We start from the raw sequence: 115,343 nt of genomic DNA, 5'->3' as shown, positions 1-115,343 counted from the left end.
AGAACATAAACAGGTTTTTGAAAAGGATATGCTTTTTGCTACACTTGAAACTTCAGTGCGTCAAATTGAACTACCCGATAAAAAGACATTTTTACTGACAGATACAGTTGGTTTTGTTAGTAAATTACCCCACCATTTAGTAAAAGCGTTCCGATCCACATTAGAAGAAGCGCGAGATGCTGATCTTTTACTCCATGTTGTTGATGTTTCAAATGCAGAGCATGGATTTATGACGGATGTGACAAATGAAACGCTGAAGGCGGTTGGAGTAGAAGACATTCCAACAATCTATGTTTACAATAAGGCTGATATAGCAGATGTTCCTTACCCTGTAGTCAGCGGTGATAATATGTGGATTTCAGCAAAACAAGGGATCGGTTTAGAGGAATTAATACAATTGATTCGTCAACATATCTTTTCTCATTATGTGACGTGTGACATGTTAATTCCTTATGACCAGGGCAATGTTGTTTCTTATTTAAATGAATATGCCTCTGTTTTTAATACAGCCTATGAAGAGGGCGGTACATTATTGTCGCTTGAAGTAAAAGCAGCAGATTATGCCAAGTACCAACAATATGTTGTTAATTAAAAAAATGTAGATTACCCAAAGCATGCCAAAGGATTTTTGGCATGCTTTTTGTGATTAGTGGGAATAGTAGAATCTAGAACTACATGACAGGGCTTCGTAAATTTTATAGACACAATAGTGTGAATTTGTATAATAAGTAAAAAATCTGAATTTTAAATATGTTAGAATAATTTAAAGCTTTTCTGTCAGTTTTCTGAAAACAAAGAATGAGAAAACTTAGATATATCAAAGGATTTATTTTTTTATGCTATAATCAATCAGAATTTATAGAAAAATGACAAATTTTCAACATTTTTTAAAACTCTTGCTAAAGATAATAAAACGCTTTAGTATGATGAAACAAAGTTTTTTTATCCTTAAATTAGGGTAGTAATGTTTTTGGAGAATAATTTTTATTTGGGAGAGGGTATTGTATGTCTAGTAAAGATGAAGTTGTAAAATCTGTCCCTCAAAATGGCTTTGTTGGACACCCTAAAGGGCTCTTTACTTTGTTTTTCACGGAATTTTGGGAACGTTTCTCGTATTATGGAATGCGAGCAATTCTCATCTTCTTTATGTATTATGAATTGAATGAGGGTGGCTTAGGTCTAGACCGCGGAACAGCGAACTCTATTATGGCCATCTATGGCTCACTTGTTTATATGTCTGGTATTATAGGTGGCTGGATTGCCGACCGAGTTTTAGGAACACGTAGAACCATTTTTTATGGTGGAGTGTTCATTATGATCGGTCACTTACTGCTAGCATTGCCTGGCGGAGTGACTATGTTATTTGCTTCAATGGCATTTATCGTCATGGGTACAGGTTTATTAAAGCCAAACGTTTCAAGTATTGTTGGGGACATTTATGCTGAAACAGATAGCCGCCGTGATGCAGGTTTTTCTATTTTCTATATGGGTATTAATATGGGGGCATTCATTGCACCATTTATTGTCGGAACAATTGGACAAAAGTATAGCTTCCATCTTGGCTTTGGTTTAGCTGGTCTTGGAATGTTTGTTGGTTTAATTGTCTACAAATTAACAGAGAAAAAGTATTTAGGCTTAGCAGGATTACAAGTTAATAATCCATTAAAGCCTGAAGAACGTAAAAAAGTCTTTACACAATTCGGAATTGTAGCCTTACTTATAATCATTTTAGGTGCTATTGGTATTAAAACGGGTACATTAACAATGAATGTATTCAGTTTTATTATTACGGCTCTAGGTGTATTAATTCCAACTGTGTTCTTCATTTATATGTATCGCAGTGAAAAAACAACGAAAGATGAGAAGTCTCGCCTACTTGCGTATATTCCATTATTTTTATCAGCGGTGATGTTCTGGGCTATTCAAGAACAAGGGGCAACAATTTTAGCTACGTATGCAGATGAGCGTACTCAGTTAAGTATTGGAGGCATTCAGCTTCAATCTTCATGGTTCCAGTCGTTGAATCCTTTATTTGTCATAACATTGGCACCATTATTTGCGATGCTATGGCTTAAATGGGGGGACAAGCAACCAACTACACCACGTAAGTTTTCATATGCATTGTTTTTTGCAGGTCTATCATTCTTAGTAATGATGATTCCAGCACACTTATCTGGTGGAGAAACGTTAGTAAGTCCTTTATGGCTAGTCCTGTCATTCTTCCTAGTAGTGGTTGGTGAGTTATTATTATCACCAGTTGGTCTATCTGCTACAACAAAATTGGCACCGCAAGCCTTTGCAGCACAAACTATGTCATTATGGTTTTTAACAAGTGCCGCAGCACAAGCAATTAATGCGCAATTAGTAAAGGTTTATGAAGTTGTAAGCGAATTCACATACTTCGGCTTCTTAGGTTCATTATCTATTGTGGTAGGAATTATCATATTAGTACTTTCACCGATTATTTCAAAAGCGATGAAGGGTATTAATTAAAAGAAAGATGCAAGTACAGTTTGATTAGTAACTGTACTTGCATCTTTTTTTGCTATCTAAATAAAAGTCTATCTAAGAAATTTAGAGTGAAATATATTATCGTAAGTAGTTAATTTATTGAATGTGGGTATAAGTTTCTATGTAGATAATAATCATTTTCGTTATAATAGTCTTAATAATATGAAAATTTAAGGGGTTGGAAGCCATGAAAGAAGAGTTAGATTATTTGAGGCCAAGGTTAATGGAGATTTTTACGTATTTACATGCAAATCCTGAAATTAGCTGGCATGAAGTAGAAACCACCAATTATATAGTTGAGCTATTAACACAGGAAGGATTCTCTCCTATACGGTTTAAAAATTCCACAGGTCTATACGTCGATGTTGGCCATGGATATCCAAAAGTGGGATTAAGAACAGATATAGATGCCTTATGGCAGGAGGTCGATGGGCATTTCCGTGCAAATCATTCCTGCGGTCATGACGGACATATGACGATGGCCATTGGTACGCTATTACTTTTAAAAGATTTACAGCAATCATTTAATGGTACAATTCGTGTTATTTTCCAACCGGCAGAAGAAAAGGGAACTGGAGCGTTATCTGTTTTAGAGGAAGGCGTTATAGATGACTTAGATTATTTATTTGGTGTTCATGTACGACCTGTCCATGAGCTAGAGGATGGTACGTATTGTGCTGCGCTTTATCACGGTGCCTCTCGCTTGCTTGAGGGAGAGATTATAGGGGAGGATGCCCATGCTGCAAGGCCTCACCTAGGCATTAATGCTATTGAAGTAGGGGCAACAATCATTGAAGATTTAAGAACTATTCATACTGATCCTATGGTGCCAGTGTCTGTTAAGATGACGAAATTTCATGCTGGTGGAGATTCGGGCAATATTATTCCTGGTAATGCATCGTTTACGATTGATATTCGTGCCCAGCAAAATAATGTAATGGATGATTTAGCGCAAGGGGTAAAGCGTGTTATAGATTCTTCTAAAATCTTGCATAAGGTGCAGATTGAATTACGCACTGTTGCGAATATTGTAGCCGCTGAAGTCGACACAAGTGCACAATACATGATGGAGCAGGCCATTATACAGGCTGTGGGATTATCGAATTTAAGAAAGCCAGTTCATACACCTGGTGGAGAAGATTTTCATCACTATGCTGTGCAACGACCACATTTAAAAACAACGATGCTTGGCTTGGGCTGTGGTCTTACACCGGGATTGCATCATCCAAAAATGAAATTTAAACAAGCAAGACTTGTCACGGGAGTTGAAATTCTAACGAGGGCAGTACTGCTAGCATTGGATTCAGGGCAGACAAAGGAGGCGTCAGCATAATGTTAGAGCAAGTGCGTATTCAGAAAGTAATGACACCGGTAGAAATTGCAGAGGTCCAAAAATTGAATGTAGAAATATGGGGTAGCCAAGCAATTCCCTCCCATCAATTACTAGCAGCTGTACAAAATGGTGGGTTAATAGTAGGGGCATATTTAGGAGAAAAGCTAATTGGCTTTAACTATTGCTTCGTGGGTTATCAAGGTGGCGAAATGTACTTACATTCGCACATGATTGGTGTAGAAAATGCATATCGTGAACAAGGTGTAGCTGAATTATTGAAGCACGCGCAACAAGAATATGCAAAAGAACATGGTTTTCAGCTTGTCCGTTGGTTAATTGAACCGTTAGAAGTACGTTTAGCTAATCTAGCGTTTCTAAAACTAAATGCCACTAGCTATCAATATGAAAATGATTACTATGGCCCGCTCCATGATGATTTTAATGAAGGACTACCTTCAGATAGGTTAGTCGTTGAATGGTGGATCGAGCGTGACCAAATGACAGATAGCCTTGATGAATTAGAAGAAATGGCGGAGGAGATTGTACCGTGGACATTAACCGTCGATGGCTTACCTGCGCTTGATGTGGAAAATACATTTCAGATGGAGCAGTCCTTTTACAAGGATGCCTATCTCTTACCGATCCCACAATCTTTACAGAAAATGAAAGTAGAGAGTCCAAAACTTGCAGAGGATTGGCGTTATAAAATACGCACAATCTTAACTACATTATTTAATCAAGATTATGCCATTGTACGTATCAAGAAGCACCCAGAATATGTTCATAGCTATCTGTTAGTCAGACGCTCCTTATTAGCCTTATAATAAGGATAAGGAGTGAATATCGTGAGATTAGAAAAGATAACGTTAAGGCACTTAAAAATGCCCATGAAAGCACCATTTACAACGAGCTTTGGCACAGTCGATGAAAAAGAGCTGTTATTAGTAGAAGCAAGAGATGAATCAGGAATTACAGGATGGGGAGAAACCGTTGCTTTTGTAGCACCTTGGTATACAGAAGAGACATTAAAGACCACATGGCATATGCTACAGGATTTTTTGATACCCATCTTGTTACATAAAGAGATCGGGCATCCAGATGAGGTCAATTCGTTATTTGCCCCTATTCGTCGAAATTGTATGGCGAAGGCTTCGATAGAGGGTGCTGTATGGGACATCTATGCTCAACTAACGAAGCAATCACTTGCACAGGCATTAGGTGGCCAAAAGCAGCGTATTGAAGTCGGAGTCAGTGTAGGTATCCAGCCTTCCACTGCGCAATTAATAGAGGTAATAAAAAGTCGTATTGAAAAGGGTTACAAAAGGGTGAAAATAAAAATAAAGCCTGGCTATGATGTTGAGGTAGTACGAGCAATCCGTGCGGAACTACCAGACTTACCTTTGATGGTGGATGCAAACTCTGCTTATACATTAGAGGATATAAATATACTTCAGCAGCTGGATGACTTTCGTTTATTAATGATTGAACAACCATTAGCTACGGATGATATTGTCGATCATGCAACATTACAGAAAAAGTTAAAAACGCCAATTTGTTTAGATGAAAGTATCACATCTTTTGAGGATGCCAGACGAGCGATTGAGCTTGGGAGCTGTGGTGTCATTAACATCAAGATTGGACGAGTAGGTGGTTTAACAGAAGCGAAACGAATTCATGATTTATGTAAAGCGAAACGAATTCCAGTTTGGTGTGGTGGTATGTTAGAAGCAGGGATCGGACGAGCACATAATATTGCCTTAACATCGCTTAGTCATTTTATTTTACCTGGTGATACTGCAGGTTCTAGTCATTATTGGTATGAAGATATAATTGATCCTGAAGTAGTAGTGAAAGATGGTTATATTGAGGTGTCGCAGTCAGTTGGTATTGGGTATTCGCCTAATATGACTATTATTGATAAGTTAACGATTAGTACAGAGGTCTATCAATAAAGCATTAGTAAGTCAATAAAGGAAAAACGAGGAGAGAACTGATTGAAAAAAAGCTTGCAAGTAGGTGGGGCCTATGTAGGAATCATCGTTGGAGCTGGATTTGCATCAGGACAGGAAATTGTCCTCTATTTTACAAGCTATGGCTTTCAAGGCGTATATGGTGCGCTGTTAGCCATGGTTGGCTTCTCTATTGTTGGCATGTGTATTGCTCAAGTGAGCTCAAGACTCCGCACAGCCTCACATAAGGATTTGATTTATCAAATTTCAGGGAATACGATTGGCTTTGTGTTGGATTTTGTATTATCTCTCTTTTTATTTGGTGTAGCCGTGATTATGTTTGCTGGTGCGGGTGCAACATTTCAGCAAATGTTTGGACTACCTATTTGGCTAGGGAGTATTTGTATGATTTTACTTACAGTAGCTACGGTCATGATGGATGTCAAAAGCATTATTAATATCATTGCCCTTGCCACACCCTATCTACTAACAATTGTCTCTATTATCGCAATCTATGCTATAGCAACGATGGACCTTACCTTTGTAGAGCAGGCAGTTATTGCCCAACAGGTTCAAGTAAGTGCAAACAGTTGGTGGGTGACGGCCTTACTGTATATGTCATTCAATGTAGGGGTTAGCTTTTCTTTACTAACGGTTATGTGTGGTTCTATAAGAAATGCCAAAGTTGCTGGCATGGGTGGCATAATTGGTGGCATTTTGTTAGGCGCTTTAATTTTACTTGTTAATTTTTCCCTTCTAGCAAAAATGAATATCATTGTTGGATTAGATATTCCAATGCTAGCCTTAGCAAATGAAATTCATCCTATAGTGGGCCTTTTAATGGCAATTTCCCTTTTGGGGATGATTTATAATACGGCCGTAGGAATGCTCTATTCTTTCATGGTAAGGTTTTTCGAGCCTAGTAAAGCTAGCTTTAGAGTAGCAGTTATTTTTATAGGTGGTCTCGGATTTCTAGCGAGTCTTGTAGGATTCACGACACTAGTCGCAAAGCTGTATGCAGTCATGGGCTATGTAGGTTTGGTGTTAATTATATTTATTGTTTCTGCGTGGTTAAGAGGTACGAGGAAGATTATTTAATAAAAAAAGGTAATTGAGAGCTAGCTTTTGTTCTCAATTACCTTTTTGTTTGGATAAAAAATTTGTAGAAATAGTGAATTATTTCAGTTGTAAAGTTTAGCGAACTTACTGATATTTTGTTTATCAGACACGTTTTTTAGTTAATACTCAATAAAACGAGAATAATTCTCAATTGTTGGTTGACTGAGAATAAAATCATGCTTATAATGGGAAACGTGAGTAATGATAATCATTTTCACTAGAAAGTGAATTACACACAAAAATGAAATCTACCGGGGATTACTATGAAAATAAGATATCTTTTAACAGCAACGATTGTGCTGTCTATTGTGTCGCTATTTATCGGAGTAATAGATATTAAGCCTAGCGACCTATTAGACTTTCAATCAGAAGAAGCTAGACTATTTTTAATTAGTCGTGTACCTAGACTTGTTGCTATTTTGCTAGCAGGTGCAGGTATGAGTATTGCTGGTTTAATTATGCAAAGCTTAAGTAGGAATAAGTTCGTATCGCCAACAACAGCGGGTACATTAGATGCCACGCGGTTGGGTGTATTGATTTCCATGATGTTCTTTACGAATGTCACGTATTTCCAAAAAATTTCCTTCGCTTTCATATTTGCTTTAGCCGGCACATTACTATTTATGCAAATATTAAACCGAATTAAGTTTAAAGATGCGATTTTTATACCGCTTATTGGCTTAATGTATGGAAATATTTTGTCCTCCGTTACAACATTCTTTGCGTACAAGGCGAATATTATCCAGAACATTTCTGCATGGTTACAAGGAGATTTCTCATTAATCATGAAAGGCCGTTATGAACTGTTATACATAAGTGTGCCAGTACTTATTTTAGCTTACATTTACGCAAATCGTTTTACTGTAGCTGGGATGGGAGAGGATTTTGCAAAAAACCTTGGTCTATCCTATAAATTTGTGGTGAATTTAGGCTTAGTGTTGGTAGCCCTTATCTCCACAACAGTGGTGTTAACAGTCGGTGTCATTCCTTTCCTTGGTTTGATCATTCCAAACATAATTTCACTGTTTAAAGGTGATAATTTGGCAAAAACCTTGCCACATACAGCATTACTTGGTATGTCATTTTTATTATTCTGCGATATTTTGGGACGTGTACTGATTTTCCCTTATGAAATACCAATTAGTATGACTGTTGGTGTAATTGGAAGTGCCATCTTCCTATTCATGTTGTTTAGGGGGAGAGCATATGCGTAATCGTACAAAAATGTTCATTTTACTAGGTCTTGCCGTAATAGCCATTTTATTGTATTTATTTTGGGCATTAAATGGTAACTATCATTATGCTTTTCCACGTCGTGTCATAAAGGTAGTAGCGATGTCGTTAACAGGTATAGCTATTGCCTATTCAACAGTAGTTTTCCAGACAATTACCCATAATCGTATTTTAACGCCAAGTGTCATGGGATTAGATGCTTTATATATGTTGATTCAAACATTCATCTACTTTTTCTTTGGCTCTACATCCATATTAGTCATTAATATTTACTATAATTTCACGCTTGCTATTGTAGTGATGATTATATTCGCTTTAATTTTTTACCGAGTATTATTTAAAGAAGGAAAGCGACCGATTTATTTTTTACTGCTTGTCGGAATGATTGTTGGTACGTTTTTAGGAAGTATTACGACGTTCTTCCAAGTATTAATCGATCCTAATGAGTTTTTAGGTTTACAAAGTAAAATGTTTGCAAGCTTTAATAATGTCAATTCAGATCTAGTTTGGCTAGCAGGTGTTATCATTTTAATAACGTTTGCATATGGTGCTCGCCACATGAATCAATTAGACGTGATGTCCTTGGGACGAGATACAGCGATTAATTTAGGTGTACCTTACGATAAGTTGGTACAACGTATGTTGATTTTAGCTTCGATCTTGATTGCCGTTTCGACGGCGCTCGTTGGGCCGATCACATTCTTTGGTTTAATTGTTGCAAATTTATCGTATCAGTATTTCAAAACATACAAGCATTCTATTTTGATTACTGGCTCCTGTGTCATGAGTATTATTGCTTTAATCGGTGGACAGTGGATGGTTGAACGTGTATTTGGTTTCAGTACTACACTTAGTGTCATTATTAATTTTGTGGGTGGGGTTTACTTCATCTACTTATTATTAAGAGAAAGTAGGTCAGCAGGATGATTCAAGTCAAAGAAATTACGAAGTTTTTTGGGAAAAAGCCTGTCGTTCAAGATGTAAGTGTTGACATTGTTTCAGGAAAAATCACATCTTTTATTGGACCGAATGGTGCAGGAAAGTCCACGCTACTTTCAATGGTAAGCCGTTTACTGAATGCAGATACTGGCGAAGTACTACTCGATAAAGCAGATGTACGTCGTTGGAAATCAGATGATTTTGCCAAGCGTGTCTCGATATTAAAGCAATCAAACTTTATGAATGTCCGTCTAACCATTCGTGAGCTTGTATCCTTTGGTCGTTTCCCTTATTCAAAAGGAAACCTAAAGCCTGAAGATGAAGAAAAAGTGGACGAAGCTATTCGCTACATGAATTTAGAAGATATGCAACAAAGTTATTTAGATGAACTATCAGGCGGTCAACGTCAGCGTGCTTTTATTGCAATGGTTATTGCGCAGGATACAGAGTATATCTTACTGGACGAGCCATTGAATAATTTAGATATGAAGCATTCTGTCCAGATTATGAAGATTTTACGTAAACTTGTTGATGAGTTAGGGAAAACAGTGGTCATCGTATTACATGATATTAATTTTGCCTCTGTTTATTCTGATAATATCGTGGCATTGAAAGATGGCCGTGTAGTTAAAAACGGTCCTACAAATGACATTATTAACTCAGATGCATTGAAGGAAATCTATGATATGGATATCCCTGTTCAAGAACAGGATGGCTGTCGAATTTGTGTTTATTTTAATTCGTAAAAATAGTTATCGATGGATCAACCATCAATTGACTATCAAATAAATTATTTAAAGGAGAATTTTACAATGAAAAAATGGAAATTACTTACGGTATTAATGGCAATGATGCTATTAGTATTAGCTGCTTGCGGTTCAAAAGACGAAGCAAAAGAAGAAGATAAAGGGACTTCAACTGACAAACCGGCTGAAGAACAAAATGAAGAATCATCAGTATACCCACTAACAATTCCTGGAAGCACAGTTGAAGGTCGTGATAGCACTACTACATTTGAAGAAGTAAAACTTGATAAAATGCCAGAAAAAGTTGTCGTTTTTGATAATGGTTTCCTAGATACATTAGATGCTTTAGGTGTTAATCCTACTGCTGTAGTACAAGATTCATTACCAGCTTACTTAAGCAAATATAAAGATAGCACTTATGTAAATGCAGGTACATTATTCGAACCTGATTATGAAAAACTATCTGAAATCAACCCTGATATTATTTTCATCTCTGGTCGTGCATCAGCAGCTTATGCTGAATTATCTAAAATTGCACCTACTGTATACGTTGGTGTAGATAACAATAACTTCTTAGAGTCATTCAAAGCTAATACAGAATTAGCAGGTAAAATCTTTGGTAAAGAAAAAGAAGCAGCAGATGCAATTGCTGCCTATGAAGCAAAAGTAGAAGAAGTAAAAGCAAAAGCAACTGCAACAGAAGAAAAAGCATTAATCGTTTTAGGTAGTGAAGGTTCATTATCTGTATTTGGTCCTGGTTCACGTTTCGGTGTGATTCATGATGTATATGGTGTAAAAGCTGTAGCTGAAGCTGGCGGATTTAAAATTGAGTCTCATGGTGATAATGCAAGCTTTGAGTTCGTACGTGAGAAAAACCCAGATATTTTATTCGTTATTGACCGTGACGCTGTTGTAAATGAAAACGGTGAGTCAGGTACAAAAGCAGCAATTGAAAACGAAATCGTAAGTGCTACAAATGCTGTGAAAAACAGTAAAGTATTCTACTTGGATCCGGAAGTTTGGTACCTTTCAGGTGGCGGTTTACAATCAGAAACACAAAAAGCTGAAGATGTGTTAAAGGCGTTTAACTAATATGTTTGTACAAATTAAACGTATCGTTGTGACGGAAGGTAATTCGGATAAGGTTGTGGAACGCTTTGGTGCTAAGCCAAACAGTCCATCATTACTTGAACAACAACCTGGTTATATTGATAAACAGGTTCTTGTAAAAAAAGTTCGCCGCGGTGATGAGGAAGTGCTAGTGATGGTTCGTTGGGAATCAGAAGAAGCATGGAAAAATTGGGAGAAGAGCCCTGAGCATATTGCTGGTCACAAGGCAAGCGCAGGAAAGCCAAAGCCTGATCATATCATTGAAAGCGGACAAGAAGTTTATTATGTAAAAGGTTAATAGCCTTAAGGTGTCTCAAGAGATTGAGGCACCTTTTTTAATACATATAAAAGCAGGTCACGTTGATGATGGTGACCTGCTTAACTATATTTTAATGTTTAATTGATGTTTTTCGCCACCCACTAAATGTTGAATCCATATTAAAGGATATCGTGCTCTCATTGATGGACAATCCTGAAATGCTTGTATTTCCTTGCTCATCAAAATGATCTTGAGTCGTCGTCTCCATTTCTAGCCCTCTAGCATTGATGATGGTGTATTTTGGTGTCATATAGACAGAAGGTGAATCTAGGTTTAATCCAAAGGTAAAAGGATTGACAGATGCCAGACTGGATAAATTTTCGGTCGAAACTCTTATAATGCCATGCTGCTCCATATAAAGATCCCTTTTTTGTTGGAATGTATCCTCAAATCCAGGAATATCACTAATAAGATTTGATAAGGTTGAAATACCTTGATATGCAGCTAAAGTTTCTTGATAAGCTTTTAACTCGGATTGAATAATGATTTGCTCCATTCGATGTTGATCAATTGTAGGCTGTTTAATTGTAATTTCTTCAGCTGAGACAGAGATATTACATGAAAAAGTAGCCGTAAGTATGAAAATAGTTTCATTTAATGCATTTTTCAATATTAAATCACTCCCAGTACAAAAGAATTTATTGTTCACTAATGTTTAATTTATTGCTATAAAATCTTTTGTTCTAATAATACAGATATTGTAGTAATATTAAGTTCCATTAATTGGTATATTAGGTAATTAGGACAGAAACAAACATACAGAAAATAATATTTATTTCAAACCGTAAGTCCTGATCTCCTTATTTGTAAATTAAATATGTATAAGACAGTACAGATAGTCATTTACTAGTACTTTCATTTATTTTACATAGCAGTAGTATATTGAGCAGGATAAAAATCTTGCTATAGTTAAAATTACTAATCCTCGAGTTACTATAAGCGTAACATCTGTTAGAACGCCATTTCAAGGGTAAGTTTACGCCACTTTAGTGGCGGTGCTTAGTTCTCTACCGCCATTTTTTTAGTAATTATTAGCAAAAATCTGGCGTGATTTGCATGAATAACGCCATTTTTTGGCGGTCTCTATCTCTAAAAAGGAATTAATGCTTTTATATGGCTTACCTAATTATGTTACTAGTATTAATTCCCACTAATCTATATAATATCTAGTAATATGCTAGAGAGGAGAGAGGACTATTGAACGGTTTAGATGAACGTATTAATGAATCATTAGACATTCTTATAGAAAATGAGACATTACTGGGACATGAGCTACAATTACTGTTAAAAAGCTTTAAAGAAGAAAAAACAGCCAGAGGTTTTTCCTTTGGTAAGTTATGTTTTTGGCATTATGAAGCATTTTCTGACGGAGTAAATGAAGAAATCTATAAAGTAGCTGCAGCAATTGAACTTTTAATACTTTCCTTTGATATTATTGATGATATACAGGATAAGGATTCAGATTATATTTGGAGTAAAACACCTGAGTTATCATTAAACGTTGCCTTAGCAATGCTGATCATGGCATCTAAAGCAATCGATGACACTTCCTTTGAGCATAAACAAGTTGCTATAAGGCTACTTGAGAAATACGCGTTACAAAGTATAAATGGTCAACAACTAGATTTACTAAATAATTGCCGCGATGAAGAATCCTATGTACAAATGATAACTCAGAAATCTGGCTCTTTAACAGCAATGGGTTGTTTGATCGGCGAAGTACTTGCAAAAGGGGAAGTTTCTAAAGAAGTAGAGGAGTATGGGAAATACATAGGTATTATCCAGCAAATTAAAAATGATATACAAGGCTTGAAAGTGTGGGGCCCTAAAAATGACCTGCTAAACAAGAAATATTCTTTGCCTATTATCTACCTTTTAACCAAGAAAAATGATATTTCAAATTCTGTTGCCAGCTATTATAATGATGATATAGTTACAGTTTTAGATAAAAATGCAACAGAAAATGAGTTGACAAATAGTGGGGCAATACGCTATGCCATCACAATAAAAAATGTTTACAAGTTTAAAGCCTTGAATTACCTTGAAAATGTAGAGATAAACGAATTAGGTAAAATATATCTGCAAGAATTAATGAAATGAGGAGAGATTAGTATGATTAATGTAATCCAGTATTTAGAACAAAATCCTAGCCTAGTTGGACTATTAAAAGAACAAAAAGCCTCATTAATTGGGATTTCACCTGTTGAACAAAAAGCAATTCTAGAAGCATTTAGCGGAGAGATGATTGCAGAAAGTGATGTTTGGAACTAAAAACATTGCGTAGTAAATTATTTTGGCCAGCTATAATTCTCTATTTAATTATCGGCTTTTATTTAAATTATGTGAATTATAGCGCGCCATATATTGATATTGAGGTAGAAAAAGAAAATGGTCAGTGGGTAGTAACTCAACTTGATTATAAAGACTGGGCGGACAGTCAAAATATAGCCATTGGTGATGTTATTTTAAAGGTAGATGAACGTCCAATTGACCATTTAAATCAGCTGAAGTATAAATCCAAAATATTATCAGCTAATGATTTAACAGTCATGAAGCCAAGTGGAAGTTTAATAAACATACATATTAGACACTTAGATATTCCTCAGCAATTTTTATATATATTTTTTGTTCCGGCGTGTTATTATTTTTTGACGTTATTCATTGCGTTTTATTTACATTTCAAGCAAAGGAATTCAAAGTTAGCAGACTTACTTATTCTTTTTATGTTAAATGTTTCATTAGCTTACGTTAGCAGTGGTGTCTCTGGTAGGTTAGATGCGATCGGTATTATCGTCAATCGTAGTAGTATGGTGTTATGTTTAGTCCTATTATTACATTTTTTAAGAAATTACTTTTTATTTGTGAAAACGAATTGGGTATTTATGGATAATATCAAACTCTTTTATGTTTTCCCCATAATCGCTTTTATACTAGGTTTTACGGGCACTATTTATCCTGCTGCTAACGATATTCTTTCCAATATTGTATTAGCCATGTTTCTTCTTCTACTTGTGATTATCCTTAGTATTTTACTAATAAGCTATTTCAAATACAGCTCACCACAGTTGAAAATTTTATTGAATAGTATATTAATACCGTTTCTACCATTTCTTTTTTTATATGCACTCCCACAAATTCTTTTTCATACGTACATTCTTTCAGCTGAAATTTGCTCATTATTTTTATTGCTTATACCTTTTAGCTTTATCTTTACACAACTAACGGAAAGGTTATTTGATATTGAGTATCATATTACAAGATTACGCTATTATGTCATATTCTCTTTAAGCTTTACGTTATGGATTACTATGGGACTGTATTTTATTGCAGGACAGTATTTAACTATGACTGTCATGTCAGGAGTAGCACTTTTTACATTTTCATCATTAGTAATTCTCTTTTACGTAAAAGAAAAGGTTGATTATCGAAAACGGAAAATACTATTTTCTACAAAAGGTGACTATATTCATCAACTATATACTGCTGTAGATAAAATTGGTAAAACCATTAAAATCGACGAGCTTTTAGAGAAATTTGCTTATGAAGTTTCTATGCATCTTGAGTTAGAGGATGTTTTTGTCATAACATATAACTATGTTACGAATGAATTCTTAACGATGGCTGGAGAAAGTTTTACGATTCATCCTGATACGATGGAAGAGTTGAGATTAGGAGAAATAAGAAAGATAGACAGAGTTTATGTAGCCTTTCTCCATCAAGACGCACATTATAAAAGAGCATTAGTGCTTGGGCATAACAATACGATTCATTTAAAAGATGAGGAGCTTTTATGGCTTGAATTGCTCCTATTGTATGTAAATAATTTTATTGAAAATACAAAGATGGTGGAAGAACTGATAGAGGAACTAAAGCATATGAAACAGGCTGACGATGGTCAGTTACCATGGCTAAATAAGCTATTATGGTTAAGGTTTGAAGAAGAAAAATACCAGTTAGCTCAAGAGTTACATGACACCAATTTACAAGAGCAACTCCATATTGCACGAGAAGTGGATGTCCTTGTCAATGCAAAGAATACATCGGATATTCAAGAGCAACTTGCTAAAATTCATAAACAAATGCTTGTCTCTTTATATGAATTGCGGAGCTATTGTGAAAATCTAAAGCCTCCTCTATTGGACACTTTAGGTTTAAATGCTGCATTAGAAAAGTTAATTCGAAAAGTTCAAGAAAGAGCTAACTTTGTGCTCATTTATACAATTGATCGTCTTTATTTAGAGGATGAGCGCATGAATTTAATGATTTATCGATTGTTTCAAGAACTACTGAATAATGCTTTAAAGCATTCCTATGCCGCATCCGTTGAAATCCATTTAAAAGAGATGAATGATGGCTTTGAAATTATTTATAATGATGATGGAGTAGGCTGTAACGTAGAGGATATTATTGTAGCGGAGTCTATGGGTATTCGAGGTATGCAGGAGCGTGTAAAAGCATTTAATGGGCAATTTTATATTGACGCTCACATAAACAAAGGAATGTCTATTAGAATAATAGTGAAAGAAGGGAGTGAAACACTTGATTACAATGCTCATAGTGGATGATCACCCAATAGTATTAGAGGGAACTAAAAACTTATTTCAAGAGAATGATGATATTATCATTGATACGGAAAGCGATGCTACTTGTGTTATTCAAAGAATAAAAAATAAGCCATATGATATCTATTTGATTGATATCAATATGCCACTCGAAAATGGCATTAACTTAGCCCGTAATATTAAAGCTTTTCAGTCAAACGCTGCAGTTATCCTCTATACAGGTGATGATATCACGGATTATTACCCGCTTATTTTGGAAAGGAAAATAGAAGGCATTTTAGCTAAAACGGCCTCTAAAGAGCAGATTTTACGAACAGTAAGAGCCATTGCAAATGGAGAAATAGTTTTACCTAAAAATTTCTTGGATTTTTTGGATGATAAATTTAAACTGCAAAATGCAAAAGATATTCATTTAAATGAAAAGGAAAAGAAAATTTTAAGACTGATCGCAGAGGGCCATACAAATAAAGCCATCGCGATTGAATTGAACATTCCTCAGCGAACAACTGAGAGATATTTGACACAACTCTTTTCTCTGCTCAATGTAGATTCACGAACAGAGGCTGTAAATCTAGCTGAAAGAATGAATTTACTCTGAACTATTTCTATGCTATACTCTTGGTATATTTTTCAATAAAAAGGGAGCTTTCTGGGAGTTTACTATCCTAAATATTACCTTAGTAAAATAAAACCATATTTATATGAGAAATAACCTATAAAATACTAGGGACACCGCCAAAAAAGTGGCGGTGTTTTTTTGTGACCGCCAAATCACGCCAGATTTTCACTTAAACCACGCCAAAAAATTGGCGTAAACCCGAAGTTGAAAAGACGGTGTAAGTACTGGTACGCTTAAATTAACGGTGGTTAAGTAGATTTGCTTTAGTGAGTAATAGACAATTGATTTAATTAGAATAAGCAGCCTGACTATCTATGAATAAAGTAGCGTTAGTAGATTGTAGAATGTTACTAGCTAGTCAATATACTTCACCATAAAACTTTATAAAGGTAGGCGTGTATTGTGAAAGTAGAACTTGAAAATTTGTTTTCCGTAGATGAAACTAGTCAAGATCAAGTTATTAACGTTTATAATCGTCATGGTATTGCGATTGGTGCGCCTGAAATTAGAAAAAGAAATTTAAAAACAAAGTTTAATCCTATTTTTACATTAAATGAAGATGTAACATACGAACAGGTAACAGCTTTATATAAATCATTAGAACGCGAATTTGGTATTGTTTCAATAGGAGAACGTTTTTACTTTGAATTTTCAGATATGGAATATGAACGGGCACCATTATTTACTTTAAATTCAACAGGTAATTCACCAGAAATGTTCTTAGAGGACAAAGGGACATTATTTTCTTTAAGCACACACTGTAAATACTGTGGTCTAATGGATAAAGAGCAGTTATCACCTATAGTCATTGATACTACACAAATGAAGGATCGCCATTTAGTCCATGTAAATGGTTATTGGGTTGCTTCTGAGGCACTAGCATCACTCATGAAAAAGGAAGATTTAGAAGGCTTTGAACTTTTAGAGGTTATCCATCAAGGACCTGAAGAAGGGAAGCAACTAGCTTATCAAATTATTCCTGTGCAAGTGCTGCCTGAATGTAGCAAGGATAGAGTAAAATTATATTTTGCAACGGAACAACCTCCATGTAGCTGCGGCTTAAATGGCGTGATTAATGGTCCTGATACCTATGAGCATGAAGATTTAAAGCACTTAAAAGGCGATGTATTTTACTCAGCTGAATGTAGTCATGATGGAAGATATCTTTATAGAAAGACTTTGTTCAGTAAAAGATTTAGAGAAACGATTATAAAAAATGGTATTTCTCGTGAAGTTAGAGGAGAAAAGGATTCAAACTTTGGCCCAAAAGATTGGCTATTTGATCCTGTGTTAATCAAGTAAACGAAGTGGAACAAAAAAGGAAAAGGGAGTGTTTAGGATGTTTAGAAAAATACTACCTATAGTAGCCATTTTGTTTATTATTGCATTGGCTATTTCCGATTATTTTAACAAACCTGAAGAAGAATCCATCCATGTTTATCAAGAATACGAAGGTGCTAACCTTTCTTAAAACGAGAGTCTATATTTCGCTCAAAATAGACTTATTTATGCTATGATGTGAAGATCATAGCATGAATGTTTTTGAGGTGAAGGAATGAAAAAATGGGCATATCCATTAGCGATTTTAACGCTAATTGTATTTTTCGTATTAAGAGCTACTTATCAAAGCGAGTTCATGAATACACTTGACGCAAAGATGGCGGAGATCTTTTTTGGTAATCGATTTATAGAGATCTTTCATTATATAGGAGAGCCTAAATTTGTTGTCGCTGTCGCAGTAGTCTTAATGGTGTATTTAGCTTGGAAGGCAAAAAATTATCGAGCCATGCTATTTGTTGTGTTAACTTTTGCAGCGGGCAATGTTTTGAATCAATTACTAAAAAAATGGATCCAACGACCACGTCCTGAAGTGGAGAACCAACTGACATCCTTTAGCTTTCCATCTGGACATGCTATGACGGGTATTCTGTACTTATTCACAATCGCCTATATTTTCGCCGAGAATAATAGTAAAGGTCGAAAAATTGTGCTGTGGCTAGGTGCAACAATTCTAATGGTACTCATTGGATTATCACGTATTGCAGGAGCTCGACACTTTGCTACGGATGTGCTTGCAGGTTGGAGTATGGGATATACTTGGTTTATCATCTGTGTCATCTGGTATGAACGTCGTAAAAAATCATTTCAATCAAACCATAAATAAAAAAGTATAAGTAGTATCAGAATGAACTGATACTGTCTACAAAAGGAATCGAGAAATTTAATCTCGATTCCTTTTTACATGTTTCGGTCCTTTTTATAAGCATTTCTTTAAATTTCTTACAACATCTAAGTAACGAGTTTCTTCACAGTCATGACAGCAAGATAAGCAAAATGTCTCTGTCTTTGCTATTTTTGATTATCTTCTATGTAGAAGTAGATTGAAGTAGAGGCAGTGACTCTCTCAGAAAGAATGTGCTCACGGTTTTTATATACTAATGAATGAGCATGATTTTCCTATTGTAAAGAATGATATTTACCTTATAAAAAAGAATTGCGTATAGGAAACTTCTAAGTTAAGATGAGTACAATAATAAAAAGAGAAAAGGAAGAAGGGAATGGACGGAAATGTTTTACTGGCACTAGGGTTGACTCTTTTTGCCGGACTTGCAACGGGTGTAGGTAGTTTAATCGCCTTTTTTACATCAAGAACAAATACAAAATTTTTATCATTTGCATTGGGCTTTTCAGCAGGGGTCATGATATATGTATCCCTTGTAGAAATTTTTGTTAAAGCGAAAGATGCTTTAACCGACGCATTAGGCACAACAAATGGCTATTGGATGACAATCCTCGGATTTTTTGGCGGGATGTTATTTATTGCTTTAATAGATAAATTTATTCCTAAGGCTACTAATCCTCACGAAGTAAAGCTAGTTGAAGATGTGAATGCAGTGAAGCCTCAGGTCAATGAAGAGCATTTGATGAAGATGGGTATTTTTACAGCTCTCGCTATTGGCATTCATAATTTTCCTGAGGGCATTGCTACATTTATGTCAGCTATTAATGACCCAAATGTGGGGATTGCTATTGCTATTGCAGTAGCCATTCATAATATTCCTGAAGGCATTGCTGTATCAGTCCCTATTTACTTTGCAACGGGCAATCGTCGAAAAGCTTTTAAGTTATCTTTTTTATCAGGATTAGCAGAGCCTGTCGGTGCACTAGTAGCATTTTTGCTCCTTATGCCCTTTTTAACAGATGTAATGTTTGGCATTGTGTTTGCTGGTGTTGCAGGCATTATGGTTTTTATTTCATTAGATGAATTATTACCTGCAGCGCAAAGATACGATGAAACACATTTATCCATGTATGGTCTAGTAGGAGGAATGGCTGTCATGGCCATTAGTTTAGTATTATTAGCATAATTAAAATAGGAAAAGGGAGTCATCTAAAGTGGCTCCCTTGTTATTTTTCTATATTGTAGGAACAGCCTTTTTTGATCCCACAAGCTCTTGTACACTATTAAGACAATCTTGAAATGTAGTAAAAGGTTTATATGGAATATGAAGCTCCTCGCAGCGCTGAACGAGATGATCTCTAGCAAGAACAATATCTGCTAGTTTAGCTGCCTCAAAATCAGAAAGAGAGTCACCAATCACAATTTTAAAATGATCCTCCTCCGCAACCTTCCGCATCACGCTAGGTTTACAGCAGCCACAGCCTTGTGTGCTATATTTAGCACATTCCTCGTCACAGCTATTTGGATAGATTAGTTCTATTTGTTCACCCGAAAAATCGGCTTTATTACAGTAGATGCCCGAAAAAGGACCATATTTTTCAACTAGAGGCTCAATGAAAAAATCAACACCACCACTTACAATATAAAATGGTATGTTGTGGTCTTGAGCATAGCGAACAAAATCCCCAAAGCCCTCACGAATTACTGCTGAATCCATAAGATATTGAATTACTTCATCTTTTTGTTGAGTAGAGAGTAGATGAAACATAGCGGAAAGCCCATCTTTAAATGAAATGGTTTGTTCCATCATGGCTTTGGCAATTTTTTCAGATTCCTCTCGTACAAATTCAGTCATCAATGAAAAGATATTATCAGTTTCTGTTATCGTGCCATCGAAATCACAGAATATAATTGGTTTCAAGATAGTTCCTCCTTAGAAAAGCACTTATAAAGTATCTTTTTCTATACTTCTATCATATTAGTTTTATAAGTACTTGCTTTCAAGAAAAAACGCCTACTAGGATAGTAGACGTTTCAAACATTTATTGCTTATTGACTTGCACACCATGTTCATCCGCTTTTGTTAAAATTACTTGATGCTCTGGGAATTGCTTTGTCATTAACTGAACAAAGTCAGAAGCATTAGCAGAAGGAATAATGGAAATCAACGTTGGCCCAGCGCCACTTAAAGCGGTACCGTATGCACCGTTAGCTTTTGCAGCAGTACGAATTTCTGCATAGGCAGGAATTAGCTTTGCACGAAACGGTTCATGGAATAAATCAGCCTCCATATAATGACCAGCACGCTCGAAATCACGTGCCATTAAGGAAGCTGCTAACATATTCGCATTTGCAGAAGCACAAACAGCATAGGCGCGATTTAATTGTTCTGGTAAAACAGAACGAGATTCGCTCGTTTTGAGCTCAACATCTGGTACGTATACCACAAATGATGCCTCAATATCATTGATATGAAATGTATCGACAATTCCGTTGTCATCCATTGAGGAAATGGTTAATCCCCCTAAGACAGAAGCGGTTGCGTTGTCTGGATGTCCTTCAATCTGTGAGGAGAGATTGAGCTTATCTTGAACAGTTAAACCAAGTTCACATACTTGATTAGCAAGCTCAATACCTGCCACAATCACAGCTGCACTACTTCCAAGGCCACGTGCTAATGGAAGTTCACTAGCCATCTCGACACGGCAAGCAGGTAGTTGCTGATTATATTGATCTGCAATTTTTTTAGCAATGACGTATAGTAAGTGTTCTTCAAGCTCAAACTCTTTAGGACCATTATCATCGAGATGGATAATATTCCATTGATCTTGTAAAGTAACGGTAAGCTTTAAGTAAAGAGACAAGCCGAGTCCTATCGAATCAAAGCCTGGCCCTAAGTTGGCTGTGCTTCCAGGAACTGAGATTTGCCATACTTTACTCATAGTACACCCTCGATATATGCACGAATTTCTTCTTCATCATTTTTAAGGGACACTACTTCTACAGTAGAAACGTTCATAGCTGTATCAGGATCTTTTAGTCCGTTCCCAGTGAAGATTGTGACAACTTTTGCACCCTGTGGTATTTTTCCGTTTTCAACTGACTTAATAACACCTGCTAAAGAAGCAGCTGAGCCAGGCTCAACGAAAATACCTTCTGTACTTGCGATTAATTTATAGGCAGTTACAATTTCTTCATCTGTAACAGAATCGATGATACCACCAGATTCATCACGAGCTGCTTCTGCCAATTTCCAACTAGCAGGGTTACCAATTCGGATGGCTGTTGCCACTGTCTCAGGATTAGCAATAGGTTCTCCTTTGACGATAGCTGCGGCACCTTCAGCCTCAAAGCCATACATTTTTGGTAGACCGCAATTTTTCGCTGCATGGTATTCTTTAAAGCCTTTCCAGTATGCAGTAATATTCCCTGCGTTACCTACTGGAATACACAAATAATCAGGTGCTGTACCTAAGCCATCTACAATTTCAAAAGATGCCGTTTTTTGACCTTCAATACGATATGGATTGACAGAGTTTACAAGTGCGACAGGAGTCGTTTCACTTACTTGGCGAACAATATTAAGGGCATCATCAAAGTTGCCGTCAATTTCGATGATTTTTGCACCATACATGGTAGCTTGAGCAAGTTTACCAAGAGCGACTTTTCCTTTAGGGATAACAACGATGGATTGAATACCAGCGCGTGTTGCATAAGCTGCCGCAGCTGCAGAAGTATTTCCTGTAGAGGCACAAATAACGCACTGACTCCCATCTTCAATAGCCTTTGCAACGGCAAATACCATCCCTCGGTCTTTAAATGAGCCTGTCGGGTTTGCACCTTCAATTTTTCCGTAAAGCTCAATGCCTAGTTTCTTAGATAAATTCACTAAATGTATAAGAGGCGTATTGCCTTCGTTTAAAGTTAAAGCAGGTGTGTTTTCAGTTACGGGTAAAAATTGTTTATATTCTTCAATAAGGCCTTTCCACATAACGATACGATCTCCTTTTGTTCTTATAGGAAGAACAGTTGTTTTTGTATAAAAGACATTTTAACGCAAATCGTACTATTATTTCAATAGCATTTCATTAATTGTCGAAACAATTCGGTAATTTGAATTTTACTTGTCACTTTCTTGAAACAACTGTATAGTAATCTTGTAATGTAAAGTCAAGTGTAAAGACAGGTGGTTGAGATGACAACAAATACAGTAGTAACAAATAAACCTCAGCAATCCATTTCTAGAAATAAACTTTTAGGTGTAGCGGGGGTAGGTTGGCTTTTCGATGCCATGGATGTTGGTATATTATCCTTCGTCATTGCGGCATTGGCAGCTGAATGGGGACTATCACCAAGTCAATCTGGCTGGATAGGTAGTGTTAATTCAATCGGGATGGCTGTAGGAGCACTTTTCTTTGGTGTTTTTGCAGATAAAGTAGGGCGAAAGCAAATTTTTATGTGGACTCTGGTCCTATTTTCTATTGCAAGTGGACTATCCGCTTTTACAACTACACTAACGGCATTTTTAATTTTACGCTTTTTAGTAGGTATGGGGCTAGGGGGAGAATTACCTGTAGCTTCAACATTAGTATCTGAAAGTGTAGCAGCCAAGGAAAGAGGGCGTGTAGTTGTCCTATTAGAAAGCTTTTGGGCAGCAGGATGGTTAATTGCTGCACTTATTTCATATTTCGTTATTCCTACTTGGGGATGGAGAGTGGCTCTTATATTAACAGCACTTCCAGCCTTTTACGCTATTTATCTTCGTTGGCATTTGCCAGACTCACCACAATTTACAGTGAAGGAAGAATCCAAAAAGCGAAGTATTGGCCAAAATATGAAAGAGGTTTGGTCGAAGAAGTACGCACGTTCTACGTTTATGCTGTGGCTATTATGGTTTACAGTTGTATTCTCTTATTATGGCATGTTTCTATGGCTGCCAAGTGTAATGGTTGGAAAGGGCTTTGACATGATTACAAGCTTTAAATATGTTCTAATCATGACATTAGCTCAATTGCCAGGTTATTTTACAGCAGCTTGGTTTATAGAAAAGTTCGGCCGTAAATTTGTCCTTGTTTCCTATCTAATTGGTACTGCAGGGAGTGCTTTCATTTTTGGGAATGCAGATACACTGGCCATATTGTTAATTTCAGGAATGTTTTTATCCTTCTTTAACTTAGGGGCATGGGGGGCATTATATGCCTATACACCTGAGCAATATCCGGCTATTATTCGCGGAACAGGTGCTGGCATGGCGGCTGCTGTTGGGCGAATCGGAGGTATTTTTGGTCCATTGCTCGTTGGTTTTTTATTAACGGCAGGCTATGATATAGGCTTTATCTTTGCCATTTTCTGTGGAGCTATCATTATAGGCGTGGTAGGTGTCATCTTCCTTGGAAGGGAAACAAAGCAGCTTGAATTAGAATAAAAATAAAAAGTTCTGGATCAGAGTAATGAATCCAGGACTTTTTTGTTTATATTCGCTAGTGAAATACATAAAAATAAGTATTTATTAATTTTTATTCAATTTTACGAATTTATTTGTTAAAATGACAAATCAATATAAAAAGGTAAATCAAATTGTTCTATTAGCAGGTTAATGTGATAAAGATTTTTCAGAAAAGTCATTGTATTCAAATTGTAATCGTGATACTGTATTTTTAATCGAATTTTGAGTCAGTAGGAAACAATCTCCCGTTCGTGATAAGGTCATTGAAAGAAAGGTTGTTAGGAATGAGTATTCATGAGGATATAAAGAAAAGGTTTGTAAGGCTGTCAAAGGGGCAGCGTAAAGTAGCACAATTTGTGATGGATAATCCCACTACAGTTATTGCTAATGGAGCAGCAGAGGTTGGCAGGCTGGCGAATGTAAGTGAATCTACAGTAATTCGTTTTTGTTATGCCATGGATTTATCAGGATATGTAGAATTGCAAGAGGAAATGAGAGAATATATGATGTCTCAAAATGAAGGGGTAAATCTACAACCTACATATACTGTAAAAAAGTTAACTAATTCTAGCTTTGGTAGGATCATGCAACAGGATAGCCAAAATATTCAAGAAACTATTCAATTGATTAACGATCAGCAAATTCAAAAAAGTTCGAAATGGATGCATGAGGCAGATCATATCTATATTCTTGGTACTCGTCACAATGCGTATGTCGCCAATTGGCTAGCCAACACATTAAAAACATTACGTTCTAATATTAAGCAGCTTCGCTTAGACTCGGATGATCTCGTTAATCAAATGAATAGTATGGGTGAACATACGACGTTAATTGTGCTATCCTTTGATAAACAGATGAAGGATATGAAGATGATTGTTGAAATTGCCAAGATGAAGAAAGTAAAGATTATTGCGATTACAGGGTCTGCATTTTCCCCTATCCGAGAATATGCCAGTGCATTATTTGCTCTTGGCACAAAAAAGCATTCTTCACTAAACATTGCACCAGTTTTATTTTCCTTTTTGCATGCCTTGCTAGAGGAAATGATAAGTCTGGATAAGGGGCAATATGAAAAATATCAGCAATCCTATGAGCAAGTTGAAAGTAATGTGTTATTCTTAGATGCTGCTAGAGAGAAGCAGGTTTTTTAATGTAGGCAACGCATAGATGGTGTGTACTCACACACAGGTCTATGCGTATTTTTATGAAATTCACTATAAAAAAAGATGTCCAAATATGATTTAGACATCTAGGAAAAATGAATTATAGAATTTTACTTAAGCTATATTCATTCACATACGTATCATTTAATTTAATGGCATTTTGTCGGATGCCTTCTTGTTGAAACCCTAGTTTTGTAAAAAGGTGTAAAGCTACATTATTATGTTCCATCACCGTTAACTCTAGACGAGAAATGTCTCGCTGTTTAGACCAATTTTCAACAGCGTTCATCAGTGCAGAGCCAATACCCCTTTGTTGATGTTCTTCCTTTACTGCTAAGCGAACAGAAGCAACATGTCTAGCTTTCGATTGTTTATACCCATGAATGACTGCATAGCCTGCAAAAATGCCATTTAATACACAGAGTAGTATTGTCCGGTTTTTTAGCTGTTTCCAATAGGTTAAATTTTTACGAAGTTGTTGGACAGTTAGATCTACTTCATTTTGAACATTATACATAAAGTCAGTTTGCTGAAAGATTTCCTCTTGTAAATGAATGAATGATCTAGCATCGGATGCTTCAATTCCTCGAATTATGTATGCAGATGGGCTTTCCTCATTGTTAGAAATACTGCTTTCGGTTGGCTTCATTTGCGAACGTGAGAAAGTTACGCTTGTCCCTAATTTAACATCAATAACATAATAACCTGCATTGGTCCAAGATAAATAGTGTGAGAGAGGGGGTTTAGTTTTTTTCCACCAGCTCTTATTTAAGTAGGCGGCGTTTGGTAATACTTGTCCCATAATGTTTTCTAATTCACTAAAGGATAAAGTGATCTCTTGTTGTAAAGCTACTTCAAAATAGTTTGCTAAAGGAATGTACTTTTTTTCCATCTTCTTTGTCATCGTAATCCCCATTTCCTGAATATCCAAAAATATAGACTATCTGATGATAGCATAAAATTATGATGACTTAAATATGAAAACCCAACTAAATATCTATATAAACTAATTATTTTTTTTAAAAGATGCATTTTTACTATTAAATGTTAAAAATAGGTTGGTAAAAATAGAGAGTACTATAGGAGTGTGTAAACCCAATAAAAGTTAAATAGCAACATAAGGTAGTTATAATATATATCTTATTTGCAAAGTATGTATTTAAAGATTAATTATTCTTTTATATAATAAATTATAGGCAGAAAGATTTTATCTGGATTCAGCAAATGCTTTTAGGAGTAAATTTTCGAGTGAGTTTGAAACAATCTGGATGAGGCTTCGTTGATTCAAAGTTACACTTTATCACTTATTAGGCTATAAGATATGATAAAATAAAATACAAATGTAAGTGCTATTTTAGGAGGAATTGATTGAATGAGTAAAGTATTAGTTTTTGGACATAAAAACCCAGACACAGACACAATCACGTCTGCTATTGTATATGCCTATTTAAAACAGCAAATTGGTGAAGAAGCTGAGGCAGTACGCCTTGGAGATATTAATAATGAAACTCAGTTTGCATTAGATAAATTTGGTTTTGAAGCACCTCGTTTAATTTCTTCTGTAGTAGGGGAAGCGGACAAGGTAATTCTTGTTGACCACAATGAATTCCAACAATCAGCGGATGGTATTGAGGAAGTACAAATTACAGAGGTAATCGACCATCACCGTATTGCAAACTTCCAAACAGCAGATCCACTATACTATCGTGCTGAGCCAGTAGGTTGTACAGCAACAATTCTAAACAAAATCTTCAAGGAAAATGGTGTAGCAATACCAGCTAATATTGCTGGCTTAATGTTATCAGCAATTGTTTCTGATACACTACTTTTTAAATCACCAACTTGTACAGAGCAAGACGTAAAAGCTGGTGAAGAGCTAGCAAAAATTGCAGGTGTGGACGTTGCAGACTATGGATTATCCATGCTAAAAGCAGGGGCTGACCTATCTGATAAATCACTAGAAGACCTTTTATCATTAGATGCGAAAGAATTCCAATTTGGTGAGTACAAATCAGTTGTAGCTCAAGTTAATGCAGTTGATATTAATGATGTACTTAATCGTCAAGAAGAACTAGAAATCCTATTAAATAAAAACGTTGCAGAAAACGGCTTAGATTTATTCCTCTTCGTTGTGACAGACATTTTAAATAATGATTCAACTGCTGTTGCAATTGGACAAGTAGCAGAAGCGGCAGCAAAAGGATTTGGTGCGGAACTCATTAACAACCGTGTTGTATTACCAGGCGTTGTTTCTCGTAAAAAACAAATTGTACCAGTATTAACGGAAGCACTAAAATAATAGGCTGAGGCTGGGACAAAAGAATTTTAGCCAAAGAAAACCCCGAACTACGAAATGTTCATTAATGTTTCGTAATAGTTCGGGGTTTCTGATTAAATTGCTTAGTTCATTCGAAAAATATCCAGCTTTCATATTAATCGAGTTTTAATGGTTGTACTGCTGGGCCTTCAAGTACCTCACCCTTAGCGTTAAAGCGCGAACCGTGGCAAGGACAATCCCATGTCTCATCTGCTTCATTCCATTTCGTTTTACAGCCTAAATGGGTGCAGGTCGGTGCCTTAGCGTTCTTCATATAACCAGCTATATACTCCTTTGCAACAAAGCCCCCTACTTTGAGCATCTGCATGAATTGCGCACCGAATTTTGTACGTGACGGTGAATAAAGGGCAATGGCACCATCCTCACTCTGTGCGCCTGTAATTAGGGTGGACAAGATATCACCAGCGACAAAGGAATTGGAAATTCCCCATTTACGGTAGCCAGTAGCAATCAGTACGTTAGGTAAGGAGTTTGTAATTCTTCCAACGTAAGGAACAATGTCAGGTGTTTCAATATCTTGAGCTGACCATCGATAAAGTGGCTGTTGTTCAAAGTGTTCCTTCATTTCATTGGAAATCGCTTCATAATACGGCTCCGTATGAACGGTTTCGCCAGCTATATGATTCGCTCCACCCATTACTAAATAATGTTCCTTGTCTATCGTGGCAGTCCGAATCGAACGGGAAGGGAAATCAACGGATAGATATTGCCCCTGCATCGTTTCGGAAATCTTACTAGCAATCATATAAGAGCGACTATTGGACAGTTTAAAAAGTTTGAGTCCTTTAAACGCCTCAATGGGATAATGCGAACACAAAATAAGCTTATTGTATTGAACCGACATATTTTTTTCGGTATGTAAGTTATTTTGTGATATGTTTAATCGCTGAACACGAGTATTGCTGTAAAGTCTTGCCCCCATTGCCTGTGCCTCTTTGACAAGGAAATTACTCACCTCTAAAGGATTTATTTGAGCTTGCTGTGACATACATAATGCTTTTGTGATAGGGAACGGTAGCTCTGTCTCAGAGGTAATTTTAGATTTAATATTTAAAACCTTATAGGCATTCCATTCTTTTAATAATTGTGCATAGCCTTCTTTTGTTTGACAGTATAACAGTGAGTCCACTGATCGAACACTGTGTGTCGGAAGTAATTGCCTAGCTTTCTCGATGGCTTGTTGATTGAGCTGATAATAAAGCTGTGCCTCTTCTATGGATAGTTTTTCTAACAGATTCGCATAGACAATACTATGCTGTGCTGTTAATTTTCCTGTGGAATGCCCTGTCGTTCCGTGACTAAAATGGGTATTCGCCTCAAGTAGAACTACATCCACACCTGCTTTTGCTAAAGTATAGGCTGTATACAAACCTGTTAAGCCCCCACCGATAATACATACATCACAAGTTGTTGAGGAAGTAAGAGAAGCTAGCGAGACTGACTCGGTTGTTGCGAGCCACAGAGATTGTGTCATATTGAAACCTCACATTGTTTTTATGTTCAGTATGTAGAAGGGCTTGAAAATTTATGCAGTGAAGCATAAATATTGCCTTGTGATTTGTTCTATCGCTACAATGTAGCAAAAGGAGTGAGTGTAATGAAAATTGAAATTTGGTCTGACTATGTATGTCCATTTTGTTATATTGGTAAAAAGCAATTAGAGAAAGCGATTGAAGATACTGGCTTTGGAGGGCAAGTGGAGTTTGTTTATAAAAGCTATCAATTAGATCCAACTACACCAGTAGAATCGACTAGTACTGTATATGAATCATTAGCCAAGAAATATGGAATGTCTTTAGAAAAGGCTAAGGAAATGACATTGGGCGTAACAGCACGTGCAAAAGAAGTGGGCTTAAACTACGACTTTAGCAATTTGATGGAAGAAAATACGCTAAAAGCACATCGACTTGTGAAATGGGCTGAACAACAGGGAGATGTTACAGCACTTGTGGAATTACTTTTACACAGTCATTTTATTGAAGGAAAGCGTATTGGCCAAGAAGACATTTTATTAGAGATAGCTGAGCAAGTAGGGCTACAGCGTGAAGCGGTTGCAAAGGTTCTTGCAAGTGATGATTATAAAAACGAAGTAGAAGTAGATATTCAAGAAGGTCTACAACTTGGTGTTCGTGGGGTACCATTTTTTGTCTTAAATCGTAAATATGGTATTTCAGGTGCTCAGCCACAGGAGGTATTTGAAGATACACTACGTAAAGTTGCTGAGGAAGAGGGTTTGCAACCAAAGCTAAAGATGGCTGGCTCTGATGATGAGGGTGTATGTACAGATGATAACTGTAAATTGTAGTTTACACAGAGGGGAGTAAAGCTTTAAACCCCCCTCTTGTTAGATGAATGAAAGAATCTTAACATAATATTTCAGTCAAAAGTCTGAGGAAAGTAACGTTGACATTTTAGGTGAAATTTTTTAAGATTAATATATATCTTGAATTCGAGATATTAGATTATGATGTTTAAGGGAGAATTTATATAATGAACGTTTTAGTAGTAAAAGCTAACAACCGTCCAGATGGTATTTCAACAAAAATGTATGATACATTCATGGAAAATGTACAAGGTCTCAACGTTACAACTTTTGACGTATTTGCTGAAGATATGCCTTATTTTGGACAAGACCTTTTCAATGCATTTGGTAAAGTACAAAATGGCGGTGAGCTAACAGACATCGAATCACGTCTTTTAGCTGCAAAACAAAAAGCAATGGACGCATTAACTGCAGCTGATATCGTTGTATTTGCATTCCCACTTTGGAACTTAACAATTCCAGCACCTTTACAAACATTTATCGACTATGTATACCAAGCTGGATTTACATTCAAATATGGTGAAAATGGTCAATTAATTAGCTTAATGACTGACAAAAAAGCAATCATTTTAAATGCTCGTGGTGGCTACTACTCATCACCAGAAGCACAACCAATGGAAATGTCAGTGAATTACATTAAAAATGTAGCAGGTGGCGTATTCGGTATGGAAATTATCGAAGAAGTTATTATTGAAGGTCACAATGCTGCACCTGATAAAGCACAAGAAATTATTGCAAATGGCCTAGAAGAAGTGAAAAAAGTAGCTCAATCACTTCAAACTGTGAATGCATAAAAAATATTTTTTAATAAAAGTCCTCTCAAATTAGGGAGGATTTTTTTTATTTTGTGAACAGATGTATGGTGTGGTATGGAGGTCGGACATATTGATATTAATTAATTATTTAGAATTTACATTTACTAACATCCTGTTTGCGGTGCAAGAATTAAAATGGTAGTAATCTATGATTTTGGAGAAAAGTAATTACCCATTCTTTTAAAAATACATATAATCAGGACTATTTATTCAGTAAAAAATAGAATTAGTTTAATATAATAGGATTTGTAGGAAAATACTAGATTATTAAGGAGGTTGTTGTATGAATAAGAAATTAATAACTAATTTCTTGGCAATGTTACTCGTTCTATTCGCGTTTATACCATTTGGATTTTCTGCAGATGCTGCTTCCAATGATGTAACACGTGCAGATTATGTAAAAGAACTAGTAAAGAGCTTAGATGTAGAGATAGGTGATGGTTCTTCTCTTGCCTTTACCGATGTCTCTAAGGATTTAGCACCTTATGTAGAAAAGGCTGTGGAATTAAAACTTATTAAAGGTAAAACAGCAACTACATTTGGACCAAACGATAAATTAACACGTCAACAAGCATTTGTTATATCTGCTCGTGGACTAGTTAGTGAAAACGCTTCCCTTTCTATTTTAGAGCAATTTAAGGATGCAGACCAAATTGCAGAGGCATATAAACAAGATTTAGCTAACGCAGTTGCTGCAAACATTTTGCAAGCATTTGAGGATAATACTATTCGCCCTCGTGATTATGTGACGAAGGAGCAAATGGAAAGTATTGTGGAGCGCTTTGTAGCAGAATATAAAGCACCTTCAGCTGGAGTATCAGTAGACCTTCAGATTTTAGGGACAACAGATATCCATACAAATTTAGCTAATTATAATTACTATTTAGATGCCCCCTCAACGGAGGTTGGTTTAGCTAATACGGCTACATTAATTGAACAAGCGCGCGCTAAAAATCCAAATACATTATTATTCGATAATGGGGATTTAATTCAAGGTACGCCACTTGGCTCTTATAAAGCGTTAGAAAGTGTATTAAAGCCAGGGGAAGTGCATCCAGCTATCGCAGCACTTAACGCATTAAAATATGATGGTGGAACTTTAGGAAACCATGAATTCAACTATGGCCTAGACTTTTTAGATGAAGTATTAAACGATGCTAAATATCCAGTCGTAAATGCTAATACTTACGATGCAAAAACGAAAAAGCGTATGTATACACCGTATGTCATTCTTGATAAAGAAGTGGTCGATAGCTCAGGTAAAAAGCATACACTAAAAGTTGGTGTAACGGGAATCGTTCCAACAAAGATTGTTGAATGGGATGCCATTCATTTAGCAGGTAAAGTGGAAATGCAGGAGCCTGTTGAAGCAGTAAAAGAGGTAGTACCAGACATGCAGAAAGCTGGTGCAGATGTAATTGTCGTTCTTTCGCATTCAGGTATTGGTGAGGACACTTATGTGAAGGGTGCTGAAAATGTTGGTTACCAACTAGCAGAAATTGAAGGCATCGATGCTTTAATTACAGGGCATTCTCATTTAACATTCCCTGGTGACTATAAGGACTTGAAAGATGTAGATCAAGAAAAGGGTACGATTCACGGTGTGCCGACTGTTATGGCGGGTAGCTATGGTAGTCACCTTGGTGTCATTGATTTAAAATTGGAACAACAAGGATCAGAGTGGGTAGTGGTAGACGGTAAAGGTTCATTGCAATCAATTAAGCAAGAAGGCTTAAAACCATCTGCAACAGTGCTAAAGGCTATTAAAGATGCACATGAAGGTACATTAACATATATCCGTCAGCCTGTTGGAGAAACAACTGCACCAATCCATAGCTATTTCTCAATGGTACAAGATGATCCTTCTATTCAAATCGTAACACAAGCACAAAAATGGTTTATTGAACAGGAGTTAAAAGGTACTGCTGATGAAAAGACACCTCTTCTTTCTGCTGGGGCACCTTTCAAAGCAGGCTCTCGAAATAACCCACTAGATTACACAAACATTCCTGTGGGACCACTTGCCATTAAAAATATGGCGGACATCTATCATTATGATAATACTGTTGCTACTATTAAAGTGACAGGTGCTCAAGCAATTGAATGGTTAGAAATGGCTGCGGGTATTTTTGCAACAATTGATTCGAATAAAACAGAAGAGCAAAATATTATCGATTCAGAAGCACGTTCTTATAATTTTGACGTGTTGGATGGCTTAACATATCAAATTGATGTATCATCACCAGCAAAATATGATCGCCGTGGTATCCTTGTTGATGAGAAGGCAAACCGTATTAAAAATGTACAATATAATGGTAAGCCAATCGATCTAAAACAAGAATTCATCATTATTACAAACAATTATCGTGTTGGTGGATCATATGGGGCAACATTTAAAAATGCTGATGGCTCTAATATTACTAACTATGCGTATGAAAATCGCCAAGCTGTAGTTGATTATATTATGGCGAATAAAACAATTAACCCTGCTGCGGATAATAACTGGTCATTTGTGCCGTTCCCAGCTAATACAAAGGTTATTTACCTATCTGCAAAAGATGCACAAAAGTTCATTCCTGCAGGTAGTAGCATCGAATATTTAGAAGAAACAGAAGCTGGATTCGCTAAATATTTAATTAAATAACGGTTTATGAAAAGGAGAGTACGATTTAATCGCTACTCTCCTTTTTATGTCTGTTAAATGAATGGTACCGTGTGCCTTGATAAGTTAAAATGCCGAAATCCCCGTCTACTAGCAGTCCATAGTCGTGCCCATTCATTTTAAGTTCATGACGCTCGCCGCTTAGTTCTTCAAACGTTACATAATAGGACGTAGATGCTCCAGTATTATTAGAGCCTCCACGTATATTTGTACGTTTTGTCACAACTTTAGCGGGTACCGTTAAAATGGGAGAACTGTTGTTTTTAGACCAGCTGATAATGCCTTTCACAACTATGAAGGCAATACTGCCAAAAACAATGAAAAAGATAATCGTTATAAAAACGGAACCAAATAAAAATTGCTCGTCAAACCGAAGCATCTAAATTCCTCCTTTCCTTTGGTGTTGAGGTGATTCTTACAGAAGATTTAACTCTAGATCAACAACAATATCTATTTCATCACTGATTAAAACGCCGCCTGTTTCTAGAAACGTATTATAGACTAGATTAAAATCGCGACGATCAATTTGTGTCTTTGCTTGAAAGCCAAATACTTCTTGTGCCCATGGATTGACACCTTTTCCTGTATATACTGTTGTAAATACGATGGGCCTTGTTATGTTTTTGATAGTTAAATCCCCATGAATGGCAAATTTTTTTTCATGAAGTTGATCAATATATGTAGAGGTAAATATGATTTTTGGATAGACGTCTGCATCAAAAAAATCGGGAGAAACGAGATGGACATCGCGATCATGATTTTTGGTAGAGACACTAGCCACGGCAATAGTAAATGAAATGTTTGCCTTCTGCATTTGTTCAATATCTGCTGCAACTATCTCAGCATTGTACGCTTCGAATGTTCCGTGAATACGGGAAATCATCATATGTCGCACAGAAAAGCCAATTGTTGAATGACTGAAATCAATAGTGTATTTTTTCATTTGAAAACCCCCTAAAACAGCATTCTACAACGAATGATAAAGTAAATAATTTGCTTATTCAATGAGTTTTTCATAAATGTGGAAATGTAGACACTTTTATAAAATTGTCATCTGTGAACATCGTAGTCATATTCATATAAAGATGAGCATTTTATTGTTAGCAGGTGATCTAAAAAATTCCCTCTATAATTGAAAAAAATGAGATTAAAGTTACTTTTAGTAATTTAATATAAAAAAGTTAATTAATTATTTTATGTAAATAAGTTACTTCAAATTTACATTTACTACATTAATCGTTACAATAGTTACATAGAGGTGAAAAATTATGAATGAGACAACTTTATGTCCTCGTTTAGCAAAAGCAATGGATTTAATCGGAAAACGATGGACGGGGTTAATATTATATCAATTATTAGATGGACCACAGCGTTTTAATGAAATCGAGTCTGCCTTACCTGTCAGTGGGCGCTTATTATCAGAACGCTTAAAGGAACTTGAGAAAGAAGGGCTTGTTGAACGCAAAGTATATTCCGAAGTTCCTGTACGCGTAGAGTATTCTTTAACAGATAAAGGTCGAGCATTAGAAGGCGCTATCCGCAATATAGAAACATGGGCAAGTAGTTGGCTCTAACATGAATAGATTGTTCTACTAGTAAATAAACTGGTTTTAATATTGTGCCAAAAACGACACTTGGAATGACTGTCAATTTTCTTTATAATATTCATCATCTCTGCACAGGTCTTACCTGTCATATAATATGAGATAAAAATACCCTTCATTTTACTTGTCAAATTGGGGTTCTAAATCCATACTGGTGTAGAGTAAGAAGGACGTTAGAAAGGAATTAGCTCTCATGACAAAAGAACAATGGGCGAAGGATTTAGCAAAAAATATTAATCCTGCCAATATTAAGTTAGATGAATCTTTACAGCAGTATACAATGACAAAATTAGGTGGCAAAGCAGATGTTTTTGTTCTTCCTGAAACAGAAGAAGAGGCAGCATCAGTTATTCGCTATGCATATATAAATAATATTCCTTTATTAATGTTAGGCAACGGCTCAAATATGGTTGTTCGTGATGGCGGTCATAGAGGAATCGTTGTAACATTCTCAAGTCTGGATGAGATTCGTATTAATGGTGAGCATGTTTACGCACAAAGTGGTGCACTAATCAAAGATGTATCGAAGCTATCAGCGCAAGCCTCTTTAACTGGTTTCGAATTTGCTTGTGGTATTCCTGGATCAATTGGCGGAGCAATGGCTATGAATGCAGGTGCTTATGGCGGTGAGATTAAGGATATTATTGTTTCATCTAAGGTGTTAACGAGAGAAGGAAACATTTTAATATTATCTAAAGAAAAGCTTGAGCTCGGCTATCGACAAAGCATAATTGCCAAAAAAGGCTATTATGTGTTATCCTCTGAATTTCAATTGGCGGTAGGGGTGCAAGAAGAAATTGATGCGAAGATTGCTGATTTAACGTTCCAACGTGAATCAAAGCAGCCTTTAGAATACCCATCTGCTGGAAGTGTCTTCAAACGCCCACCAGGTCATTTTGCAGGTAAACTTATTCAAGATAGTGGCTTGCAAGGTCAAGGTGTAGGTGATGCAGAAGTCTCTACCAAGCATGCAGGCTTTATTGTCAATAAAGGTAATGCCACTGCTACTGACTATATTGAAACAATCCGAATGGTCCAACGCATCGTGAAGGAAAAATTTGGTGTTGAATTAGAGACAGAAGTTAAAATTGTTGGTGACGATCTATAATATCACGCCCTTCGTTTAAGTCGAAGGGCGTTTTTTTAGGAGTGAGGATGAAATGAAATTTATATCATGGAATGTTAATGGAATACGAGCATGCTTAGGTAAAGGCTTTTTAGAATTCTTTCATCAAATGGAAGCAGATTTCTTTTGTATCCAAGAAACAAAATGTCAGGCTGGACAAGTAGAGCTTGCTCTTGAAGGATATGAGCAGTATTGGAATTATGCACAGAAGAAAGGGTATTCAGGAACCGCTATATTCACTAAGCATACCCCGTTGTCTGTTAAGTATGGAGTGGGGGAGGAAGACACTCAGGATGAAGGTAGAATTATTACATTAGAATATGAAAACTTCTATTTAGTGAATGTCTATACTCCGAATGCACAGCGCGATTTAGCCAGATTACCTCTCCGCTTAGATTGGGAGGACTGTTTAGCAAGCTATCTACAAAAACTGAATAGTAAGAAGCCCGTAGTCTATTGTGGTGACCTAAATGTTGCGCACACTGAAATTGATTTGAAAAATGCAAAGTCTAATATAGGAAATTCAGGATTTACATATGAAGAGCGAGCGAAATTCTCAGAGTTATTAGCAAGTGGTTTTGTAGATTCTTTTCGCTATAAGCATCCTGATGAAACTGACCATTACACATGGTGGTCCTATATGAATAAAGTACGTGAACGCAATATTGGTTGGCGTATTGATTACTTTGTTGTTTCTGATCTATTAAAGAATCAAATTGATATTGCAACAATCCACCCACACATTATGGGCAGCGATCACTGCCCAATTGAATTACAATTACATGTCTAGTGCTAAAAAATCGTATTTTCTCCATGAAAATACGATTTTTTTATGGTTGTTCTAGAAAATTAATAGGGTTGCTTCGCTCAAAAGTGAAAGCAAAGCGTTGAGGGAACCACTAAAGGGTAGCATCGAAGCACTCATAAAATAGGAGACCGTAAGCCAAAATCTATGAAACCAACACAAGATAACCTTCTCACATAAAGTCATATCTTCCTCTATAGAAAAATATGATTTTTCAAAACGGTTCAGTAGCCTTCAAAATTCTTATTGTTTATACTATTTTAATAGCGAATTGATATAAAATTTTGTATTTAAAGAAGATTTTTTATACATAACATACGGAAATTCGCTAAAAAATTTGCTCGTTAAAACGGGTTTGGGAAGGTAAAACGTGAATATAGTGCAAAGAGGGGGTTATGCAGTGGGAAAGAGAAAGTTTAGGTGGAAAAAGTGGCTCATTGTTTTTGCTGGGGTATTAGCTGCTTTGGCTGTTGTGACTTTTATTGGGTTTACATGGTTTATGAATAAATCCAAGCCAGTAATTGATGGTGAGTTAGTTGTTACTATTCTGGATCAGGATGTGACGGTCACAAGGGATGATAAAGGGGTTCCGCATATTTTGGCTGAAACAGATGCCGATCTGTATCGTGCACAAGGTTATGTCCAAGCGCAAGATCGACTGTTTCAAATGGATTTAGCACGAAGACAGGCAAGTGGTCGATTATCTGAAATCATTGGGGAAGCAACCGTTAATACGGACAAGCACTTCCGTACGTTCAGTTTACGTGATGCGGCGGAGAAATCATTAGCAGCTTATGATGAAGAAAGTAAGCAAGTACTAGAATGGTATGCTGAAGGGGTAAATGCTTTTATTGCACAGGCGAAGGAAAACAATACCTTAAGCTATGAATTTGCTTTGTTAGGCTATGAACCTGAGGAATGGACGGTTGTTGATTCCTTAACGATAGGTAAATATATGGCTTACGATTTGGGAGGGAATTGGAATACATTAGCCTTCCGTCACTGGGCATTACAAAACTTTGATGAAGCAAAGGCGAAGGAATTATTTATTAAATATCCTGAAAATGCTTCGTCGATTATCGAGGCCAATATCCAAACTCCTGTAGCAGTGGCAGGGCAGTTTAGTGCAGATTTATTACCAAATGAATTTAATGGTAGTAATAACTGGGTTGTTTCTGGGGATAAAACGAAATCTGGAAAACCGATTTTAGCAGATGACCCACATTTAGGGTTAAGTACACCTTCTATTTGGTATCAAATGCACCTACAATCCCCACAACAAAATGTCAGTGGTGTTATTTTTGCAGGGATTCCAGGTATTATTTTAGGTCATAATGATGAAATTGCCTGGGGTGTTACGAATGTGGGGCCAGATGTACAGGATCTATATATTGAAATACCAAATCCGGATGACCCAACACAATTCCGCTATGATGGCCAGTGGGAGCAAGCGGAGGTACGTGATGAGCCAATCAAGGTGAAGGATGGTGAAACGGTAGATTTTGACGTCGTTGTCACGCGTCACGGCCCTATTATGACAGATTTAGCCTTCAAGGATACTGAGCCCACAGCACAATTTTCGATGCAATGGACAGCGCTTCAACCTACAGCGGAATTGAGAGCGGTGCTTGGGTTTAATAAGGCAAAATCTTGGGAGGACTTTGAAAAAGCATTAGAAGATTTTAAGGCACCAGCTCAAAACTTTGTTTTTGCCTCAAAGGATGGCACAATTGCCTATAAAGCTAATGGTCAAATACCTATTCGTAAGCAAGGTGATGGACAATTACCAGTGCCAGGTGATTCTAGTGACTACGGCTGGGAAGATTTTATTCCTTGGGATAAACTACCGACTGTAGTGAATCCAAAGGAAGGCTTTATTGCAACGGCAAATAACCAAGTCATTGGAGAGGACTATCCTTATCACATCACGGATTTCTGGGCGCAGCCTTATCGTTTCGAGAGAATTAAAGAAGTGCTAGAGGCAAATGATGAAATTACAATAGAAGACATGATGGATTTGCAAATGGATCAGCATAATCTTTATGCAAGAGAGTTTCTACCCGATTTATTAACATCTATAAAAGCGAAAGAGCAGGATGGTCAGTATGCAGAGATTATTGCATTGTTAGAGGATTGGGATATGGTAGATGCAAAGGAATCAGGTGCCCCCCTTGTCTTCCATACACTTATGATTAAGTTACAGGAAGTGTTGTTTAAGGATCCAATGCCTGAAGATATGTATGACATCATGTATGGGAAGTTTAATATTACAGACCAACTCTTACGTACAGCATATGCAGGAGAGAAAAGCATTTGGATTGAGGAGCAGGGTGGTGTGGATGAGACAGTTTATAAGGCATTCGAGCTGACAATTGCACAATTACAAGAGCAATTCGGCAAAAATGCAGCGAAGTGGCAATGGGGTGATTACCATCAGCTTACGTTTGATCATACATTGGGTAGTGCTTCACCAATTCTTGCCGCTTACTTTAATGCTGAAAAGGTTCCGATCGGGGGATCGAAGGTTACTGTACAAGCAGCAGATAATGATTTAGCGGGTAATGTCAATCATGGTGCATCTTGGCGTTTTGTGGTAGATGTAGGGGATTTAAGCTCAGCCTATCATATTGTTGGTCCTGGTCAGAGCGGGCACGTAAAGTCTGATTGGTACCAGGATCAAGTGCTTGATTGGGCGAATGGTGATTATCATCAAACGTTTGTGAAACAAGAATATATAAAAGGAAAAACATTACAATTAAAGACACAATAATAAAAAGGTTAGCGTACATAATAAGTGCGCTAACTTTTTTTATTAAAAATTACAATGATATAGATCATTAACATTCAAATATTCGTTTGAATATGATGGAATAATATGTTATATTGATTACAATCAAACGAATATTTGAATGAGGTGAGAAAATGCCAAAAGAAATATGTGAGGTGACGCATGTACATGAAGAAGCGGTCACGAAGGTACAGCAACAAATGCCTGATTTGTCAGGTGTAGCAAAATTTTTAAAAGCATTATCTGATGAAACAAGACTTAAAATTGCCTATGCCTTAACGGTAGAAGATGAATTATGTGTTTGTGATGTTGCAACTATTATTGGGTCATCAGTAGCGACAGCATCCCATCATTTACGATATTTAAAAGAAAATAATTTAGCCAGATCACACCGTATAGGAAAGCAAATGTATTATTCTTTAGCAGATGAGCATATATACCAAATTGTAACAATTGCCTATGAACATGCGAAAGAGGGGATTGCCAATGGCAGCGACACCAACTAAACAAGAATACAGGCTACAAAATCTATCCTGCGCCAGCTGTGCGGCGAAATTTGAGAAGAATGTAAAGGCTATACCTGCTGTACAGGATGCACAAGTTAATTTTGGCGCTTCTAAAATTACTGTAATCGGCCCTATTAGTGTCGATCAAATTGAAGAAGCAGGTGCCTTTGACGGCATTAAGGTTACCCAATCAGCAGCAAGAACACTTGAAAATGCTACCCCTTTTTACCGTAAAAAAGAGAATGTTCTAGCTGGTATATCTTTGCTTTTTGTTATTTTAGGCTATCTATTTGTTAGTATGCTAGAGGAATCACATCCGCTACCGATAGCGATGTTCATATTAGCGATACTTGTGGGTGGAGTTGGCATTTTTAAAATAGGATTCCGAAATTTAGCGCGCTTTGAATTTGATATGAAAACGCTTATGACGATTGCTATTATTGGCGCTGCTATTATTGGCGAATGGGAAGAAGCGGCTGTTGTCGTCTTTTTATTCGCTGTGAGTGAGGCGCTTGAAGCGTATTCAATGGATAAAGCTCGTCAGTCCATCCGTCAGTTAATGGATATAGCTCCACCAACAGCTATTATTAAAAGAGCTCACGGAGAACACTTCCATGAGATGGAACTACCAACAGAAGACATTGAGATAGGTGATATTTTAATTGTCAAGCCAGGGCAAAAGATTGCAATGGATGGGATTGTTATTAGCGGGTTGTCTGCAGTCAACCAAGCAGCCATTACAGGTGAATCGATTCCCGTTAATAAAACAGTAAATGATGAAGTATTTGCTGGGACGCTTAATGAAGAGGGTGCGCTCGAAGTACGTGTGACAAAGCGTGTGGAAGACACAACCATTGCCAAAATTATTCATCTGGTAGAAGAAGCACAGGCAGAAAAAGCACCTTCTCAGCAATTTGTTGATCGCTTTGCAAAATATTACACACCAGCCATCATGATTATTGCTTTTCTAGTAGCTGTTATTCCACCATTATTAGTAGGTGACTGGCAGCACTGGATTTACCAAGGTTTAGCTGTTTTAGTTGTAGGATGTCCTTGTGCACTTGTTGTCTCTACACCAGTTGCCATTGTAACTGCAATTGGGAATGCTGCAAGGCAAGGTGTACTTATTAAAGGCGGTGTTCACTTAGAACAATTAGGACATATTGAAGCTGTAGCTTTTGATAAAACAGGTACATTAACTGAGGGACAACCAGCAGTAACGGATATTGTGACAACAGATAATTGGTCAGAGGACTATGTATTACAGCTAGTGGCAGCAGTAGAAAAGCAGTCTCAGCATCCTTTGGCTAAAGCTATTTTAAAAAAATCGCATGATAAAAATTTACTAGAGCTAGTACCAACAGATTTCCAATCAGTAACAGGCAAGGGTGCGTATGCTACAGTAGACAATCAGATTATTTATGTAGGCAGTATGAAATGGATAGTGACATTAACTACTGTAGATAAAAAAGTTGAAAATCAAGTTAAAAAATTGCAAGAACAGGGTAAAACAGTAGTAGCAGCTGTTTCGAATAGCCAATTTATTGGGCTTATTGGAATTGCTGATCAATTGCGCCATGAAAGTAAGGACGTATTACAAAAATTAAATGCCTTGAAGGTAAAGCATATGGTGATGTTAACAGGTGATGCAGAACCCACAGCACAAGCTATTGCTACTTCATTAAAGATGACAGATGTGCGCGCTGGTTTATTACCAGAGGAAAAATTAATGGCGATTAAGGATTTACGTGCACAGTTTGGTGCTGTAGCAATGGTTGGGGACGGGGTAAACGATGCACCAGCATTAGCAACTGCAAATGTAGGAATTGCCATGGGTGGAGCAGGAACAGATGCAGCTCTTGAGACGGCGGATATTGCCTTAATGGGTGACGATCTAACTAAACTTCCGTATACCATTGGCTTGAGCAGAAAAACATTACGCATCATTAAAGAGAATATTATATTTGCCCTAGTTTTAAAATTAATTGCGTTGTTGCTTGTCATTCCAGGATGGCTGACTTTATGGATAGCAATTTTTGCAGATATGGGTGCTACGCTATTAGTTGTATTTAATTCTTTAAGACTAATTAGAGCAAAAAAGTAGTATGTAAGGTGTAGTTATGTAAAATAAGGTAGGAAATTAATCTCACTCTAACGCTATGAATTTTATGCGAATAGATGCTACTAGGGATTCTTGAAAAAGCATTTTTAAAAGGCTATTATAGTTTCAGGAGTAATGTAACAATTAAATATAAATGAGGCGAAAGTTTGAATATGTCAGATCCTATTTTAGTAAATGTTACAGAAGAGATTGTGCGTGGTTTAGTAAGCTTTTTACTACGAGGACCAGAATATCAAACATTTTGTAAATGCGAAATCTGTGAATTCGACACGGTGGCACTTACACTAAATGCATTGCCAAGTAAGTATGTTACATCTATGGAAGCCAGAGATGAGGCATTTAAAGAAATGAATACTCCTGAAAGTATTGAGCGCATCAACAAAGAGATTATTCATGCGTTACATGTGGTAAATAAGTATCCTCGACACAAAGTAGAGCCTACTTCTTAATAGAAGGGGCTCTTTTTAAGTTGGAGAGGAAGTGTTTTTCTGACATATGTATTTTCAGTTAACTTTTAAGCCAAGCTTGTAGTAAACTAGAGAGTAAGAAAAGGAAAGAGAGGGAAAAGGATATGCCAACACCTAGTATGGAAGACCATATCGAACAAATATATTTATTAATCGCCAACAAAGGATATGCGCGTGTGTCTGACATTGCTGAAGCATTATCTGTACTTCCTTCTTCTGTTACAAAAATGGTTCAAAAATTAGATAAAGATGGTTATTTAGTTTATGAAAAGTACCGTGGACTGACATTGACGCCTAAAGGAGAAAAGCTTGGCAAGCGTCTTGTGCAGCGCCATGAATTGCTCGAGCAGTTTTTACGAATGATTGGTGTGGATGAAGAGCGTATTTATGATGATGTTGAGGGAATTGAACATCATTTAAGTTGGAATTCAATCGATCGTATTGCAGATCTTGTGCAAGTAATGGAAGAGAATCCAGACATCGTGAAAAAATTAGAGGCATCTAAGACACAGCATAATCTTTAAAATGATGGTGTGAAGGAAAGGAAGACAATATGAACGCATTACAATCAGGTGAAGTTGTTACATTAACGGTATTAGAGCAACAAGCATCGAAATGGATTTTAACAAATGGAGTGGAAGAACTCCCTTTAAATGCTTCAGAGGTAACAGAGCCACTAGCAGTAGGTGATCGCCTTGAAGTATTTTTATTTGTAGATCGTCGTGGTGATTTGGCTGCTACAACGGCTATTCCAGCTTTTACTCAAGGAGAATATGGCTGGGCTCGTGTCTTGAAAGTGGTTGAACGTGAAGGTGCTTTTGTAGATATTGGTACATCTCGTGAGGTTTTAGTAAGAGCAGAGGATTTACCAGCAGTAAAAGAGTTGTGGCCAGAACCAGGTGACCATGTATTTATGACATTGCGCACGGATCGAAATGGTGATTTATTTGGACGTTTGGCAACGGAAGAAAAAGTGACAGAGCTATATGAAGGTGCACTAGAAGATATGCACAATAAAAACATTCAGGCACGTCCATATCGTTTGTTACCAGTTGGCACATTTTTACTAGGGGTAGAAGCTCCTTACCGTATTTTTGTTCATGAATCAGAGCGCAATGCAGAGCCGCGATTAGGGCAAGATGTAGTTGTACGGATTATCGACGTAAAAGAGGATGGTTCGATGAACGGCTCTCTTTTACCAAGAAAGCATGAACGACTTTCAAATGATGCACAGCAAATATTGACTTATCTACAAGATGTGGGCGGCAAAATGCCATTTGGTGATAAATCATCCCCAGAAGAGGTTCAAGAAATGTTCAATATGAGTAAAGGGGCATTTAAACGTGCACTAGGAACACTCATGAAGGCTGGTAAAATCAAGCAACAGGACGGTTGGACTGAAGAAGTTTAGTGGAGAATTCACTTGCTAGAATTGCATTTCCACAGAAAAAGTGACGAGAGACATCTTTGAAACCTTCTCGTCTTTTTTTCGTACTAATAATTGTATAGTGGCATACATTATACAGGCTAATAGATGTTTTAGCGAAAGGGGTCACACGATTTGAAAAAAACATGGATTAAAATACTAACAGCTACAATGTTGGTATTTGGAGTGATGGCACCAGCAACAGGGTTTGCATCTGACAATACGCCTCCAAAAGCAATTGATGAAAAATTGGGTGTACCTATCGTCGTATATGGAGCAAATTTATCTGAGGCTGAAAAAGAATCTGTCAAAAAATCATTAAAAGTAAGTGAAGAACCTGAAATCGAAGAAATTACTGTGTCTGGTGAGGATCTAGTAAAATACATTAAAGATAGTAATTCAAGCTCTCGTATGTATTCTTCTGCGAAAATTACTCGTAGAGATACGGGAAAAGGTTTAGTTATAGAGATTGTAACGCCATCTAATATTACGCAGGTAACTTCTGAAATGTACGCGAATGCGATGCTTACGGCAGGAATTCAAGATGCAACGGTACAAGTAGCTGCGCCAAAAGCTGTTACGGGACATTCGGCGTTAGTAGGTATTTACAAGGCATATGAGGTTACAACAGGCGAAACGCTTGATATTGAGCGTACCGATGTTGCCAACGAAGAATTATCAGTGGCTACATCTATTGCAGAATCTGCAGGGGTAGATGATGCTAAGGTTGCAGAATTACTGACAGAAATTAAAAAGCAAATTGCGGAATTGAAGCCAGCAACACGTGAAGAAGTAGAAAAAATCGTACAAGAGCAATTAAACAAACTTGAAATTAATTTAAGTGAAAAGGACCGTCAATTGCTAGTAGATTTAATGAATAAAATCAGTAAGCTAGACATTGATTTTAGTAAATGGTCTGAACAGTTAAATGATATTAGTAACACAATCCAAGAAAAATTCGGCTCACTAATGGAAGATAAAGGTTTCTGGGAAAGTGTGAAAAGTTTCTTTGCAAATCTAAAAGATACCATTTCTTCATGGTTTAACTAAAGTTTTATAGTCGTTAAAAAAATCTGTAATACCTACTCAGTATGCTAGAGTGGGTGTTCAGATTTTTTTTGCATAACACAAAGAGTACACAAATTTTGTGAAAATATAAAAAGCTATGGTACTATGAAAAAAAGGAGTGGTGAGAAATGGAATTCCAATTACAGCATCTAGCGGAAAATCAATATGCATTTTTGAATGAGCAAGAAGGGGAAAAACTCGCAGAAATTACTTGGCAGCAAAATGGCTCAGTGATGGTAATGGATCACACATATGTATCAGATAAGCTCCGTGGTCAAGGTGTGGCCAAACAATTACTCGATCAAGCAGCATCGTATGCACGTGAAAAGGGTTATAAAATGGAGGCCGTTTGTTCCTATGTTGTAGCCGCATTTGAAAAATCAGATGCATATAATGACGTGAAACAATAAAAAATAAGGCAATCTGCTTTTGATTAAGCGGATTGCCTTTTAATTGCTAGAGCAAATCATGTAAGCAGCTCCTTACAGTAGAGTGACACTATAAATTAATACCGTTAAGAAGCTAGCTCCACCTAGTAATGCAGCCATATCTATCCAATCATAAGCTAAATCGAATTCTTTCATCCTAACCACTCTCCTATTTTTAGTATTAATTCATTAATTCCCTTTACTTGCCTTTTATAATCATAAATAGTTACAAAATTATGTTGAATGAAAAAATAGAAGGTTTTCAAATTGAGTTTTGGTAGGAGATGGAGTGTGATTGTCCGCAATAAAAACGAGACGAAATATATTGAATAGCAGTATCATTACTAGATAAAAAAGCAAGTATAAGTCTTACATTTATATATATGCTAGAAGTTATAAAAAAATAATGTTTATTCTTCTAAGAATAGGGAAAAACTATATTACAGAGCTAGTTTTTATATTTTTAGGAGGTCATAGATCATGGCAAAACGAAAAGGAACAGGTGTTGTCCTTGCAGGTTTAGCGGGATTAGCAGCATCTTACTTAAGTAAAAAAGAGAATCGTGATAAAGCACTAACGATGTTTAATAGTATGAAAGCTAAATTCGAATCGTATCTCACATCTGGACCTAATATGGATGACAGAATTACAGAACGAGTTTCAACAGAGGTAGCAACAGAGGCGGGTACATCTCCAACTAAAATTGCTTCGAATGAAATGGTAGCAGAGGGTGGAGGACATACAGGTGTCCATTTCTATAACGAAGAAATTCAAGAAAAAGAAAAATAAAAACAAAACCTTCTCATTTAAGCATGAGAAGGTCTTTTGTGTGAAATAAGGATTGCTCCTGCAAAGAGCAATAGGACGATTCCAGTAAATATAAAGCCGCTAATTGTACCAAGTGACAGCCAGCCTAATAAAGAAGAGCCTAAAACGACGCCAAGAGAGAAAAATGCATAGAAATAACCATACGCTTTTCCTCGTACTTCAGCAGTTGTAGAGTCAATTAGTAAGGAATTGACTGAAGGGAATAGAAAACCGAAACCGACACCATAACAAGCCATCGCTATATAAAGTAAAGTGTTAGAATCAGCTTGACTAATTAATAATTGACTTATGCCCATTAACCCTATACCAAAAGACAATGTTTTCAGAGGATCAACCTTATCAAAAATGCGGTTCGTTGGTAAAAGAAAAACAAGAACAGCAATTATACCAAATGTGCTCATTAAAGTTCCGCTTAAACGAGAGTCATAGCCTAAAGATTGGACTTTGAGCGGAAGTAGATAAGCAATGACACCTTGAGAAAACATTAAGAAGAAGGCTCCTAAAAAAGCTTTTAATGTTCCCGTGTTCTTAAAAAAGACCCTTATCGGAATATATGTATTCGGTTCTGCTTTCTCTTTTTTTACTTGGTTTGCTTTCAGTAGAAAGAACGCAAGAATGCCTAATAGCAGCATAAAGCTTGCCGTGATATTGAAAACAAATGGGACACTTGTTCGACTTGCTAAAATACCACTAAAAGCAGGACCTATAATGGCAGCAATACCAACAAATGCACCAGAAATAGCACTGCCCTTACCTCTTTTTTCTTGCTCAGTAGCATTTGCTAAAAATGTGAAGGCAGCAGGAACAATGAAGCCTGCAACAAGCCCATGGATAAAACGTACAATTAATAGTGCGATTGGTTCCTCTATTAAATTATATAGTGTTAACGATAAACCTGTTGTGAAAAGACCTACAATTAGTATGATAAAAGGTCCTTTACGATCTGTTAAAAAGCCTGAAATGATATTACCAAATGTATTGGAAAGTGAATACATACCCACTGCTAGACCAGTTAGAAATGCTGATGCTCCTAAAGATTCAGCATATGTACTCATAACAGGAAGCTGGGTAAAAAGGTCGAAAAACGAAAAGAAAATAATTACATAGATAAATTTCTTCATAGCTCCTCCGATGAAATAGAACATTATAGTAAGTTAGATTCGTAGTTCTATTATAACATTTCCAATACAAAAGGACGCCCAATAAGTTTTGACTTATTAGACGTCCGAAAATTAAGAAATTAAGCTTTTACAACTTCTTTTTTCATTGTTTTGTTTTTAGCAAGATTTACATGCCAAGAAAGTGCTTCCTCTAAAAGATGAGGCGTTTGGTGGTTACCTGTTGCTTCAACTGCACGGTTGTAGTAATCCCATAATTGTTCTTTGTAATCTGGGTGTGCACAGTTTTCAATAATTAAAGGTACACGCTCTTTTGGTGCAAGACCACGTAAGTCAGCAATACCTTGCTCTGTTACAATTACATCCACATCATGCTCAGTGTGGTCAACATGAGAAACCATTGGCACAATCGATGAAATAGCTCCACCTTTTGCATATGATTTTGTAACAAAAATACCAAGACGTGCGTTACGTGCAAAGTCTCCTGAACCACCGATACCGTTCATCATACGTGTTCCAGATACATGTGTAGAGTTAACGTTACCATAGATATCTAACTCTAAAGCCGTATTAATTGAGATTAATCCCAAACGACGTATAAGTTCTGGGTGGTTAGAAATTTCTTGTGAACGTAAGCAAATTTTATCGGCATATTTTTCTAAATTGCCGTATACTTTTTTCTGTAATTCCTCAGTCAGTGTAATGGAAGTAGCAGCAGCAAATTTAACTTTGCCTGCATCAATCAGGTTAAATACTGCATCTTGCAGTACTTCTGATGCCACAATGAGATCTTCGAATTCAGAATCTGCGAAACCATCTAGTACAGCGTTTGCTACAGAACCTACACCAGATTGTAAAGGCATTAATTGTTTTGTTAGACGACCTGCTTTAATTTCATCACTGAAGAAGTTTAATAAAATGTTAGCCATTGTTTGTGTTTCTTCATCTGGTGGAACGATTAATGAAGGGGCATCTGGCTCTTCAGAAATTACAATTGCTTTAATTTTAGCTGGATCAACTTTGATACCGATTTCACCAATGCGTTGCATAGCATTGGTCATTGGAATTGCTTCACGATTACCTTGTTCACCTGGTACATAAATATCGTGGATACCGATTAAAGCTTCTGGGTGAGAAATGTTTAACTCGATAATAATATTTTCTGCATATTCTGCAAAGATTGGTGAGTTACCTACAGAGTTTGTTGGAATGATTAATCCATCTTCAGTAATTGCAACAGCTTCAAGAATTAGATATTTAATTGGCCCGATAATTCCTTGACGTACTAGCTCAGCGTTATGAGAAAGATGAGCATCTACATATAAGACATCTCCAGAATTAATTAAATTACGGATACCTGCGTCCCCTTGGAATGGTCCACGTTTACGAATTGCACCAGCTTCTGCTAAATACTTATCTACTTCTGGTCCTAATGATGCACCTGTATATACATCAATCTTGAATTCTTCATTTTTCGCGCGCTCAACTAATGCCATTGGCACAACTTTTGCGTCCCCAGCACGAGTAAAACCGCTCATCCCAACTACATCACCGTTAGAAATAAGTGCTGCTGCTTCTTCAGCAGTAACAATTTTACTCTCAAGCTCTTTTAAACCTAGGCGTTTTTGAACATTTGCATCCATAAAAAAATCCTCCCCTAAATAATTTTGATGGAAACCGATTACAAAACTAGAAAAAACATTTGAGAATTTTCTGTTTATTCAGTTGTAGTATGACTCCAACCATTTGAATAATACTATCACCAAATTGTCACAAAAACTTTAGAATTAGCATTAAATTGAGTAAAAAAAGGAAAATCGAGCATTAAGATGATTTTTCGACAGAGAAAACGTTTTATTGTAGAGTTGTATAAAATTAGAAAATTTCTACATTAAAAACTGTGTCAAAATTGTTAATGGAGGGGAGAGAAGTGGTCTCTTTTAACGCAAAAAAGAACAGCGAACAATTCATAAAATTGCTCGCTGTCTGTCCATATTAAAAACCTAGAGAACGACGGAAGTAGCTTGCATAGCGTTGGCTAACAGGAATGCGCGTACCATCTTTCATAATTAATAAAAACGTTGAGTGTGAATCCGGTTGAATTTCATCGATGAAGTCAATGTTAACGATATAAGAGCGGTGACAACGAATAAATGAGTCAGGTGCTAAAAATAGCTCTAGATCACTTAGGTTCAAACGGTGATAACCTTCACGAGTCATTGTTTTAACAAATGTTTTACGGAGTTGAGTTTCTAAATAAATCACTTGATCATGTTTGATTGGGTACCAGCAATCATCAATTTTGATGGTAATATAATTTGTTAAGAATGCTGATGGTTTTTGCGGGAAGATAGCAGTAATAGCTCCTTTAGTTTCGCCTTCCTCCATTAAAGGAATACTCATTCCATAGTAAGCGACACCAAAAACATCAGGTTCGATGTAAGAGCTGATTTTTTGACCATAGCTAAGTGCTTTGTGTGCGGCTGAACCTTCTTTAATCGGATCACCGGGCTTAATTTTTAAATCAACTTTTTTGCTTGGCTGGTAATACAAATATTCATTTGTATCAGAGATAGCAATGGATGTATTCTCAGGGAAGAACTCCTTAATTATCTCCATTATTTCTTCTATTTGTTTTGGATCCACTTTAAACACCTCGTCTAAACTTTTAAAAATAGTATTATCATCTATTTTACTACATATCCATATAAATTATATAGAGAAGATTTAGGAATAAAATAGAAAAATGTCGATTGACTCATTAAAATGGTGTAAGATGTCTTGTATAATTTGTAAATAAATTTATATAATGACTAATTTTTTTTAATAGGTATATGGTAAAATCTAATTGTTAGGAATAAGTTTACGAGGTTTCTACTATGCGTATGTGATAAATTAGAACTAGAGTGGCAAGTAAAATGTGGTTGAAAGGAAATCGCAGAATATGGTAAAATCCACTGTATAGTCTATTTTTTTTAGATTTGGTGTTTTAGTTGGGTTATTTTTGAGTTATTTTTAATAAAAAATTGTGAAATAGGACTCAGTTCTTATATTGAATAAGCAAATACTATTTTCTTATTTTTAATTCGTTGGGATTGGTGTCAGATTTTGTCATGCAATTCGTGCACTCTGAGGAAAGATGGGGAAGATTATGCAACTACATCAACATTCTATGTCAGAAACGATATCCAAAAGATACTTCCAAGAAATCGATAATATTAATCAATATATCGGTGTCGAAGAATTTTTTAATATTGAGTCGAAATTAATATTTGAAATTTACCATTTAGAATCTGCCAAAGCCAAAAAGTCTTTGCATGAGTTAATTGATATTCTTTCAATCCGTTTTGGTAAGCAAGTCATTAAAATTGTTCGAAGTTATTTTTCCGTTTTATCATCAATTGTTGCCCGTAAACTGCTGGACAATCAAGTACCTTCGAAAAAAGCCTTTGCTTTTAATATTGCTTGTAACGATATGATAGAAAATCAGATGAAAGACGCAGAGTTTTTACAATTTGCAGATGATTTAATTGATTTCTTTGTTTACTTTATTGCAGATCGCAAACAACCGACTTTCCGACATCAGACGGTCAACAAAGTAATTATGTATATAAATGATGAACTTGAGAATGATTTAACTGTAGAAAGTATCGCTAATAACTTTCATATCAGTACTAGTCACTTATCACGTATTTTCAGAGAACATGTAGGTATTACATTAGTTGAGTATTTAAATGTTCGACGTGTAGAAGAATCACAATACTACTTGCGACATACAAATAAAAGTATTACATCTATCTCAGATCAGTTCCATTTCTGTAACCAAAGTTATTTCACTCGTATTTTTAAAAAATATACTGGTGTTACACCAAAGCATTTCAGAGATGAACTTCATCATGAATTTTATCGTTTTGAAATGGCAGAGACTGAATTACAGAATGTTTAAATTTTGAGCATAAGATGTGAAAAGGTGCGAACGTTTAGCATGGCTAAAGCTCGCACCTTTTTTACGAACAACTGCGGTCTAAATTAGTAGCACTTGCTATTTGATAAAGGTAGAGCCTATAAGGTATACTTCACAGTAGTTGATAAATTATAGTAGGTGGAAAAATGAAAAATTTGAAACTCTTTTCAATGCTTGGTCTAGCTGTTTTTGTGCTTAGTGGCTGTCAAGCAGTGCAAAACAAAGAAGGTTTTTTCTATAGTATCTTTGTAAAACCTATGGAATTTTTACTGGAGTTTTTCGGGAATGATATCTTTTCAGGAAGCTATGGTTTAGCAATCATTGCGATCACGGTTCTAATTCGTTTAGTTTTAATGCCGATTATGTTAAAAAACTATCGTCAGCAGCAATTGATGAAAACGAAAATGGATGCGTTCAAGCCTGAAATGGAAGCCGTTCAGAAAAAAATGAAGGAAGCTAAGACAAAAGAAGAGCAAACACAATATCAACAAGAAATGATGGCTCTCTATCAAAAGCATGGCATTAATCCACTTAACATGGGTTGCTTACCGATGTTAATTCAAATGCCAATTATTATGGGACTTTATTTCTCGATTTTGTATTCTGCGGATGTAAAATCACATGAGTTTTTATGGTTTAGTTTAGGGTCACCTGATATCGTTATGACTATTATTGCAGGGATTGTTTACTTAGTCCAAGCGCGTGTATCATTATGGACTGTACCTGAGCAACAAAAGGCTCAAATGAAAATGTTTATTTATATTTCACCAATTATGATTGTCTTTATCTCAATGTCTTCTATGGCAGCTCTACCTCTGTATTGGTCTGTCAGTGGTGCATTATTGATTATTCAAACATATATTGGGCGTAAATATTATTCGGAGCATCCCGAAAAAGCAAAAAAATAAATTAAACAATGTCGAGGCGCCTCTGTTGCCTCGACTTTTTTAGGAGGTCAGCAAGATGAACAGAAAGTGGCTATCATCTATTCTTGTTGCAATTTTTAGTATTGCGGCACTCGTATTTATAATTATAGGGAAATTTAATTTTGCTGTACTTGCGATGACGATTATGTTCGCTTTATCAAATGGATTTAGAGCTAAAAGTTTTGCAGAGCAGGGCTATGTAAAAGAAGCGAAGTGGATGAAGTATATGGCAATCTTTTTTGCTATTGCTTCAATAGCAGTATTTGTCATTGTTCTTACAGACTAAGGGAATATTTACATGGGAAATTCACACCTGAAAATGTGAACAGTGCTAAAATAAGATTATAACGAGTAAAAAAAAATGGGTATTTTGAGGATGGCATGTTTTCAGAGCAATATCCTTGTTGTACCTGATATTTTAAAAGGGGCATAAATAGTGAAAAACAATCGTCTTCCGCTCATCATAGGTGCTTTGATTTCTATCGCGTTAATCGTAGCTATTTTTGTAGTCTATAACTATAAAAATGATCAAGTAAATAGTGCGACTGATGAGCAACCAAAAACAACAGAAACAAACAACTCTACAGAGAAAGACTCTTCTACAACAGAGAAGCCAGAAAATACACCTGAAACACCTGCAGAATCAGAGCAGCAACCTGACGAAAACGGTTATCTACCAAATCAAACATTACCTACTGAACCAACCTATATAAATGGTATTTTGCTAGCAAATAAAATATATCCACTTCCTTCTACCTTTGCACCTGAAGAAAATCCAGAGGCACGACAAGCTCTAAATCAGATGTTAGCTGCCGCCAAGCAACAAGGATTTGATTTAGTTGCATTTAGTGGGTATCGTTCTTTTGAATATCAAACAACACTTTATGATAACTATGTAAAACGTGATGGACAAGCAGCAGCAGATCGATACAGTGCTCGACCAGGCTATTCCGAACACCAAACAGGCTTAGCGTTTGATATAGGAGAGCGTGGAAAAGAGGATGTATGGCTGACAGCAGAATTTGGAGAAACGCCAGCAGGACAATGGCTATTTGCGCATGCTCAAGAGTATGGTTTTATTTTACGTTTCCCACAAAATAAAGAAGATATTACAGGTTATATGTATGAATCTTGGCATTATCGTTATGTAGGCAAAGATATTGCAAAAGAGATTACAAAGCAAAATATTACGTTGGAAGAATATTTAGGAGTGAAATAAAAAGGGAAGAGATGCGGTTCATTATGAACAGGCTCTCTTCCTTTTTATTTTTATAAAATAGGCGTTAATAAACGTGAAATGGATTCTTTAAATTTAATAAGTGCTGAGCGGTTTTTATACATTTCCCATGTTAATTCCGTACAATCAAAAATATCCTTTTCAAATAGCTCTGCAAGTTGGTGCGATATGTTTGCATCATAGATGAAGGCATTGACTTCAAAATTCAGACTGAAACTTCGGACATCGATATTAGCTGTTCCGACAGTCGATGCCTCGTCATCAATAATAATGGTTTTGGCATGTATAAAGCCTTTTTCATAAATGTAGACTTTCGCTCCTGCACGTAATAACTGACCGGCATAGGAATAAGTAGCCCAATAAACGAACATATGGTCAGGTTTATTAGGAATCATAATACGCACATCAATGCCCGACAATGTTGCGATTTTAATGGCGTCTAAGAAGCTTACATCTGGGATAAAATAAGGTGTTTGAATATAAATATATTTTTTCGCCATATTAATAAGTTTTAAATAACCAATCTTAATTTGTTCCCAGTCTGAGTCTGGTCCACTTGAAACAATCTGTAAGCCAACATCACCCTTTTGCGGGATAGCAGGGAAGTAACGATCAGAGTAGCCCATTTTCTGCTGTGCACTTGCTTGATTCCAATCGAGTAAAAAGCGAGTTTGCAGTGGATGCACCGCACTTCCTTCAATTCGCAAGTGAGTGTCTCTCCAATAACCGAATTTTTTTTGTAGCCCAAGATATTCATCACCGACATTAAAGCCACCAATATAGCCAATTCGACCATCAATGACAACAATTTTTCGGTGATTCCTAAAATTTAGACGGGGATTGAGAAGTGGCAAAATGGATGGGAAGAAAACTTCTACTTCACCTCCAGCATTCAGCAATTCTTTAAAATGGCGCTTTTTTACATTACGTGAGCCCATTTCATCATAGAGTAGACGTACCTTGACACCTTGTTTTGCTTTTTTTATCAGTGCATTCACGATACGTGTACCTAAGTCATCTAGACGGAAAATATAATACTGAATGTGGATATGATCTTTAGCTGCTTCAATATCTTTTAGGAGTTGTTCAAATTTATTGGCACCATCATCGAAAATATCTAAATGGTTGTCTTGTGTTAATACCGCATTATTTGTTCTAAGGTGCATATAAATCATTTCTTGATAATTTTCTGCGTTTGCAATGCGAAACTCAAATGTTTCACTGCGAATGGCTTCCATTTGATAGCTAATGAGGTTATCTATCCCGATATCCTTACGCCCTTCCCAACGAAATAAATGCTTTCTTCGTAACTGCCTTCCAAGTAATAAGTACAAAATAAATCCAACTAATGGCAAGAAAAATAATACAAGAATCCATGCCCATGTAGAGGTAGCATCTTTACGTTCTAAAAAAATGATGGTCAAGGCTAATAAAATATTAAAAAACAAGGTTAAAGGGACTAAATATTCTATGTCTGTAAAAATGCTCATTCCTACACCTGCCTTTACTATTGTTAACAACATACATAAGTATAGCCTACTTCAAAAGAAGAAAGAAGATATGAAATCTAGCTAGGTAGGAAAAGGATTATCTCTTCGATTCGTAAGGGATAATCCGCATGTTTTCGTTAGTAATTTTCCCATTGAAATAAAATATCGGAAAAATCCTTTTGAAGAAGCTTTTCTCGGTTAATAAAAAACTTGCCAACACCGCAATTTGCCCACATAATTCCTAATTCATCATGAGAGTCAATTTGTAATAATAAGACATTATAGCGCTGAAGTAGCAAGGACTCTTGATGAATATCCTCATTTAAATAATAAGCATAGCCACCAATTTTAGCTCCCGCTCCTAGGAAGTGTTGCAAATAAATCTCTTGCACATCATCCATCTGGGAGGATAGGAGGAAGGGGAGGTGACGTTGTGCTCGATAATCTAGTGCAGAAATGGGTTCCTGTGTTAGCTGAAATTGTAAAGCTAATTCCTGACGAATAGGGAAGCCATCTAATGTAGTCGGTATAGTAAAGTGTGCCTGTTGAGAGTGGGCTGCACTGTCATTAACAGTTGGATAAAATCTTACTTTATAAAATTGCTGAAAAATGTCTTCGTAATAATTGACAGTAGTAGTTTTAAAAGTATTGGCTGAAATAAAAAACTGCAGTAATCCCCTTGAAGGAAAACCTAGTAGTGGTGGGATTTCGGCAAAATTAATTTGAGCTAATAATCTCATTGGCTCCCCTGTTAAATCTTTTGGATAGGTTTGAAAAGAGGGGAGATAGGGTTCGCCAGCAAATTTACTTTCAGTTAACGTAGTTGAACGTTGGTATGGCTGAATAATGATTGTTGAAAGTAGCGTGTCTTCGATTTCTGAGCGAAAAGCTTCTAGCTCTTTAGGAAGTAAAAAATTTGTTGGTTTGTTCATGCAAACCCTCCGAATTTCTCTCTAGCTCTTTGAAAGCAATAAAGTATAACAAGTTACGGTATAGTGAGAATCTATTCAAAACGCAATGATTTACTGGAAGCCTTATAGATAAAAATCAAACTTATCGAAAGAATGGCTATTGCTGCCGATATATAGTACCCGAGACTTGCTTGCATCGTAAATAACCAAGTGAAAAATAGTGGACCAAGAATACGTCCTAAGTTATCCATTGAATAGGAAAGACCTGCGGCAGTTCCATATTGTCCTCCAGATTCTTTCGAGGAGAGCGATACCACACACGTTCTAGCAAGTGCATTACCAGCTGTAAAGACACATAGGGCTAGACCAGCGATAAAAAGATTAGCTGTGAGTGTGAATAATAGCATACCGATTGCTGTTACAATTTGAGCACCGATTAACCATGTTGTTTCGCTGCCATTTTTTATACGTCGAACAACGCCACCTTGAATGGCTGCATCAACGAAACCACTAAACATAAATAAATATCCAATTTGTAATGGTGTAATATGAATTTTTTCGATTTGGAATAGTTGGAAAGTAGCCTCAACACCCGCTAGCATAAAGGTTACTAAAAATGAAAACATAAATAAGTAACGCACACGGTACTGTAGCATCTTGCTAGCGCCTTTTGGTACAATAGCACGTTTATTTGAATCTTTCCGTTTTTCAGGTTCTTTTAAGACGAAACTTGCATAAATAAATAATAGTGCAATTAATGATGCGGATGCGATAAATGGTAATTGCAAACTATAATGGCCTAGCACCCCACCGATTGCTGGACCAAAAATAAAACCAAGACCAATGGACATGCCCATAAAGCCCATATATTTATTACGATCCTCTTCACTGGACATATCTGCGATAAATCCTGTTACTGCAGTATACAATGCTCCTGAGAATAAACCACCTACAATGCGTGAGACATACAAAATAGCTAGGTTATCTATAAATAATGAAAAAATAACAAAACTAAGGCTAAAACCAACCAGACCTGTTAAGATTAGTTGTTTACGTCCTATCTTATCTGATAGCATGCCCCAAAATGGTGCTGTAAAGAAACTTGCAAGTGAATATACGGTTAGTAAACCACCGACGTGGAGATCATTCCAATTTTGCTGCACAATCACCTCAGGTAAGACAGGAATAATAATGCCAAATCCTAAGTAAACGAGAAATTGAACAGACATCAATAATAAAATTGCCTTTTTCATACAGTTCCCTGCTTTCATACAATATTTCACTATGTACATTCTACCCTTCTTGCTCTTACGATGACAAGAATACGGATGGAGAAACATGGTGGAGATAGTTATTAATTGAAGATGAATAAAATATAGTGATTGTGGTTATTTTATAAGTGTTTGGTGGTATAAATAATTTACAATGTAACAAAAATGAAAAATTTTATATGTAAGTTAAATGGTATGATAAATTTGTCAGACATCTTACTCGTAGAAAAATGAAACTTTTTTGTTCCCTAAAACGTTATATAAAATCGAGGAAAGATTGAGGTGGAATGTATGAGGAAAGAAGTAGATTTGAAAAAGATTGTTTCGAATTTATCTAAGTTGGGTGTAACAGCCACTGTAACAAAGTCTCGACTAGAACTTTTAAAAGTGCTAACACCACCAACGCAGACTCCGCAAGTTCAAGCTTAACTCGTTTACAATAGAAAAAGGGAAGTCTCAATGCGCGAGACTTCCCTTTTTCTATATTTATTCATCTTCATCATGTGTCGTAAACATGTACGTTCGATAATGGAACCGCATACTAAAGACTAGCCCAATGGCTAAAGCATTGCCCATTAAAGAACTTCCTCCGTAACTAATGAACGGAAGCGGAATACCTGTAATTGGTAATAACTGAATAGTCATGCCTATATTTTCGAAGACGTGGAAAGTAATCATGGCAATAATACCTGCACAAACATATGTTGAGAATGGATCTTTCAATAAGAGCGTTGTCTTTGTTAAGTGATAAATTAATAAGAAGAAAACACAAATAACAATACTAGCGCCAATAAATCCCCATTCTTCACCGATAACTGTAAAAATGAAATCGGTATGGTTTTCTGCTACATATACCTCTCGATTTCGGAACCCCTTACCAAAGATCTCTCCTGACCCAATAGCATTTAACGATGTTATTAAATGATAGCCTTCGCTAGATGAATAGGAATAGGGGTCTAGCCAAGAATAAATTCGAGCAAATTGATAAGCCTTTAAGCCGAACGTTTTTTCTAGGAAATCCTGCATATAAAGTGCCATCCACAGTAGGGTGCCACCTGCTACCACTCCACCTAAAAAGGTCGGTAGAATGATTTTCCAAGAAATTCCAGCTACAATGATAAGAGCAGCAGTAATCGCAAAGAATACAAGAGCAGAACCAAGGTCAGGCTGCTTCATAATGATAGCCAATGGTATGATGAGTGTGATACCAATTTTCCCTAGTAGTAGGAAGTCCGTTTTTACTGATTTTAACGAATAAACTTCATGATGCTTACTGATTAGTCGTGCTAGTGCTAAAATGTAAAAAGTTTTCATAAACTCAGAAGGCTGAATATTTCCAATCGGCGTATGATACCAGCTTTTAGCACCATTAACGGGTGCACCGATTTGACCTTCTCCTTCAGGCATAAAAATAAGCAGTACTAATAAGGCAATCCCTGCTCCATACATATACCATGACATTTTTTTATATTGATCTGGCTCAAAAAACATGACGATGCCAATAATTACTGCACCAATAACATACCATTGCATTTGTTTAGGTACGTAGTTAATGCCATATTGACCCGATGTCTGGGCAGATGCAATAGCTAACAAACTGATGACTAGAAAAGTGAAAAGAATAAAAGCGAGGGTCCAGTCAAAACGGTTTGCGAAATTTCGTTTATTTTCCATAAAAGCCACCTAAATTAAAATAGTATCTCAATATGAGTAAATATGATGCGAATCTTCCATTTTCGTTTATAATTGTTCAAAGAAGAGAGCTATTGACCAGTAGAGTATATGAGATAGCTCATATCTATTGATAAGCTTGCAACTTGCTTTGAACATTGTCAATGGAATTTTCAGCAAGACTTGTACTCATTGAGTAATCTTAAATTAATATGCAAATGCATGTTTAACATTCCTATTATAACGCAAAAAATACTTTTATGCCTGTGCATATAGTTGGGACGACAATTAACATAAAATGTTTCAAAAAAATCATGTTTAGACTTATAATGTAGTGAAGAATGGGGTGATGGTTGTGGCTAAAAAATTAAAGTCAGCTGATGATTTTATGTATCATATTTATGTTCATATGAATGATGTAGATAAATTTGTCATTTTTAGCGGGTTAAAATTCCCGCAATTTGTGGCTGCACTTGAACCACTGCATCACTTACTGTTATTAAAACATTCCTATGAAGACGGTTCTTTTAATATGCATACACAATTTGAATATGTCTTGGAAGATGAAGTTCCTCGTTTTGTGAAAAAATCAGCAGAGTCAAAGGAATTGTGTTGGGTTGATTTTATGGACGAAAAGAGGCTAGATCATTTGACACCAATGGAACAAGGAGAATTGCTTTACATAAGTCATAAAAAAGAACCGATTACGTCTGCATTTTTTAACAAATTACAAAATAGATTTGTCTATTATTCTTCAGATCAAGAGAAGATGACAAAAATTTATTTTCGTCATTTAAGTGATTCGGATTTATTGGTTGCCAATGTATTTAATAGCCTAATTCGTGAAAAGGAACGGAGTACTGGTTTTTGGCGTCGAAAAGTAAAGGCGAGTATTCCATCTATATCGCCCGATTTTTTACGATCTTACCGATCCTTTGCTAAGGATGGTGCGTTACTATCTTTGTACAGAATTGAAAAGCCAAAGGTAGCCTATGGCATAGAAGTTCGCAACCTATCAGAGTATTCATTTCCTGATGAAGTTTGGGATGACTTAAATACGATCCTGAAAACGGAACATGATGAATTAATTTATATTATTTAATCTTCATATCAGTAACGATTTTTGCGATTAAGCGACTATCAAATGAAGATCAGTTGTTGGCAGATGTGCTGAATTTTGAATTGAGCCTAGACAATTTAAAAATTAGATGCAACTAAGGCATAATCGATGAAATGTAAAAATCTCACCGTCAAAAATTACGGTGAGATTTTTATGTCATTTGTCAAGACGTTTCATGATAAACTAATAGTACTCAAGAAGTATGTGGAGGGCACAAAAAATGAAAAAAAGAATCGGTTTATTATACGGCGGAAAGTCAGCGGAGCATGAGGTGTCATTATCGACAGCTCGTGCAGTTACTGGAGCTTTGAATTTCGAGGAGTATGAAGTATATCCGATTTTCATTACATCTGACGGGGAATGGCGACGTGGAGATCGTTTGGAAAAACCTGTAAGTGAAATAGAAGAATTACAATTTGGTGATAATGCCACAATTTTAGAAAATAATATTACTGATTTTTTAATTGATGAAAAAGGCAATGCAGTGCAGTTCGATGTTATTTTCCCATTGTTACATGGAACAAATGGTGAGGATGGAACTGTTCAAGGATTACTGGAAGTACTGAATTTACCGTATGTAGGAAATGGTGTATTAGCATCTTCAGCTGGTATGGATAAAGTGGTGATGAAGCAATTATTTGAAATTGCAGGCTTACCACAAGTGCCCTATACGTACTTTATTCGTAGTGAGTGGAAAAACGAGCAACAGACCATCATTGAACGATGTGAACAGGGCTTGAGTTGGCCGATGTTTGTGAAGCCTGCAAACTTAGGTTCAAGCGTTGGGATTAGCAAAGCAACTAATCGTGAGGAATTAATAAAAGCAATTGAGATTGCTCTGCAATATGATCGTAAAATTGTTGTAGAACAAGGTATTATTGCTCGCGAAGTTGAACTAGCCGTGTTAGGTAATGATTATCCTGAAGTTTCGGTGCCAGGCGAAATTAAACCAGTCACTGAATTTTATGATTATGACTCGAAGTATAAGGACGGTTCTACAGCCCTTATTATTCCAGCGGAGCTGCCAGTGGAAACTGTGACAAGCTTAAAGGAATTAGCAAAACGTGCATTTAAAGCAATAGATGGTAGCGGTTTAGTTCGTGCCGACTTTTTTGTAACGGCTGAAAATAGCGTTTACATCAATGAAGTGAACACAATGCCTGGTTTCACGCCTGTAAGTATGTACCCATTATTATGGCAGCATACAAATGTGAGCTATCCAGAGCTGATTGACCGTCTCATTAAGCTAGCAATCGAACGTTACGAAGAAAAACAACAGCTTCACTATAAAAAAGACTGAGTGGGATTATTGTGAAAAAAACATTAAAACAATTAGCTGCATGGTTAAATGAGGATATGACGGCTTTTGGTGATACCGTTGTATCAGGAATTTCTATCGATACAAGAACAATTCAACAGGGAGATTTATTTGTGCCATTTCGTGGCGAGCAAACAAATGGGCATCAGTTTGTTGTTCAAGCATTTGAGAAAGGCGCAGGAGCTTCTCTCTGGCAAAAAGATGAACCAAATCCTCCAGAAGGTTATCCTTTACTATTTGTGGATGATCCTGAAGTAGCTTTGCAGGAAATGGCAAGAGCCTATCGCAATGAACATAAGGCGAAATTTATCGGCATTACAGGTTCAAATGGTAAGACATCCACAAAGGATATTTTAGCGGGGGCACTTGCGCCATTTTTTAAAGTACAAAAGACTATTGGGAACTTTAATAATCAATTAGGGTTGCCTATTACAGTTTTACAGCTTGATGAAGATACAGATGTTGCTGTTCTTGAAATGGGTATGAGTGGTTTTGGTGAAATTGAATTTTTAACGAAGCTTGCTCGTCCACACATGACGGTTATTACAAATATCGGTGAGGCCCATATGCAGGATTTAGGGTCACGAGCAGGTATAGCAAAAGCAAAATTTGAAATTATTCAAGGGATGCAGCCTGATGGTCTATTATTCTATGATGGTGATGAACCGCTGCTCCAAGAATTGGTAGCCAAGGAACAGCACTTACAAGCAGTGCCGTTCGGATTAGAGCCAGGTAATCTTTTATACGCCGAAAATATTCATGCTAATGCGGATGGCAGTCACTTTACTACGCACGGAATCATTGAAGGCGACTTCTTTATTTCAGTTCTTGGTAAGCATCAAGTAAAAAATACATTAGTGGCGATGTTAATTTCTCATAAGCTAGGTTTAAACAATGAACAAATTCGTACATCCTTAGAGCATGTAGTCTTAACAGATATGAGGATGCAACAAGTACAAGGAACAAATGGAGCATTGTTTATCAACGATGCCTATAATGCAGCACCAACCTCGGTGAAGGCTGCTATTCAATTTATGGCTTCCTCTACAATTCGACCTGAAAAATGGCTTGTGTTAGGAGATATGCTGGAGCTTGGACCGAATGAGCAAAGTTTTCACGAAGGGCTAGCAGCATATATAAATGAGCATGAAATTGATTATCTCTGCTTATTTGGCCCTCGGATGGCATATCTTTATCAAGTATTAAAAGAGCGCTTTGAGAAAGAACGTTTACTGTATGTAGCAGATGATTATACGGCTATTATTGAAAAGCTAAAACTAGCGAATGAATCATCTATTGTTTTACTTAAAGGCTCGCGTGGTATGAAATTAGAGACGATCTTAAATGCATTTACGTCACAGTAACCAATGAATCGGTGGGATTAAACTCACCGATTTATTCATTGTTAAACGAGGTGAGGACGTTGTCAGTAGGTGTACTATGTATTCATGGATTTTCAGGTGGACCTTATGAAGTGGAGCCATTCACAACATACTTACGGGCACAGACAAATTGGCTAATTGTAGAGCCGACGTTGTCAGGGCATGGAGAAGAATTACAAATGAGTGGTTTTACAGCGAAGCATTGGTTAATGGATGCCGAGCTTGCCTTTCGATCATTAGCTAAAAAAGTGGATGAGGTAATCGTCGTTGGTTTTTCAATGGGAGGAATCATAGCATTATATTTAGCTAAACGTTATAAAGTAAAAAAACTTGTATTATTAAGTGCTGCTGCAAAGTATGTCAGCCCTAAACAGTTAGTCAATGATTTTAAAGTGCTTGCTACAGAGGCTTACCACCGTAATTTGACTAATAACGAACTTTTTTTACGATACCATCATAAGTTTAACAATGTGCCTTTAGCGTCCACAATAGAATTTATGAAGCTGGTTAGAATGGTGGAACCTTATTATCAACATATCCAAATTCCTGTTTATATCGTGCAAGGGAAATTGGACGGAATAGTGCCCTATCATACGGCACAATTCCTTTTTGACAAATTAGCCTCAAAAGATAAAATTTTGTATTTTTCTGATAATGGCAAGCATCATATATGTTTTGAGGAAGATTGTTCTGAATGGTTTCCAAGGGTTTTAACGTTTTTAAGGGATAAATAAAGTAGTCAGATTATTACGACTCATGCGTTATCGTTGCATAGGATTTAAAGCCATGTTAGACTAGTGTAAGCAATGGATACATTTTGTGCGAAGACTCTTCATATTTGGTTGAAGGGTACTTTTTTTTGAACACAACGGTTTTATTCTAAAGTGAATAATTACGACAGAATCGAACCGCTCGGTAAAGACCGGGCTTTCCTTTTCATATAAGAGAGCTCTATATGGACTATCATGTAGAGAAAATTTTTAAGTAACGGAAACGTTCCACTACACAGGCTCGAATTTGCCGACAACTTCATCTGAAAATGTAACCATTTGTCAACTTAAAAGGAAAAAAAGGAGATTGAGAAGTTTGACAAATTTTTCAGAATTAAATATTAGCGAATCTACATTACGCTCAGTAAAGCGTATGGGATTTGAAGAAGCAACACCAATCCAAGAAGGTACTATTCGTTTTGCGATTGAAGGCCGTGATGTATTAGGTCAAGCACAAACAGGTACTGGTAAAACTGCCGCTTTCGGGATTCCACTAATTGAGAAAATTGATCCAAAAAACCCTAATATTCAGGCGTTAGTTATTGCTCCAACTCGTGAGTTAGCGATTCAAGTTTCAGAAGAGCTATATAAAATTGGCTATGACAAGCGCGTAAAATTATTATCAGTATACGGAGGTCAAGAAATTGGCCGTCAAATTCGTGCACTGAAAAATAGACCTCAAATTATTGTTGGTACACCAGGACGTATTATTGATCATATTAATCGTCGTACGTTAAAATTAGAAGATGTTCAAACATTAGTATTGGATGAAGCAGATGAAATGTTAAACATGGGCTTTATCGATGATATTAATTCTATCTTAGAAAACGTGCCTTCTGAACGTCAAACATTACTGTTCTCAGCAACAATGCCACCAGCAATCCGTAAAATTGCAGAAACATTTATGCGTGATCCAGAAATTGTGAAAATTAAAGCAAAAGAATTAACAGTTGATAATATTGATCAATATTTTGTTAAGTCTGCTGAACGTGAAAAATTTGATGTTTTATCTCGTTTATTAAACGTTCACCAACCAGAGCTTGCTATTATTTTTGGTCGTACAAAACGTCGTGTAGATGAGCTTGCACAGGCCCTATCTATTCGTGGCTATTTAGCTGAAGGTATTCATGGTGATTTAAGCCAAGCGAAGCGTATCTCAGTATTACGTCAGTTTAAAGAAAATAAAATCGATATCCTTGTTGCGACGGACGTTGCCGCTCGTGGACTTGATATTTCGGGTGTAACACACGTCTATAACTTTGATATTCCTCAAGATCCTGAATCTTATGTTCACCGTATTGGACGTACAGGTCGTGCGGGTAAATCAGGTCTTGCCATAACATTTGTAACACCTCGTGAAATGGGTTACTTACGTATTGTGGAAGAAACAACGAAAAAACGTATGACACCTCTTCGCCCACCAACAACTGATGAAGCATTAGAGGGTCAACAACGTTTAGCTGTGGAAACACTGGAAAATCTTATTGCTAATAACAATTTAGGTGATTACCGCACACTTGCAGCGGAAGTACTAGATAATCATGAAGCAATTGACGTTGTTGCAGCTGCTCTACGTTCATTAACGAGAGAGCCAGACGATACACCAGTAACAATCACAGAAGAGCGTCCATTACCAATGCGTCGTGAGCGTTCTAGCAGTAACCGTAGTGGCGGTGATCGTGGCCGAGGTAACCGTAGCTTTGGTGGCGGACGTCGTGACGGCGCTCGCAGTGGAGAACGTCGCAATAGCAGTAGTAGCAGTAGCCGTCGAGAAGGCGGACGCCGTGAGGGAGGTCGTAGAGAAGCTGGACAAGGTCGTTCTCGCTCTCCACGACGTCACGAAGGTTAATTTTAACCGAATATACTAATTCTTTATGATAAACCTTACAGTCATAGTGGCTGTAAGGTTTTTTTTCGGCTATAGTTGAAACAAAAAGGTGAGTAAATCCGTATACACCTAATGAAGAAAGAGGGGGGAACGATATTGAGAGCACAGCCGATTCATCAAATATCCCGAAAAGGGTTAACTGTGTGGCGTTTATATGGTGTCATACAAACATTGGTGTTATTCATTGTAGCGGGGCTAGTAAGCTACGGTACATATTATTTTGAATGGCCGTCATTTATTTACTTCATAGCTGGGGCAATTGTAGTTCTAAGTGCAATACTATCCATTTTTGTATTCCCGAAAATAAGATGGGAACGATGGCGTTATGAGGTTCGTGAGCATGAAATCGAAGTACAACATGGTTTATTTGTTGTGAAACGTACATTGATACCGATGGTACGTGTTCAACATGTTGATACAACACAAGGACCGATTTTGAAAAAATACGACTTAGGTAATATTTCAATTTCAACAGCAGCAACTGTACATACGATTCCTGCGCTTGTTATGGACGAAGCAGATATACTTCGTGCTCGCATCTCGGATTTAGCAAGGGTGGCGGAAGATGATGTCTAAAGAAATTAATCGTTTACATCCAGTATCTGCAGTTATTACGAGCGTTAAGGCATTAAAAAGTATGATATTACCAATTGCCATTATTATCATAGGAAACGGCTTTAATTTTTCTTTGAATTTTCATAGTGATCATTTTTTTGATACCATTTTACTTTTTGGTGTATGGGGAGGTGCGGCACTTCTTGCACTTATTGGGGGTATCATAAAATGGCGGACATTTGTTTATTGGTTTGAAGACGGGGAGTTACGCATAAAGTATGGATTGTTTGTTAAAAAGAAGCGTTATATTCCTTTTGAACGTATACAAAGCTTAAATTATAACGAGGGTATTTTTCATCGTATTTTTGGTTTAGTGAAAGTTCAGGTTGAAACAGCAGGTAGTAAGGGAGGTAAACCTGAGGTCGAACTGACAGCAATCCGTAAAGCGGCAGCAGATGTTATTGAATTAGAAATGCGTCGGGCTAAAAATGGGGTAGATCAACAACAAGATCAGGAAGAAATCCAAGTGATAGAGGAAGCTGTCTCCATTCCAACGATTTACCATATGTCCATACGTGATTTACTCGTTTTAGCAACAACATCTGGTGGGATCGGTGTCGTACTATCAGGTCTTGCAGCAATTGCTTCACAGTTTTCCGATATTATTCCTTATGAAACAGTATTTCATGAACTAGCTGATTTTGTGAAAGTCGGTGCATTTTTAGTCGCTTTAACAGCGATGTTAGTTTTAATTGTAGCTTGGGTTGTATCAGTGGTCATCACACTGATTAATTACTATGATTATACAGTCCGAATTGAAGAAGAAAAATTGATTATCACCAAGGGACTTTTAGAGAAAAAGCGTATTACTTTACCGCTGAATCGAATTCAAGCCATTCGTATTGTTGAAAACCCTTTGCGTCAATTAACAGGCTTTGCAACGGTGGTCGTTGAAAGCGCTGGTGGTAACGGTGAAGATGGGAATGATAAAAAGATTACTTTGTTTCCACTCATTAAGAAGCAGGATTGTTTGCACACATTAGAGCAGCTTTTCCCAGATATGAATTGGCATCCTTCGTTTATTCGATCACCAAAAAGAGCAAGGCCATTCTTCTATCGAATTGATTTTATTTGGCTAGTTCCAATTATGGGGGCATGTAGTTATTACTTTTATCCGTATGGACTGTTGTCATTACTGTTAATTCCGTTAACAATCTTAATCGGAATATGGCAGCATAAAACAGCAGGCTATCAAATTGATGGAAAGCAACTGGCTATGCAGTATCGAGTATTTAGTCGTATTACATTGATTGTGGAGAAAAAGCGAATTCAATCTATTCAAAGTACACAATCTTACTTTCAAAAAAGGAAAAATGTTATGTCTATAAAAGCAACAGTCATGTCTGGAGCAACTGGTACAACGGGAAGTGTATCAAGCTTAGAGCAACAGGATGCAGAAACAATCTTAACTTGGTATGAACATTAATGAACTAAAAAGCTAATCTTTTCAATTTTATGGAAGGATTAGCTTCAGAGTGTTGAAAAACAAAAACATCTATAGAATTTTTGCGAAAGGCGAAAATGGATTTCCGTTGCAGGCTACTTGCTTTCCTGTGGGCGAACGCCGAGCCGCTTCGTGCAGGGGCTCGCCTGTCTCGCTATCCCACGGGAGTCAAGTAGCCTTCCACTCCAATCCATAAAAATGGTACCTTTTTAGAAAGGTTTTCTAATAAAGTGAAGTATTCACTACTCTTTATGGAGGGGTGTTGCCACTCATCAATTCTCCACATTGAAAATAAGAGGCTATCCTTTCTCCAATCATACAATTTACTACGGCTCATCGGACGCTCTCTGGAAAGAACGCTAACGAAAGGAAAATTAACCCCTAGCCTTTCAAAATGGCTGTTTCTGCCATTGACATCACTTTTTTTCAACAACATGAAGCTAATCCTTTCAATTTTATGGAAGTATTAGCTTTTTTAACTATAAATATATGTGAATGCTGTTTATAATAAAATAAATAGAACAAAAGGGGTGGGGGACTTTGTTTAAATATGATATTAATGAAAGCGCTTATTTAAAGCTATTAGACTTGAGTGATGTAGATGAATTATTTGCTTTAACTGACCGTTCAAGGGATACATTACGTGAATGGCTGCCATTTGTAGATAGTGTTAAAACTGTAGAAGATACAGAGCAATTCGTCAAAAAGGCTATGCAACAATATGCTGATCATAATGGTATACAAGCAGGGATTTACTATGATGGAGAGCTTGCAGGCGTAATTGGCTATCATCAAATCAACTGGCAGCATAAATGGACAAGCATTGGCTACTGGCTAGGAAATGAGTTTGTGGGGAAGGGGCTCGTAACAAATTCAATGAAAGCATTGATTGATTATGCTTTTAATTATTTAATGTTAAATCGTATTGAAGTACGTGTAGCGGTAGGGAATATTCGCAGTCGTACAATTCCCAAAGTATTGGGCTTCCATGAAGAAGGGCGTTTAAGGGATGCAGAGTGGCTTTATGATCATCATGTTGATCAAGTTGTTTATGGCTTAACCGCCGCTGAATGGAAAAAAGTTAAGTTGGCAAATGAGGCCACTGTGATTTTATAGCATGTATTCGTTCTAGTGAAAAAGGAGCAACTCCATGATTGAGCTGCTCCTCTTTTAAGTTTTATGGTCTACCCGACATCTTTTGTTTACGCCAACTTAAAATTCTTTTTGGGTGTAAATAGACAAGTCCAAGAATGAAACCTGTTACTAAACCCCCTAAATGTGCATAAACATTCACATTTGGTTGAAGAAATGTCATGATGACACTTATGACGATGATTGGTAAAATGAGCTTACGAAGCATTGGCATTGTACGACGTGTATAGTAAACTAATGCCCCAAAAGCACCAAAAATTCCAAAAATAGCCCCACTTGCACCAAGACTCGCATAACTACTATCATAGAAGATATAGGTTGCCATGTTGCCTACAATACCTGAAACCAAATAAATTGTAATGAAGCGTGCTTTACCTGCGATTTTTTCAAGCTCTGGACCAAAGAGATATAAGGAAAACATATTAAAAAACATATGCATAAATCCTGCATGTAAAAACATTGCGGAAAAGACACGCCACCATTCACCACTTTGAATCAGGAAATTTGCTTGGATTCCGTAATTCCACAAGAGTGTTCCGACGCCGGGTATAAGAGACAATACATAAAGCGTTAAGTTAATTGCTATTAAAGTTGAAACAATAGGGTAATACTTTGTATATTGCTTAAAATTTTCTGTTCTACTAAACATGGCTCCACCTCAATTTACAATTATTATACATGCCTTGTTGGAAATAGGTAAAGGAGAAGGTCACATGATTAAGGGAATTGGTCTCGATATTGTAGAAATAGATCGTATTGAAAAAGCCATGAAACGTACAGATAAATTTAAAGATCGCATTTTAACAGTTAGGGAAAAAAAATTATTTGACGGCCATTCAGAAACTCGTAAAATAGAATTTTTGGCAGGGCGATTTGCTGCTAAAGAAGCATTTTCAAAAGCGCTAGGAACAGGTCTTGGGGAACAATGTAAGCTTCACGATATGGAGATATTAAGAGGAGAGGCTGGCAATCCTGTCTTATATTTTAAGGAAGAGCTTGTCAATGGTTTTGTTAGTATTACGCATTCTAAACAATATGCGGCTGCTCAAGTAATCTTATTAGAATAGTACTTAACTTGTCTAAAAGGTTGGCTTATAAATTTAAATATATTGCCCTTTCTTCAAATGACATAACTGACAAATACGGTTCATATATTGTCGTAGTGGATTTGAAAGAAGAAAGGGTGAAAGCGTGGGCAACCGTATAGTTAAATGGCTCGTCTTACTTTGTACGATATTACTTCTGTCGGCATGTGGTGCAGCCTCACAGGAAAAAGTGTTGAAGAAAGTGAATGGTAAATGGGCAGAAACAAATGGTTATGAGTTAAATGCATCGATGGAGATTAAATCTGGTGGTGAGCCAAGAAATTATGATGTGACAGTATGGCATACAAAACCTGATTTCTATCGAGTAGAAGTAGTCGAAAGTGGGAAAGATGTTTCTCAAATGATTGTGCGTAATGCTGATGGCGTTTTTGTAGTAACACCGACATTAAACAAAATGTATAAATTCCAAAGTGATTGGCCAAAGAAAAATAGTCAGGCTTACTTAATTGGAGCGCTAGCAGAAGATTTAGCAGAAGATAAAAATCTTGTCATGAAAGAAGAAGAAAAAGCATATATATTTGAAGCGGCTACTAGAAATAGCTATAAGAATAGTATGCCCCATCAGGTAATTACGGTAGATAAGAAAACTTTATTGCCAACCTCTGTAGCGATTATGAATGATGTGAAGGAAGAGCAAATTCGTATCACATTTAAGAAAATAAAATTAGGTGTGCAACATGCTGCAAAAGAGTATGCTGTTGAACAATTCACTGATAAAGATAGCACGAAAGGTGAACAAGCTACACCTGCTGATAAAGAGGGGCAAGAAGAAAAAGATGACAAAGAAGCAGTTGGTGCGGAAGTTGAATATCAAGAATTCCAAACACATTATCCTGTTCTAAATTGGGCACAATTAGCGAATGAAAAAGTTGTGCAAGAAAATGGTATGGAACGTGTTATCCTAACTTTCGATGGTGAAAAAGCATTTACAGTTATGCAGCAACCAGTAACAAAGGAAAATTCAATGTTACCAGTATCGTCACCTGGTGATCCAGTTGACTTAGGCTATACAATAGGAGCTATTACAGATACATCGATTAGTTGGGAAAAAGATGGTGTTGAATTCTTTGTAGCTTCAAGCAAGTTGACGCGAGAAGAGATGATTGAAGTTGCTACATCTATGACGATAAGTAGTATGAAGTAACTTTGCTAGCTACAGCTTTCTGGAATATGAAAGCTGTAGCTTATTGACAATATGAAATAAGATCTCGCTGTTTAGAAAATGTTAAGTAATTTCCTTTAAAGTGAGAGTTCTGGAGAATGGAACAATAACATTGTGTGGACAAGCTAAATAGACGTACTAGAACAAATGTATGTCATACATAGTGTTTTAATTAAAAATAAAGAGGGTATTCTTATGAAGACACAGCAGTATTTTCGACCAACCAAAGCAATGATAGACTTGCAAGCAATCCAACAGAACGTTAAAAATTTAAAAGAATTTTTACAACCTAATGTTCAAATTATTGCTGTAGTAAAGGCAAATGCGTACGGTCATGGAGATGTAGCCGTTGCACGGGCGGCTCTTGAGGCTGGTGCCACAATACTTGCAGTGGCAACGCCCGACGAAGCATTACATATACGAGCACATTTTGAAGAACCAGACATACTAATATTAGGTGCATCTCCTGTTTCCTTTGCTCCTTATGCAGCACAACAGCGTATTATTCTTACAGCATTTGCTAGTGATTGGATTCAACAAGCAGCTCCTCTTTTAGTGAATGAAGAACTTCCTCTGCGTCTACATATAAAAGTAGATAGTGGAATGGGGAGAATAGGCATTCGCTCAGAGCAAGAGCTAATAGAACTATACGAAACCATACAGTCTACAGCTAATGTGGAGTTAGATGGCATATTCACTCACTTTGCGACAGCGGATGAAGAAAATCCGACACATTTTAATCAGCAAGTACAATTTTTTGAGAAGTGTTTATCAGTCATGCCTTTAAAGCCGCGACTTGTTCATGCATCTAATACAGCAGCTTCATTAGTGAAAAATTCACACCTACAATATGATGCTGTTCGATATGGGATATCGCTGTATGGATTATCTCCTTCTCCCTATGTGGAAAGCATTTTACCATTCCCACTAAAGCCTGCCTTCTCGCTTGAGAGTGAACTTGTTCATGTGAAGCAAATCAAAGCAGGCGAATCAGTTGGCTATGGCGCTACGTTTACTGCTCAGACGGAGACGTGGATAGGAACCATTCCGATTGGCTATGCGGATGGCGTAATTCGTAAGTTAGGTGGACAAGAAGTATTGGTTGATGGACAGAAAGTGCCGATTGTTGGACGAATTTGTATGGACCAATGTATGGTTGCGCTACCAAAAGCATATGCTATAGGTGAGAAGGTAACACTCATTGGTCAACAAGGACAGCATGTGATTTCCATCGATGAGTGGGCTACAAAGCTTGAAACAATTAATTATGAAATACCATGCATTATAACAGCAAGAGTTCCTAGAATATACTTTTAATGGTCCTTCATTAGAATTAGTTGCTGATACACAGTACACATTCTCTCAATAGCTTTCACTGTAATGTAATGAGCAACATTCCAATGTAAAAGTTGAATTTGGTAAATAAATTAGCACTGGAGATCTTATTTCTTTTCCAAACGTAAAGTAACTCATATTTGGAAGAACATTGCAATAATAATTATTCAGCATATACCTTCGACAACCAACATATTTTTACAATTTGTACTTCAAATTGTCAGATATTTTGTCATTTCATGTCTTTTCAACAATATCTTTCAATGATAGAATGAGAAGTAATGAAAAAGTGTATGGTTCCGTTGGAGGTGCTTGCTGTGTACGAGAAAAAGTTAAGAGAAGCTACAATTGCTGTTCAAGACAGACTATTTCTACAAACAAAGGAAGTAATTGAAGGTGAATCTTTTGTGCGTACTTTGGCGCGCAAAAATTTAATGCAGGAGCAACCAAATCAAATACGGGAAGCTATGATTAAAGGATATGTTGAAATGTCTCATATTAATTTAATGATTGCGAGTGAATGCTTGCATGCAGAATATGAAGCACAGCATATGGTGGAGCGTCTCGTTAGCGGGGGATGACACTTTGAATGTAAAACGTGGTGACGTTTTTTTTGCAGACTTATCACCGGTAATAGGTTCTGAACAAGGAGGCACTAGACCGGTGCTGATTATTCAAAATGATATTGGCAATCGATTTAGTCCGACTGTCATCATCGCAGCTATCACTGCACAGATTCAAAAGGCAAAGTTACCGACACACGTTGAAATCAATGCTGAAAAGTATGGTTTTGAACGTGATTCGGTTATTTTGCTAGAACAGGTGCGGACAATTGATAAGTCAAGATTGACGGATCGTATTACGCAACTTGATCATGCTGTGATGGAAAAAGTTGATGGAGCGTTGATGATTAGTTTAGGTCTAGTTAAATTTTGATATACATATGTGTATAGAAGCATCGAGATAATAAAATCTCGATGCTTTTTTTGTTCTCTATCGATAATTTGAATTTACTATTTATTTTGATTCAGCTGGCCAACTCTCCATAAAAGTTCAATTTTGCTAGATAAAACCTCTGGCAGAAATCACAAATTTTGAAGAAAGGTTTTTCGGGCGGCTTCAATAAATCGGGGCGCAATTCCGTTGAGGCGTAATTGATAAATAGTACAAAAAGCTTTAAGATATATTCAAGATTTTTAATAAAAATAGATTTTTGAAAAAATTCTTAAAAGGTATATGAAAATTTACATAGAATATTCCATTAATAGAGGTTATGAAGTTTAATTTAAGTCCAGCAGGTCGAACTATAGTGTAAGAGTATAACTCTGTAAGGAAATGGAGGGACAGCAGTGACATGTAAGTCTTCGGTTGAAATTATTACAGAGTGGGATATTGTGGCAGCAAGACAACTGGGGCGTAATGAAGCAAGAGCACTTGGATTTGGCACTGTTGATCAAGCTCGTATAACCACAGCAATTAGTGAATTAGCACGAAATATATATTTATATGCGAATATAGGGACGATTGAAATTGAAAGGGTTGAGATAGATCATGAAAAGAAAATAGTCGTTATTGCAACAGATAAAGGACCTGGGATTCAAAATGTTCGCAAAGTAATGGAGGATGGTTATTCTACTTCAGGAGGGCTAGGAGCTGGTTTACCAGGCGTTAAACGATTGATGGACAGTTTAGATATTCAATCTGTCATAGGAGTGGGTACAACAATAAGGGCGGAAAAATGGTTGCGTTAGGACGTGAAGAAATTGAAACAATTAGAAGCTCAGTATAAAAAAATATTATCAGATTATATGGTCAGCCAAACTGAAAGAAATTTATATATTGCTCAAAATTTCACGCGTCAGTTAATTCAAAAAAATATATCCCCAGAGGATGTTGTTAGTATTCATAAAAATGCTGTTGAACAAATATTTCCTGATCAAATGAGTGAATCACAGCCAGCCTATGATTTTCTTATTGAAGTGATGGTTCATTATGGGATGGCACATAGAGAGCATCAAAGCTTACTTCAAAAGCAAGCTGAATATGAGATGGAAATGAAAATTGCGACAAACATTCAAAAAACGCTATTGAAAACATATGTGCCACAGCTAGAAAGTATTGATATAGGAATGATTTCAGTTCCTATTCGTAGAATGAATGGTGATTATGTACATTTTTTTCATGATGGTGAAGAATATTTAAGTGTGGCAGTGACAGATGTTGTTGGCAAGGGAGTTCCTGCTGCTTTATGTATGTCGATGGTGAAATATGGACTTGAAACATTAGGATATGCATATAAAGATCCTTCCTATGTTTTAGAAGTCATTAACAGGGTAATTGAAAAAGGTGTGGACGACAGTATGTTTGTTTCTATGTTTTATGGATGCTTAGATGTACAACACAATATCTTTTCTTATGCCTCGGCAGGTCATGAGCCAGCGTTACACTATATTGCCAAGGACGATCGATTCTATTCTTTGGAGGCTAAAGGCTTATTACTGGGTGTTTTACCTGAGACAAAATATTCGTTTCATGACATTGTTTTAGAGGAAAATGATTTAATTATTATGATGACCGATGGTGTGACTGAATTTAGAGCACAGGAAGACTTGAATTCCAGAGAGGTTATTACAACTTTAATAAAACAAAATAGACATTTAACAGCCCAGCAATTGTGCCAACTTCTTTATAAGGAAATAGAGAAAGCTCAGAATTTTAAACTATCGGATGATTTTACTGTCGTTATTTTAAAAAAATAGGTTTAATTATTAATAAAATAGGGAATAGACAATAGTCTAACAAATATGGTGGAGGTGTGCTATATGGACGTAACGATATATTTTAAAGAGATTGATCATAAATTATTTGGTTTTGTTGAAGGTGAAATCGATACATTTACCGCGTCTGGTTTAAGAGAGGAATTAGAAGCGGTAAAGATTACAGACGGATTAGAAATTGAACTTGATTTATCAAAAGTAAATTACATGGACAGTACAGGTCTTGGGATATTTGTTGCCTTTTATAAAAGAGCATTACGTGAAAATGGCAAAGTGAAGCTAGTTGGTTTATCGAATAGATTGCAAAGATTGTTTGAAATTACGGGTCTAAGTGATTTGATGGATATTGAAACTGATAAAAAGGTGGAATTAAAATAATGAAGGAATTTGACTATATTGAAATCAGAGTTCCTGCTAAACCGCAATTTGTCAGTGTCATTCGATTAACTGTCTCGGGCTTAGCTAGTAGGATTGGCTTTAGTTATGATGATATCGAAGATTTAAAAATTGCTGCAAGTGAGGCTGTGACAAATGTTGTTCACCATGCTTATAAGGATGAAGAAGAAGGTGAAATTGTCATCGGGTGTGCTTTGTATGACAATAAAATGGAAATGATGATTGCGGATTATGGCAACAGCTTTAATTTCGAAGAGATCAAGTCTAAGATTGGACCGTATCATCCTGAGGAAAGTATTGCAGGGCTAAGAGAAGGTGGCTTAGGACTTTATTTAATGGAAACTTTGATGGATGAGGTGATGATCAATAACGATGGTGGCGTAACTGTCTTCATGACAAAGTATGTCGCTAGGGAGCAGGTGGAAAAAAATGTCGAAAGAATCACTACATAAATCTTCATCCAAGGAAGATATACTAAAGTGGATTGAATTGTACCAGTCAACGGAGGATGATGAAGCGCAAACAAAATTAGTGATTCATTATCGATATCTAGTTGAGTCAATAGCTCGTAAATATTCGAATGGTAAATCTTATTATGATGATATTGTTCAAGTAGGGATGCTGGGATTGTTAGGTGCAATCAGACGTTTTGATCCGAATGTTGGTCGTAGTTTTGAAGCATTTGCTGTGCCAACGATTGTTGGAGAAATCAAGCGTTTTTTACGTGATAAAACATGGGATGTTCATGTGCCTAGACGAATAAAAGAATTAGGACCGAGAATCAAATCAACAGTGGAGGCGCTGACGATTGAATTGCAGCGTTCTCCTTCTATTCAAGATATTGCTGAGCGATTAGAAGTAGCCGAGGAAGAGGTATTGGAAGCGATGGAAATGAGCCGTAGCTATCAAGCTCTTTCTATGGATCATTCGATAGAGTCAGATTCAGATGGCAGTACAGTCACATTATTTGATATCTTGGGTAGGGAAGACGATGGTTATGAAATGACTAATAAACGCATGATTGTTTCAGAGGCGCTTGTTGTGTTAAATGAAAGGGAAAAACAAATTATTCAGCTTACATATTTAGAGCAACTTAGTCAAAAAGAAGCTGGAGAACGATTAGGAATTTCTCAAATGCATGTATCTCGAATACAAAGGAAAGCAATAAAGAAATTACAAGAGGCTATTCTAGCAAGTGGCGGTGTTTCGCTCTAATCTTTCTTTGGGTGTTTTATGTGTTAAACACTTATAAATGGATGAAGATAGTCTACTCATATTCGTCTGAGTAGACTATCTTTTTGCATTTTTAGTAAGGTGTAATGGTAAAATGAAAAGAAAAAGGTAGTGATGATGTGGAACAAAAGCAAATGTTACAGCTCATTGCAAAGGATGTTGTAGTCAAACCAGGGCAAGTAGATGCTGTTATTAAGTTATTAGAAGAGGGAAATACGGTACCATTTATTGCACGTTATCGAAAGGAAGCAACGGGCTCTCTCGACGAGGTGCAAATTAAAGCTGTGGAGGATCGTTATCACTACATACAGCAACTTGAACAACGGAAAGAAGAGGTTATTCGATTAATCCGAGAGCAAGAAAAACTTACACCAGAATTAGAAAAAGCCATACTTGCTGCAACCGTCTTACAGCGGGTAGAGGATTTATATAGGCCTTACAAGCAAAAAAGACGTACAAAGGCGACGATTGCAAAAGAAAAAGGATTAGAACCTCTTGCAGAACTTCTCTTGGCGTTTAGTAATGACGCATTAGAGCAGCTGGCAGTTGGTTTTGTGGATAATGAACAGGTTGCCAATACAGAAGAAGCACTAATGGGCGCACGAGATATTTTAGCAGAACGTTTTGCGGATGATGCTGCGATTCGTGAAAAAATCCGCGCCTATTCATGGAAAGATGGAGTCCTTGTAACGACTGTAAAAAATGCTGAAATCGATGAAAAAAATGTTTTTGAAATGTATTACGAGTATGAAGAACCTGTTAATCGCATCGTTCCGCATCGCATCTTAGCGATCAACCGTGGAGAAAAAGAGGAAGTTTTAAAGGTTTCAATCCAAGTGCCAGTAGACAGAGTTTTGATGATTATGTGGAAGGAATGGATACCTGCAATTGGCTCATCTCCTGCAATTGCAGAAGTAAAACTGGCAATTGAAGATTCGTACAAACGTTTAATTCAGCCTTCGATTGAAAGAGAATTACGAAACGAATTGACAGAGAAAGCTGAAACACAAGCAATTCATATTTTCTCTGAGAATTTACGTAATTTATTACTGCAGCCACCTATGAAAGGGAAATATGTATTGGGGGTTGACCCAGCTTACCGCACAGGTTGTAAGTTAGCAGTTGTAGATGAAACGGGGAAAATGTTAGAGGTTACAGCTATTTATCCACATCCTCCTAAACCAGATGTAGCAAAAGCGAATGCTACTGTGAAAGGAATTTTAGTAAAATATCCAATAAGCATAATTGCAATTGGTAATGGTACAGCATCGCGTGAAACAGAACAATTTATTGCAGATGTACTAAATGAACTTACTACTGATGTTGCGTATGTTATTGTCAACGAAGCGGGAGCATCTGTTTATTCAGCGTCAGATATTGCACGGGCTGAATTTCCCGATTTACAGGTTGAGCAGCGTAGTGCTGTCTCCATTGCACGCCGCTTACAAGATCCTTTATCGGAGTTAGTGAAAATTGAACCTAAAGCGGTTGGTGTAGGTCAGTATCAGCATGATGTTTCTCAAAAAAAATTAAATGAATCACTAACTTTTATAGTAGAAACTGCTGTTAACAAAGTAGGGGTTGATGTAAACACGGCTTCTTCTTCACTCTTACAATACGTTTCTGGTTTATCCAAAACAGTTGCAGAGAATATCGTGAAGATGCGAGAAGAAAATGGTCAATTTTCTACACGTGCACAATTAAAGAAGATTCCAAGGCTAGGTGCTAAAACGTATGAACAAGCTATCGGCTTCTTACGTGTCCCTGAAGCAAAAAATCCGTTCGATGCTACAGGTATTCACCCAGAGAGCTATGATTTAGCTGAACAAATATTAGCAGAAGCTCAAATTGATAAAAAAGAGCTAGGGACGCCGAAAGCCGAAGAAGCTATTGCAGCTCTAGATATTCAAAATTTAAGTAGCGTGCTTGGCATAGGTGTTGTGACTATTCAAGATATTGTGGATACTTTAATGAAACCAAGTCGTGACCCACGTGATGCCTTCCCACAGCCTTTGCTTAAAACAGATGTATTAAAAATGGAAGATTTAAAAGTAGGTATGGAACTACAGGGCACAGTGAGAAATGTGGTGGACTTTGGAGCGTTTGTTGATATTGGCGTAAAGCAAGACGGGTTAGTGCATATATCTAAATTACAAAACAAACGCATTAAACATCCATTAGAAGTTGTTGCACTAGGTGATATTGTCACAGTATGGGTAGAACAAATAGATGTCAATAAAGGGCGTATTTCTTTAACAATGCTTCCGCCTAAAAATCAAACATTATAATTTAAGTAATAAATATTTACCACACTGTCTATACTACACAGTGTGGTATTCTTGTTGTTAGAGGTGATTAATATATGAACAATGAGGAGTTACAACAACTTGTTCACAGCTTATCCTTGGAAAGCTTTCAAAAACCTTTTCAGCATCAGGCTTACTTTAATGCTAGATTACGTTCAACTGGTGGACGATATCTTTTACAATCTCATAATATCGAGATAAACCCGAAAGCCTATGAGTTATATGGCTATAGAGAGATTGAAGGTATTGTACTCCATGAATTATGTCATTATCATTTACATATTGAAGGTAAAGGGTATCAACATCGAGATAAAGATTTTCGAGAGCTATTAAGAAAAGTAAATGCACCTCGATTTTGCTCAGTTTTACAACCCCCTAAAGCTACAACTAAAAGACATCATCGTCATACTTATACTTGTGTCAATTGCCAACAACTATATGTACGGAAAATAAAAATGAATGTTGAGAAGTATTGCTGTAGTAAGTGTTTGGGTAGGCTAAAACTAGTGGAATAAAAAATTATAAAAAAATAGTTGACGTTTTGTTGAGTTGTCCCTATAATAGTAAAAGTCGACAAGATAACGACGACAGCAAAACATAGTATTCCGAAGTAGCTCAGTTGGTAGTAGCACCTGACTGTTAATCAGGTTGTCGCAGGTTCGAGTCCTGCCTTCGGAGCCATGGCCCCTTGGTCAAGTGGTTAAGACACCGCCCTTTCACGGCGGTAACACGGGTTCGAATCCCGTAGGGGTCATTTCTTCATAATTTAATTAATACTATTTATTGGTCCCGTGGTGTAGCGGTTAACATGCCTGCCTGTCACGCAGGAGATCGCCGGTTCGATCCCGGTCGGGACCGCCACTTTTTGGGGTATAGCCAAGCGGTAAGGCAACGGATTTTGATTCCGTCATGCCTAGGTTCGAATCCTAGTACCCCAGCCATTCATTTCTTAATTTGAGCCATTAGCTCAGTTGGTAGAGCATCTGACTTTTAATCAGAGGGTCGAAGGTTCGAGTCCTTCATGGCTCATCTTTTTAGGGAAAAACATTGACTTCTCAGATCCTTGTAGTATAATGAGAAAGTTACTGATTGAATGCGGTCGTGGCGGAACGGCAGACGCGCTAGGTTGAGGGCCTAGTGGGGGCAACCCCGTGGAGGTTCAAGTCCTCTCGGCCGCACCAAGTCAATTAATTTTATATTCTTATATTCTTATATGCGCCCGTAGCTCAATTGGATAGAGCGTCTGACTACGGATCAGAAGGTTGTGGGTTCGACTCCTGCCGGGCGCGCCAATTTACAAATCATATTATGCGGGTGTAGTTTAATGGTAAAACCTCAGCCTTCCAAGCTGATGTCGTGAGTTCGATTCTCATCACCCGCTCCAAAAAAAGTATTGACAACTTTCTGATTGTCTGATAGACTAAAGAAGTTGTCCGAAAAGACAATGATATGAACCTTGAAAACTGAACAAGCAAAACGTAATCAATAAAGTTTTCAGTAACTAACCTTGGTTAGTGAACGAAACAAAATTTTGGACATCAAAATGATGCCAGCAAAACAATTTGAGCTATTCAAATTTCTTTTATGGAGAGTTTGATCCTGGCTCAGGACGAACGCTGGCGGCGTGCCTAATACATGCAAGTCGAGCGAACAGAGAAGGAGCTTGCTCCTTCGACGTTAGCGGCGGACGGGTGAGTAACACGTGGGCAACCTACCCTATAGTTTGGGATAACTCCGGGAAACCGGGGCTAATACCGAATAATCTGTTTCACCTCATGGTGAAACACTGAAAGACGGTTTCGGCTGTCGCTATAGGATGGGCCCGCGGCGCATTAGCTAGTTGGTGAGGTAACGGCTCACCAAGGCGACGATGCGTAGCCGACCTGAGAGGGTGATCGGCCACACTGGGACTGAGACACGGCCCAGACTCCTACGGGAGGCAGCAGTAGGGAATCTTCCACAATGGGCGAAAGCCTGATGGAGCAACGCCGCGTGAGTGAAGAAGGATTTCGGTTCGTAAAACTCTGTTGTAAGGGAAGAACAAGTACAGTAGTAACTGGCTGTACCTTGACGGTACCTTATTAGAAAGCCACGGCTAACTACGTGCCAGCAGCCGCGGTAATACGTAGGTGGCAAGCGTTGTCCGGAATTATTGGGCGTAAAGCGCGCGCAGGTGGTTTCTTAAGTCTGATGTGAAAGCCCACGGCTCAACCGTGGAGGGTCATTGGAAACTGGGAGACTTGAGTGCAGAAGAGGATAGTGGAATTCCAAGTGTAGCGGTGAAATGCGTAGAGATTTGGAGGAACACCAGTGGCGAAGGCGACTATCTGGTCTGTAACTGACACTGAGGCGCGAAAGCGTGGGGAGCAAACAGGATTAGATACCCTGGTAGTCCACGCCGTAAACGATGAGTGCTAAGTGTTAGGGGGTTTCCGCCCCTTAGTGCTGCAGCTAACGCATTAAGCACTCCGCCTGGGGAGTACGGTCGCAAGACTGAAACTCAAAGGAATTGACGGGGGCCCGCACAAGCGGTGGAGCATGTGGTTTAATTCGAAGCAACGCGAAGAACCTTACCAGGTCTTGACATCCCGTTGACCACTGTAGAGATATAGTTTCCCCTTCGGGGGCAACGGTGACAGGTGGTGCATGGTTGTCGTCAGCTCGTGTCGTGAGATGTTGGGTTAAGTCCCGCAACGAGCGCAACCCTTGATCTTAGTTGCCATCATTTAGTTGGGCACTCTAAGGTGACTGCCGGTGACAAACCGGAGGAAGGTGGGGATGACGTCAAATCATCATGCCCCTTATGACCTGGGCTACACACGTGCTACAATGGACGATACAAACGGTTGCCAACTCGCGAGAGGGAGCTAATCCGATAAAGTCGTTCTCAGTTCGGATTGTAGGCTGCAACTCGCCTACATGAAGCCGGAATCGCTAGTAATCGCGGATCAGCATGCCGCGGTGAATACGTTCCCGGGCCTTGTACACACCGCCCGTCACACCACGAGAGTTTGTAACACCCGAAGTCGGTGAGGTAACCTTTTTGGAGCCAGCCGCCGAAGGTGGGATAGATGATTGGGGTGAAGTCGTAACAAGGTAGCCGTATCGGAAGGTGCGGCTGGATCACCTCCTTTCTAAGGATTATTTCGGAATACAAACCTAGGGTTTGTAAGATTACGTTTTGCGTTCAGTTTTGAAGGTTCATTCTTCTTGAATGAAAATCTTCAAAACTTGTTCTTTGAAAACTGGATAAAACGACATTGAAATTGTAACAAACACATTTATTTTTTAAGTTTTTTTATAGGCTTAATAACATTAAAAGGTTTCAAGACACGAGCAGTTCTAGGAAGCAATCGAGTGAATGAAGGAGCGTACTTGAGTACGTGACTGATTGAACGAGTGAAGCTGACAACGAAATGTGATGTGTATTGAAAGCTGATAGGTTAAGTTATTAAGGGCGCACGGCGAATGCCTTGGCACTAGGAGCCGAAGAAGGACGGCACTAACACCGATATGCTTCGGGGAGCTGTAAGTGAGCTTTGATCCGGAGATTTCCGAATGGGGGAACCCACTACGTTTAATCGCGTAGTATCTTGACGTGAATACATAGCGTCTTGAAGGCAGACCCAGGGAACTGAAACATCTAAGTACCTGGAGGAAGAGAAAGAAAAATCGATTCCCTGAGTAGCGGCGAGCGAAACGGGAAGAGCCCAAACCAAGAGGCTTGCCTCTTGGGGTTGTAGGACACTCAATACGGAGTTACAAAAGAGCGAGTTAGATGAAGCGACTTGGAAAGGTCCGCCAGAGCAGGTAAAAGCCCTGTAGTCGAAAGTTCGTTCTCTCCTGAGTGGATCCTGAGTACGGCGGAACACGTGAAATTCCGTCGGAATCTGGGAGGACCATCTCCCAAGGCTAAATACTACCTAGTGACCGATAGTGAACCAGTACCGTGAGGGAAAGGTGAAAAGCACCCCGGAAGGGGAGTGAAAGAGATCCTGAAACCGTGTGCCTACAAGTAGTTAGAGCCCGTTAATGGGTGATAGCGTGCCTTTTGTAGAATGAACCGGCGAGTTACGATTACGTGCGAGGTTAAGCTTTAGAAGGCGGAGCCGCAGCGAAAGCGAGTCTGAATAGGGCGAAATAGTACGTGGTCGTAGACCCGAAACCAGGTGATCTACCCATGTCCAGGGTGAAGGTAAGGTAACACTTACTGGAGGCCCGAACCCACGCACGTTGAAAAGTGCGGGGATGAGGTGTGGGTAGCGGAGAAATTCCAATCGAACTTGGAGATAGCTGGTTCTCTCCGAAATAGCTTTAGGGCTAGCCTCGTGATGAGAATACTGGAGGTAGAGCACTGTTTGGACTAGGGGGCCATCCCGGTTTACCGAATTCAGACAAACTCCGAATGCCAGATATTTATACACGGGAGTCAGACTGCGAGTGATAAGATCCGTAGTCAAAAGGGAAACAGCCCAGACCACCAGCTAAGGTCCCAAAGTAATCGTTAAGTGGAAAAGGATGTGGCGTTGCACAGACAACCAGGATGTTGGCTTAGAAGCAGCCATCATTTAAAGAGTGCGTAATAGCTCACTGGTCGAGTGACGCTGCGCCGAAAATGTATCGGGGCTAAACGATTCACCGAAGCTGTGGATTGACATCTACGATGTCAGTGGTAGGAGAGCGTTCTAAGTGCGTTGAAGTCAGACCGGAAGGACTGGTGGAGCGCTTAGAAGTGAGAATGCCGGTATGAGTAGCGAAAGACGGGTGAGAATCCCGTCCACCGTATGACTAAGGTTTCCTGAGGAAGGCTCGTCCGCTCAGGGTTAGTCGGGACCTAAGCCGAGGCCGATAGGCGTAGGCGATGGACAACAGGTTGATATTCCTGTACCACCTCCTCACCGTTTGAGAAATGGGGGGACGCAGTAGGATAGGGTAAGCGCGCTGTTGGTTATGCGCGTCCAAGCAGTAAGGCGTGTGTGTAGGCAAATCCGCACACTGTAACGTTGAGCTGTGATGGCGAGTCCGTATGGACGAAGTTCCTGATTTCACACTGCCAAGAAAAGCCTCTATCGAGGTGAGAGGTGCCCGTACCGCAAACCGACACAGGTAGTCGAGGAGAGAATCCTAAGGTGTGCGAGAGAACTCTCGTTAAGGAACTCGGCAAAATGACCCCGTAACTTCGGGAGAAGGGGTGCTCTTGAGCGTGCAAGCGCATGAGAGCCGCAGTGAATAGGCCCAGGCGACTGTTTAGCAAAAACACAGGTCTCTGCAAAACCGTAAGGTGACGTATAGGGGCTGACGCCTGCCCGGTGCTGGAAGGTTAAGAGGAGTGGTTAGCGCAAGCGAAGCTGCGAATTGAAGCCCCAGTAAACGGCGGCCGTAACTATAACGGTCCTAAGGTAGCGAAATTCCTTGTCGGGTAAGTTCCGACCCGCACGAAAGGCGTAACGATCTGGGCACTGTCTCAACGAGAGACTCGGTGAAATTATAGTACCTGTGAAGATGCAGGTTACCCGCGACAGGACGGAAAGACCCCGTGGAGCTTTACTGTAGCCTGATATTGAATTTTGGTACAACTTGTACAGGATAGGTAGGAGCCAGAGATCTCGGAGCGCCAGCTTCGAAGGAGGCGTCGGTGGGATACTACCCTGGTTGTATTGAAATTCTAACCCATGCCCCTTAGCGGGGCAGGAGACAGTGTCAGGCGGACAGTTTGACTGGGGCGGTCGCCTCCTAAAAGGTAACGGAGGCGCCCAAAGGTTCCCTCAGAATGGTTGGAAATCATTCGTAGAGTGTAAAGGCACAAGGGAGCTTGACTGCGAGACCTACAAGTCGAGCAGGGTCGAAAGACGGGCTTAGTGATCCGGTGGTTCCGCATGGAAGGGCCATCGCTCAACGGATAAAAGCTACCCCGGGGATAACAGGCTTATCTCCCCCAAGAGTCCACATCGACGGGGAGGTTTGGCACCTCGATGTCGGCTCATCGCATCCTGGGGCTGTAGTCGGTCCCAAGGGTTGGGCTGTTCGCCCATTAAAGCGGTACGCGAGCTGGGTTCAGAACGTCGTGAGACAGTTCGGTCCCTATCCGTCGTGGGCGTAGGAAATTTGAGAGGAGCTGTCCTTAGTACGAGAGGACCGGGATGGACACACCGCTGGTGTACCAGTTGTCTTGCCAAAGGCATCGCTGGGTAGCTATGTGTGGACGGGATAAGTGCTGAAAGCATCTAAGCATGAAGCCCCCCTCAAGATGAGATTTCCCATTACGCAAGTAAGTAAGATCCCTCAAAGACGATGAGGTAGATAGGTTCGAGGTGGAAGTGTGGTGACACATGGAGCTGACGAATACTAATCGATCGAGGACTTAACCAAAATGTTTGAACCATTCAATGAACCGTTTATCCAGTTTTGAAAGAATAATTTCTTTTATGAAGGGTTTCAAGATACGAGTAGTTCGAGGAAGCAATGGAGAGAGGGAAGGAGCGTACTCAAGTACGTGACTGACTGAACGACAGAAGCTGACGAAGAAATGCGATGTATATTGAAAGCCGACCATAGTCTAGTGATGATGGCAAAGAGGTCACACCCGTTCCCATACCGAACACGGAAGTTAAGCTCTTTAGCGCCGATGGTAGTTGGGGGCTTCCCCCTGTGAGAGTAGGACGTCGCTAGGCAATAGAAACAGTCAGCTGTATGCTGACTGTTTTTTTATTTCCGTTTATGATTGTTGCTATATTCTATCCAGAATTCAGCATTTTTAATTCCAACTTCTCTTGGATCAAAAATAGGATCGAGACCAGCCTTTTTTTGTCGATCATAATCTCGCAAAACTTGAATGGCTGGTTTGGTTAATAATACAATCGCAATAAAGTTTAAATAACTCATACTTCCGAATCCAATATCTCCAAGCCCCCACATAAGACTGACCGATTGTACACTTCCGACATAAACAACGAGTAAGAAGATTATTTTTAATACTAATTTCAAAATAGGGAAGCGTAGCTTATTATCTAAATAAACAATTGTTGTCTCTGCAATATAGTAGTATGCCATTAAAGTGGTGAATGCGAAGAGGAATATGGCAATAGCCACGAATCCACTTCCAAAATCATGGAATACTGTAGATACTGCTGCTTGTGTATAAGCAGTACCTGCCACGACGCCCGGGATATTTTCAACTAACGGTGCCGTTGTTCCTGGAGGGGTAACATTATACATACCTGTAATGAGAATCATTAATGCTGTAGCAGTACATACAATGATTGTATCAATATAGATTGAGAAACCCTGAACTAAACCTTGTTTAGCAGGATGAGATACTTCAGCAGCAGCAGAACTAAATGTTGCTTCTCCAGCTCCAGCTACATTTGAAAATACGGAGCGTCTTACACCCCAGGCGATTGCAGTACCAACTATACCCCCAAAGATTTCATTAGTACCAAAAGCACTTGTAATAATAAGTTTAAGCATACCTGGAATTTCACTCACATTAGCCCCTAATATGATGAGTGTTAAAATGACGTAGGCAAGCGCCATGATAGGAACAATTTTGTCAGCAACACGGGCTATACGTTTAACACCACCAAATATGATTAATCCCAAAAGAACAACAATTACCGCGCCTGTTATAAATGGTGGAATATGAAAAGCAGTATTAAATGAAGTGGCAATTGTGTTTGCCTGGATCCCTGGCACTAGAACACCATATGAAAGACAGATAACAAACGCAACAAATATAGCAAAGCCTTTTAGTCTTAAACCCTTTTCGATATAGTATGGTGAACCACCACGATACTGACCATCAGCCTTTTCTTTATATAATTGGGCAAGTGTAGATTCTATAAATGCACTTGCACCCCCTAGAAATGCCATAACACCCATCCAAAATACTGCGCCTGGTCCACCAGCAGCAATGGCCGTAGCCACACCTGCGATATTACCAACACCAACTCGTCCAGACAATGCCATACAAAAAGCTTGGAACGAAGAGATTCCTTCTTTTGATTCTTTACGTTCACGTAATAAACGAATCATCTCAGGAATATAACGAAATTGAACAGCTTTTGTCAGGATGGTAAAGTAAAGACCCACACCTAATGCTAAGTATACGAGTGCATTCCCCCAAATATAATCGACCAATGTATTAACAATTGTCTCCATAGATTTTCCCCCTTGTTTTCTTCAATCAAAACCCGAAATTCCCACCCAAGAAATTGTGTACTATACAGCAGCATTCATCTTGTCACACAAATCAGTAATTCAATATTATGGAAGGTACATATATGGCTTATTGTTTAAGAATCAAAACCTCCTTTCACGATTTTTGATCACATCATATGTATTGCATGTTTTATGCCATAAAGCAAAAAAGCCTTTTACTCATGAAGATGAGAAAAAGACTTTTACTCTTTAATAGGCATTTTTAATGAAGCGTAAGAGGTCCAACAGATTCATCCCAAATTTGTTTCATCTGTTGACGGCCGGCTGAAATTTCAGGATGAAATTGAATATGTGCAGTAGCTCTTGTTTTTTCAACATCTTGGATAGCGAGCTTAATATCATGCTTTGAGGCTCCTGCATTGAGATGTTGAGCAATTGTAAGGCCAGCAACTTTTCCTTGTGCTAATGCTACCTTGGCTCCTTCAATGCCCGTAATATTTCCAGCGACATACAACCCCTCTAAATTAGTTTCCATTTGTTCATTATGTAAAGGAATGAACCCACCTAATTCTTCGATATAATGGAATGGACAACCAGCTAAAGAGGCAAGTTCTGCTAAAGGGTATAGGCCGCCAGCGATACAAATAAAATCTGCTTTGATTCGTTGTTCGCTACCTTTAACAAGAGAGCCATCTGTATTCACTGTTGCTAAAACGACCCCTTCAACTTGATCTTTACCGACGATTTCAATAACAGCTTTACGCAACATAATAGGTATATCCCACATTTTCACACCATTTTTGGGATAAAAGGAAATACCGAGCTTTTTCATAAAGTCATTTTTCATCAATTTGCTACCCATTTTAACAAGAGGGGAGGGAGCCATATGAGCTACATGTAATAAGGAGTTCATAACTTCTAAAGGATTACTATTCTTCTTCGTTAACAAGTTAGAGGGAGGTAATGTGATAGCTGCTACTTGAACCCCTGCTAATTGTAATTCCATCGCAATAGCAGAAGATAGTACATTGACCCCGACAATGACTCCCCGTTTACCAGGCTTCACACGATGCACATTTGTCATTACTTGTGCTGCTCCAACAGACATTACACCCGGTAGAGTCCAGCCTGGAATTGGGAAATGTGATTCGGCAGCTCCAGTAGCTAATAGCAGATGTTGGGTACGAAATATACCTTTGGTTGTGTGGATGATCCACGTTTGATCCACTTTTTCTAAATTGGATACACTTGTTTGTAGTAAAAATTCAACATTGACTGCTTTAGCTCGTTTTAATAAACGTTCAGATTCCACAATACCATTCCACCATGTTCCTGGCTTCTCTTCATATAATTGTCCAAGTAATCGCCCTCCAGCATATAAATATTCATCGATAACAAGGACAGCAATATTTTTTTCCGCCAATGTAATGGCCGCTGCAAGCCCGGCAGGACCAGCTCCAATTATAATTACTTTATTATTCATGGTTCTTCCTCCAGTCCCTTACTGTCGTAGGAAGTGGCTGCCCACTTTTTACAACCATCCCATCTGAAATAGGGGTTAAGCATGCTCGCTCGCCATCTAAGCCGTTTATATTGACACGGCATTCAAAGCAGTGACCAATATTGCAATAAATGCCTCGAGGCTGCCCTGTTTCTTCGTGCAAACGTAAAGTGCGGATTCCTTGTACTAGCAATGCAGCAGCTAGGGATTCACCTTTGTAACCTTCAACTACCTGATCGTCAAAAGTAAAAGTTATTTTTTCTTTTTGGATTAAATTCCCTAAAATAGGGTGGGTAATTATACGTTCTGTCATGATTTAACCTCCCCTAAATCGGAGAATCGCACTGGTCGAATGGGTGCCTGATGTTTTAATGAAATTTCATCATTTGTACGTGGATGATGAAGATGAGCAATATTATCTACCATAGTACGGCATGTACGGCCGCCGCAATAGCCCATTCCTGCACGTGTTCGTAACTTCAGTTCTCGTGCAGAGCACTTATATTTTGATGCGCTTTCTACTAATTCATCGTAACTAACTTCTTCACAACGACATACAATCATCGATTTATTTTGCATAGTTCCACCTCTACTATATGAAATACTTTCCATACTAGATAATGCAAAAACTATGCCAGAAAAAAGAAAGTCGCTAAGAAAATGATTTTATAGACATATGTGAAAGTAGTGTATAGAAATATTGACATTTATTTTAAAAAGTTATACATCTATGTTTAATTTTTTTAATCGATTGTATAAAGTGGCACGAGTAATGCCTAAGTTTTTAGCACATGTTTTTTTATTACCATTTACTTTGGCAAGCTGTTCTAAAATAATTTCCCGTTCATAATGTTCAAGTTGATTGTTAAGCTCTGTCCCTAGAGGAAAATCCCTCTTAACTTCCAACTTTTCATCTTTTGGCATAGCCGCTAAAATATCCGTAGGTAAGTCTTCCATATGAATGGCTCCCTCATCAGAAAATACAACAAGTCGCTCGATAACATTAGATAATTCCCGTACATTGCCTGGCCAGTGGTATTTTAAAAGAACATTTGCTATTTCAGTTGGGATTCCTTGAATAGGTCGATTATATTTAATCGATTTTTCATATAAGAAATAATTGCTAATTTCTAAAATATCTGATGCTCGCTCTCGAAGCGGGGGAACTGTGAAATTCACCACATTCAGTCGATAATATAAATCCTCTCTGAATTTTCCTTCTGCCACTAATTGCTTTAAATCTCTATTAGTAGCAGCTACTAAATTAAATTCAACGTCCATTTCCTTTGTACCGCCAACTGTATAAAACGTTTTTTCCTGTAGCAATCGCAAAATCTTTACTTGCATTTCTAGCGGCATTTCACCAATTTCATCTAAAAATAAAGTACCTCCACGTGCAAGCTCTACTTTACCTTTTTTTCCTTTTTGATGGGCTCCAGAAAAAGCTCCTTTTTCATAACCAAATATCTCACTTTCAAATAAGCCACTAGGAATGGCTCCACAATTGATAGCGACAAATGGTGCTTCAGGTTTTTCTCGAATGGCATGAACTGCACGTGCAAACAGTTCTTTACCAACTCCACTCTCTCCGTAAATTAAAATATTTGCCTCGGTTTCTGCTACCTTTTTTACTTTTTCTAATACTTCTTTAAGCTTTGGACTATTGCCACGAATAAGTGTAAATGGGTCATAGGCTAAGCCGTTAGTATTCATCTGTTTCTCTAAATTCAATAATTTTTCAGATGTAATATGAAGCTCTTCGTTTAATTTTTTGACATGGGTAATATCAGTTTCAGCAACGACTGCCCCAATTGTCTTATCATGCAGCATAACAGGGTTTGAATTGATCATGACGACGAGATCTTCCCGAGGAAAATGCTGCTGTTGATAAACAGATTTTCTATGCTGTAAAGTATGTAAAATTTCTAGTTGATCTTCTTTGAAAAATTGAGTGATGGGCTTTCCAATAATATTTTCTCCAGACACAGAAAAAATGCTTTCTGCTCCCTTCGTCCAATAAACAACTTTTTGTTCAGCATCAATGACAGTACATGATTCATTTATTGTGTCTAAAATGGTTTGTAAATAAGCATTGCCACATTCTAATTCATAGGCAAGATCATATACTAAGGACTCTCTCCATAAATATCCTAAATATTGTTTTTCCTCACTATAAACTAGTAAAAATTCATATTCCTTCATATATTCAATAGCTATGTTGAGTGGGCAATCCAACTGGATGGTATGACAAGCAACATAGTGAACATCATTTTTTCTTTTACCGCGCATTGTTGCATAGGGTTTATTATTTTCAATCACAAAATATTGTTTGCTGTCATCGTTTATTTTGGACACTATATCGTCAGTAGAAATAATAGCAAAGTTACGTTTTAATATTTTATTCATTATTAAATGATATGGATGCAATGTAAGTCCCCCCTCATTATTTATTTGTCGAATTATTTTGAATAATATAAATAATTTTGACACATAGTGACTAGTTTATCAAACAAATTCCAATAAGATAGATTGGCATGTTTTTTGCATCATACAGTCATGAATAGAAAAGGAGGGGAGAGACATGAGGAAATCCCATCATGATATCGTCATTATTGGCGGTGGCATTATTGGTGGAGCAATTGCTTATTATTGTGCAAAAGCGGGCCTTGATATCACAATACTTGAAAAAAATGAACTTGCGAGTGGTACTTCTTCTCGTTGTGATGGCAATATTTTAGCTATTGATAAAGATCCTGGCTTTGACAGTCAAATGTCTTTAGTCAGTCAAAGATTGGTACATGAGTTAAATCGAGAGTTAGATATGAGCTTTGAATATCGGAATCCTGGTAGCATTCTTGTTTGTGAAAGTGAGCTAGAGATGGAGGCTGCTCAGCAGTGGGTTAATCGTCAACGAGAGGCGGGTTTAGATTTTACAATGTTAGATCGGGAGGACTTGCGGAATGAGTCAAAATACTTTGCAGATGACTTATACGGTGGATTGGAATGTAAAACCGATTCAACAGTGAACCCATATATGCTGACATTTTCTATGTTTCACTCAGCTGAAAAGTTAGGGGCAAAGATAAAAAAACATACAGAAGTCAAAAATATTACGAAACAGCCAGATGGTACATTTTTACTTGAAACGAATGAGGGATGGATAACAGCAAATAAAGTAATTAATGCTTGTGGAATTTGGGCACCGTTTATTGGGCAAATGCTGGGTGTTGATATTCCAATTAAACCTCGCAAAGGACATATTCTTGTCGCATCACGTCAGCAACTAGTAGGGCTAAGAAAAGTGATGGAATTTGGTTATTTAATTTCAAAATTTGGTGGAGAACGTAAAGTGGATATGGATATTGAAAAATACGGGGTAGCGTTAGTGTTTGAGCCGACAGAGGCACAAAATTTTTTAATAGGAAGTAGTCGCGAATTTGTAGGCTTTGACACGAAGGTGAATCATGATGTGATGAAAATGATTGCTAGACGTGCTGTACGTTTTTATCCAAAAATCGCTGATATGTCGATTATTCGTACATATGCAGGGTTAAGACCATGGACGGAAGATCATTTACCTATTATTTGTGAAGTAGAAGAAGTGCCTGGTTTCTATATTGCGGCAGGTCATGAAGGGGATGGAATTAGCTTGGCTGCAGTTACTGGGAAGCTTATCCAAGAATTATTACAGTACAAAGATACATGTATTCCTACTGAACCAGTTCATCTTAGTCGTTTCCAGAAAGGAGTACTTCACAAATGAATTTTCAAAAACTATTTACGACAATTGACACCCATACAGGCGGGAATCCAACACGTTCATTAATAAGCGGTATGCCTAAGCTTGAAGGCAAAACAATGTCTGAAAAAATGTTATTTATGCAAGAGAATTTTGACTGGATTCGAAAATTTCTTATGAATGAACCACGAGGACATAGTGTGATGTCAGGTGTTATCCTAACAGATCCTTGCCATCCCGAAGCAGATTTTGGAGTAATTTATATAGAAACAGGTGGTTACTTGCCGATGTGTGGACATGACACAATAGGCGTTTGTACAGCACTTATTGAAGCAAATTTAATAGAGGTTAATACACCTTATACAAACATAAAATTGGACACACCTGCAGGTTTAATTGATGTAAAGATTAAAGTAGTGGATGGCGTAGCGAAGGAAGTGACATTTAAAAATGTACCATCCTTTCTATTAAAAACGATTGAAATAAATGATTCTGAATTAGGTGTAGTGGAATGTGAAATAGCTTATGGAGGGAACTTTTACGGCATTATAGATGCTAGAAAAATCAATTTAAACTTAGCTGTAGACAATTCGACGAAAATTATTAACACAGCTATTCGTCTCCGCAATGCTGTGAATGCTAAGGAAGATATTGTCCATCCGGAGTTCTCGTTTATCCATGGACTTACACATATTGAGTTTTATACAAACCCAGTCAATCCATTAGCAGATTTAAAAAATACAGTTGTTGTTCCGCCAGGAGGGATTGACCGTTCCCCTTGTGGCACTGGTACATCCGCAAAAATTGCTACACTCTATTCAAAAAATGAGCTCGCTCTCAATGAGTCCTTCGTCTATGAAAGTATTGTGGGGACAATGTTTAAAGCACGTGTACTAGAAGAAGTAGCTATTAGTGGCCTAACAGCTGTTATTCCAGAAGTAACAGGATCTGCCTGGGTTATGGGTATGCATCGATTCTTTTACAATAATCAGGATCCACTGAAAGAGGGCTATTTAATGATTCCGCCAATGGATCACTAAGGGAGGATAAGCATGAATTTTCATAAGTCTTTTCAAACGATCGATACACAAGTAGTGGGAGAAGCCTTTCGCATTATTGTGCAATCCCCAATCATGCTTGCGCATGAAAATATTACGGAAGCGGCTCATGCTCTAAATACGCAATTCGAAGATACAAAACAATTGCTTCTGAATGAACCTAGAGGACACCGTGGAATGAATGGCTGTCTTGTTTTACCATCAGCTATTGCATCCTATCGACTATTATTTTTCCAACATTCGGCTTCTACAAATTTTAAGTATGAAGCACTTGTAGCCACAATGACAGCATTGATTGAGCAAGGAATAATAGAGCTTTCAAGAGATAATATTTACTCTATTGAAACAGTAAAAGGTGTTTATGAAGCCTATGTAAAACTTTCTGAAACGAAAGATACTGTTTTATCAGTTCATTTGACATTGAAGCCAGCGCATATAGAAGGTGACCAAGTAATTATCGATAATGAGCGACGCTACTTTGTTGTAGAAAAACCACAGCAATTAAAGGCAATTGTTCTAGATGAATTAGCAGAAATCAGTACGTGGGGATTACTAGAAAGTGAGAAATATAGTACAGCAGATGGTGTCATTATGTATGAACAGCTAGACAGTTCAGTACGGTCAGTTACCTTTGAGCGAGATGGCTATATATTACGTTCACCTGGTGTAGACAGTACATTGGCGTTACTAGCAGTTTTAGGGGAAGAAGCTGTCAAAAAAAATGACAGTATTTTTGGTAGCAGCATTGAAATTAGTCAAAAACATGAAACTGGCTATGAAATTGCATTAACAGGATATATCACAGGAATCCATCAATTTGTAGTGGACCGTGAAGATCCTTTGCAGCATGGATTTATCATTGTGTAATAAAAGAGGATAGAGGAGGAAAAAAGATGAAAAAACTAGAAGGTGTATTTCCGGTATTAGTAACACCAATGAAAAACCAAACGGACATTGATTGGGATGGTTTCCGTCAAAATATTGAACATTTTATTGAAGCTGGGGTAACAGGTATTGCTATTAACGGTAGTACAGGCGAATTTGTAAGTTTAACGAAAGAAGAACGGTTTAAAGCAGTAGAAGTAGCTGTAGATCAAATTAAAGGGCGAATTACATTGATTGTTGGTACAGCTGCTGAGACAACTACAGAGGCTATCACCTATACACAACAGGCTGAACAGGCTGGCGCAGACGCAGCATTATTGATTAATTCCTATTATGCACACCCAAAAGATGAGGAAATATATGTTCATTTTAAATCAGTAGCTGAATCTGTAAGCATTCCCATTATGATCTATAATAATCCGTTTACTTCGGGTGTAGATATTGGCTTAGAAACGATTTTAAAAGTAGGTAGAGATGTTCCAAATATTACACATATTAAGGAATCGAGCGGCAGTATTGGAAAAGCACGTGATATCGTACGTCAAGGCCAAGATAATATTAAAGTATTTTGTGGTTCAGAGGACTTAGCCATAGAATCATTTTTAGTTGGGGCTGTTGGGTGGATATCTGTATCTGGAAATATTGTGCCAGAGCTTGTCACAAAGTTATATAGTCAAGTAAAAGAAGGAAATTTAGAGGCAGCTTGGGCAATTTATGATCGTTTATTACCTTTATGTGCATTTTTAGAGGGATCAGGTAAATATGTACAAATCACTAAACGTGCAATGGAACTAAAAGGATGGGCAGGGGGACCATGTCGTCTACCACGACTCCCACTAACAGAGGAAGAAGATGCCCAACTTAAAGCAATTATGACTAATTTAGACGTACTGGCAATTGAACATTATTAATGCAAAGGGGGATGAATGATGGAGGCAGTGTTGACATTAAAACCACAAGTAAAGAAATTTCTACAGTCCACAATCGGCTTGTATATCGACGGTGAATATGTGCAAGCTCAATCAGGTAAAGCATTGAATGTTTTAAATCCTGCTAATGAAGAGGTCATCGCTGTAGTAAGCGAAGCACAGGCAGAAGATATTGATCTTGCAGTAGAAGCTGCTCAAAAAGCATTTGATGGTGCATGGTCAACGATGGAGGCAGCTGAACGCTCACGAATTATTTATAAATTGGCAGATTTACTAGAAGAACATCGTGAAGAGCTAGCACAGCTTGAATCATTAGACAATGGAAAACCATATCAAACTGCTCTTGCAGATGATGTGGATGGCACAGTTCAGCATTTCCGTTATTATGCGGGCTGGGCAACAAAAATTACAGGCCAGACTGTACAAGTGTCGAAGGATTACTTGAATTACATTGTACATGAGCCCGTTGGAGTTGTAGGTCAAATTATTCCTTGGAATTTCCCTCTTGCAATGGCGGCATGGAAGCTAGGCGCAGCGTTAGCTGTAGGGTGTACGATTGTCATCAAACCAGCGGCTGAAACGCCATTGTCATTATTATATGTAGGGCAATTAATGAAACAAGCTGGTTTCCCAAATGGTGTAGTAAATATTGTACCAGGTACGGGAGAAGCTGGAGAAGCTATTGTTACACATAAAGGTGTAGCTAAAGTAGCCTTCACTGGATCAACAAAAACTGGAATCCAAGTGATGAAAAAGGCAGCTGATGAAGTGAAAAGTATAACATTAGAGCTTGGAGGGAAATCTCCTGCTATTGTGTTACCAGATGCAGATGTTGAGGAAGCAATAGAGGGAACTTTTGCTGGAACGATGTACAATCACGGCCAAAACTGTAGCGCATGTACACGAGTATTTGTGCATAGTAGTCTATACAATCAATTTGTTGAACGACTTGCAGAAAAGGCTAAGGCATTGAAGGTAGGACCAGGACTAGATCCGGAAACAGAAATGGGTCCATTAGTGTCACAAAAGCAATTAAATACAGTCCTTGGTTTTATTGAAAAAGGAAAAGAAGAGGGTGCTCGCTTAGTAGCTGGTGGTAATCGAGCACTCCAAAAGGGATTTTTTGTACAACCAACTATCTTTGCTGATGTACAGGACACGATGACGATTGCTCAGGAGGAGATTTTCGGACCTGTTATGTCTATTCTATCGTTTGAAACAATAGAAGAAGTCATCGCACGTGCTAATAATAGTAAGTATGGACTTGCTGCAAGCATTTGGACAGAGAATGTAAAAAAAGCACATTATATTGCTAGTAAACTACAGGCAGGAACAGTATGGATTAATGATTTTGGCTTAGAATGGGAAACGATGCCATTTGGTGGCTATAAACAGTCAGGTATTGGTCGTGAAATGGGCGGCGAATATGGTTTGTCCAATTATACTGAGGTGAAAAGTGTATTTGTCAATATGAAGCAATAATAAGTGAGTCTGCTTTAAATTTGTCTAGATGGAAAAGGAGCTACCCCCAATAGATAGCTCCTTTTCTCATTATTTAAATTGGTTTATTTTACGTCTAGCAGAGGAAGGTATGTTCATGTCCTCGCGATATTTGGCTATGGTACGACGAGATATTTCAATTCCCAACGCAGAGTTAAAATACTCAGCTATTTTTTGATCAGAGAAGGGCTTTGCTTTATTTTCAGATTTTATATAGTCTGACAGCAATGACTTCACCTTTATTTGCGACACACTATGACCATTTGCTGTTGACAATTTAGAGGTGAATAATTCTTTTAATTCAAATGTGCCAAAAGCAGTTTGTACATATTTATTCGTTGTAATGCGGCTAACCGTTGATTCATGAACATTTATTTGGTCAGCAATTTCACGCAACGTAAGTGGTTGCATGGCATCAAAGCCATATAGAAAAAACTTGTTTTGTTTTTCAATAAGTGCCTTCATGATATTGATCATTGTATTTCGACGTTGTTCAATGCTGTTAACTAACCAGTGGTAGTCAGTTAAGTGTTTTTTAAAATAACTCTTCTCTGAGGAATGCGTTTTTGTATAAGGAAAGTAGTCAGCGTGAATATTAACTTTTGGTAAATAATAATCATTTAACGAAAAGGTAATCCCACCATCAACAATATCAACAATGATATCTGGTATCGTCGTATGTACCAACTCTTGATAAAATAATGAGCTCAGCTTTGGCTGTAGTGATTGTATAAAAAGATAGATCATTTGTAAGTCACTTAGCGATATATCCAGCTCTTTTGAGATTTGTTTCCACTTCTTATTGGCAAGCTCTTCTAGATAATTAGAAATAACGGTTTCAGTATGAGCAGGGCTGTTATGACAATAAATGGTTTGCAATAGTAAACATTCTTTCAAATTGCGTGCACCAATTCCTAAGGGACCAATTGTTTGTAATAAATGAATCCCCTTTTCTATTTCTAGGTCATTATAAGACGTTTGTGTTGAATGCTCATAATAACCATTGTCATCTAAATGATAAATAATATGTTTTAAGAGTTGAATGTCCTTTTCGTTAGAATATGTTAGCCTGACCTGCTGAAACAGTTCATCACGAGCATTTTTTTCACATTTTGTGGCAAGATGCATAATATCAAGATGTCTGCTACTCATTTTTGGAATCTGTAGATGGTCTTTAAGTGTTGGTTCACTTAGTTCGATTAAAGGATTAACGAGTTCTTGTTCACGTATATATTGTTCTAATTCCTGAGTTGAATATTGGAGTAGCTCGATTGCCTGACGAAGTTGGGCAGACATAACGATTTGTAATTCTTGTGTTTGCTTAATAGAAAGTTGCATAATAAAACCTCGATTCTCTATCAATCTATCTAACCTTAGAAAATATAGTGACAAGAAATTTTGACATGTGCAACGAAATATATTATAAGCTTCCAATAAAAAGCTCAAAATGTTGAAATGAAAGGTTTTTAAAAAGTGTAAAAAAAGTAAACATCTACTGGATAAGTGTAAAGAAATTATAAAATAATGAGTTCTTTTGGTGAGTGTGTGATCACTTCTACACCGTCTTTTGTAATAATGACATCATCTTCTATGCGAACACCGCCAACTTGTGGAACGTAAATGCCTGGCTCAACTGTAAGTACCATATTCTCTTCTAAGATGTCTTCACAAACTGTCGACATGAATATATTTTCATGGATATCTAACCCGATACCATGTCCTGCTCCATGTCCGTAATTGTCCCCATAGCCTTTAGCTGTAATGTAGTCACGTGTATAGCTATCTGCATTTTGCCCTGTCATACCAGCTTTCATATTAGAAAGAGCATGTTGCAAGGAATCATAAACAATTTGATATATTTCTTTTAATTGTTCAGGTGGCTCACCAACAGCAATAGTTCTTGTCATGTCAGAACGATAGCCTTGATAATAAGCACCAAAATCAAGTGTTAGCATATCACCTTGCTCAATTATTTTTGAAGATGCTACACCATGTGGTAGGGCAGAGCGATGACCTGAAGCGATAATCATATCAAATGCAGCACCAGTTGCACCGTTTTTTCGCATATGGGATTCCAATTCATATGCAATTTCGATTTCTGAAACACCCGGTTTAATGAATGTTAAAATATGCTTAAATGCCTCATCTGAAATCCAAGCTGCCTTCTTAATTATTTCAATTTCTTCTGGTGTCTTAATCATACGTAAATTTTCCACAATATTAGATAAAGGCTTTAATGTTGCTGTCAATTTATTAGCCATTAATTGATAGGCGTAATAAGTTACGTGATGTTGTTCAAAGCCAACTGTTTGGATTGAATCTTGATCTAAAATCTCTTGAATCGTTTCATATATACGGTTGCGATCAATCTCATGAACCTCGAAAGTTTTACTTTGCTCTGTTGCTTGTTGTGTGTAGCGGAAGTCCACCAATAAAAGTGCGCGCGTATTAGTTACTACAACCGTTCCTGCACTTCCAGTAAATCCTGTTAGATAACGTCGGTTTTGTGCATTAGTGATAATCATTGCGCTTGTATCTTGTGCTTGTAAAGCATTTCGTAATTGTTCTAATTTTGACATGTTGTCATTCCCCCTTTAGTGAAATTATAATGCAAAATCTGTGCCAATTTTAAAAATATTTGGAGTCGGCATGAAAATTGCATAGATTTTTATAGTGCGATTTCTTTCGTGCAATAAAATCAAAGGGGTTTTGAGGATGGCTAAAAAAACAAAATGGCTTGTCGTATTGTTAGGATTAATGCTCATTGTATTGGTCGGTTGTTACGGGAAAGAAAACAATACTTCTGGAAATACTACAAATAGTAATGAATCAGACAATGCATCTACTGATGAAGGTGACAATACTGCTGCACAAGAGCTTCATTTAGTTGCAACAGGTGATTTAACGACAATGAGCTCTTTGGGGAGTGTGGATGCACTTGCTGTGACGGCAATGAACTCTGTATTCGAGGGGCTATATCGTATAGGGCCTGAAAATACACCAGTTCCAGGTATGGCAGAATCGCATGAAATTTCTGAGGATGGTACAGTTTATACGTTTAAAATACGCAAGGATGCAGTGTGGAGTAATGGGTCTCCAGTTACAGCACATGATTTTGAATATGCTTGGAAAAGAGCTATAAACCCAGAAACACAAGCAATTTATTCTTACTTAATGTTGGATATAAAAAATGCAGCCAATGTTCAAACAGAAGAGGACCCACTTTATGGAAAGGTAGAGGGAATTGGTATTAAGGCGTTAAACGATGAAACATTAGAAGTGCAACTAAATGCGCCTATTCCGTATTTTATTAGCTTAACGACTTATGCACCGTTCTTCCCATTAAATGAAGAATTTACAGAATCCCAAGGCGATCAATATGCGCTAGAAGCGGCTAATATGATCTATAATGGTCCTTTCCAGATGGAATCTTGGCAACATGGGCAAGGATGGACGTTCGTCAAAAATGAAAGTTATTGGGATAAAGACACTGTCAAGCTTACTAAAATCACACAAAAAATTGTCAAAGATACAGCAACGGCTGTCAATCTCTATGAGGCTGGTGAAATAGACACTGCCGAGTTATCGAGTGAGTATGTTGCTCAATATAAAGACAGTCCAGAGTATTCAACGTTTTTAAAGCCAAATACGTATTTTATTCGTATAAATCATGAAAATCAATATTTAGCTAATCAAAACATTCGTAAAGCCATTGATTTGGCATGGGATAAACAAGGCTTTGCTGATGTGATATTACAGGATGGTTCTATTCCTGCTTATTATTTAGTACCACAGGGATTATCAACAGATGACAAGGGGAATGATTTCCGCGATGGAAACGGTGATATGAATAAAACAGATATCGAATTAGCGAAGGAACTATGGGCTACTGGCAAAAAGGAACTTGGTGTAGACCAAGTAAAGCTGGAGTTTTTAACATATGACCGTGCAGAATCTAAGAAAGCTGCTGAATTTATTAAAAATCAATTAGAGACGAATTTAGAAGGCTTAGAGCTAACAATTAATATGCAGCCTAATAAGCAAAAACTTGCATTAGAGGGGGCTGTTGATTTTGACTTAGACTATGGCGGTTGGGGTCCTGACTATCAAGATCCTATGACTTACATTGAATTATTTGAATCAACAGCTTATTATAATCAATCCAACTATAAAAATGAAAAAGTGGATGCATTAATAAAACAAGCGAAAACTACCTCTGATGTTACGGAGCGCTGGGAACTTATGCAGCAAGCTGAAAAATTAATGATGGAAGACGTAGCATTCGCTCCAACATTTCAAAAAGGGTTAAGTCGTTTGACAAAACCATACGTGAAAAATTTATATGAGCATCCATTCTCAGCTGACATAAGCTATAAATGGGTAGAAATTGTAAACTAAAAAATGCTGTCCTCTACTTTCGGAGGACAGCATTTTTTCATGTTGTTGAAAAAGGGAGATGTCAACGGCAGAAAAAGCCATTTTGAAAGGCGAGGGGGTGATTTCCGTTCCGCCAGCGTCCGATGAGCTGCTTCACTCACTGCGTTTGCTCCAGAGTCTCGCCATATGCAAAAGTGTCTTTCCTTCTCTTTCATACGAGCCGTAGTGAACAAAATAGCCAATTATTTGTAGATAGCCTCTTATTTTCAATGTGGAGAAGTGATGAGTGACAACACCCCTCTACTTCACTTTATTTAAAAAACTTTGCTAAAAAGAAACATTTGAGCGAAGCGGCTCGGCGCTCACCCACAGGAAAGCAATTAGCCTGCAACGGAAATCCTTTTTCACCTTTCACAAAATTCTATTGATGGTTTTGTTTTTCATTTATAGATAGAAAACTATCGATAAAATGGCTGTTGCGGAACAGCCAAGTATACCCGCTAGTAATAGCGGATAAGTGAAGGTGAAGGAAGGTGCATGAACAAATTCTAAATCTCCATCTAATTCAAAGGCATAGGCACCATTTTTAGTGACACGTGCAAAAAAACGTTTAAAGCTATAGGCGATACCATTAAACAGCCCACCTTGCACAACAAATAATGATGCACCTACAATAATGAATGCAAGTGAAATAAGAAAAATATTATTAATCAATGTTAAAAAAATTATTGGTTGATGGAGGAGCCAAGTATAGCTAAGGGAACTTATGACAATACAGCTAGCAAGTAGGGCTGTGACCTTTATATTCAAAGTGATATACCTCCTTCTTGTGCTAGACGGTATTGGACAAGCTCTTCTTTTGTCAGCATAACAAAGTGACCAGGCCGTATTTCTACAAAGCTTTCACTCTCATAATTTCTGCTAGTTTGATAGGTAGCTTCATTAAAAATAATGCGTTTGCGTTCTCGCTCTAACTTAGGATCTGGCAATGGAATGGCTGATAATAATGACTTCGTATAAGGGTGTACTGGGTGATCATAGAGCTCTTGACTGTCTGCTAGCTCAACGATTTTTCCTCGATACATCACACCAATACGATCACTAATATATTTCACCATCGACAAGTCATGTGCAATAAAAAGATAGGTCAATCCACGTTCCTTTTGTAACTTTTTCAGTAGATTTACTATTTGTGCCTGGATGGACACATCCAACGCAGAAATAGGTTCATCTGCAATGATGAACTCAGGTTCTACAGCAAGAGCACGTGCAATACCAATCCTCTGACGTTGTCCACCACTAAGCTCGTGAGGATAACGGTTTGCATACTCCTTTGTTAATCCTACTATTTTTAATAGCTCATATATTTTGGGCTTCCATTCACTTTTAGGTACTTCATGGATGGCCAATCCTTCTGCAATAATATCCGCTATTTTCATACGTGGATTAAGGGAAGAATAGGGATCTTGGAAAATCATTTGCACCTTGCTATTGAAAGTTAGTTTGTCTTTTTTTGTTTGATTGTCATTGATATTACGACCATCAACGTGAATTTCTCCGCTAGTAATCGAATTGAGTCCAATTATGGAACGTCCAGTTGTAGATTTACCACATCCTGATTCTCCCACTAGACCAAAAATTTCTCCTTTATAAATATCGAACGTAATGCCATCAACAGCTTTATTAACAGTGTTTTTTCCTAAAGAGAAGTGCTGCTTGACCTCCTTTAATGATAAATATGGATGTTCTTTATCGAATACAGTTGGTGCTTTATTTTTCTCTTGCTGTACCTGTGTAGGCTGTTGATGAATCGGCACTATTTTAGGTGCGTGTTTATGCAATAACCAAGTTGCTGCGAAATGAGTGTCGCTTACTTGAAACATCGGTGGCTCCTCTATAAAGTCAATTTTCAATGCATGTTTATTACGAGCTGCAAAGGCATCTCCAGTAGGTGGCTGAAGCAGGTTTGGTGGCGTTCCTGGAATGGCATACAATGAATTGGTATCAATATCTGGATTAGGCATGGCTGCAAGTAGGCCTTGTGTATAAGGATGTTGACAATGATAAAAAATTTCATCAACTAAGCCAATTTCAATTATTTTTCCAGCATACATAACAGCAACACGATCAGCCATTTTGGCGACAACACCTAAATCATGGGTAATAAAGATAATCGATAAATTCATTTTTTGTTGTATGTTTTTTAGTAATTCTAAAATTTGTGCTTGGATTGAAACATCTAGTGCTGTAGTAGGCTCATCGGCAATAATGATGCGCGGCTCACAAGCTAGCGCCATGGCAATCACTATTCGTTGGCGCATCCCTCCAGAAAATTGGTGTGGGTACTGTTTATAGCGTTTATCAGCTTCTTTAATACCGACTAGTTGCAATAGTTCTATAACACGGTTAGTAATTTGTTGGCCACGTAAAGTTGTATGTTTTTTTATACTTTCTGCTATTTGGTGACCAATCGTCATCGTAGGGTTTAAAGCAGTCATTGGATCTTGAAATATCATGGCTATTTCAGCTCCACGAATTGCTCGGATTTTTTGCTCACTGCAAGTAAAAATATTATGCCCGTTATATAAAATATGTCCACTTTTTAACATCGTTGTCTCAGTTGGATTGAGGCGAAGAAGGCTTTTAGAGGTAACTGATTTCCCTGAGCCAGACTCGCCTACAATGGCTAAGGTTTCACCTTCAAATAAATCAAATGAAATGTTGCGTACTGCTTGTACCTCACCGTTGTATGTGTTGAATGAGACACTTAAATTTTTCACTTCTAATATTTTTTTCATTTAGAGCATCTCCTTATTTACGAGTTTTTGGATCGAATGCATCACGCAGTCCATCCCCGAGTAAATTAAAGCTAATCATAATCAAGCTAATGACAATAGATGAAACAATCATGCCATGTGGATAAATTCGTAGTAATTTATACGAATCATTGACAATTGTTCCTAAAGAAGCTGTTGGAGGCTGTAGCCCTAATCCGATGAAGCTTAATAATGCTTCCGTGAAAATGGCTCCTGGAATAGTAAACGTAGTTGCAACAATAATTGGCCCAAGCGTGTTGGGAATTAAATGCTTCCAAATGAGACGTTGGTTACTAGCACCAAGTGTTCGTGAAGCAAGCACATATTCATATGATTTTAACTTCAATATTTGTGCTCGAACAATTCGAGCCATACTGATCCAGCCTACAATCACCATTGCAATCGTAATCGAAATAATCCCTGGCTTTAAAATAAGAATCAGAAGTATGTTCACAATTAGGCCAGGGATACCAACTAACACTTCAATAATACGTTGCATGATATTATCTGTCCGACCACCATAAAATGCTGAGACAGCCCCGTAGGCAACTCCTATAATTAGATCGATGGTTGCCGCTAAAAAAGCAATATAAAGAGAAATTCGTGTTCCTTCCCATATACGCGTCCAAAGATCTCGACCTAATTCATCTGTACCGAACCAAAAATATTCTGCAATCCCTTTTGCTTCATATTGGTCTACGCCTCGGCTATCAACACCATTCAAGCCTAAGAAAGAAATATTCTCAAGGACAGGAATTTTTGGAGGTAAATTAGTGCGGGCGATATTTTGTTCATCATAACCGTGGCTATTCATAAAAGGGCCGAAAATAGCAAGTAATATAACGACGATAATAGTACATAACCCGACTATAGCTGCTTTATTTTTCCGCAAACCACGCCATGCATCTTGCCAAAATGATTGCTCAGGACGATAGGTGAGATCATCCGTAATATCAGTTTGCGATGCATATTCAAATAACTCCTTTGAATAGCTCTTAGTTATACCTTCTGTCAATTTTATAGTCATGCCCTATCGCCTCCTGTCACACGGATTCGGGGATCAATCAACCCGTATAAAATATCGATGATTAAAATAACGGTTACAAATAGCACCGCATAAAAAATAGTTGTTCCCATAATTAGCTGATAATCGTTGGTAATAATAGAATTAACAAACTGCTCACCTAAACCTGGAATACTGAATATCTTTTCAATAACAAGTGAACCAGTAATAGTGTTAACAGTTAACGGACCAATAATAGTGACGATTGGAATCATGGCATTTCGAATACCATGTTTTGTAATGATAAAAGGATTTGATAATCCTTTGGCTTTTGCGGTTAAGATGTATTCTTGACTAAGTACTTCTAGCATTTCAATACGCGTGAAACGAGCAATTGTAGCAACTACTCCAACTGCTAAAGCAATCGTTGGTAAAATAGAATATTCAAAGCCATTCCAAAAGGCAATGGGTAGCCAGCCTAGTTTAACGCCAACCCAATATTGTAGAAAACCTGCAAAGACAAACGATGGAATCGATATACCTAGTACGGCTAGTATTGTGGCTCCATAGTCAATAATAGTGTTGTGTTTTAGAGCCGCTATAATTCCTAATAAAAGCCCAATAATTGTTCCCACTATAATGGCTTGAAAGCCCAAAATTGCCGATGCACCGATACGTTCCTGAATAATTTTAGTTACTGGTCGATTATCAAAGACAAAAGAAACTCCTAAATCTCCTTGTACAAGATTCGTTAAATAAATGCCAAATTGCACAGGAACAGGCTTGTCTAACCCATATTTTTTGTAAAGTAGCTCTTTTTGAGGCTCTGGAAGACGCTCATCATTAAATGGTGAACCTGGCAAAGCTTTCATTAATAAAAATGACAGTAGAATAATAATAAAAAGGGTAATAATCATATAACCAATTCGTGTAAATATGTACCGAACCATGGCACCAACCTCCTACTAAATAGTGTGTTGAAACTACTAAATTTATTTGCAAGATTGATGCCAATTGCAAGAAATTATGAGAAGAAAAAATATGAAAATATATATTGCATAGCTTTTTACTATATGATATATTTATAAATGTCTTAAAGAGGTCCCGTGGTGTAGCGGTTAACATGCCTGCCTGTCACGCAGGAGATCGCCGGTTCGATCCCGGTCGGGACCGCCATTTAAAATTGATATGATCGCTCTTATGTACTGCTACAGTCATAAGAGCTTTTTTTTTATTTAATAATTATTTTCTTTCAACTTAGCATTTGAGCATGAAATGTATTCAAGCTTATGTTGAAATTGTGAAAGCATCATTTTATAAAGACCCACTTCACAGGGTAGAAACATAGAGGCTAAAAGCTTTACAATTTCTGAACCCTTTATGACCAACCTCCCATTGGTTTTAATAAAATAACATCTATTGCCCTAAATAACTCCTCTACTGCTACTAAAAAATCACCCAATCCCAGTGAAGTTAATTGAATTATTGACATGAGCCTAACTTATTGCATATTTTTAACATTATCTAAAAATAGTAAAAATTACCGATAAATGAGGGCGTTTTTATAAGGTAAAATGAGATATGTTTCTAAAATAAAAATTAGGGGTAAAAATTTAGAAGTAATCGGATTGGCTACGGAGGTGTTTATATGAGCAAAGACCATTTCTTAAAACGTCTTTATTTACCTTTGCTTATTGGTTCCATAATAATAATGGTTGGCTGTGGAGATCCTATTATAGAGATTGAAGAAGCAAATACGTATCACTGGCAAAAAAATATGAACGAAGTAGAATTTGAGAAATTAAAAAATGATATGTCATATATTGAGGTAGTAGAGACAGCAGGCGGCGCAGGTAAAAAGGTTAAAAATAATGAATATCGTTGGAATGATGAAACCCTGTTGACTCAGGCTTATATAGTGAAATTTAAGGATGATAAATTAATTGCTAAAGAGATCATAGCTGTAAAAGGTCATTCCAATAGATAGATAGTTGACACGTCTTCATAAGAGAAGACGTGTTTTTGTTTGCATTTAGGTTACCTAACTATTGTCATCACAGAACAGGGCTTTTTAACAAGCACAATCAAAGCAGGTATAATTGATATTGGATGCTTTGAACATTTTCGTTAGTTTAGGTAAACTAGAGGTAATGTAGTGATGAGAGGAAAAAAGAATATGTATGAAATAATCATGAATTCAGTTGATGATACAGAACGTTTCGCCATCAAACTTGCCAATATACTAGAAGCTCAAGATACGATTACATTAGAAGGGGATCTAGGTGCTGGCAAGACAACATTTACGAAAGCCTTGGCAAAGGGACTTGGGGTCAAACGAACAGTCAACAGTCCAACATTTACGATTGTTAAGCAGTATGAGGGAAGATTACCGTTTAATCATTTAGATGTGTATAGGTTAGCAGAAAGTGATGAAGATCTTGGCTGGGATGAACTGTTTTATGGAGATGCAGTTTCAGTGGTCGAATGGGCGCATTTAATTGAACAGGACTTGCCACAGGATCGCTTAGCGATAGAGATTTATCGAATCGGAGAAAATGAACGACGCTTTGTGTTAATACCTCGTGGAGAACGCTATGAGGCACTATGTGAGGAGCTAATGAAATGATTTGGTTAGGAATAGAAACAGCAAATACACCGCTCTCCATTGCAGTTGTAAAGGATGGCAAAGTGGTGGCCGAGATGGTACAAAACATAAAATTAACGCATTCTGCAGGTGCAATGCCAGCGATTGAAGAAATCTTGGCACGAATAGGGTTAAAACCGAATGACTTGGATGCGATTGCAGTGTCTGAAGGGCCAGGTTCTTATACAGGTGTTCGTATAGGCGTGACATTAGCAAAAACCCTAGCATGGACGTTACAGAAGCCTTTAGTTGGTGTATCTAGCTTAAAGACATTGGCTGCTAATGCTGCTCTTTACAACGGATTGATTTGTCCAATTATTGATGCTAGAAGAGGCAATGTCTACACAGCTGTTTATCAGGGCGAGACATTAGAGGCCCTTGTGGATGATCATCATGTACATATTGATGATTTATTAGTGCGTTTAAAGGCATTAGAGGCGCCTATTTTATTTGTAGGAACAGATGTTGATATATTTTGGGAGAATATTGAGCAGGTGCTTGGTGATACAGCAGTACGTGCACCATTTAGTATTGACTTGCCACGCGCAACGGAAGTCATTCGTGTAGCAACGAAATTAGAGTTGCCTAGAGTCGAAGCTATCCATCATTTTGTTCCACAATATAAACGGATTGCAGAAGCTGAGGCGAACTGGCTGAAAGAACAGAAGGAGAAGGAACATGAGTAGGAATGTAACTTATCGTAAAATGGTTTCTGACGATGTGCCAGTGGTTTATGAAATTGAAGTGACTTCATTTCCAGTGCCATGGACGTTAGATTCCTTTTACTACGAAGTGCATGAAAATCAGTATGCGCATTATGTGCTGGCTATAGATGAAAATGACAGTATTATTGGTTTTTGTGGGATGTGGATGGTCATAGATGCAGCTCAAATTACAAATGTAGCTGTTATTGAGGAGGCACGTGGTCGAGGGATAGGCGAGGGGTTAATGCGTGAGGCGATGCAAATAGCTCGTTTACATGGAATGGAGGTCATGACGTTAGAAGTACGTGTAACGAATACGGTTGCACAAAATCTCTATCGCAAGCTTCAATTCCAAGATGGTGGCATACGGAAAGGCTATTATACTGATAACGGGGAGGATGCCCTTGTCATGTGGGTGAATTTATAATGAATAATGGATTGATATTAGCAATAGAATCAAGTTGTGATGAAACAGCTGCAGCGATTATTCGAAATGGTCATGAAATTGTGTCGAATGTTGTGGCTTCTCAAATAGAAAGTCATAAGCGATTTGGTGGCGTTGTACCTGAAATTGCATCACGTCATCATGTTGAACAAATTACAGTAGTAATAGAAGAAGCACTGGCACAAGCTAATTTAAAGCCAGCCGATTTAGATGCAGTTGCTGTTACAGAGGGCCCAGGTCTGGTAGGGGCATTATTGATTGGCATTAACGCAGCTAAGGCTTTTGCTTTTGCTAACAGCTTGCCGATTGTTGGCGTCCACCATATTGCAGGACATATTTATGCCAATGCACTTGTTCAGCCAATGGAATTTCCTTTGTTGGCACTTGTCGTATCAGGTGGTCATACAGAGCTTGTCTATATGAAGGAACATGGCTCCTTTGAGGTCATTGGTGAAACACGAGATGATGCAGCTGGTGAAGCCTATGATAAAGTGGCACGCGTTTTAAACTTACCTTATCCAGGTGGACCACGTATTGATCAGCTTGCTCATGAGGGTGAAGAGGCTGTTCCTTTTCCAAGAGTTTGGTTAGAGGAGGGTTCTTATGATTTTAGCTTTAGTGGCTTAAAATCAGCAGTCATCAATTATAAACACAATATGGATCAACGAGGCGAAGCTATTTCGCCAGCAGCCGTTGCTAAGGGTTTTCAGGAAAGTGTTGTCGAAGTACTGACAGCGAAAACATTGCGTGCTGCTCGCGAATATCAGGTGAAGCAGGTCATAGCAGCTGGTGGTGTAGCAGCGAATAAAGGTCTGCGAAGCGCTTTAGAGGCTGTATTTGCCGAGGAAGGTATCCCATTTTTTGTACCACCACTCAAATTGTGTACAGATAATGCGGCAATGATTGGAGCAGCAGCCATGCCAATGTTTGAGGCGGGTGTTCGAGGAAACTTAATGATGAATGGACGTCCAGGAATGGAGTTAAAATCTTGGGTGTAGCAGTAAATGAAGGAGGTATCTTATTGAAGATATCTCTTTTTTTGCTTGTCGAAAATTTGTTGATAAAAAATGAATGTTGCGAAGAGAATAATAATATTCAACACGTTAATTGACAAATTTTTCAGAAAATTATCCACAGGTAATGGTGCGAATTAAGTACCGAACACGCGTACTTATGCACAATATGTTGATAACTTGTGCATAACTTGTGATTATTCAATATATAGTAGCACGTTTTACAAGGGATGATGTGGATAAAATAATTTTTGATTGTGGACAATGTGGAAAACTCTGTTGATATGTTGGTATTACTAGATTTATAGTGTGTATAAAACTGTGGGCATTTTTTGTCGAAAAATAGCACTTGACCAATATATATGAAAAATAAAGGTGTGTAAAGAAAAAAGCCATGCGGCGAGGCACATGGCTTAAAATCAGTAACTACATATTAATATTTTCAAGTTCCTCATTTAGCTCTAACCATTCTAATTCCAATCGCTCATGCTGTTCTTTAGCAGTAGCTAATTCGTCTTGAAGCTGTGAAATTTTTTCGTGATCCGTGAAAATTGCAGGGTCACAGAGAGCTTCCTCGAGCCTATCAATGGTAGCTGTCGTTTCTTGCATCTTCGCCTCTAGTTCTTCAATAGTACGCCTAATTTGACGTTCGCGTTTTTTTGCCTCTTTATCAATTTTAGAGGTAGAAGTCTTATCAGGTAGGTCTTGCTGTACTTGCAGTTGGGAGGCAGCCTTCATTTGCGCTAGCTCCAACAGTTCCTGTTTTTTCTCTACATAATAATCATAGTCGCCTAAATATTCAAATGACCCAGTTCCAGACATCTCCACCACTTTCGTTGTGATACGATTAATGAAGTAGCGGTCATGGGAGACAAATAGAAGCGTTCCAGGATAATCAATCAGTGCATTTTCCAGAACCTCTTTACTATCTAAGTCTAGATGGTTTGTAGGTTCATCGAGAATTAAAAAATTGGCCTTTTGCATCATTAATTTTGAGAGTGCAAGGCGTGCTTTTTCACCGCCTGATAAAGAGGATACGGTTTTATCCACATCTTCTCCACTAAATAGGAAGCGTCCTAAGACAGTGCGAATATCTTTTTCATTCATGAGCGGCCATTCATCCCATAGCTCTTTCAAGACACTTTTATTGCTTGAAAGCTTTGCTTGCTCTTGATCATAATAGCCAATTTGTACATTAATACCATAACGAATAGCACCTGCAAGAGGTGTTAAATCTTTCACAATCGTTTTTAATAATGTTGATTTACCAACCCCATTTGGTCCAACAAGGGCTATCCGATCCTCGCGAAAAGTGCGCAGGTTAATACCACTAGATATTAGCTGATCATCATAGCCGATTGTTAAATCATCGACGGATAAAACATCATTACCACTTTGACGTTCGATAGTAAAACCAAAACTAGCAGATTTCTCATCACCATCTGGCGATTCCATCCACTCAGTTCGTTCAAGCATTTTACGTCGACTTTGTGCCATTTTTGTTGTAGAGGCACGTGCAATATTCTTTTGGATAAAATCCTCTAGCTTGGCCTTTTCATCTTGCTGACGCTCAAAAAGTTTGACATCGCGTTCATAGGTTTTAGCCTTTTCATCTAAATAAGCACTGTAATTGCCTGTATATTTTGTAACACGATGACGTGACACTTCGTAGACAATGGAAACGACTTGGTCTAAGAAGTAGCGGTCATGGGAAACAATTAAAATAGCTCCTTCATAGCTCTTTAAATAAGATTCCAACCAAGATAATGTTTCGATATCTAAATGGTTCGTAGGCTCATCGAGAATTAAAAGGTCTGGTTTACTAAGTAAAAGCTTAGCCAGTGCTAAACGTGTGCGTTGTCCACCAGATAGTGAGCTAATGGGTTTATCATAGTCTTCGGGATAGAACTGCATTCCATGAAGCACTGAACGTATGTCCGATTCATATTGATAGCCGCCAGCATCCTTAAAAGTATGCTGTAGTTGATCGTATTCCGACATAACTTTCGCATACAGAGTGGGATTTTCGTAAACGGTAGGATCAGCCATTTGCTGTTCGAGCGAGCGGAGCGTTTGTTCTTGGGCTAAAAGCGGTTCGAAAATCGTCATCATTTCATCCCAAATAGTTAACGTAGAATTTAATCCAGCATGTTGCTCTAAATAGCCAACCTGAATGCCCTTTGGGATAATGATATCCCCGGAGTCATAGGACATTTGACCAGCGATTATTTTTAATAAAGTCGATTTACCTGCACCGTTTCGCCCTACTAAGGCAACACGATCACGATGTTGAACTTCTAATTTAACACCACTTAAAATTTCATCTGCAAGAAAGGATTTAGTTAGTTGATTGACCTGTAAAACAATCATTCTTGACACCTCAATTCTACCTTAGTGTAATGGATGAACGATTTGCATGCAATGTAGGTGCTTTACTTATTCCTAGCAGTCATGTAAGATTGAAACGATTTCTTTTTAGTTAGTTGCGTACAAAGCGCCATTAACTAAAGAGAAATACGCTAGTGGATTGCAAAAATGTTGTATATAGTTAAGGATAAATGTATTAAAATTAGTAGTTAAATACAGTAAAATTGATTGAGGTTCATCATAAGGAGGAGAAAGTTTGAAACAAGAATTAAAAATCCCACAAGCCACTACAAAAAGACTTCCTCTTTACTATCGATTTATTCAAAACTTTGCACAAGAAGGTATGGAACGTATTTCGTCGAAGGAACTGAGTGAAGCGATGAAAATAGATTCTGCAACGATTCGCCGTGATTTTTCTTATTTTGGCGCTCTTGGTAAAAAGGGCTATGGCTATGATGTGCAGCATTTATTACAATTTTTTAGCCAGACGCTTGATCAACATGAAACGACAAAAGTAGCGTTAATTGGCGTGGGGAATTTGGGCAGTGCATTATTAAAATATAATTTTCAAAAAAACCATAATACACATATTGTCGTAGCATTCGATTCTAAAGCACCGAAGGATGGCAAAATGATTAGTAATATTCCTGTTTTTCATCCAGATTTACTGGAGGAGAAGTATGCAGAATACGGTGCAGAGCTTGCGATTTTAACCGTTTCACCACGCTCCGCACAAAAAATGGCGGATCGTTTAGCAGCAATGAATGCAAAGGGTATTTTAAACTTTACACCAGAACGGTTAACAGTACCAGATAGAATGCAGCTTTTAACCATTGATTTATCGGTAGAATTGCAAGCGCTTATATATTTAATTCGTAATCAGGAAGTGTGAAAATAATACATATTTTTAAGTGTAATTCACCATTTCTGTCAAATAATATTTTTTAATAAAATGCGGCTAAACCTGTGAGAGAGACGAAAAACTTTCACATATAATTAGTTAGCAAAATGGCGAAATATGCGTTAAAATGATGGATATAAAGAGGAGGTGGCTGTAATGGGTGGAATTGGTCCTATGAGCCTCATTATTATCGGAATTGTCGCGTTATTAATTTTTGGCCCTAAGAAGTTACCAGAGCTTGGTAAGGCATTTGGTTCAACACTACGTGAATTCAAAAATGCTACTAAAGGTTTAGCCGACGAAGATGATGATGACAAGAAAAAGAAAGAACTAGATAAGTAAGTTAGGATGTTTGAGGAATGAATCCAAAAGATCTAACTGTCATTGAGCATATAGAAGAATTAAGAAAACGGCTGTTCATTGTTGCCGTTTTCTTTGTTCTCGCTATGGCTGGCGGCTTTTTCGTCGCAAAGCCGCTTGTTAAATACCTTCAAATGACTGGAGCAAAATATAATATTGAGCTTCATGCATTTGACGTAGTCACACCACTTGCAATTTATATACAAGTTGTTTTTATAATTGCCTTTATTCTTTCATCGCCAGTGTTGATGTATCAATTATGGTCGTTTATTAGCCCTGGATTAAGAGAAGTAGAACGTAAAGCCACTCTAAGCTATATACCTTATTCATTTCTATTGTTTATTGCAGGGTTATCTTTTTCGTACTTTTTACTCTTCCCGTATGTCATAAAATTCATGATGAATTTATCGAATGATTTGGAGATACAGCAAACCATTGGTATACATGAGTATTTTACATTTTTGTTTAAGCTTACAATACCCTTTGGTTTTCTATTCCAGTTACCGATTGTTGTTTTATTCTTTTCGCGAATTGGTATATTAAGTCCAGATTTACTAATTCGAATTCGTAAATATTCATACTTTGGTTTATTTGTATGTGCAGCGATTATTGCACCGCCAGAGTTGGCGTCACATTTAATGGTTTCTGTGCCATTGTTTATCTTGTATGAAATTAGTATTATGATTTCTCGGATTGGTTATAAGAAATATCTTAAATCTGAGGAAATTCGTTTAAAAGAAGAACAGGAAGCGGAGCAAAAACGTCAGATTGAAGAGGCGCTTGAGCAGCAACGACGACAAATAGAAGAATTGAATCAACAGTAATAGATAAAGCTCGGTGCCCTCAATGGGACACCGAGCTTTTGTGTTCTAATGCCGCTTTACAATGACTTTACAAAAAATTATTGCATTTTTTCTAGTTCTTGAAGAAACTTTTGCAATGGCTCTGCATAGAATTGTACAAGTGTCACAAATCCATTAAGCATAACGTGTGCGATAATAGAAGTCCAAATGCGTTTTGTTTTGTGATATAAAAAGGCAAATATTAAGCCACAAATGGTATAAAGCAAGATATGCGAGAAGTCGAAGTGGATAATCGCAAAGAATATGGCACTTACTATAGCCGCTACCCAGAAATTTGTTGTTTGGACAAGCGAGCCAAATATGACTCTGCGGAAGACGAATTCTTCTAAAATAGGCCCAAATACAACAATCGCTAATATAGCAACGGGAGCACCTTGAGCTATAGCGACGATATCTGCGGTATTTTGGGAACCTCCTTCTATACCGAAAACAGCCATCTCAATAGCGGCACCAATCATTTGACCAAAGAACACGAGGAAGAAACCGAAGATTCCCCAAACAATTGTAAGAGGGATCGTTTCCTTTTTTCCTTGATAAATGTTCCAAAAGGCTTTATCACGAGATGTTAGGATTAAGCTTAAAATGAGCGCAATAGCAAAACTAAGGGCAATATACCAGCCTTGAGTAATGGGAGCCGCTTGTTCAGAAGCTAGATCAGTTATCTTCATAACGAGCTTATGAAACGGTAAGAGCAGCCATCTGCTTGAAATCTGCATCACGATATAAATTAATAAGACATACAGGGCTGTTTTTTTATGTTTCGTTATTTTTTGAGAATTAGTCACAGTCAAAATCCTTTCCATTCATATGCTTCCTTTCTATTGTAGAGGAATATGGAAAGAAAACAAAATTTTTCGAAGTTCTGGCTTGCAAAAAAAAGTGTGATTGATTATCATAATAATTGTGTTAGCACTCATTGATATAGAGTGCTAATAAATTTTAACAATTATTT

Annotated in this window: 105 protein-coding genes, 9 tRNA genes and 3 rRNA genes (1 of these 117 only partly in view); 88 read left to right on the top strand and 29 right to left on the bottom strand. The window is 37.6% G+C overall.

Going from position 1 to position 115,343, the window contains the following annotated elements; all coding sequences use genetic code 11:
- From hflX to V6670_RS20815, 11 genes are all read left to right on the top strand, one after another.
- Positions 1-592, top strand: the 3' end of a protein-coding gene (hflX, locus tag V6670_RS20865; protein WP_338652018.1) for a GTPase HflX. The gene continues 695 nt to the left of window position 1, outside the view; 592 of the gene's 1,287 nt are visible here — the last part of the coding sequence; its start codon lies off the left edge, out of view; its stop codon occupies positions 590-592.
- 413 nt (positions 593-1,005) lie between these two features.
- Complete coding sequence (locus V6670_RS20860; protein WP_141904269.1) at positions 1,006-2,493, top strand: peptide MFS transporter; 1,488 nt, start codon at positions 1,006-1,008, stop codon at positions 2,491-2,493.
- A gap of 205 nt (positions 2,494-2,698) precedes the next feature.
- Positions 2,699-3,844 (top strand): M20 peptidase aminoacylase family protein, encoded by a 1,146-nt coding sequence (locus V6670_RS20855; protein ID WP_036128409.1) that lies wholly within the window; start codon positions 2,699-2,701, stop codon positions 3,842-3,844.
- The gene (locus V6670_RS20850) at positions 3,844-4,668 is read left to right on the top strand and encodes a GNAT family N-acetyltransferase (protein WP_338652017.1); all 825 of its coding nucleotides are present in this window, start codon (positions 3,844-3,846) and stop codon (positions 4,666-4,668) included. The genes V6670_RS20855 and V6670_RS20850 overlap by 1 nt, the downstream gene beginning before the upstream one ends.
- Positions 4,669-4,689: 21 nt before the next feature.
- Positions 4,690-5,796, top strand: coding sequence for an o-succinylbenzoate synthase (gene menC / locus V6670_RS20845; protein WP_141904271.1), 1,107 nt, complete (start codon positions 4,690-4,692; stop codon positions 5,794-5,796).
- Between the two features lie 42 nt (positions 5,797-5,838).
- Positions 5,839-6,891, top strand: a complete 1,053-nt coding sequence (locus V6670_RS20840; RefSeq protein WP_036128403.1) for a membrane protein — start codon at positions 5,839-5,841, stop codon at positions 6,889-6,891.
- 284 nt (positions 6,892-7,175) lie between these two features.
- On the top strand, positions 7,176-8,126 hold the full coding sequence (locus V6670_RS20835; RefSeq protein WP_036128401.1) for an ABC transporter permease: 951 nt from the start codon (positions 7,176-7,178) through the stop codon (positions 8,124-8,126).
- On the top strand, positions 8,119-9,072 hold the full coding sequence (locus tag V6670_RS20830) for an iron chelate uptake ABC transporter family permease subunit (RefSeq protein WP_036128399.1): 954 nt from the start codon (positions 8,119-8,121) through the stop codon (positions 9,070-9,072). The genes V6670_RS20835 and V6670_RS20830 overlap by 8 nt, the downstream gene beginning before the upstream one ends.
- Positions 9,069-9,830 carry an ABC transporter ATP-binding protein gene (locus V6670_RS20825; RefSeq protein ID WP_036128397.1) on the top strand — a complete coding sequence of 254 codons (762 nt, stop codon included), beginning with the start codon at positions 9,069-9,071 and terminating at the stop codon, positions 9,828-9,830. Before V6670_RS20830 ends, V6670_RS20825 begins: the two co-directional genes overlap by 4 nt.
- A gap of 66 nt (positions 9,831-9,896) precedes the next feature.
- Entirely contained in the window at positions 9,897-10,922 is a 1,026-nt protein-coding gene (locus V6670_RS20820) for a siderophore ABC transporter substrate-binding protein (protein ID WP_036128395.1), read from the top strand.
- Between the two features lies 1 nt (position 10,923).
- Positions 10,924-11,238: an antibiotic biosynthesis monooxygenase gene (locus V6670_RS20815; protein WP_036128393.1), complete on the top strand. Its 315-nt coding sequence runs from the start codon at positions 10,924-10,926 to the stop codon at positions 11,236-11,238.
- Between the two features lie 91 nt (positions 11,239-11,329).
- On the opposite strand, the gene V6670_RS20810 is transcribed toward V6670_RS20815, so the two are convergent.
- Complete coding sequence (locus tag V6670_RS20810; RefSeq protein WP_338652016.1) at positions 11,330-11,869, bottom strand: hypothetical protein; 540 nt, start codon at positions 11,867-11,869, stop codon at positions 11,330-11,332.
- Between the two features lie 587 nt (positions 11,870-12,456).
- On the opposite strand from V6670_RS20810, the gene V6670_RS20805 reads away from it, so the two are divergent.
- The 8 genes from V6670_RS20805 to zupT all read left to right on the top strand — a co-directional run bounded on the left by V6670_RS20805 (position 12,457) and on the right by zupT (position 19,808).
- A complete protein-coding gene (locus tag V6670_RS20805) occupies positions 12,457-13,359 on the top strand; it encodes a polyprenyl synthetase family protein (protein ID WP_338652015.1) in 903 nt (300 codons plus the stop codon).
- Between the two features lie 12 nt (positions 13,360-13,371).
- Positions 13,372-13,530 (top strand): competence pheromone ComX, encoded by a 159-nt coding sequence (gene comX / locus V6670_RS20800; protein WP_141904275.1) that lies wholly within the window; start codon positions 13,372-13,374, stop codon positions 13,528-13,530.
- Positions 13,521-15,824 carry an ATP-binding protein gene (locus V6670_RS20795; RefSeq protein WP_338652014.1) on the top strand — a complete coding sequence of 768 codons (2,304 nt, stop codon included), beginning with the start codon at positions 13,521-13,523 and terminating at the stop codon, positions 15,822-15,824. Before comX ends, V6670_RS20795 begins: the two co-directional genes overlap by 10 nt.
- Positions 15,808-16,419 (top strand): response regulator transcription factor, encoded by a 612-nt coding sequence (locus V6670_RS20790; RefSeq protein ID WP_338654711.1) that lies wholly within the window; start codon positions 15,808-15,810, stop codon positions 16,417-16,419. The genes V6670_RS20795 and V6670_RS20790 overlap by 17 nt, the downstream gene beginning before the upstream one ends.
- A 423-nt stretch (positions 16,420-16,842) precedes the next feature.
- Entirely contained in the window at positions 16,843-17,742 is a 900-nt protein-coding gene (locus tag V6670_RS20785; RefSeq protein ID WP_141904277.1) for a hypothetical protein, read from the top strand.
- A gap of 37 nt (positions 17,743-17,779) precedes the next feature.
- Complete coding sequence (locus V6670_RS20780) at positions 17,780-17,911, top strand: hypothetical protein (protein WP_338652013.1); 132 nt, start codon at positions 17,780-17,782, stop codon at positions 17,909-17,911.
- Between the two features lie 84 nt (positions 17,912-17,995).
- Positions 17,996-18,604, top strand: coding sequence for a phosphatase PAP2 family protein (locus V6670_RS20775; RefSeq protein WP_338652012.1), 609 nt, complete (start codon positions 17,996-17,998; stop codon positions 18,602-18,604).
- A 394-nt stretch (positions 18,605-18,998) separates the two neighbouring features.
- The gene (zupT, locus tag V6670_RS20770) at positions 18,999-19,808 is read left to right on the top strand and encodes a zinc transporter ZupT (protein ID WP_338652011.1); all 810 of its coding nucleotides are present in this window, start codon (positions 18,999-19,001) and stop codon (positions 19,806-19,808) included.
- 48 nt (positions 19,809-19,856) lie between these two features.
- Here the strand turns inward: zupT and V6670_RS20765 are convergent, their stop codons facing one another.
- From V6670_RS20765 to thrC, 3 genes are all read right to left on the bottom strand, one after another.
- The gene (locus V6670_RS20765) at positions 19,857-20,543 is read right to left on the bottom strand and encodes an MtnX-like HAD-IB family phosphatase (protein ID WP_338652010.1); all 687 of its coding nucleotides are present in this window, start codon (positions 20,541-20,543) and stop codon (positions 19,857-19,859) included.
- A gap of 121 nt (positions 20,544-20,664) precedes the next feature.
- Positions 20,665-21,564 carry a homoserine kinase gene (gene thrB / locus V6670_RS20760; protein ID WP_338652009.1) on the bottom strand — a complete coding sequence of 300 codons (900 nt, stop codon included), beginning with the start codon at positions 21,562-21,564 and terminating at the stop codon, positions 20,665-20,667.
- The gene (gene thrC / locus V6670_RS20755) at positions 21,561-22,613 is read right to left on the bottom strand and encodes a threonine synthase (RefSeq protein ID WP_338652008.1); all 1,053 of its coding nucleotides are present in this window, start codon (positions 22,611-22,613) and stop codon (positions 21,561-21,563) included. Before thrC ends, thrB begins: the two co-directional genes overlap by 4 nt.
- A gap of 204 nt (positions 22,614-22,817) precedes the next feature.
- Between thrC and V6670_RS20750 the strand changes: the two genes are divergently transcribed.
- Positions 22,818-24,047 carry an MFS transporter gene (locus tag V6670_RS20750; protein ID WP_338652007.1) on the top strand — a complete coding sequence of 410 codons (1,230 nt, stop codon included), beginning with the start codon at positions 22,818-22,820 and terminating at the stop codon, positions 24,045-24,047.
- Between the two features lie 305 nt (positions 24,048-24,352).
- Positions 24,353-25,219 (top strand): MurR/RpiR family transcriptional regulator, encoded by an 867-nt coding sequence (locus V6670_RS20745; RefSeq protein ID WP_338652006.1) that lies wholly within the window; start codon positions 24,353-24,355, stop codon positions 25,217-25,219.
- 112 nt (positions 25,220-25,331) lie between these two features.
- Here V6670_RS20745 and V6670_RS20740 read toward each other — a convergent pair whose 3' ends face one another.
- Positions 25,332-26,135 carry a GNAT family N-acetyltransferase gene (locus tag V6670_RS20740; RefSeq protein ID WP_338652005.1) on the bottom strand — a complete coding sequence of 268 codons (804 nt, stop codon included), beginning with the start codon at positions 26,133-26,135 and terminating at the stop codon, positions 25,332-25,334.
- 468 nt (positions 26,136-26,603) lie between these two features.
- On the opposite strand from V6670_RS20740, the gene V6670_RS20735 reads away from it, so the two are divergent.
- Entirely contained in the window at positions 26,604-27,530 is a 927-nt protein-coding gene (locus tag V6670_RS20735) for a manganese-dependent inorganic pyrophosphatase (RefSeq protein ID WP_338652004.1), read from the top strand.
- Positions 27,531-27,663: 133 nt separating this feature from the next.
- Here the strand turns inward: V6670_RS20735 and V6670_RS20730 are convergent, their stop codons facing one another.
- On the bottom strand, positions 27,664-29,043 hold the full coding sequence (locus V6670_RS20730; RefSeq protein WP_338652003.1) for an FAD-dependent oxidoreductase: 1,380 nt from the start codon (positions 29,041-29,043) through the stop codon (positions 27,664-27,666).
- A 123-nt stretch (positions 29,044-29,166) separates the two neighbouring features.
- Here V6670_RS20730 and V6670_RS20725 point away from each other — a divergent pair, with 123 nt between their 5' ends.
- The 3 genes from V6670_RS20725 (at position 29,167) to V6670_RS20715 (ending at position 33,351) form a co-directional block, all read left to right on the top strand.
- Positions 29,167-29,874 (top strand): DsbA family oxidoreductase, encoded by a 708-nt coding sequence (locus V6670_RS20725; protein ID WP_036119248.1) that lies wholly within the window; start codon positions 29,167-29,169, stop codon positions 29,872-29,874.
- 185 nt (positions 29,875-30,059) lie between these two features.
- Positions 30,060-30,686, top strand: coding sequence for an FMN-dependent NADH-azoreductase (locus tag V6670_RS20720; RefSeq protein ID WP_141904285.1), 627 nt, complete (start codon positions 30,060-30,062; stop codon positions 30,684-30,686).
- Positions 30,687-30,990: 304 nt separating this feature from the next.
- The gene (locus V6670_RS20715) at positions 30,991-33,351 is read left to right on the top strand and encodes a bifunctional 2',3'-cyclic-nucleotide 2'-phosphodiesterase/3'-nucleotidase (protein ID WP_338652002.1); all 2,361 of its coding nucleotides are present in this window, start codon (positions 30,991-30,993) and stop codon (positions 33,349-33,351) included.
- A 25-nt stretch (positions 33,352-33,376) separates the two neighbouring features.
- Here the strand turns inward: V6670_RS20715 and V6670_RS20710 are convergent, their stop codons facing one another.
- Together V6670_RS20710 and V6670_RS20705 are read right to left on the bottom strand one after the other, a co-directional pair.
- Positions 33,377-33,748 (bottom strand): DUF2500 domain-containing protein, encoded by a 372-nt coding sequence (locus V6670_RS20710; RefSeq protein ID WP_338652001.1) that lies wholly within the window; start codon positions 33,746-33,748, stop codon positions 33,377-33,379.
- A 36-nt stretch (positions 33,749-33,784) separates the two neighbouring features.
- Entirely contained in the window at positions 33,785-34,312 is a 528-nt protein-coding gene (locus V6670_RS20705) for a YceI family protein (RefSeq protein WP_338652000.1), read from the bottom strand.
- 325 nt (positions 34,313-34,637) lie between these two features.
- On the opposite strand from V6670_RS20705, the gene V6670_RS20700 reads away from it, so the two are divergent.
- The 12 genes from V6670_RS20700 (at position 34,638) to V6670_RS20645 (ending at position 46,498) form a co-directional block, all read left to right on the top strand.
- A complete protein-coding gene (locus V6670_RS20700; RefSeq protein WP_036119224.1) occupies positions 34,638-34,943 on the top strand; it encodes a helix-turn-helix domain-containing protein in 306 nt (101 codons plus the stop codon).
- Positions 34,944-35,166: 223 nt separating this feature from the next.
- On the top strand, positions 35,167-36,081 hold the full coding sequence (murB, locus tag V6670_RS20695; protein WP_338651999.1) for a UDP-N-acetylmuramate dehydrogenase: 915 nt from the start codon (positions 35,167-35,169) through the stop codon (positions 36,079-36,081).
- Positions 36,082-36,133: 52 nt separating this feature from the next.
- A complete protein-coding gene (locus V6670_RS20690) occupies positions 36,134-36,889 on the top strand; it encodes an exodeoxyribonuclease III (RefSeq protein WP_338651998.1) in 756 nt (251 codons plus the stop codon).
- A 415-nt stretch (positions 36,890-37,304) separates the two neighbouring features.
- A complete protein-coding gene (locus tag V6670_RS20685) occupies positions 37,305-39,674 on the top strand; it encodes a penicillin acylase family protein (protein ID WP_338651997.1) in 2,370 nt (789 codons plus the stop codon).
- Positions 39,675-39,826: 152 nt separating this feature from the next.
- Positions 39,827-40,198, top strand: a complete 372-nt coding sequence (locus V6670_RS20680) for a metalloregulator ArsR/SmtB family transcription factor (RefSeq protein WP_036119214.1) — start codon at positions 39,827-39,829, stop codon at positions 40,196-40,198.
- Positions 40,179-42,302, top strand: a complete 2,124-nt coding sequence (locus tag V6670_RS20675; RefSeq protein WP_338651996.1) for a heavy metal translocating P-type ATPase — start codon at positions 40,179-40,181, stop codon at positions 42,300-42,302. The genes V6670_RS20680 and V6670_RS20675 overlap by 20 nt, the downstream gene beginning before the upstream one ends.
- Positions 42,303-42,466: 164 nt before the next feature.
- Positions 42,467-42,769, top strand: a complete 303-nt coding sequence (locus tag V6670_RS20670) for a late competence development ComFB family protein (RefSeq protein ID WP_036119208.1) — start codon at positions 42,467-42,469, stop codon at positions 42,767-42,769.
- Between the two features lie 122 nt (positions 42,770-42,891).
- Positions 42,892-43,311, top strand: coding sequence for a transcriptional regulator MntR (mntR, locus tag V6670_RS20665; RefSeq protein WP_036119205.1), 420 nt, complete (start codon positions 42,892-42,894; stop codon positions 43,309-43,311).
- Positions 43,312-43,340: 29 nt separating this feature from the next.
- Positions 43,341-44,198 (top strand): S1-like domain-containing RNA-binding protein, encoded by an 858-nt coding sequence (locus tag V6670_RS20660; protein WP_036119203.1) that lies wholly within the window; start codon positions 43,341-43,343, stop codon positions 44,196-44,198.
- Between the two features lie 150 nt (positions 44,199-44,348).
- On the top strand, positions 44,349-45,263 hold the full coding sequence (locus V6670_RS20655) for a DUF1002 domain-containing protein (RefSeq protein WP_036119200.1): 915 nt from the start codon (positions 44,349-44,351) through the stop codon (positions 45,261-45,263).
- Between the two features lie 146 nt (positions 45,264-45,409).
- Positions 45,410-45,691 (top strand): GNAT family N-acetyltransferase, encoded by a 282-nt coding sequence (locus tag V6670_RS20650; protein WP_338651995.1) that lies wholly within the window; start codon positions 45,410-45,412, stop codon positions 45,689-45,691.
- Between the two features lie 498 nt (positions 45,692-46,189).
- Entirely contained in the window at positions 46,190-46,498 is a 309-nt protein-coding gene (locus V6670_RS20645) for a hypothetical protein (protein WP_141904295.1), read from the top strand.
- Between the two features lie 17 nt (positions 46,499-46,515).
- On the opposite strand, the gene V6670_RS20640 is transcribed toward V6670_RS20645, so the two are convergent.
- The 3 genes from V6670_RS20640 to V6670_RS20630 form a co-directional block, all read right to left on the bottom strand.
- Positions 46,516-47,658 carry an MFS transporter gene (locus V6670_RS20640; RefSeq protein ID WP_338651994.1) on the bottom strand — a complete coding sequence of 381 codons (1,143 nt, stop codon included), beginning with the start codon at positions 47,656-47,658 and terminating at the stop codon, positions 46,516-46,518.
- Between the two features lie 119 nt (positions 47,659-47,777).
- Positions 47,778-49,298 carry a succinate CoA transferase gene (locus tag V6670_RS20635; protein WP_036119187.1) on the bottom strand — a complete coding sequence of 507 codons (1,521 nt, stop codon included), beginning with the start codon at positions 49,296-49,298 and terminating at the stop codon, positions 47,778-47,780.
- A 352-nt stretch (positions 49,299-49,650) separates the two neighbouring features.
- Positions 49,651-50,301, bottom strand: coding sequence for a LytTR family DNA-binding domain-containing protein (locus V6670_RS20630; RefSeq protein WP_036119184.1), 651 nt, complete (start codon positions 50,299-50,301; stop codon positions 49,651-49,653).
- 505 nt (positions 50,302-50,806) lie between these two features.
- Between V6670_RS20630 and V6670_RS20625 the strand changes: the two genes are divergently transcribed.
- From V6670_RS20625 to V6670_RS20610, 4 genes are all read left to right on the top strand, one after another.
- Positions 50,807-51,601: a helix-turn-helix transcriptional regulator gene (locus tag V6670_RS20625; RefSeq protein ID WP_004232009.1), complete on the top strand. Its 795-nt coding sequence runs from the start codon at positions 50,807-50,809 to the stop codon at positions 51,599-51,601.
- A gap of 164 nt (positions 51,602-51,765) precedes the next feature.
- Entirely contained in the window at positions 51,766-52,527 is a 762-nt protein-coding gene (yidC, locus tag V6670_RS20620; protein WP_036119178.1) for a membrane protein insertase YidC, read from the top strand.
- A gap of 55 nt (positions 52,528-52,582) precedes the next feature.
- The gene (locus V6670_RS20615) at positions 52,583-52,831 is read left to right on the top strand and encodes a hypothetical protein (protein WP_141904297.1); all 249 of its coding nucleotides are present in this window, start codon (positions 52,583-52,585) and stop codon (positions 52,829-52,831) included.
- Positions 52,832-52,981: 150 nt separating this feature from the next.
- Entirely contained in the window at positions 52,982-53,764 is a 783-nt protein-coding gene (locus V6670_RS20610) for a M15 family metallopeptidase (RefSeq protein ID WP_338651992.1), read from the top strand.
- Between the two features lie 50 nt (positions 53,765-53,814).
- Here the strand turns inward: V6670_RS20610 and cls are convergent, their stop codons facing one another.
- From cls to V6670_RS20595, 3 genes are all read right to left on the bottom strand, one after another.
- Positions 53,815-55,272: a cardiolipin synthase gene (gene cls / locus V6670_RS20605; protein ID WP_141904329.1), complete on the bottom strand. Its 1,458-nt coding sequence runs from the start codon at positions 55,270-55,272 to the stop codon at positions 53,815-53,817.
- Positions 55,273-55,409: 137 nt separating this feature from the next.
- Positions 55,410-56,204 carry a DUF1963 domain-containing protein gene (locus V6670_RS20600; RefSeq protein ID WP_338651991.1) on the bottom strand — a complete coding sequence of 265 codons (795 nt, stop codon included), beginning with the start codon at positions 56,202-56,204 and terminating at the stop codon, positions 55,410-55,412.
- A gap of 71 nt (positions 56,205-56,275) precedes the next feature.
- The gene (locus V6670_RS20595) at positions 56,276-57,436 is read right to left on the bottom strand and encodes an MFS transporter (protein WP_338651990.1); all 1,161 of its coding nucleotides are present in this window, start codon (positions 57,434-57,436) and stop codon (positions 56,276-56,278) included.
- 309 nt (positions 57,437-57,745) lie between these two features.
- On the opposite strand from V6670_RS20595, the gene V6670_RS20590 reads away from it, so the two are divergent.
- Positions 57,746-57,883, top strand: coding sequence for an Lmo0850 family protein (locus V6670_RS20590; protein WP_164908744.1), 138 nt, complete (start codon positions 57,746-57,748; stop codon positions 57,881-57,883).
- A gap of 57 nt (positions 57,884-57,940) precedes the next feature.
- Here V6670_RS20590 and V6670_RS20585 read toward each other — a convergent pair whose 3' ends face one another.
- Positions 57,941-59,128 (bottom strand): FtsW/RodA/SpoVE family cell cycle protein, encoded by a 1,188-nt coding sequence (locus tag V6670_RS20585; protein ID WP_036119166.1) that lies wholly within the window; start codon positions 59,126-59,128, stop codon positions 57,941-57,943.
- Between the two features lie 346 nt (positions 59,129-59,474).
- Here V6670_RS20585 and V6670_RS20580 point away from each other — a divergent pair, with 346 nt between their 5' ends.
- The 8 genes from V6670_RS20580 (at position 59,475) to V6670_RS20545 (ending at position 68,778) form a co-directional block, all read left to right on the top strand.
- A complete protein-coding gene (locus V6670_RS20580; protein ID WP_036119163.1) occupies positions 59,475-60,227 on the top strand; it encodes a hypothetical protein in 753 nt (250 codons plus the stop codon).
- Positions 60,228-60,465: 238 nt separating this feature from the next.
- Positions 60,466-61,545, top strand: coding sequence for a D-alanine--D-alanine ligase (locus tag V6670_RS20575; protein WP_141904300.1), 1,080 nt, complete (start codon positions 60,466-60,468; stop codon positions 61,543-61,545).
- 11 nt (positions 61,546-61,556) lie between these two features.
- The gene (gene murF, locus V6670_RS20570; protein ID WP_141904301.1) at positions 61,557-62,927 is read left to right on the top strand and encodes a UDP-N-acetylmuramoyl-tripeptide--D-alanyl-D-alanine ligase; all 1,371 of its coding nucleotides are present in this window, start codon (positions 61,557-61,559) and stop codon (positions 62,925-62,927) included.
- A gap of 59 nt (positions 62,928-62,986) precedes the next feature.
- On the top strand, positions 62,987-63,679 hold the full coding sequence (locus V6670_RS20565; RefSeq protein WP_141904302.1) for an alpha/beta fold hydrolase: 693 nt from the start codon (positions 62,987-62,989) through the stop codon (positions 63,677-63,679).
- Positions 63,680-64,031: 352 nt separating this feature from the next.
- Complete coding sequence (locus V6670_RS20560; RefSeq protein ID WP_141904303.1) at positions 64,032-65,564, top strand: DEAD/DEAH box helicase; 1,533 nt, start codon at positions 64,032-64,034, stop codon at positions 65,562-65,564.
- A gap of 135 nt (positions 65,565-65,699) precedes the next feature.
- Positions 65,700-66,179 (top strand): PH domain-containing protein, encoded by a 480-nt coding sequence (locus tag V6670_RS20555; RefSeq protein ID WP_089934468.1) that lies wholly within the window; start codon positions 65,700-65,702, stop codon positions 66,177-66,179.
- Complete coding sequence (locus tag V6670_RS20550; RefSeq protein ID WP_141904304.1) at positions 66,172-67,644, top strand: PH domain-containing protein; 1,473 nt, start codon at positions 66,172-66,174, stop codon at positions 67,642-67,644. The genes V6670_RS20555 and V6670_RS20550 overlap by 8 nt, the downstream gene beginning before the upstream one ends.
- Positions 67,645-68,202: 558 nt before the next feature.
- Entirely contained in the window at positions 68,203-68,778 is a 576-nt protein-coding gene (locus tag V6670_RS20545) for a GNAT family protein (RefSeq protein WP_141904305.1), read from the top strand.
- A 61-nt stretch (positions 68,779-68,839) separates the two neighbouring features.
- Here V6670_RS20545 and V6670_RS20540 read toward each other — a convergent pair whose 3' ends face one another.
- Complete coding sequence (locus V6670_RS20540; RefSeq protein ID WP_141904306.1) at positions 68,840-69,463, bottom strand: rhomboid family intramembrane serine protease; 624 nt, start codon at positions 69,461-69,463, stop codon at positions 68,840-68,842.
- A 64-nt stretch (positions 69,464-69,527) separates the two neighbouring features.
- Here V6670_RS20540 and acpS point away from each other — a divergent pair, with 64 nt between their 5' ends.
- The 23 genes from acpS (at position 69,528) to rrf (ending at position 85,800) form a co-directional block, all read left to right on the top strand.
- Entirely contained in the window at positions 69,528-69,881 is a 354-nt protein-coding gene (gene acpS / locus V6670_RS20535; protein WP_141904307.1) for a holo-ACP synthase, read from the top strand.
- Positions 69,882-70,005: 124 nt separating this feature from the next.
- The gene (locus V6670_RS20530) at positions 70,006-71,064 is read left to right on the top strand and encodes an outer membrane lipoprotein carrier protein LolA (protein ID WP_141904308.1); all 1,059 of its coding nucleotides are present in this window, start codon (positions 70,006-70,008) and stop codon (positions 71,062-71,064) included.
- Between the two features lie 213 nt (positions 71,065-71,277).
- Positions 71,278-72,399: an alanine racemase gene (gene alr, locus V6670_RS20525; protein ID WP_141904309.1), complete on the top strand. Its 1,122-nt coding sequence runs from the start codon at positions 71,278-71,280 to the stop codon at positions 72,397-72,399.
- A 335-nt stretch (positions 72,400-72,734) separates the two neighbouring features.
- Positions 72,735-72,998: a hypothetical protein gene (locus V6670_RS20520; RefSeq protein WP_036119113.1), complete on the top strand. Its 264-nt coding sequence runs from the start codon at positions 72,735-72,737 to the stop codon at positions 72,996-72,998.
- A gap of 4 nt (positions 72,999-73,002) precedes the next feature.
- Positions 73,003-73,353, top strand: a complete 351-nt coding sequence (locus V6670_RS20515; protein ID WP_004232054.1) for a type II toxin-antitoxin system PemK/MazF family toxin — start codon at positions 73,003-73,005, stop codon at positions 73,351-73,353.
- Positions 73,354-73,766: 413 nt separating this feature from the next.
- Positions 73,767-74,168, top strand: coding sequence for an anti-sigma regulatory factor (locus V6670_RS20510; protein ID WP_141904310.1), 402 nt, complete (start codon positions 73,767-73,769; stop codon positions 74,166-74,168).
- A gap of 12 nt (positions 74,169-74,180) precedes the next feature.
- Positions 74,181-75,176 carry a PP2C family protein-serine/threonine phosphatase gene (locus tag V6670_RS20505; protein WP_141904311.1) on the top strand — a complete coding sequence of 332 codons (996 nt, stop codon included), beginning with the start codon at positions 74,181-74,183 and terminating at the stop codon, positions 75,174-75,176.
- 63 nt (positions 75,177-75,239) lie between these two features.
- Positions 75,240-75,572: an STAS domain-containing protein gene (locus tag V6670_RS20500; protein WP_036119101.1), complete on the top strand. Its 333-nt coding sequence runs from the start codon at positions 75,240-75,242 to the stop codon at positions 75,570-75,572.
- Positions 75,572-76,042: an anti-sigma B factor RsbW gene (rsbW, locus tag V6670_RS20495; protein WP_036119099.1), complete on the top strand. Its 471-nt coding sequence runs from the start codon at positions 75,572-75,574 to the stop codon at positions 76,040-76,042. The genes V6670_RS20500 and rsbW overlap by 1 nt, the downstream gene beginning before the upstream one ends.
- Positions 76,020-76,805 (top strand): RNA polymerase sigma factor SigB, encoded by a 786-nt coding sequence (sigB, locus tag V6670_RS20490; protein ID WP_036119097.1) that lies wholly within the window; start codon positions 76,020-76,022, stop codon positions 76,803-76,805. Before rsbW ends, sigB begins: the two co-directional genes overlap by 23 nt.
- Before the next feature lie 137 nt (positions 76,806-76,942).
- Positions 76,943-79,111, top strand: a complete 2,169-nt coding sequence (locus V6670_RS20485; RefSeq protein WP_338651988.1) for a Tex family protein — start codon at positions 76,943-76,945, stop codon at positions 79,109-79,111.
- 74 nt (positions 79,112-79,185) lie between these two features.
- The gene (locus V6670_RS20480) at positions 79,186-79,644 is read left to right on the top strand and encodes a SprT family protein (protein WP_141904314.1); all 459 of its coding nucleotides are present in this window, start codon (positions 79,186-79,188) and stop codon (positions 79,642-79,644) included.
- 89 nt (positions 79,645-79,733) lie between these two features.
- Positions 79,734-79,810 (top strand) — tRNA-Asn (locus V6670_RS20475).
- A gap of 1 nt (position 79,811) precedes the next feature.
- Positions 79,812-79,883, top strand: a tRNA-Glu gene (locus tag V6670_RS20470).
- A gap of 31 nt (positions 79,884-79,914) precedes the next feature.
- Positions 79,915-79,990 (top strand) — tRNA-Asp (locus tag V6670_RS20465).
- Between the two features lie 5 nt (positions 79,991-79,995).
- Positions 79,996-80,070 (top strand) — tRNA-Gln (locus V6670_RS20460).
- Positions 80,071-80,085: 15 nt separating this feature from the next.
- Positions 80,086-80,158: transfer RNA gene (locus V6670_RS20455), tRNA-Lys, on the top strand.
- A 66-nt stretch (positions 80,159-80,224) separates the two neighbouring features.
- Positions 80,225-80,310, top strand: a tRNA-Leu gene (locus tag V6670_RS20450).
- Positions 80,311-80,344: 34 nt separating this feature from the next.
- A tRNA-Arg gene (locus V6670_RS20445) sits at positions 80,345-80,421 on the top strand.
- An 18-nt stretch (positions 80,422-80,439) separates the two neighbouring features.
- Positions 80,440-80,513, top strand: a tRNA-Gly gene (locus V6670_RS20440).
- A gap of 197 nt (positions 80,514-80,710) precedes the next feature.
- Positions 80,711-82,263, top strand: a 16S ribosomal RNA gene (locus V6670_RS20435).
- A gap of 307 nt (positions 82,264-82,570) precedes the next feature.
- Positions 82,571-85,498 (top strand): 23S ribosomal RNA (locus V6670_RS20430).
- Positions 85,499-85,684: 186 nt separating this feature from the next.
- A 5S ribosomal RNA gene (gene rrf / locus V6670_RS20425) occupies positions 85,685-85,800 on the top strand.
- Together the 16S, 23S and 5S rRNA genes with 8 tRNA genes alongside form the textbook arrangement of a ribosomal RNA operon.
- A 34-nt stretch (positions 85,801-85,834) precedes the next feature.
- On the opposite strand, the gene V6670_RS20420 is transcribed toward rrf, so the two are convergent.
- From V6670_RS20420 to V6670_RS20400, 5 genes are all read right to left on the bottom strand, one after another.
- The gene (locus tag V6670_RS20420; RefSeq protein ID WP_338651987.1) at positions 85,835-87,286 is read right to left on the bottom strand and encodes an alanine/glycine:cation symporter family protein; all 1,452 of its coding nucleotides are present in this window, start codon (positions 87,284-87,286) and stop codon (positions 85,835-85,837) included.
- A gap of 262 nt (positions 87,287-87,548) precedes the next feature.
- The gene (locus V6670_RS20415; RefSeq protein ID WP_338651986.1) at positions 87,549-88,769 is read right to left on the bottom strand and encodes an FAD-dependent oxidoreductase; all 1,221 of its coding nucleotides are present in this window, start codon (positions 88,767-88,769) and stop codon (positions 87,549-87,551) included.
- Positions 88,762-89,100, bottom strand: a complete 339-nt coding sequence (locus V6670_RS20410) for a (2Fe-2S)-binding protein (RefSeq protein ID WP_141905421.1) — start codon at positions 89,098-89,100, stop codon at positions 88,762-88,764. Before V6670_RS20410 ends, V6670_RS20415 begins: the two co-directional genes overlap by 8 nt.
- Positions 89,097-89,366: a (2Fe-2S)-binding protein gene (locus V6670_RS20405; RefSeq protein ID WP_338651985.1), complete on the bottom strand. Its 270-nt coding sequence runs from the start codon at positions 89,364-89,366 to the stop codon at positions 89,097-89,099. The genes V6670_RS20410 and V6670_RS20405 overlap by 4 nt, the downstream gene beginning before the upstream one ends.
- A gap of 141 nt (positions 89,367-89,507) precedes the next feature.
- Complete coding sequence (locus tag V6670_RS20400) at positions 89,508-91,193, bottom strand: sigma 54-interacting transcriptional regulator (RefSeq protein ID WP_338651984.1); 1,686 nt, start codon at positions 91,191-91,193, stop codon at positions 89,508-89,510.
- Positions 91,194-91,368: 175 nt separating this feature from the next.
- Here V6670_RS20400 and V6670_RS20395 point away from each other — a divergent pair, with 175 nt between their 5' ends.
- From V6670_RS20395 to V6670_RS20375, 5 genes are read left to right on the top strand one after another with little or no spacing between them, the layout of a single operon-like run.
- Entirely contained in the window at positions 91,369-92,550 is a 1,182-nt protein-coding gene (locus V6670_RS20395; protein ID WP_338651983.1) for an FAD-dependent oxidoreductase, read from the top strand.
- Positions 92,547-93,566, top strand: coding sequence for a proline racemase family protein (locus V6670_RS20390; RefSeq protein WP_338651982.1), 1,020 nt, complete (start codon positions 92,547-92,549; stop codon positions 93,564-93,566). Before V6670_RS20395 ends, V6670_RS20390 begins: the two co-directional genes overlap by 4 nt.
- 12 nt (positions 93,567-93,578) lie before the next feature.
- The gene (locus V6670_RS20385) at positions 93,579-94,451 is read left to right on the top strand and encodes a proline racemase family protein (RefSeq protein ID WP_338651981.1); all 873 of its coding nucleotides are present in this window, start codon (positions 93,579-93,581) and stop codon (positions 94,449-94,451) included.
- Positions 94,452-94,477: 26 nt separating this feature from the next.
- A complete protein-coding gene (dapA, locus tag V6670_RS20380) occupies positions 94,478-95,380 on the top strand; it encodes a 4-hydroxy-tetrahydrodipicolinate synthase (RefSeq protein WP_338651980.1) in 903 nt (300 codons plus the stop codon).
- 18 nt (positions 95,381-95,398) lie between these two features.
- Positions 95,399-96,880: an aldehyde dehydrogenase family protein gene (locus V6670_RS20375; protein WP_338654692.1), complete on the top strand. Its 1,482-nt coding sequence runs from the start codon at positions 95,399-95,401 to the stop codon at positions 96,878-96,880.
- Positions 96,881-96,949: 69 nt separating this feature from the next.
- Here the strand turns inward: V6670_RS20375 and rpoN are convergent, their stop codons facing one another.
- Together rpoN and V6670_RS20365 are read right to left on the bottom strand one after the other, a co-directional pair.
- The gene (gene rpoN, locus V6670_RS20370; protein ID WP_338651979.1) at positions 96,950-98,236 is read right to left on the bottom strand and encodes an RNA polymerase factor sigma-54; all 1,287 of its coding nucleotides are present in this window, start codon (positions 98,234-98,236) and stop codon (positions 96,950-96,952) included.
- 176 nt (positions 98,237-98,412) lie between these two features.
- On the bottom strand, positions 98,413-99,477 hold the full coding sequence (locus tag V6670_RS20365) for a Xaa-Pro peptidase family protein (protein WP_338651978.1): 1,065 nt from the start codon (positions 99,475-99,477) through the stop codon (positions 98,413-98,415).
- A 136-nt stretch (positions 99,478-99,613) separates the two neighbouring features.
- Between V6670_RS20365 and V6670_RS20360 the strand changes: the two genes are divergently transcribed.
- Complete coding sequence (locus tag V6670_RS20360; RefSeq protein ID WP_338651977.1) at positions 99,614-101,296, top strand: peptide ABC transporter substrate-binding protein; 1,683 nt, start codon at positions 99,614-99,616, stop codon at positions 101,294-101,296.
- Between the two features lie 423 nt (positions 101,297-101,719).
- On the opposite strand, the gene V6670_RS20355 is transcribed toward V6670_RS20360, so the two are convergent.
- Genes V6670_RS20355 through opp3b form a run of 4 tightly spaced genes read right to left on the bottom strand, consistent with a single transcriptional unit; the run spans position 101,720 to position 106,044 of the window.
- On the bottom strand, positions 101,720-102,085 hold the full coding sequence (locus V6670_RS20355) for a DUF3899 domain-containing protein (protein ID WP_338651976.1): 366 nt from the start codon (positions 102,083-102,085) through the stop codon (positions 101,720-101,722).
- Complete coding sequence (locus V6670_RS20350; protein ID WP_338651975.1) at positions 102,082-104,073, bottom strand: ABC transporter ATP-binding protein; 1,992 nt, start codon at positions 104,071-104,073, stop codon at positions 102,082-102,084. The genes V6670_RS20355 and V6670_RS20350 overlap by 4 nt, the downstream gene beginning before the upstream one ends.
- Before the next feature lie 13 nt (positions 104,074-104,086).
- Complete coding sequence (gene opp3C, locus V6670_RS20345) at positions 104,087-105,118, bottom strand: oligopeptide ABC transporter permease (RefSeq protein WP_338651974.1); 1,032 nt, start codon at positions 105,116-105,118, stop codon at positions 104,087-104,089.
- Positions 105,115-106,044, bottom strand: a complete 930-nt coding sequence (gene opp3b, locus V6670_RS20340) for an oligopeptide ABC transporter permease (RefSeq protein ID WP_036119020.1) — start codon at positions 106,042-106,044, stop codon at positions 105,115-105,117. Before opp3b ends, opp3C begins: the two co-directional genes overlap by 4 nt.
- A 150-nt stretch (positions 106,045-106,194) precedes the next feature.
- Here opp3b and V6670_RS20335 point away from each other — a divergent pair.
- The 6 genes from V6670_RS20335 (at position 106,195) to tsaD (ending at position 109,885) form a co-directional block, all read left to right on the top strand.
- Positions 106,195-106,270 (top strand) — tRNA-Asp (locus V6670_RS20335).
- A gap of 472 nt (positions 106,271-106,742) precedes the next feature.
- Positions 106,743-107,081: a hypothetical protein gene (locus V6670_RS20330; RefSeq protein ID WP_338651973.1), complete on the top strand. Its 339-nt coding sequence runs from the start codon at positions 106,743-106,745 to the stop codon at positions 107,079-107,081.
- 189 nt (positions 107,082-107,270) lie between these two features.
- On the top strand, positions 107,271-107,720 hold the full coding sequence (gene tsaE / locus V6670_RS20325) for a tRNA (adenosine(37)-N6)-threonylcarbamoyltransferase complex ATPase subunit type 1 TsaE (protein WP_036119017.1): 450 nt from the start codon (positions 107,271-107,273) through the stop codon (positions 107,718-107,720).
- A complete protein-coding gene (gene tsaB, locus V6670_RS20320; protein ID WP_338651972.1) occupies positions 107,717-108,424 on the top strand; it encodes a tRNA (adenosine(37)-N6)-threonylcarbamoyltransferase complex dimerization subunit type 1 TsaB in 708 nt (235 codons plus the stop codon). The genes tsaE and tsaB overlap by 4 nt, the downstream gene beginning before the upstream one ends.
- Positions 108,417-108,869, top strand: coding sequence for a ribosomal protein S18-alanine N-acetyltransferase (rimI, locus tag V6670_RS20315; protein WP_036119009.1), 453 nt, complete (start codon positions 108,417-108,419; stop codon positions 108,867-108,869). Before tsaB ends, rimI begins: the two co-directional genes overlap by 8 nt.
- Positions 108,869-109,885, top strand: coding sequence for a tRNA (adenosine(37)-N6)-threonylcarbamoyltransferase complex transferase subunit TsaD (gene tsaD, locus V6670_RS20310; RefSeq protein ID WP_058843573.1), 1,017 nt, complete (start codon positions 108,869-108,871; stop codon positions 109,883-109,885). Before rimI ends, tsaD begins: the two co-directional genes overlap by 1 nt.
- A gap of 441 nt (positions 109,886-110,326) precedes the next feature.
- Here the strand turns inward: tsaD and V6670_RS20305 are convergent, their stop codons facing one another.
- A complete protein-coding gene (locus tag V6670_RS20305) occupies positions 110,327-112,270 on the bottom strand; it encodes an ATP-binding cassette domain-containing protein (RefSeq protein ID WP_338651971.1) in 1,944 nt (647 codons plus the stop codon).
- 253 nt (positions 112,271-112,523) lie between these two features.
- Between V6670_RS20305 and V6670_RS20300 the strand changes: the two genes are divergently transcribed.
- The 3 genes from V6670_RS20300 (at position 112,524) to tatC (ending at position 114,352) form a co-directional block, all read left to right on the top strand.
- On the top strand, positions 112,524-113,159 hold the full coding sequence (locus tag V6670_RS20300) for a redox-sensing transcriptional repressor Rex (protein ID WP_338651970.1): 636 nt from the start codon (positions 112,524-112,526) through the stop codon (positions 113,157-113,159).
- 165 nt (positions 113,160-113,324) lie between these two features.
- Positions 113,325-113,510, top strand: coding sequence for a twin-arginine translocase TatA/TatE family subunit (locus V6670_RS20295; protein WP_010857065.1), 186 nt, complete (start codon positions 113,325-113,327; stop codon positions 113,508-113,510).
- Positions 113,511-113,527: 17 nt separating this feature from the next.
- Positions 113,528-114,352: a twin-arginine translocase subunit TatC gene (tatC, locus tag V6670_RS20290; RefSeq protein WP_036119000.1), complete on the top strand. Its 825-nt coding sequence runs from the start codon at positions 113,528-113,530 to the stop codon at positions 114,350-114,352.
- Positions 114,353-114,429: 77 nt separating this feature from the next.
- On the opposite strand, the gene V6670_RS20285 is transcribed toward tatC, so the two are convergent.
- Positions 114,430-115,194, bottom strand: coding sequence for a type II CAAX endopeptidase family protein (locus V6670_RS20285; protein ID WP_338651969.1), 765 nt, complete (start codon positions 115,192-115,194; stop codon positions 114,430-114,432).
- Positions 115,195-115,343: the final 149 nt, after the last annotated feature.

Source organism: Lysinibacillus sp. Y5S-8 (genome assembly GCF_036894365.1).
In the GTDB taxonomy this organism is placed as follows: domain Bacteria; phylum Bacillota; class Bacilli; order Bacillales_A; family Planococcaceae; genus Lysinibacillus; species Lysinibacillus fusiformis_D.
Note: the sequence above shows the minus strand (reverse complement) of the source record. Positions and strands in the feature narration are given on the sequence as shown.

Coding starts and splice junctions, on each gene's coding strand:
- V6670_RS20860 (WP_141904269.1), top strand. CDS start 1,006: ATGTCTAGTAAAGATGAAGTTGTAAAATCTGTCCCTCAAAATGGCTTT.
- V6670_RS20855 (WP_036128409.1), top strand. CDS start 2,699: ATGAAAGAAGAGTTAGATTATTTGAGGCCAAGGTTAATGGAGATTTTT.
- V6670_RS20850 (WP_338652017.1), top strand. CDS start 3,844: ATGTTAGAGCAAGTGCGTATTCAGAAAGTAATGACACCGGTAGAAATT.
- V6670_RS20835 (WP_036128401.1), top strand. CDS start 7,176: ATGAAAATAAGATATCTTTTAACAGCAACGATTGTGCTGTCTATTGTG.
- V6670_RS20830 (WP_036128399.1), top strand. CDS start 8,119: ATGCGTAATCGTACAAAAATGTTCATTTTACTAGGTCTTGCCGTAATA.
- V6670_RS20825 (WP_036128397.1), top strand. CDS start 9,069: ATGATTCAAGTCAAAGAAATTACGAAGTTTTTTGGGAAAAAGCCTGTC.
- V6670_RS20820 (WP_036128395.1), top strand. CDS start 9,897: ATGAAAAAATGGAAATTACTTACGGTATTAATGGCAATGATGCTATTA.
- V6670_RS20815 (WP_036128393.1), top strand. CDS start 10,924: ATGTTTGTACAAATTAAACGTATCGTTGTGACGGAAGGTAATTCGGAT.
- comX (WP_141904275.1), top strand. CDS start 13,372: ATGATTAATGTAATCCAGTATTTAGAACAAAATCCTAGCCTAGTTGGA.
- V6670_RS20790 (WP_338654711.1), top strand. CDS start 15,808: ATGCTCATAGTGGATGATCACCCAATAGTATTAGAGGGAACTAAAAAC.
- V6670_RS20780 (WP_338652013.1), top strand. CDS start 17,780: ATGTTTAGAAAAATACTACCTATAGTAGCCATTTTGTTTATTATTGCA.
- V6670_RS20775 (WP_338652012.1), top strand. CDS start 17,996: ATGAAAAAATGGGCATATCCATTAGCGATTTTAACGCTAATTGTATTT.
- zupT (WP_338652011.1), top strand. CDS start 18,999: ATGGACGGAAATGTTTTACTGGCACTAGGGTTGACTCTTTTTGCCGGA.
- thrB (WP_338652009.1), bottom strand. CDS start 21,564: ATGAGTAAAGTATGGCAAATCTCAGTTCCTGGAAGCACAGCCAACTTA.
- thrC (WP_338652008.1), bottom strand. CDS start 22,613: ATGTGGAAAGGCCTTATTGAAGAATATAAACAATTTTTACCCGTAACT.
- V6670_RS20750 (WP_338652007.1), top strand. CDS start 22,818: ATGACAACAAATACAGTAGTAACAAATAAACCTCAGCAATCCATTTCT.
- V6670_RS20745 (WP_338652006.1), top strand. CDS start 24,353: ATGAGTATTCATGAGGATATAAAGAAAAGGTTTGTAAGGCTGTCAAAG.
- V6670_RS20740 (WP_338652005.1), bottom strand. CDS start 26,135: ATGACAAAGAAGATGGAAAAAAAGTACATTCCTTTAGCAAACTATTTT.
- V6670_RS20735 (WP_338652004.1), top strand. CDS start 26,604: ATGAGTAAAGTATTAGTTTTTGGACATAAAAACCCAGACACAGACACA.
- V6670_RS20730 (WP_338652003.1), bottom strand. CDS start 29,043: ATGACACAATCTCTGTGGCTCGCAACAACCGAGTCAGTCTCGCTAGCT.
- V6670_RS20725 (WP_036119248.1), top strand. CDS start 29,167: ATGAAAATTGAAATTTGGTCTGACTATGTATGTCCATTTTGTTATATT.
- V6670_RS20720 (WP_141904285.1), top strand. CDS start 30,060: ATGAACGTTTTAGTAGTAAAAGCTAACAACCGTCCAGATGGTATTTCA.
- V6670_RS20715 (WP_338652002.1), top strand. CDS start 30,991: ATGAATAAGAAATTAATAACTAATTTCTTGGCAATGTTACTCGTTCTA.
- V6670_RS20710 (WP_338652001.1), bottom strand. CDS start 33,748: ATGCTTCGGTTTGACGAGCAATTTTTATTTGGTTCCGTTTTTATAACG.
- V6670_RS20705 (WP_338652000.1), bottom strand. CDS start 34,312: ATGAAAAAATACACTATTGATTTCAGTCATTCAACAATTGGCTTTTCT.
- V6670_RS20700 (WP_036119224.1), top strand. CDS start 34,638: ATGAATGAGACAACTTTATGTCCTCGTTTAGCAAAAGCAATGGATTTA.
- murB (WP_338651999.1), top strand. CDS start 35,167: ATGACAAAAGAACAATGGGCGAAGGATTTAGCAAAAAATATTAATCCT.
- V6670_RS20690 (WP_338651998.1), top strand. CDS start 36,134: ATGAAATTTATATCATGGAATGTTAATGGAATACGAGCATGCTTAGGT.
- V6670_RS20680 (WP_036119214.1), top strand. CDS start 39,827: ATGCCAAAAGAAATATGTGAGGTGACGCATGTACATGAAGAAGCGGTC.
- V6670_RS20675 (WP_338651996.1), top strand. CDS start 40,179: ATGGCAGCGACACCAACTAAACAAGAATACAGGCTACAAAATCTATCC.
- mntR (WP_036119205.1), top strand. CDS start 42,892: ATGCCAACACCTAGTATGGAAGACCATATCGAACAAATATATTTATTA.
- V6670_RS20660 (WP_036119203.1), top strand. CDS start 43,341: ATGAACGCATTACAATCAGGTGAAGTTGTTACATTAACGGTATTAGAG.
- V6670_RS20650 (WP_338651995.1), top strand. CDS start 45,410: ATGGAATTCCAATTACAGCATCTAGCGGAAAATCAATATGCATTTTTG.
- V6670_RS20645 (WP_141904295.1), top strand. CDS start 46,190: ATGGCAAAACGAAAAGGAACAGGTGTTGTCCTTGCAGGTTTAGCGGGA.
- V6670_RS20640 (WP_338651994.1), bottom strand. CDS start 47,658: ATGAAGAAATTTATCTATGTAATTATTTTCTTTTCGTTTTTCGACCTT.
- V6670_RS20635 (WP_036119187.1), bottom strand. CDS start 49,298: ATGGATGCAAATGTTCAAAAACGCCTAGGTTTAAAAGAGCTTGAGAGT.
- V6670_RS20625 (WP_004232009.1), top strand. CDS start 50,807: ATGCAACTACATCAACATTCTATGTCAGAAACGATATCCAAAAGATAC.
- yidC (WP_036119178.1), top strand. CDS start 51,766: ATGAAAAATTTGAAACTCTTTTCAATGCTTGGTCTAGCTGTTTTTGTG.
- V6670_RS20615 (WP_141904297.1), top strand. CDS start 52,583: ATGAACAGAAAGTGGCTATCATCTATTCTTGTTGCAATTTTTAGTATT.
- cls (WP_141904329.1), bottom strand. CDS start 55,272: ATGAGCATTTTTACAGACATAGAATATTTAGTCCCTTTAACCTTGTTT.
- V6670_RS20600 (WP_338651991.1), bottom strand. CDS start 56,204: ATGAACAAACCAACAAATTTTTTACTTCCTAAAGAGCTAGAAGCTTTT.
- V6670_RS20595 (WP_338651990.1), bottom strand. CDS start 57,436: ATGAAAAAGGCAATTTTATTATTGATGTCTGTTCAATTTCTCGTTTAC.
- V6670_RS20590 (WP_164908744.1), top strand. CDS start 57,746: ATGAGGAAAGAAGTAGATTTGAAAAAGATTGTTTCGAATTTATCTAAG.
- V6670_RS20585 (WP_036119166.1), bottom strand. CDS start 59,128: ATGGAAAATAAACGAAATTTCGCAAACCGTTTTGACTGGACCCTCGCT.
- V6670_RS20580 (WP_036119163.1), top strand. CDS start 59,475: ATGGTTGTGGCTAAAAAATTAAAGTCAGCTGATGATTTTATGTATCAT.
- V6670_RS20575 (WP_141904300.1), top strand. CDS start 60,466: ATGAAAAAAAGAATCGGTTTATTATACGGCGGAAAGTCAGCGGAGCAT.
- V6670_RS20550 (WP_141904304.1), top strand. CDS start 66,172: ATGTCTAAAGAAATTAATCGTTTACATCCAGTATCTGCAGTTATTACG.
- V6670_RS20540 (WP_141904306.1), bottom strand. CDS start 69,463: ATGTTTAGTAGAACAGAAAATTTTAAGCAATATACAAAGTATTACCCT.
- acpS (WP_141904307.1), top strand. CDS start 69,528: ATGATTAAGGGAATTGGTCTCGATATTGTAGAAATAGATCGTATTGAA.
- alr (WP_141904309.1), top strand. CDS start 71,278: ATGAAGACACAGCAGTATTTTCGACCAACCAAAGCAATGATAGACTTG.
- V6670_RS20500 (WP_036119101.1), top strand. CDS start 75,240: ATGGACGTAACGATATATTTTAAAGAGATTGATCATAAATTATTTGGT.
- rsbW (WP_036119099.1), top strand. CDS start 75,572: ATGAAGGAATTTGACTATATTGAAATCAGAGTTCCTGCTAAACCGCAA.
- sigB (WP_036119097.1), top strand. CDS start 76,020: ATGTCGAAAGAATCACTACATAAATCTTCATCCAAGGAAGATATACTA.
- V6670_RS20480 (WP_141904314.1), top strand. CDS start 79,186: ATGAACAATGAGGAGTTACAACAACTTGTTCACAGCTTATCCTTGGAA.
- V6670_RS20420 (WP_338651987.1), bottom strand. CDS start 87,286: ATGGAGACAATTGTTAATACATTGGTCGATTATATTTGGGGGAATGCA.
- V6670_RS20415 (WP_338651986.1), bottom strand. CDS start 88,769: ATGAATAATAAAGTAATTATAATTGGAGCTGGTCCTGCCGGGCTTGCA.
- V6670_RS20410 (WP_141905421.1), bottom strand. CDS start 89,100: ATGACAGAACGTATAATTACCCACCCTATTTTAGGGAATTTAATCCAA.
- V6670_RS20405 (WP_338651985.1), bottom strand. CDS start 89,366: ATGCAAAATAAATCGATGATTGTATGTCGTTGTGAAGAAGTTAGTTAC.
- V6670_RS20400 (WP_338651984.1), bottom strand. CDS start 91,193: ATGAATAAAATATTAAAACGTAACTTTGCTATTATTTCTACTGACGAT.
- V6670_RS20395 (WP_338651983.1), top strand. CDS start 91,369: ATGAGGAAATCCCATCATGATATCGTCATTATTGGCGGTGGCATTATT.
- V6670_RS20390 (WP_338651982.1), top strand. CDS start 92,547: ATGAATTTTCAAAAACTATTTACGACAATTGACACCCATACAGGCGGG.
- V6670_RS20385 (WP_338651981.1), top strand. CDS start 93,579: ATGAATTTTCATAAGTCTTTTCAAACGATCGATACACAAGTAGTGGGA.
- dapA (WP_338651980.1), top strand. CDS start 94,478: ATGAAAAAACTAGAAGGTGTATTTCCGGTATTAGTAACACCAATGAAA.
- V6670_RS20375 (WP_338654692.1), top strand. CDS start 95,399: ATGGAGGCAGTGTTGACATTAAAACCACAAGTAAAGAAATTTCTACAG.
- rpoN (WP_338651979.1), bottom strand. CDS start 98,236: ATGCAACTTTCTATTAAGCAAACACAAGAATTACAAATCGTTATGTCT.
- V6670_RS20365 (WP_338651978.1), bottom strand. CDS start 99,477: ATGTCAAAATTAGAACAATTACGAAATGCTTTACAAGCACAAGATACA.
- V6670_RS20360 (WP_338651977.1), top strand. CDS start 99,614: ATGGCTAAAAAAACAAAATGGCTTGTCGTATTGTTAGGATTAATGCTC.
- V6670_RS20350 (WP_338651975.1), bottom strand. CDS start 104,073: ATGAAAAAAATATTAGAAGTGAAAAATTTAAGTGTCTCATTCAACACA.
- opp3C (WP_338651974.1), bottom strand. CDS start 105,118: ATGACTATAAAATTGACAGAAGGTATAACTAAGAGCTATTCAAAGGAG.
- opp3b (WP_036119020.1), bottom strand. CDS start 106,044: ATGGTTCGGTACATATTTACACGAATTGGTTATATGATTATTACCCTT.
- V6670_RS20330 (WP_338651973.1), top strand. CDS start 106,743: ATGAGCAAAGACCATTTCTTAAAACGTCTTTATTTACCTTTGCTTATT.
- tsaE (WP_036119017.1), top strand. CDS start 107,271: ATGTATGAAATAATCATGAATTCAGTTGATGATACAGAACGTTTCGCC.
- tsaB (WP_338651972.1), top strand. CDS start 107,717: ATGATTTGGTTAGGAATAGAAACAGCAAATACACCGCTCTCCATTGCA.
- rimI (WP_036119009.1), top strand. CDS start 108,417: ATGAGTAGGAATGTAACTTATCGTAAAATGGTTTCTGACGATGTGCCA.
- tsaD (WP_058843573.1), top strand. CDS start 108,869: ATGAATAATGGATTGATATTAGCAATAGAATCAAGTTGTGATGAAACA.
- V6670_RS20305 (WP_338651971.1), bottom strand. CDS start 112,270: ATGATTGTTTTACAGGTCAATCAACTAACTAAATCCTTTCTTGCAGAT.
- V6670_RS20295 (WP_010857065.1), top strand. CDS start 113,325: ATGGGTGGAATTGGTCCTATGAGCCTCATTATTATCGGAATTGTCGCG.
- tatC (WP_036119000.1), top strand. CDS start 113,528: ATGAATCCAAAAGATCTAACTGTCATTGAGCATATAGAAGAATTAAGA.
- V6670_RS20285 (WP_338651969.1), bottom strand. CDS start 115,194: ATGGAAAGGATTTTGACTGTGACTAATTCTCAAAAAATAACGAAACAT.